Source organism: Rhodobacter capsulatus SB 1003 (assembly GCF_000021865.1).
In the GTDB taxonomy this organism is placed as follows: Bacteria; Pseudomonadota; Alphaproteobacteria; order Rhodobacterales; family Rhodobacteraceae; genus Rhodobacter; species Rhodobacter capsulatus_B.
Genome location: NC_014034.1, coordinates 1,394,844 through 1,510,186 on the forward strand (window position 1 = coordinate 1,394,844; position 115,343 = coordinate 1,510,186).

At 64.5% G+C, this 115,343-nt stretch carries 94 protein-coding genes, 5 pseudogenes and 2 CRISPR repeat arrays (2 of these 101 cut by a window edge); of the genes and pseudogenes, 64 read left to right on the forward strand and 35 right to left on the reverse strand.

The genetic code is table 11. The annotated features are described in order from the left end of the window. Both cas1c and cas2 read left to right on the forward strand, forming a co-directional pair. A protein-coding gene (cas1c, locus tag RCAP_RS06485; RefSeq protein ID WP_013067036.1) for a type I-C CRISPR-associated endonuclease Cas1c crosses the window boundary here: on the forward strand, positions 1–53 show its 3' end. 982 nt of this gene lie to the left of the window's left edge; 53 of the gene's 1,035 nt are visible here — the last part of the coding sequence; the start codon falls outside the window, past its left edge; its stop codon occupies positions 51–53. Position 54: 1 nt separating this feature from the next. Further along, positions 55–345, forward strand: coding sequence for a CRISPR-associated endonuclease Cas2 (gene cas2, locus RCAP_RS06490; RefSeq protein ID WP_013067037.1), 291 nt, complete (start codon positions 55–57; stop codon positions 343–345). A gap of 176 nt (positions 346–521) precedes the next feature. Beyond that, a CRISPR array of direct repeats spans positions 522–3,225; the repeat unit is 32 nt; unit sequence GTCGCTCCCCCCGCGGGGGCGTGGATCGAAAC. A 668-nt stretch (positions 3,226–3,893) separates the two neighbouring features. On the opposite strand, the gene tnpC (RCAP_RS18840) is transcribed toward cas2, so the two are convergent. Further along, on the reverse strand, positions 3,894–5,426 hold the full coding sequence (gene tnpC, locus RCAP_RS18840) for an IS66 family transposase (RefSeq protein WP_080514587.1): 1,533 nt from the start codon (positions 5,424–5,426) through the stop codon (positions 3,894–3,896). A gap of 423 nt (positions 5,427–5,849) precedes the next feature. Beyond that, positions 5,850–6,077, reverse strand: coding sequence for a hypothetical protein (locus RCAP_RS06505; RefSeq protein WP_013067040.1), 228 nt, complete (start codon positions 6,075–6,077; stop codon positions 5,850–5,852). A 964-nt stretch (positions 6,078–7,041) separates the two neighbouring features. Here RCAP_RS06505 and RCAP_RS20170 point away from each other — a divergent pair. Then, positions 7,042–7,281, forward strand: coding sequence for an SOS response-associated peptidase family protein (locus tag RCAP_RS20170; RefSeq protein WP_013067041.1), 240 nt, complete (start codon positions 7,042–7,044; stop codon positions 7,279–7,281). 193 nt (positions 7,282–7,474) lie between these two features. On the opposite strand, the gene RCAP_RS18850 is transcribed toward RCAP_RS20170, so the two are convergent. Continuing rightward, positions 7,475–8,074, reverse strand: coding sequence for a hypothetical protein (locus RCAP_RS18850; protein ID WP_013067042.1), 600 nt, complete (start codon positions 8,072–8,074; stop codon positions 7,475–7,477). A 147-nt stretch (positions 8,075–8,221) separates the two neighbouring features. After that, complete coding sequence (locus RCAP_RS06510; RefSeq protein WP_131725995.1) at positions 8,222–8,959, reverse strand: hypothetical protein; 738 nt, start codon at positions 8,957–8,959, stop codon at positions 8,222–8,224. 507 nt (positions 8,960–9,466) lie between these two features. On the opposite strand from RCAP_RS06510, the gene RCAP_RS06515 reads away from it, so the two are divergent. Genes RCAP_RS06515 through RCAP_RS06525 form a run of 3 tightly spaced genes read left to right on the forward strand, consistent with a single transcriptional unit; the run spans position 9,467 to position 12,681 of the window. Next, a complete protein-coding gene (locus RCAP_RS06515; RefSeq protein ID WP_013067044.1) occupies positions 9,467–10,654 on the forward strand; it encodes a DUF262 domain-containing protein in 1,188 nt (395 codons plus the stop codon). Further along, entirely contained in the window at positions 10,647–11,765 is a 1,119-nt protein-coding gene (locus tag RCAP_RS06520) for a DUF3696 domain-containing protein (RefSeq protein WP_013067045.1), read from the forward strand. The genes RCAP_RS06515 and RCAP_RS06520 overlap by 8 nt, the downstream gene beginning before the upstream one ends. Before the next feature lies 1 nt (position 11,766). Further along, entirely contained in the window at positions 11,767–12,681 is a 915-nt protein-coding gene (locus tag RCAP_RS06525) for a hypothetical protein (protein WP_013067046.1), read from the forward strand. A 293-nt stretch (positions 12,682–12,974) separates the two neighbouring features. On the opposite strand, the gene RCAP_RS06530 is transcribed toward RCAP_RS06525, so the two are convergent. Together RCAP_RS06530 and RCAP_RS06535 are read right to left on the reverse strand one after the other, a co-directional pair. Next, positions 12,975–13,883 (reverse strand): pirin family protein, encoded by a 909-nt coding sequence (locus tag RCAP_RS06530; protein WP_013067047.1) that lies wholly within the window; start codon positions 13,881–13,883, stop codon positions 12,975–12,977. Between the two features lie 404 nt (positions 13,884–14,287). Beyond that, positions 14,288–18,985: a beta strand repeat-containing protein gene (locus tag RCAP_RS06535; RefSeq protein WP_013067048.1), complete on the reverse strand. Its 4,698-nt coding sequence runs from the start codon at positions 18,983–18,985 to the stop codon at positions 14,288–14,290. A 430-nt stretch (positions 18,986–19,415) separates the two neighbouring features. On the opposite strand from RCAP_RS06535, the gene RCAP_RS06540 reads away from it, so the two are divergent. From RCAP_RS06540 to RCAP_RS06550, 3 genes are all read left to right on the forward strand, one after another. Further along, entirely contained in the window at positions 19,416–20,666 is a 1,251-nt protein-coding gene (locus RCAP_RS06540; protein ID WP_013067049.1) for an MgtC/SapB family protein, read from the forward strand. A 54-nt stretch (positions 20,667–20,720) separates the two neighbouring features. After that, positions 20,721–22,046, forward strand: coding sequence for a DUF4236 domain-containing protein (locus tag RCAP_RS06545; RefSeq protein WP_198525871.1), 1,326 nt, complete (start codon positions 20,721–20,723; stop codon positions 22,044–22,046). A 312-nt stretch (positions 22,047–22,358) separates the two neighbouring features. Then, positions 22,359–22,907, forward strand: a complete 549-nt coding sequence (locus RCAP_RS06550; protein ID WP_044033650.1) for a GNAT family N-acetyltransferase — start codon at positions 22,359–22,361, stop codon at positions 22,905–22,907. A gap of 930 nt (positions 22,908–23,837) precedes the next feature. Here the strand turns inward: RCAP_RS06550 and tnpC (RCAP_RS06555) are convergent. Next, positions 23,838–25,619 carry an IS66 family transposase gene (gene tnpC / locus RCAP_RS06555; protein ID WP_080514590.1) on the reverse strand — a complete coding sequence of 594 codons (1,782 nt, stop codon included), beginning with the start codon at positions 25,617–25,619 and terminating at the stop codon, positions 23,838–23,840. Between the two features lie 1,380 nt (positions 25,620–26,999). Between tnpC (RCAP_RS06555) and hsdR the strand changes: the two genes are divergently transcribed. The 7 genes and pseudogenes from hsdR to RCAP_RS19255 all read left to right on the forward strand — a co-directional run. Then, positions 27,000–29,453, forward strand: a complete 2,454-nt coding sequence (gene hsdR, locus RCAP_RS06565) for an EcoAI/FtnUII family type I restriction enzme subunit R (protein ID WP_013067053.1) — start codon at positions 27,000–27,002, stop codon at positions 29,451–29,453. Positions 29,454–29,458: 5 nt separating this feature from the next. Further along, on the forward strand, positions 29,459–30,904 hold the full coding sequence (locus RCAP_RS06570; RefSeq protein WP_013067054.1) for an N-6 DNA methylase: 1,446 nt from the start codon (positions 29,459–29,461) through the stop codon (positions 30,902–30,904). Next, positions 30,901–32,583: a restriction endonuclease subunit S gene (locus RCAP_RS06575; RefSeq protein WP_013067055.1), complete on the forward strand. Its 1,683-nt coding sequence runs from the start codon at positions 30,901–30,903 to the stop codon at positions 32,581–32,583. Before RCAP_RS06570 ends, RCAP_RS06575 begins: the two co-directional genes overlap by 4 nt. Continuing rightward, the gene (locus RCAP_RS06580; RefSeq protein WP_013067056.1) at positions 32,580–33,518 is read left to right on the forward strand and encodes a hypothetical protein; all 939 of its coding nucleotides are present in this window, start codon (positions 32,580–32,582) and stop codon (positions 33,516–33,518) included. The genes RCAP_RS06575 and RCAP_RS06580 overlap by 4 nt, the downstream gene beginning before the upstream one ends. 471 nt (positions 33,519–33,989) lie before the next feature. Next, positions 33,990–35,711: an AAA family ATPase gene (locus tag RCAP_RS18860; RefSeq protein WP_080514681.1), complete on the forward strand. Its 1,722-nt coding sequence runs from the start codon at positions 33,990–33,992 to the stop codon at positions 35,709–35,711. Between the two features lie 8 nt (positions 35,712–35,719). Next, positions 35,720–36,655 (forward strand): hypothetical protein, encoded by a 936-nt coding sequence (locus RCAP_RS19250; protein ID WP_013067058.1) that lies wholly within the window; start codon positions 35,720–35,722, stop codon positions 36,653–36,655. Positions 36,656–36,764: 109 nt separating this feature from the next. After that, positions 36,765–36,879: pseudogene (locus RCAP_RS19255) on the forward strand (IS5/IS1182 family transposase); the annotation flags it as partial. Positions 36,880–37,127: 248 nt separating this feature from the next. Here RCAP_RS19255 and RCAP_RS19260 read toward each other — a convergent pair. From RCAP_RS19260 to RCAP_RS06600, 5 genes are all read right to left on the reverse strand, one after another. Continuing rightward, positions 37,128–37,367 (reverse strand): hypothetical protein, encoded by a 240-nt coding sequence (locus RCAP_RS19260; RefSeq protein ID WP_013067059.1) that lies wholly within the window; start codon positions 37,365–37,367, stop codon positions 37,128–37,130. A 51-nt stretch (positions 37,368–37,418) separates the two neighbouring features. Beyond that, on the reverse strand, positions 37,419–38,060 hold the full coding sequence (locus RCAP_RS18865; protein WP_238530246.1) for an AAA family ATPase: 642 nt from the start codon (positions 38,058–38,060) through the stop codon (positions 37,419–37,421). Next, the gene (locus tag RCAP_RS19865) at positions 37,951–38,520 is read right to left on the reverse strand and encodes a hypothetical protein (RefSeq protein WP_050759929.1); all 570 of its coding nucleotides are present in this window, start codon (positions 38,518–38,520) and stop codon (positions 37,951–37,953) included. Before RCAP_RS19865 ends, RCAP_RS18865 begins: the two co-directional genes overlap by 110 nt. 76 nt (positions 38,521–38,596) lie before the next feature. Then, entirely contained in the window at positions 38,597–38,947 is a 351-nt protein-coding gene (gene tnpB / locus RCAP_RS06595; RefSeq protein WP_013067060.1) for an IS66 family insertion sequence element accessory protein TnpB, read from the reverse strand. After that, the gene (locus RCAP_RS06600) at positions 38,944–39,378 is read right to left on the reverse strand and encodes a transposase (protein ID WP_013067061.1); all 435 of its coding nucleotides are present in this window, start codon (positions 39,376–39,378) and stop codon (positions 38,944–38,946) included. Before RCAP_RS06600 ends, tnpB begins: the two co-directional genes overlap by 4 nt. A 128-nt stretch (positions 39,379–39,506) precedes the next feature. Next, positions 39,507–40,066: direct repeats of the CRISPR family, unit length 32 nt; unit sequence GTCGCTCCCCCCGCGGGGGCGTGGATCGAAAC. Between the two features lie 212 nt (positions 40,067–40,278). Between RCAP_RS06600 and RCAP_RS06605 the strand changes: the two genes are divergently transcribed. The 6 genes from RCAP_RS06605 (at position 40,279) to RCAP_RS19555 (ending at position 48,060) form a co-directional block, all read left to right on the forward strand. Further along, entirely contained in the window at positions 40,279–42,129 is a 1,851-nt protein-coding gene (locus RCAP_RS06605) for a sigma-54-dependent Fis family transcriptional regulator (RefSeq protein WP_198525872.1), read from the forward strand. A 126-nt stretch (positions 42,130–42,255) separates the two neighbouring features. Further along, positions 42,256–44,409, forward strand: coding sequence for a hydantoinase/oxoprolinase family protein (locus RCAP_RS06610; RefSeq protein WP_013067063.1), 2,154 nt, complete (start codon positions 42,256–42,258; stop codon positions 44,407–44,409). 14 nt (positions 44,410–44,423) lie between these two features. Beyond that, on the forward strand, positions 44,424–46,733 hold the full coding sequence (locus RCAP_RS06615; RefSeq protein WP_013067064.1) for a hydantoinase B/oxoprolinase family protein: 2,310 nt from the start codon (positions 44,424–44,426) through the stop codon (positions 46,731–46,733). A gap of 55 nt (positions 46,734–46,788) precedes the next feature. Further along, on the forward strand, positions 46,789–47,292 hold the full coding sequence (locus RCAP_RS06620) for an acetone carboxylase subunit gamma (RefSeq protein WP_013067065.1): 504 nt from the start codon (positions 46,789–46,791) through the stop codon (positions 47,290–47,292). A gap of 152 nt (positions 47,293–47,444) precedes the next feature. Further along, entirely contained in the window at positions 47,445–47,660 is a 216-nt protein-coding gene (locus RCAP_RS06625; protein ID WP_023911249.1) for a hypothetical protein, read from the forward strand. 79 nt (positions 47,661–47,739) lie between these two features. Then, entirely contained in the window at positions 47,740–48,060 is a 321-nt protein-coding gene (locus tag RCAP_RS19555) for a hypothetical protein (protein ID WP_115503939.1), read from the forward strand. Between the two features lie 106 nt (positions 48,061–48,166). Here RCAP_RS19555 and RCAP_RS06630 read toward each other — a convergent pair whose 3' ends face one another. Next, positions 48,167–49,033, reverse strand: a complete 867-nt coding sequence (locus RCAP_RS06630) for a LysR family transcriptional regulator (protein WP_013067067.1) — start codon at positions 49,031–49,033, stop codon at positions 48,167–48,169. Positions 49,034–49,129: 96 nt separating this feature from the next. On the opposite strand from RCAP_RS06630, the gene RCAP_RS06635 reads away from it, so the two are divergent. The 7 genes and pseudogenes from RCAP_RS06635 to RCAP_RS18880 form a co-directional block, all read left to right on the forward strand. Continuing rightward, positions 49,130–50,041, forward strand: a complete 912-nt coding sequence (locus RCAP_RS06635) for a DMT family transporter (RefSeq protein WP_013067068.1) — start codon at positions 49,130–49,132, stop codon at positions 50,039–50,041. Positions 50,042–50,227: 186 nt separating this feature from the next. Next, on the forward strand, positions 50,228–51,262 hold the full coding sequence (locus tag RCAP_RS06640) for an ABC transporter substrate-binding protein (RefSeq protein WP_013067069.1): 1,035 nt from the start codon (positions 50,228–50,230) through the stop codon (positions 51,260–51,262). Beyond that, positions 51,259–51,843 (forward strand): iron chelate uptake ABC transporter family permease subunit, encoded by a 585-nt coding sequence (locus RCAP_RS06645; RefSeq protein WP_013067070.1) that lies wholly within the window; start codon positions 51,259–51,261, stop codon positions 51,841–51,843. Before RCAP_RS06640 ends, RCAP_RS06645 begins: the two co-directional genes overlap by 4 nt. Before the next feature lie 179 nt (positions 51,844–52,022). Continuing rightward, positions 52,023–52,384, forward strand: a pseudogene (locus RCAP_RS18870) (hypothetical protein); the annotation flags it as partial. Next, complete coding sequence (locus tag RCAP_RS18875) at positions 52,353–52,652, forward strand: integrase core domain-containing protein (RefSeq protein ID WP_080514591.1); 300 nt, start codon at positions 52,353–52,355, stop codon at positions 52,650–52,652. The pseudogene RCAP_RS18870 and the gene RCAP_RS18875, both read left to right, overlap by 32 nt. Before the next feature lie 268 nt (positions 52,653–52,920). Beyond that, positions 52,921–53,145 (forward strand): annotated as a pseudogene (locus RCAP_RS20030) (type I-E CRISPR-associated protein Cas5/CasD); the annotation flags it as partial. A gap of 29 nt (positions 53,146–53,174) precedes the next feature. Beyond that, positions 53,175–53,258: pseudogene (locus RCAP_RS18880) on the forward strand (type I-E CRISPR-associated endoribonuclease Cas2e); the annotation flags it as partial. Here the strand turns inward: RCAP_RS18880 and RCAP_RS19270 are convergent. Next, the gene (locus tag RCAP_RS19270; RefSeq protein WP_131618295.1) at positions 53,242–53,535 is read right to left on the reverse strand and encodes a hypothetical protein; all 294 of its coding nucleotides are present in this window, start codon (positions 53,533–53,535) and stop codon (positions 53,242–53,244) included. The pseudogene RCAP_RS18880 and the gene RCAP_RS19270 overlap by 17 nt on opposite strands. 242 nt (positions 53,536–53,777) lie before the next feature. Continuing rightward, complete coding sequence (locus RCAP_RS06655; protein ID WP_013067072.1) at positions 53,778–54,686, reverse strand: pirin family protein; 909 nt, start codon at positions 54,684–54,686, stop codon at positions 53,778–53,780. Between the two features lie 150 nt (positions 54,687–54,836). Between RCAP_RS06655 and RCAP_RS06660 the strand changes: the two genes are divergently transcribed. Together RCAP_RS06660 and RCAP_RS06665 are read left to right on the forward strand one after the other, a co-directional pair. Further along, on the forward strand, positions 54,837–55,439 hold the full coding sequence (locus RCAP_RS06660; RefSeq protein WP_013067073.1) for a 3'-5' exonuclease: 603 nt from the start codon (positions 54,837–54,839) through the stop codon (positions 55,437–55,439). Between the two features lie 73 nt (positions 55,440–55,512). Beyond that, positions 55,513–56,463: a pirin family protein gene (locus tag RCAP_RS06665; protein ID WP_013067074.1), complete on the forward strand. Its 951-nt coding sequence runs from the start codon at positions 55,513–55,515 to the stop codon at positions 56,461–56,463. A 138-nt stretch (positions 56,464–56,601) separates the two neighbouring features. On the opposite strand, the gene RCAP_RS06670 is transcribed toward RCAP_RS06665, so the two are convergent. Further along, entirely contained in the window at positions 56,602–58,212 is a 1,611-nt protein-coding gene (locus RCAP_RS06670; RefSeq protein WP_141516082.1) for a hypothetical protein, read from the reverse strand. Between the two features lie 240 nt (positions 58,213–58,452). Here RCAP_RS06670 and RCAP_RS06675 point away from each other — a divergent pair, with 240 nt between their 5' ends. From RCAP_RS06675 to RCAP_RS06715, 9 genes are all read left to right on the forward strand, one after another. Beyond that, a complete protein-coding gene (locus tag RCAP_RS06675; protein WP_131618297.1) occupies positions 58,453–58,716 on the forward strand; it encodes an STAS domain-containing protein in 264 nt (87 codons plus the stop codon). A gap of 2 nt (positions 58,717–58,718) precedes the next feature. Further along, positions 58,719–59,084: a response regulator gene (locus RCAP_RS06680; RefSeq protein WP_013067077.1), complete on the forward strand. Its 366-nt coding sequence runs from the start codon at positions 58,719–58,721 to the stop codon at positions 59,082–59,084. Positions 59,085–59,103: 19 nt separating this feature from the next. Beyond that, entirely contained in the window at positions 59,104–61,095 is a 1,992-nt protein-coding gene (locus tag RCAP_RS06685; RefSeq protein ID WP_013067078.1) for a chemotaxis protein CheA, read from the forward strand. An 11-nt stretch (positions 61,096–61,106) separates the two neighbouring features. Further along, positions 61,107–61,589 (forward strand): chemotaxis protein CheW, encoded by a 483-nt coding sequence (locus RCAP_RS06690; protein ID WP_013067079.1) that lies wholly within the window; start codon positions 61,107–61,109, stop codon positions 61,587–61,589. A 21-nt stretch (positions 61,590–61,610) separates the two neighbouring features. Further along, positions 61,611–63,803: a HAMP domain-containing methyl-accepting chemotaxis protein gene (locus RCAP_RS18395; RefSeq protein WP_013067080.1), complete on the forward strand. Its 2,193-nt coding sequence runs from the start codon at positions 61,611–61,613 to the stop codon at positions 63,801–63,803. Positions 63,804–63,910: 107 nt separating this feature from the next. Next, the gene (locus tag RCAP_RS06700; protein ID WP_013067081.1) at positions 63,911–64,447 is read left to right on the forward strand and encodes a chemotaxis protein CheW; all 537 of its coding nucleotides are present in this window, start codon (positions 63,911–63,913) and stop codon (positions 64,445–64,447) included. 11 nt (positions 64,448–64,458) lie between these two features. Continuing rightward, positions 64,459–65,349 carry a CheR family methyltransferase gene (locus RCAP_RS06705; RefSeq protein ID WP_013067082.1) on the forward strand — a complete coding sequence of 297 codons (891 nt, stop codon included), beginning with the start codon at positions 64,459–64,461 and terminating at the stop codon, positions 65,347–65,349. A gap of 3 nt (positions 65,350–65,352) precedes the next feature. Beyond that, positions 65,353–66,459 (forward strand): protein-glutamate methylesterase/protein-glutamine glutaminase, encoded by a 1,107-nt coding sequence (locus RCAP_RS06710; RefSeq protein ID WP_013067083.1) that lies wholly within the window; start codon positions 65,353–65,355, stop codon positions 66,457–66,459. 155 nt (positions 66,460–66,614) lie between these two features. Next, positions 66,615–67,220, forward strand: a complete 606-nt coding sequence (locus tag RCAP_RS06715; protein ID WP_013067084.1) for a FecR domain-containing protein — start codon at positions 66,615–66,617, stop codon at positions 67,218–67,220. Here the strand turns inward: RCAP_RS06715 and RCAP_RS06720 are convergent. Both RCAP_RS06720 and RCAP_RS06725 read right to left on the reverse strand, forming a co-directional pair. After that, the gene (locus tag RCAP_RS06720) at positions 67,210–68,961 is read right to left on the reverse strand and encodes an adenylate/guanylate cyclase domain-containing protein (RefSeq protein WP_013067085.1); all 1,752 of its coding nucleotides are present in this window, start codon (positions 68,959–68,961) and stop codon (positions 67,210–67,212) included. The genes RCAP_RS06715 and RCAP_RS06720 overlap by 11 nt on opposite strands. After that, positions 68,961–69,662, reverse strand: coding sequence for a Crp/Fnr family transcriptional regulator (locus RCAP_RS06725; protein ID WP_013067086.1), 702 nt, complete (start codon positions 69,660–69,662; stop codon positions 68,961–68,963). The genes RCAP_RS06720 and RCAP_RS06725 overlap by 1 nt, the downstream gene beginning before the upstream one ends. Before the next feature lie 134 nt (positions 69,663–69,796). On the opposite strand from RCAP_RS06725, the gene RCAP_RS18400 reads away from it, so the two are divergent. Continuing rightward, on the forward strand, positions 69,797–71,620 hold the full coding sequence (locus RCAP_RS18400; RefSeq protein ID WP_013067087.1) for a calcium-binding protein: 1,824 nt from the start codon (positions 69,797–69,799) through the stop codon (positions 71,618–71,620). A 55-nt stretch (positions 71,621–71,675) separates the two neighbouring features. On the opposite strand, the gene RCAP_RS06735 is transcribed toward RCAP_RS18400, so the two are convergent. From RCAP_RS06735 to RCAP_RS06745, 3 genes are all read right to left on the reverse strand, one after another. Then, positions 71,676–73,235 carry a 2-isopropylmalate synthase gene (locus RCAP_RS06735; RefSeq protein WP_013067088.1) on the reverse strand — a complete coding sequence of 520 codons (1,560 nt, stop codon included), beginning with the start codon at positions 73,233–73,235 and terminating at the stop codon, positions 71,676–71,678. Between the two features lie 289 nt (positions 73,236–73,524). Beyond that, complete coding sequence (locus tag RCAP_RS18405) at positions 73,525–74,988, reverse strand: sensor histidine kinase (RefSeq protein WP_148214846.1); 1,464 nt, start codon at positions 74,986–74,988, stop codon at positions 73,525–73,527. 183 nt (positions 74,989–75,171) lie between these two features. Beyond that, entirely contained in the window at positions 75,172–76,644 is a 1,473-nt protein-coding gene (locus RCAP_RS06745; RefSeq protein ID WP_013067090.1) for a 2-isopropylmalate synthase, read from the reverse strand. Between the two features lie 147 nt (positions 76,645–76,791). Between RCAP_RS06745 and RCAP_RS06750 the strand changes: the two genes are divergently transcribed. Then, positions 76,792–78,450: an NAD+ synthase gene (locus tag RCAP_RS06750; RefSeq protein WP_013067091.1), complete on the forward strand. Its 1,659-nt coding sequence runs from the start codon at positions 76,792–76,794 to the stop codon at positions 78,448–78,450. Between the two features lie 218 nt (positions 78,451–78,668). Here the strand turns inward: RCAP_RS06750 and RCAP_RS06755 are convergent, their stop codons facing one another. Then, the gene (locus RCAP_RS06755; RefSeq protein ID WP_013067092.1) at positions 78,669–79,133 is read right to left on the reverse strand and encodes a hypothetical protein; all 465 of its coding nucleotides are present in this window, start codon (positions 79,131–79,133) and stop codon (positions 78,669–78,671) included. 54 nt (positions 79,134–79,187) lie between these two features. After that, on the reverse strand, positions 79,188–79,505 hold the full coding sequence (locus tag RCAP_RS06760; RefSeq protein ID WP_013067093.1) for an antibiotic biosynthesis monooxygenase family protein: 318 nt from the start codon (positions 79,503–79,505) through the stop codon (positions 79,188–79,190). A gap of 331 nt (positions 79,506–79,836) precedes the next feature. Here RCAP_RS06760 and RCAP_RS06765 point away from each other — a divergent pair, with 331 nt between their 5' ends. The 4 genes from RCAP_RS06765 (at position 79,837) to RCAP_RS06780 (ending at position 83,669) form a co-directional block, all read left to right on the forward strand. Beyond that, the gene (locus RCAP_RS06765; RefSeq protein ID WP_238530248.1) at positions 79,837–80,895 is read left to right on the forward strand and encodes an ABC transporter substrate-binding protein; all 1,059 of its coding nucleotides are present in this window, start codon (positions 79,837–79,839) and stop codon (positions 80,893–80,895) included. A gap of 70 nt (positions 80,896–80,965) precedes the next feature. Next, positions 80,966–81,847: an ABC transporter permease gene (locus RCAP_RS06770; protein ID WP_013067095.1), complete on the forward strand. Its 882-nt coding sequence runs from the start codon at positions 80,966–80,968 to the stop codon at positions 81,845–81,847. After that, the gene (locus RCAP_RS06775) at positions 81,844–82,626 is read left to right on the forward strand and encodes an ABC transporter permease (RefSeq protein ID WP_013067096.1); all 783 of its coding nucleotides are present in this window, start codon (positions 81,844–81,846) and stop codon (positions 82,624–82,626) included. The genes RCAP_RS06770 and RCAP_RS06775 overlap by 4 nt, the downstream gene beginning before the upstream one ends. Further along, positions 82,623–83,669 carry an ABC transporter ATP-binding protein gene (locus RCAP_RS06780; protein ID WP_013067097.1) on the forward strand — a complete coding sequence of 349 codons (1,047 nt, stop codon included), beginning with the start codon at positions 82,623–82,625 and terminating at the stop codon, positions 83,667–83,669. Before RCAP_RS06775 ends, RCAP_RS06780 begins: the two co-directional genes overlap by 4 nt. Before the next feature lie 142 nt (positions 83,670–83,811). On the opposite strand, the gene RCAP_RS06785 is transcribed toward RCAP_RS06780, so the two are convergent. Continuing rightward, positions 83,812–84,684 carry a MurR/RpiR family transcriptional regulator gene (locus RCAP_RS06785; RefSeq protein ID WP_013067098.1) on the reverse strand — a complete coding sequence of 291 codons (873 nt, stop codon included), beginning with the start codon at positions 84,682–84,684 and terminating at the stop codon, positions 83,812–83,814. 272 nt (positions 84,685–84,956) lie between these two features. Here RCAP_RS06785 and RCAP_RS06790 point away from each other — a divergent pair, with 272 nt between their 5' ends. The 8 genes from RCAP_RS06790 to RCAP_RS06825 all read left to right on the forward strand — a co-directional run bounded on the left by RCAP_RS06790 (position 84,957) and on the right by RCAP_RS06825 (position 94,916). After that, complete coding sequence (locus RCAP_RS06790) at positions 84,957–85,463, forward strand: TRAP transporter small permease subunit (RefSeq protein ID WP_013067099.1); 507 nt, start codon at positions 84,957–84,959, stop codon at positions 85,461–85,463. Then, positions 85,463–86,788, forward strand: a complete 1,326-nt coding sequence (locus tag RCAP_RS06795; RefSeq protein WP_013067100.1) for a TRAP transporter large permease — start codon at positions 85,463–85,465, stop codon at positions 86,786–86,788. The genes RCAP_RS06790 and RCAP_RS06795 overlap by 1 nt, the downstream gene beginning before the upstream one ends. Positions 86,789–86,834: 46 nt before the next feature. Beyond that, positions 86,835–87,869 carry a TRAP transporter substrate-binding protein gene (locus tag RCAP_RS06800; RefSeq protein WP_013067101.1) on the forward strand — a complete coding sequence of 345 codons (1,035 nt, stop codon included), beginning with the start codon at positions 86,835–86,837 and terminating at the stop codon, positions 87,867–87,869. A gap of 53 nt (positions 87,870–87,922) precedes the next feature. Continuing rightward, entirely contained in the window at positions 87,923–89,287 is a 1,365-nt protein-coding gene (locus RCAP_RS06805) for a glutamine synthetase family protein (protein WP_013067102.1), read from the forward strand. Between the two features lie 40 nt (positions 89,288–89,327). Next, positions 89,328–90,716 (forward strand): aldehyde dehydrogenase family protein, encoded by a 1,389-nt coding sequence (locus RCAP_RS06810; protein WP_013067103.1) that lies wholly within the window; start codon positions 89,328–89,330, stop codon positions 90,714–90,716. Further along, on the forward strand, positions 90,713–91,867 hold the full coding sequence (locus RCAP_RS06815; RefSeq protein WP_013067104.1) for an iron-containing alcohol dehydrogenase: 1,155 nt from the start codon (positions 90,713–90,715) through the stop codon (positions 91,865–91,867). Before RCAP_RS06810 ends, RCAP_RS06815 begins: the two co-directional genes overlap by 4 nt. Before the next feature lie 167 nt (positions 91,868–92,034). Continuing rightward, entirely contained in the window at positions 92,035–94,230 is a 2,196-nt protein-coding gene (locus RCAP_RS06820) for a YjbH domain-containing protein (protein WP_013067105.1), read from the forward strand. After that, entirely contained in the window at positions 94,227–94,916 is a 690-nt protein-coding gene (locus RCAP_RS06825) for a YjbF family lipoprotein (protein ID WP_013067106.1), read from the forward strand. Before RCAP_RS06820 ends, RCAP_RS06825 begins: the two co-directional genes overlap by 4 nt. Before the next feature lie 170 nt (positions 94,917–95,086). Here the strand turns inward: RCAP_RS06825 and RCAP_RS06830 are convergent, their stop codons facing one another. Next, complete coding sequence (locus tag RCAP_RS06830) at positions 95,087–95,272, reverse strand: hypothetical protein (protein WP_013067107.1); 186 nt, start codon at positions 95,270–95,272, stop codon at positions 95,087–95,089. A gap of 314 nt (positions 95,273–95,586) precedes the next feature. Between RCAP_RS06830 and RCAP_RS06835 the strand changes: the two genes are divergently transcribed. After that, complete coding sequence (locus RCAP_RS06835) at positions 95,587–96,891, forward strand: UDP-glucose dehydrogenase family protein (RefSeq protein WP_013067108.1); 1,305 nt, start codon at positions 95,587–95,589, stop codon at positions 96,889–96,891. A 9-nt stretch (positions 96,892–96,900) separates the two neighbouring features. Here RCAP_RS06835 and uvrB read toward each other — a convergent pair whose 3' ends face one another. After that, positions 96,901–99,084, reverse strand: coding sequence for an excinuclease ABC subunit UvrB (uvrB, locus tag RCAP_RS06840; protein ID WP_013067109.1), 2,184 nt, complete (start codon positions 99,082–99,084; stop codon positions 96,901–96,903). A gap of 357 nt (positions 99,085–99,441) precedes the next feature. Between uvrB and RCAP_RS06845 the strand changes: the two genes are divergently transcribed. Continuing rightward, positions 99,442–99,753, forward strand: coding sequence for an ETC complex I subunit (locus RCAP_RS06845; protein ID WP_013067110.1), 312 nt, complete (start codon positions 99,442–99,444; stop codon positions 99,751–99,753). A 240-nt stretch (positions 99,754–99,993) separates the two neighbouring features. Here the strand turns inward: RCAP_RS06845 and RCAP_RS06850 are convergent, their stop codons facing one another. Further along, positions 99,994–100,164 (reverse strand): hypothetical protein, encoded by a 171-nt coding sequence (locus RCAP_RS06850; RefSeq protein ID WP_013067111.1) that lies wholly within the window; start codon positions 100,162–100,164, stop codon positions 99,994–99,996. A 119-nt stretch (positions 100,165–100,283) separates the two neighbouring features. Beyond that, positions 100,284–101,141: a MurR/RpiR family transcriptional regulator gene (locus tag RCAP_RS06855; protein WP_013067112.1), complete on the reverse strand. Its 858-nt coding sequence runs from the start codon at positions 101,139–101,141 to the stop codon at positions 100,284–100,286. A 91-nt stretch (positions 101,142–101,232) separates the two neighbouring features. Between RCAP_RS06855 and RCAP_RS06860 the strand changes: the two genes are divergently transcribed. Genes RCAP_RS06860 through RCAP_RS06880 form a run of 5 tightly spaced genes read left to right on the forward strand, consistent with a single transcriptional unit; the run spans position 101,233 to position 106,100 of the window. Further along, positions 101,233–102,255 carry a polyamine ABC transporter substrate-binding protein gene (locus RCAP_RS06860; RefSeq protein WP_013067113.1) on the forward strand — a complete coding sequence of 341 codons (1,023 nt, stop codon included), beginning with the start codon at positions 101,233–101,235 and terminating at the stop codon, positions 102,253–102,255. A 4-nt stretch (positions 102,256–102,259) separates the two neighbouring features. Continuing rightward, complete coding sequence (locus tag RCAP_RS06865; protein ID WP_013067114.1) at positions 102,260–103,336, forward strand: ABC transporter ATP-binding protein; 1,077 nt, start codon at positions 102,260–102,262, stop codon at positions 103,334–103,336. Continuing rightward, positions 103,333–104,214 carry an ABC transporter permease gene (locus tag RCAP_RS06870; RefSeq protein WP_013067115.1) on the forward strand — a complete coding sequence of 294 codons (882 nt, stop codon included), beginning with the start codon at positions 103,333–103,335 and terminating at the stop codon, positions 104,212–104,214. Before RCAP_RS06865 ends, RCAP_RS06870 begins: the two co-directional genes overlap by 4 nt. Beyond that, positions 104,211–105,038 carry an ABC transporter permease gene (locus RCAP_RS06875; RefSeq protein WP_013067116.1) on the forward strand — a complete coding sequence of 276 codons (828 nt, stop codon included), beginning with the start codon at positions 104,211–104,213 and terminating at the stop codon, positions 105,036–105,038. The genes RCAP_RS06870 and RCAP_RS06875 overlap by 4 nt, the downstream gene beginning before the upstream one ends. Positions 105,039–105,041: 3 nt before the next feature. Beyond that, entirely contained in the window at positions 105,042–106,100 is a 1,059-nt protein-coding gene (locus tag RCAP_RS06880; protein WP_013067117.1) for a DmpA family aminopeptidase, read from the forward strand. Here RCAP_RS06880 and RCAP_RS18885 read toward each other — a convergent pair. From RCAP_RS18885 to RCAP_RS06910, 7 genes and pseudogenes are all read right to left on the reverse strand, one after another. After that, positions 106,097–106,350, reverse strand: a pseudogene (locus RCAP_RS18885) (hypothetical protein); the annotation flags it as partial. The gene RCAP_RS06880 and the pseudogene RCAP_RS18885 sit on opposite strands and share 4 nt — an antisense overlap. 77 nt (positions 106,351–106,427) lie before the next feature. After that, the gene (locus RCAP_RS06885) at positions 106,428–107,117 is read right to left on the reverse strand and encodes a response regulator transcription factor (protein WP_013067118.1); all 690 of its coding nucleotides are present in this window, start codon (positions 107,115–107,117) and stop codon (positions 106,428–106,430) included. A 98-nt stretch (positions 107,118–107,215) separates the two neighbouring features. Next, a complete protein-coding gene (locus RCAP_RS06890) occupies positions 107,216–107,629 on the reverse strand; it encodes a hypothetical protein (protein ID WP_131618299.1) in 414 nt (137 codons plus the stop codon). After that, positions 107,611–108,261, reverse strand: coding sequence for a pentapeptide repeat-containing protein (locus tag RCAP_RS06895; protein WP_013067120.1), 651 nt, complete (start codon positions 108,259–108,261; stop codon positions 107,611–107,613). The genes RCAP_RS06890 and RCAP_RS06895 overlap by 19 nt, the downstream gene beginning before the upstream one ends. 45 nt (positions 108,262–108,306) lie before the next feature. Beyond that, positions 108,307–110,127, reverse strand: a complete 1,821-nt coding sequence (locus tag RCAP_RS06900) for a PQQ-dependent methanol/ethanol family dehydrogenase (protein WP_309473936.1) — start codon at positions 110,125–110,127, stop codon at positions 108,307–108,309. Between the two features lie 94 nt (positions 110,128–110,221). Next, positions 110,222–111,163: a quinoprotein relay system zinc metallohydrolase 1 gene (locus RCAP_RS06905; protein WP_238530230.1), complete on the reverse strand. Its 942-nt coding sequence runs from the start codon at positions 111,161–111,163 to the stop codon at positions 110,222–110,224. A 32-nt stretch (positions 111,164–111,195) separates the two neighbouring features. Next, positions 111,196–111,972 carry a quinoprotein dehydrogenase-associated SoxYZ-like carrier gene (locus RCAP_RS06910; RefSeq protein WP_013067123.1) on the reverse strand — a complete coding sequence of 259 codons (777 nt, stop codon included), beginning with the start codon at positions 111,970–111,972 and terminating at the stop codon, positions 111,196–111,198. 231 nt (positions 111,973–112,203) lie between these two features. On the opposite strand from RCAP_RS06910, the gene RCAP_RS06915 reads away from it, so the two are divergent. The 3 genes from RCAP_RS06915 to RCAP_RS06925 all read left to right on the forward strand — a co-directional run. Beyond that, positions 112,204–112,761, forward strand: a complete 558-nt coding sequence (locus RCAP_RS06915; protein ID WP_013067124.1) for a PQQ-dependent catabolism-associated CXXCW motif protein — start codon at positions 112,204–112,206, stop codon at positions 112,759–112,761. Between the two features lie 138 nt (positions 112,762–112,899). Further along, entirely contained in the window at positions 112,900–114,204 is a 1,305-nt protein-coding gene (locus tag RCAP_RS06920) for an ATP-binding protein (protein ID WP_013067125.1), read from the forward strand. 262 nt (positions 114,205–114,466) lie between these two features. Further along, positions 114,467–115,343: the 5' portion of a GlxA family transcriptional regulator gene (locus tag RCAP_RS06925; RefSeq protein WP_013067126.1), read on the forward strand. 215 nt of this gene lie beyond the right edge of the window; 877 of the gene's 1,092 nt are visible here — the first part of the coding sequence; it begins with the start codon at positions 114,467–114,469; the stop codon falls past the right edge of the window.

Genomic DNA, 115,343 nt, shown 5'->3' on the forward strand with positions numbered 1-115,343 from the left:
CCCGCCACCTGCGCGGTGACATCGACGCCTATCCGCCCTGGTTCTGGAGTTGAGATGCTGGTTCTGGTCACCTACGATGTGAACACGCTCGAAGAGGGCGGCAAGAAGCGGCTGCGCCGGGTGGCGAAAGCCTGCGAGGATTTCGGCCAGCGCGTGCAGTTCTCGGTCTTCGAGATCGAGGTGGACCCGGGGCAATGGGTGAAGCTGAAAGCGCGGCTGGAAGCGGTCATCCGGCCGGAGTTTGACAGTCTGAGGTATTATTATCTGGGGTCGAACTGGGAGCGGAACGTTGAACATGTCGGCGCCAAGCCTGCGCTTGACCTGAACGGCCCGTTGATCCTCTGATCTGCGAACCCCAAGGGTGTGGCCGTTTCCCACCCGGTTCGCACCGCGTCAGCTCTTTGAAATTGTGGATGAAGCACCGGAGCACCTTGCGCTGCCGCTCCGGAGGCGCTTGCGACAAGCACCTTCGCACCACCGGAGCAATTTACACCGTCTGGTCAGCGGGTTACGAAACGGCAGTCGCTCCCCCCGCGGGGGCGTGGATCGAAACTGCACCCGCTGGCCCTGCCGGTGATCGGTGATCAGCGGTCGCTCCCCCCGCGGGGGCGTGGATCGAAACATCGCCGCTTTGGCGGTCGACAGGCTGGTAACGTGTCGCTCCCCCCGCGGGGGCGTGGATCGAAACATCTCGGTGCCGTCGCTCGTCCAGCCGGCCTGCTCGTCGCTCCCCCCGCGGGGGCGTGGATCGAAACCACCTTGCGGATTGTCACTTTCGCGGGGCGAAGCGTCGCTCCCCCCGCGGGGGCGTGGATCGAAACATCTGCATGTAGTCGGCGGGCAGTTCGAGCCGCAGTCGCTCCCCCCGCGGGGGCGTGGATCGAAACTGGTATGGATCTGGCGCAAACGGAAAGTCTGTCGTCGCTCCCCCCGCGGGGGCGTGGATCGAAACCTGCGGCGTGAGTTGCCAGTGATAGACGCCGTGGACGTCGCTCCCCCCGCGGGGGCGTGGATCGAAACTGCGCCGCCTATCGCATCCGGTCGAGCGCCGCGCAGTCGCTCCCCCCGCGGGGGCGTGGATCGAAACGATGCGTTCATGGCCTACGTCGGGCAGTGGACTGGTCGCTCCCCCCGCGGGGGCGTGGATCGAAACTCGCCCTCGATCCGCGCTTGCCTCACGCCTGCCGCGTCGCTCCCCCCGCGGGGGCGTGGATCGAAACAGGCGCATCTGATGTATATGCCCGGTGAGACGGCTGTCGCTCCCCCCGCGGGGGCGTGGATCGAAACTTTTCGTCATCTGGCAGGCTCGCGCCGCCACGCTGCGTCGCTCCCCCCGCGGGGGCGTGGATCGAAACCCGGCGAAAAACGGCCATGCCTCCGGGTGTCTGGCTGTCGCTCCCCCCGCGGGGGCGTGGATCGAAACAGCAGGTCAGCCGCGGCCCCGGTGAACTTCTGTTCGTCGCTCCCCCCGCGGGGGCGTGGATCGAAACAAGCAGTGGGGTGAGTGGGCTGACCAGACAAACGCTGTCGCTCCCCCCGCGGGGGCGTGGATCGAAACCGCGCCCTGCGGGTGATGGCGACGGGCACCACGGCGGTCGCTCCCCCCGCGGGGGCGTGGATCGAAACGGACCTGAAATTCCGCGGGAAACGCGGCGGCGAGCACGTCGCTCCCCCCGCGGGGGCGTGGATCGAAACTGCTTTCGTGGGACTGGCCAGCCGCCCGCGCCAAGTCGCTCCCCCCGCGGGGGCGTGGATCGAAACGATTTCGTCGCTTACGACGCCTATCTGATTTCGGGTCGCTCCCCCCGCGGGGGCGTGGATCGAAACCATGCGGCGATAACTCGCTCTTGCGATCCGTCATCGTCGCTCCCCCCGCGGGGGCGTGGATCGAAACCCTGTCCCTCATATGCTGCCACGATGCCCTTGAGTCGCTCCCCCCGCGGGGGCGTGGATCGAAACCGTGTGGATGATCATGCAGCGCGGACGGCTTGGGTCGCTCCCCCCGCGGGGGCGTGGATCGAAACCGGTCCAGAGATAGACCGCGCGGACCTCCTCAGACGTCGCTCCCCCCGCGGGGGCGTGGATCGAAACAGCCTGCGCGGCCGCATCGGCTTCCGCCTGCGTGGTCGCTCCCCCCGCGGGGGCGTGGATCGAAACATCAGCTCGTCGTTGGTCAGCCGGACGATGTCCGTCGCTCCCCCCGCGGGGGCGTGGATCGAAACTGCCGTCTTGAGTGATGGGGCGCGAGCACATGTCGTCGCTCCCCCCGCGGGGGCGTGGATCGAAACGTCCAGCTCGCGCCACATGTCTTCGACCGTGCGCCGTCGCTCCCCCCGCGGGGGCGTGGATCGAAACGTGTCTGCCACGACGCCCTGCACCAGATCCGCGCCGTCGCTCCCCCCGCGGGGGCGTGGATCGAAACACCGCGCACGCGCGAACGGCGTCAGCCCCGCGAACGTCGCTCCCCCCGCGGGAGCGTGGATCGAAACGGCTTTACAGCCTTCGCGCCCCACGCCAGACGGACGTCGCTCCCCCCGCGGGGGCGTGGATCGAAACTCTTCAATGGATATGGCAAAACCGTCCGCGACATGTCGCTCCCCCCGCGGGGGCGTGGATCGAAACACCGTCATCACCACGCAACCGCCCTGCACCACCGGTCGCTCCCCCCGCGGGGGCGTGGATCGAAACAACCCGATCATGGCCCGCCTCAGCGCCGCGCTGACGTCGCTCCCCCCGCGGGGGCGTGGATCGAAACATCCGCGGATCGGCGTGACCCGCCCCGCCCATCGGTCGCTCCCCCCGCGGGGGCGTGGATCGAAACTACAGAGTTCCGGTCTTGTTCTGTTCCGGTAACAGGTCGCTCCCCCCGCGGGCGCGTGGATCGAAACTTGTCTGACGCGCTCATCAGCACGTCAAGATTCAGTCGCTCCCCCCGCGGGGGCGTGGATCGAAACGGTGTCCAGCGTCACATGCAGCGGCGTCGCATCGCCATGTCGCTCCCCCCGCGGGGGCGTGGATCGAAACCCGGCACCTCAGCCCCGCCCGCTGTCTCACCAACAGTCGCTCCCCCCGCGGGGGCGTGGATCGAAACTCTATGGGAGGCTAGGGAGGCTACGCACCTTCAAAAGTCGCTCCCCCCGCGGGGGCGTGGATCGAAACCGCCGCGCAAAAAGCCCGCCAAGAAGCGGAGCAAGTCGCTCCCCCCGCGGGGGCGTGGATCGTAAGCGGTGCATCGGCCCGATAAACCCCGATTTTCGGCCCCTGAGGGGAAAGATTCTTGGCACAATTCCGCGCCCGGGGTCGAATCGGGCGATGATCGGAACGGTGGTGGAGGTGGGCGCGGACCGGCTGAACGCCTGGTTCGGGACCGCTGCCGCGGGTCGCTGATACCGCGCCCAGCTCTCATACGGGGCGATGGCGATGATGCTCCTGCGGACCTGACGGGATGCCGGACCGCCTGCGGCGCTCAGAATGTGACGGAGTTGGGGAGCGAGAACCGGCTACGGTCGGTTCGAGACCAGTGTCGCGGACTGTCGCCACGCGGATGCCGCCCCCCTCGGCCCTCATACGGGACGATGCCGGTGCTGTTCCTGCGGACCGGACGGGGTGTCGGCCTGCCTGCGGGTCGCAAAACGGAATGGAAATGAGCGCGACCGGCGTGCGCCTCGAACGCGAGGCCCTGCGGTGGGCGCGGCGGCGGTCAAATGTGTCGGGGAGCGTGCGAAGGGCTCTGGAACCTGAAGGCACGGGCAACGCGGCGCATCGGCTTGCAGAAGGCGAGCGCGCACGGCTTTTGGCCGGCACCCCGATCCCGGGGCCCGGCTCAAAACACGATATCCGCGTGGCGCGGGGGTGGGATCGCCGCCCCGGAGGCGGCGATCAGGGGCGCGAGGTCAGGCCGCCTTGCCTTGCGACGGGGCCTCGTTGGCGGCCTTGAAATGCCAGGGCATCAGCTGGCTGTAATCGGTCAGCTCACGCCCCTTTTCGATCTGATCGATGACCCAGCTCAGATAGCGGAAGGGGTCGACGCCGTTCAGCCGCGCGGTCTCGATCAAGGAATAGAAGATGGCCCAGTTCTTCGCAGCCATGAGGTTGCCGGCAAAGAGCGAGTTCTTTTTCGAAAGGGCAATCCCGCGCATGCAGCGTTCGACGGGGTTGTTGTCTATCGCGAGCCGGCCGTCATAAACGTAACGGGTCAGGTCCTCCCAGCCGCTCAGGAAGTAATTGACGGCAGTCTTCAGGCTGCCCTTGGCCAGATCGGGTTGGACCCGCAGCAGGTCCGCACGGATCTTTTCGAGGACCGGCAGCGCCTCGGCGAGGCGCAGCGCCTGGCGCTCCTCGGGCGGGCAGCCATAGACCCGTTCCTCGACCTCATAGACGGCCTTGAGCCCCTTGATCACGCGCTTCGCAAGGGTGCTCGGCGCAGCCTTTTGGCTGTCGGTGAACTTGCGGCGCGCATGCGCCATGCAGCGCGCGATCTCCACCCCGTCGTTCTGCCCCGGCACCCGGCGGATCCGGTTGTAGGCCTTCCAGCCGTCGATCTGGAGGGTGTCGATCAGCGCGCCCTCGAGCATGCGCTCCGCGACATGCCCGCCACGCGAGGCGTCGTGCTCGCAATAAACCGCCGGTTCGGCCTCTTTGTTCCAGCCACGTTCATCGCGGCACAGCCCCCAGAGCCAGGTCGTCTCGCAGCCCCCTTTGGCCTGGGTGCGCAACGGCGTCTCGTCCATGTGCGCCGCATGCCCGCTGGTCACGTGCCGCCAGAGTTCGTCGCACACCGGCTCCAGAAAGCCCGCGATGTGGGTCGCGTTGCGGCCAAGCGTCTGGCGCGCCACGTTGAACCCGGCGTTGTCCAGGCGACGCCGCTGGCGGTAATGCGTCGAGTGTTCGTAAAATTTCTGGCAGACCGCCTCCACCACGGTCCTCGGCGTGATCGTGCGCCTCCGGCCGATGAAGCCCTCGGCATGTGCGGACACGGGCTTGTGCTCCTTGCAGGCGGCGCTGCGGTTGCAGGCGCAGCGGAAGTAGATGTGCTTTTCCCACACGTAATGCTCCGGGATGACCCTGAGCTGAGTATCCAGTGGCCGATCTCCTTCAGCTCGCCCCCGCAGGGGCAGTGCGTCTGCTCCGGATAATGCTTGATCTCGATGGTCTTGATGTCCTTGGGCATTTTCCGCTTCTGCTTGCCCTTGCGCGCTTTCGGCGTCTCTTCCTCCTCGTCGATGTCGTCGTCGGGCAGATCGAGGGTGCCGTCCTCGATGTCCTGGTAATTGTTGTCCGATCCGCCGACGAAGATCTTGTGGCGCAGGAGCTTCGCCTGCTCCTTCTCCTGGCGCAGGCTCCGCTTGAGGGTGGCGATCTGACGCCGGGCGATGCTCTCGCGGGACACCACATCTTCGAATTCCAGATGTACGTCGATCAGGCACTCCTCGATGCCCTGCTTGATCTCGGCGCAGTCGCCGGGCAGCGCGGCCAGCAAATCGGTGATTTCCGTGATGATCTCCCCCATCGGGCTGAGCTCGCCCTCGACCGTTTCCTCGGTCTGGACGGTCTCTTGCGTCCCCAAGGGGGCGGTGTCCTCGGGCGGCAGGATCTCGTCCTTCAGGGGTTCGTCAGTCTGGTCTTTGTCAGCCATTTCCGGTGTCCTCATGCTTCGGGGCAGAGCCGCCCGGGTCGGGCGGTCCGTGGGAGGCGGACCCGATCGACAGGCATGAGAAGGCAAGCCCCCGGACGTGCGAAAAAACGCGCCCGAAGCGATGCTTCTCTTGCTGTCACAGGGTCCGGTTCGAGGGGGGCTGAAGCCGGGCGTTTCCTTGCGGCGAGCCGCAGGAAATGCTATGAACCAGTCGTCAATGCTGGTGGGCTTCGGCCTTCCACATCACGTCCACGTCGGGATGCGCCAACATCCCGGCGTTTTCGTTTTCAGGGGTCAGGTGCAGGTCATTGCGATCTCCGGGGATGGCGCGAGGGACGATCAGAGTCATAGCGCGGAAGCGCCAAAAACGGAAGAAATCGTTCATAAACAGGAACTTGATGCCTTTTTCGTCTTTTTCTTCGTTTTTCGCTTCGCCGTTCATTTTCGCCACCTCAGGTCTTGTGTCCGACTGATCCCGCTCTACGACCGGCAGCCCCCGAATGCGGGCTGCGCGGCGTCTGAACCGGGTCGGAGGGGGTGCTGAAACCTTGCGAATTCCGGGAGCCGCTTGGGACGGTCCTCACAAAGTTTCGGCGCTCGGGCGGCAAGAGAGCCTCTCGAGGACCGTTTCAAGCCGCGCGACGTCCGATTTTACGGGCGTGATTCGGGGCGAGAAGTCGGTCAGGAGAGCATCGATGCGAGACACGAAACCCCACGTCCGATCCGGAAGGATCAGCGTATGAGCCGGGAGGCGGCGGGGGTGATATGCGTGTTCTGGGTCATCATGGCGATGAGATAAGGGCAGAAATGTCGCCCGAACAATGGGGTCGACGGGGCGGATCTGTCGATTTTTCCGGTCTGTGCAAATCCGCAACAGTCTGAATTTATTGACTTGCAGGTGCCAGATGGGGGCTTGCCAAAAGTCCCTTCCTACTTACTTCTACTCGATTAAAGGAAGGGCCGACCGACCGGCGACGGATCGACAAGTGCCACCCATCTTCCCCTAAAAATGCGCTCCGGAAAAATCGGCATCATTGGCCATTTCGGTCTTGACGTTATTTCATTGGCGATTCGTGAAGGTGTCTTTCGGCGCCTTTTGGCCTTCGAGGCGCAGGCTGCTTGATCGCGGCCGAAATCTCGCCCCGGCGCGCTGGTTTTTCGGCAGGATTTGATTCGCGTCAGGCCCCGGCCGTGCGCATCCTGAGCCGAGGTCTGACATCACGCGGGGAACGAAAAATGTGCGGGCGGTTCGTCGATCCCAATCTGCGCAACACCGAAGTGGACATGTCGCAGATCAAGCTCGATCCGTTCGGGGCCCGGTTCAATGTCAAGCCGACTGAAACAGTGGTGATCCTCGCAAAATCGCCGCTGATCGCGATGGAGGCCAGATGGGGCCTCATCCCGTCATGGTTCGGGGGCGACAGCCCGAAGCGTGGAAAGCCGCGACGTTCAACGCCCGCATCGAGGATGCGCGCGAAAAGCCCGCCTTTCGGCAGGTGTGGCGGCATGGCCGATGCCTTGTGCCGGTCGGCGATTTTTACGAGTGGAGCGGTCCCAAGGCCGCCAGCCGCATTTCTTCTCCCCCGCCGGAAACGAGGCGAACCTGTATCTGGCGGGACTGGCGAGCCGCTGGCGCGATCTTCTGACCTGCACCATCCTGACATCCGATCCGTCCAAAGTCGATGCGTGCGCTTCACACATTGGAAGGTTCTCCGCGAAGCCCCACCATGCGGCGGCACATCCCGACCGCGAAGATGACACTGCTCCCGGCAAAAGATGTCACCCACCAAGCAGAAAGGTCTTGCAGTATGACATGCGATTAGATGACAGCCTCGGCCGCTACCTGCCGGCCAGAATGTCCTTAGCGATAGCCATGAACTTTTCGGCTCGCTTACGCAAGTAATCGGCTTCGATTTGGTCGATTCGTGTTGAAGTTACCAACGTCCCTGGCTGAATATTGAGGATGCCTACTCCAGCTGAATCTGGCTTTGCCAAGCGCAGCACAGTCAGCAATCCTCGTTCTTTCTCCCGAGGAAGTTGTTCCTTTCCGAAATGTAAGAAGATAATTCTTCTCTGGTTGTTTTCTTCTGTGCGCAAATACCAAGCTGTTGTGATGCGCAGTCCAGAAATCTCTGCTTCAACCGGACTGCGGCCCTGCCAAATAAGTGCATAGTCCTCCTTCAAATCTAGATAATTTTTACACAAGATTTTGTAACCAGCAGATTTATTTGCAGAAACACCAGAATGAAGTGTCAGAAATTCACTGGTGGAAACCTTCCCATCCTCAAAAGAAGCTAATGCTTCTCGAAACTGTTTGTAGCGATCCTTGGCAGGGTCATATGGTACATCTAGGTCGTCGATTATGCTTGCGGCTTTGGTCTTATCTTTTCTCTTATCGCCGTAGGCAAAGTCGATAAATTGATTGACGCTAATCTTCATTTATCTTTCCTATTTGGCTCTATCGGAAACCTTATGTTCCGGGCGTGGCCGTATAAAGCGCTATTTGGCCTAGGTTGTCTACAAGCATAGGCAGGCTCGTCCGCATCGTTTGTGCGACGACGGGGTTTAGTGGCCCTACTCGCCGTTCTAGCCCGCCGAGGCTTCATCAGGGAATGGACGTGTGAAGGCTCCCAAATGCTTCAGCACGTCCTTGGCGTTGCTCGCCACGATCCGAAGCTCCCGATCCTTGGTCAAGACCTCATTGAAGTAGGTCGAGGTCGCGGCGAGCTGGTTATCAACGACGTCATTCAACCGGTGGTCCAAACTCTTCACCTGCCGACCGAGCTCTACCCACCTTGTGAACGCAATTACCACGCAGAGCGCATAGCGATAGGCGAACATTCCGTGCGCTTCGCTCCGCTTCAGTGGCGCGGTGCGTCCGGGCTCTTGGTTGGTTTTCACGAACTCAACTGTCACCTCGTCCACAAGGTTGAATATCTTCTCCTGAAGGGTGCTGGTTATTCCTTGGCCAGTTCGGATTTGCGTCAGTTCTTCGACGCGAAACTCCTTAAGCAGGCTCTGAAGCGAAATTTCCAGCGTTCGCACCTGGTCGCTCAGCTGCCGCATGTATTGCGAAGCCTCGCCCTCTCGCGCTTTCATTCGTTCGACGAAGCTGGGGATCGCTTCCTCTGATCTATAGTCGCGGGTGAGTTGGCGAATGTCAGCGCTGCGGTCCGGGTCGATAAGTTGCTGCAGGTCGGCCTCGCTGCACACTTTGGCATCAAGCCAGAGATGAGTCGGCTTCAATGCGAAGATCTGATCTGGGAAGTCAGCCATGATCTTCAGGCTGCTACGCGCTGTCCCGAGCGCGTTCTTCTTGAACATCTCTGTTAGGGTCAGGTCGGCGAGGACCAAGCGGTGGTGGGTGTGTGCGGACAGGTATACCCGCAGTCGCTCATCCCTCAAATAGTTGCCATCGGCCATCACCAAGAGATGCGGAATCACGATGCGATGCCTACCCTTCACAATTCATCAGGCCCTCCCCCACCATCTATGGTGTATTGAGAGGGACTGTTAGACGGCATGCGTTCATTTTGTGACGGTTTCATCCGCGAATTGGACAGCCGACATCCCCAAGATTGCTGCGAGGCGCGCGAGCGTCCCCTTTCGGTAGTGCTGCGAGGCAGCAAATCGGAAAGGCGTGGGGCCGATATGGGCCGAGCACGTTGGTCATCCGTCGCCTTCGCAAGGGGCGGAGAGCGGTCGTTCGCTGCTCGCCCATTCAATGTCTGGTTTGGACGCCAACTCATCGGCTTTCTCATGAAGCAGCTCGATTGCTTTGCGGACGAGCAGTTGCTGGAACTGGGTGTGGCGATTTGCTAGGCTGCAACCATGGCGACGCAAACAATCATCACTGACCCGCAACGCATGACCGAAGAGGGGACCTCGTTCGGTACGCCCAGTGGCATCGAAAGGGAGCTGCCTAGTGAGCTCGGCAACGACCTGCAGATCGCCGAGCCGTTCAATCCGGACGATATCGACGTCACGACGCGCTCGATGACCATTGATCTCCTCCTATCGAGGATGCGCAGCAAGGCGATCGATCTCGAGCCAGATTTCCAGCGCCGCCGCGGGATCTGGACTGATCGCCAGCAGAGCCGGTTGATCGAGTCGCTGCTCCTCCGCATTCCGCTGCCCACGCTCTATGCCGCCGAGGACGAAGAAGAGAATTGGGCGATTGTCGATGGCATCCAGCGCTTGACGACGATTACGCGGTTCATTGATCCAGAAGCGATCGGCGAGACCCCACTCATGCTAACCGGGCTGGAGTATCTCGGCGAGTCCTTCAACGAAAAGCTGTTCGACGACCTTCCCGCACGACTGAAGCGCCGTCTGCGCGAGACTGAACTCGTCGTTCACGTCATCCGTCACGGCACCCCGCAGGAAGTAAAGTTCAACATCTTCGCGCGGATCAACACTGGAGGAATGCCACTCTCGGCGCAGGAACTGCGTCATGCCCTGATACCCGGCAAGGCGAGGAATTATCTCAGCCGGCTGGCTGGGCTAGAGGCATTCAAGCAGGCTACCGCCAATAGCATTCGCGACGAGCGAATGGCTGATCGAGAGATGGTCTTGCGGTTTCTCGCCTTCAGCATGACCGACCCCAAAGAATTCCGAGCCTATGATTTTGACCGCTTCCTCGGCGACGCGATGCGCGAGATCAATCGTCTCAACAATAGAGATCTGGAGCGGCTTGAGGACGGCTTCACTCGGGCGATGGAAAGCGCGCTGGAAATCTTCGGTCAGGATGCTTTTCGCAAACGCTATCGCGAGACCGATGCGCGCTTCCCGATCAACAAAGCGCTGTTCGAGACCATTGCCGTGTCGCTCTCCAACCTCTCGGACAGCGAGCGAGCGCGCTGCATCCTTCGCCACGACGAGGTCCGCCGCCGGATGATGGAGGCGATGCACGACCGCGAATTCGATGCCGCCATCTCGCAGGGTACGGGTGATATCAGGAAGGTGCGCAAGAGGTTCGAGACGGTATTAAAGATCTTCAAGGATATCTCCGATGTTTGATGCGCTCACTTTGCATAATTTTAAGGCGTTCCGGGATGTCCATATCCCTCTGAAACCGCTTACCTTGCTGTCTGGTTTAAACGGGTCAGGGAAGAGCACCACGTTGCAAGCATTGGCCTTGCTCCGCCAGTCATGGGATGCTGGCTTCCTGTCGAGGCAGGGCTTTCTCTTGAATGGAGATCTGGTCGAGCTCGGTACCGGCGTGGATGTGCTCAACGATCAGCATGAGGACGAAGACATCGGCATCACGCTCTTTGATCGCGAAGAGCGGGCCTTTGCATATCGGGTCGCCTATGAGCCGCGGGGCGATTTGCTGCATTTTTCTGCCGACCCCAATTTCAGCTTTTACTCGGATCTAGAGCATCAACGCGGCCTGTTCGGCCATTGGTTTCAGTATCTGCGCGCCGATCGTGCCGGGCCCGAGGTGAGCTTCCCCAAGGCCTATCACCTCGTCAACGAGCGCCGATTTCTTGGCAGCCGCGGTCAGTATACTGCTCATTTCCTGAGCCTATTCGGCGACGAAGAGGTCAATCCGGTACTTCGACATCCCGACGAGGCAGCTCCAGGCTTGCTCTCGCAGGTCAACGCCTGGTTTCAGGAGTTCAGCCCCGGTGTCGGGCTCGCTGTCGAGGACATCCCTCGGACGGATGCCGTGCGCCTAGATTATTTCTATGGCGGGAGTGCCGGAATCAGTGGGTCCAATCCCTATCGCTCGACCAATGTCGGCTTCGGGCTGACGTACGTCCTCCCCATCCTCGTTGCCTGCCTGGCATCACCGCCTGACAGCTGGCTCCTGATCGAGAACCCCGAAGCGCATCTCCATCCACAAGGCCAGGCGGCGATGGGGCAATTGATGGCGCGATCCGCCGCGACTGGTACACGGATCGTTGTCGAAAGTCATAGCGATCATTTCCTTAACGGCATCCGCCTCGCGGTGAAGAACGGCGAAATTCCCGCTGGGGACGTTGGTCTCAATTTCTTCCGCCGGCCGTCCGGAAGCAGCCAACCCGAGCGCATCCATCCGGTCGTCACCCCGGAGGGTAGGCTCTCAGAATGGCCCGATGGCTTCTTCGATCAGTGGGATAAGTCGCTGGATCAGCTGCTGAGTTGAGATGACCTTCATCGCTTTCTTGAACGAGCTGTCCTTTCCTTCGGGCGCCGTAGATGCGGAAGCCGCAGAAGCGGCCGTCGTGGGACTGGCCAAGACGCTGCAGTCTTTGCGCCAGATACAGTCGAGCGCAGCGCTCCACTCCTCCGTTCCATTGGCGTCGATCCCGCTCGGCGATGATCGTTGGCTTGGCACGGTTATGGCAAAGGGACGCAGTCGCGATGAATGGCGGTTCTTGCGCAGCTTCGAAAACCGCGCGCCGTTCCGTGTCAACCTGGGTGAAGCATTCGGCCTGGAAGCGGAATATCGCTACGGTGACGTGCTCGCCGAGGGTCTCGGGCTGGGCCATATTGTAGGCACGCTCGGCGTAAGCTTTGCGAACGAGCCTTGGCTGGCGCCGACCGTACCGCTCCGTCGCATCTCGTTCGATGAGCACGGCGGGTTCGAAGAGCGGGTCGTCCACGTCCATCACGCTGCCACGCCCGATCATGTCAAAGGGCATGATGAATGGCTGCGGCGGATACCCAGCGAGCAGGTGCGCGATGGAGACGAACTATGGGCGCGGCGCGCCGAGATTTTCCCGCATTTGCTCTTCCTCCCGCGCACTGAGGCTCATTTGCGTGCATTCAAGGCGGGAGAGCCTCGCCTGTCATCGGCACGGCAAGCATTGATGGACCTTGAGATCGCGGCGGCTCACTGGAATACAAAGGACGCCGCGATGCCGACCTTCCTGACCAAGACCACGCCGGAAAAGGAGCAGCGGAGCAAGCTATTCTACTTTATTGATCTCTCGGGCGTCGAACGCTGCTTCGACTGGCATTCCCGCTACACGCCCGGTGCCGGCAGGGTTCACTTCTGGTGTGACCGTTCGTCGGGCCGACTGACGATCGCCCATGTCGGCGAAAAAGTACCGAATTGATTGCGGCAGACGCCAAGGCCGTTATGTGAGCGCCCAACAAGAGCCGACGGAGGGCCAGCTAGCGGCCTGAAGCAGCGCATGGGCCATGCATAATGTGCTGCAGCGTTACACTTGTTCAGAAGTTTAGCTCACTTCGAAATTCAGGTTTGTGCGATATCACTACCTTCATGTCCAAGCTATTGCTGCGGCACCCGTCGAACGGCGGCTTTGGGAAGGCGGCTAAGCAACATCCTGACCGATCGACCGGCGGCAATGGGCCGACTTCGATGTCCAAACCCTCCGGCCGCAGCCCGTCAGCCGTGCTTGATTAAGGTGCCGTCGTTCAACTCGCGCAGGGCTTGGCGCAGCTCCTCTTGCGTGTTCATCACGATCGGCCCGTGCCAGGCGACGGGTTCCTGGATCGGGCGGCCGGTCATCAGAAGGAACCGGATCCCCTCGTCGCCCGCCTGCACCGTGATCGCGTCGCCAGCCCCGAACCGCACCAGCGTGCGATTGCCGGTCCTGTCGCGCAGGGTCATCTCCTGCCCGCGATATTCCTTCTCGACCTTGATGCCGACGGGGTCGCTGGCGTCCCGAAACGTCCCCGAGCCCGCAAAGACATAGGCAAGCGCGTTGGCCCGGGTATCGACCGACAGCGCCTTGCGCCGCCCCGGCGGCACCGAGACATCAAGCAGCATCGGATTGGCAGCGATCCCGTCGACCGGGCCTGTCTTGCCCCAGAACGTGCCGATGATGACCTTGACGGTGGTGCCATCGTCGTCTCCCTCGACGGGGATGTCGCCCGCGCCAACGTCCTGATAACGCGGCGCGGTCATCTTCAGCGCGGCGGGCAGGTTCGCCCAAAGCTGAAAGCCGTGCATCTGCCCCTGCGCGTTGCCGAAGGGCATTTCCTGATGCACGATGCCCGAGCCCGCCGTCATCCATTGCACGCCGCCCGCGCCAAGCAGCCCCCGGTTGCCCAGCGAATCCGCGTGTTCCACCTGGCCTTCAAGAACATAAGTAATGGTCTCAATCCCGCGGTGCGGATGCCAGGGAAACCCCTTGGCATAAAGCCGCGGATCGTCGTTGCGGAAATCGTCCATCATCAGGAAGGGGTCGGTGAGCGCGGGATCGCCAAAGCCGAACACGCGGTGCAGATGCACCCCCGCGCCCTCGATGGCGGGCTGGGCTTTGCTGGTGGCAAGGACGGGTCTGAAGGTCATCGGCGGCTCCCATGTTTTTCATGCACAATCTGGGCTGGTGCGAAAAAATTTGAATTGGCGAAGATCCGGCATTTCCTGTGCGCAGGCGCGCAGAAGGGCCTCTCTGGTTTCGGCAAGGCCCACCCACCCCGCCCTCGAAAACCTACAACAAGACGACCCAGCGGGGGTTTATAGGCAGTGTCCCTTATGGCGGTGTAGGAGGCCGCGCGCGGAGCCTTTGGCGTAGCGCAGCGCGCGGCCGTGGGTGACGCTGGTGGTCACCGTCAATCTTCGGAGAAGGTTTTGTTTCCAAGACCTGAAACCGACAACGGAGACGACGATGACCGATGATCGCCATTTGGGTTCTGTCAATAGCCTGGTTGCAATGGATGCGGTAAACACCGCCAATTCGAGCAGGCGCTTGCTCAAGGCGAGACATTCGGCATCAGGTATTCACGCACGCTAATACTTGTTGATAACTGGGAGCTGCCTTCATGGTTGGAATAACCGGAGAAATTATAAATGAAAGGGGTGCTTGCGGGTGACTGTTCATCTATGAATAGGAACGGTCCGGAAATTTTTGTACGCGACGGGAAACTAAAGTCGTTCACTTGATCTTCGTTGTTAATCGCGATCACCACGGCGCCAAAAGAAGAAGACTTGACCTCGATGACGTCTCCCTCTTGGACGATGTAACATTCTTCTTTTTCAAAAGAATCATCACCCACGAAAGAGCTATTTCTTGTAAGTGTAAAGCAGACTACTCGTTTCATATCGACTGGGACAGCCGCGATCGTAATTTTGTCATGTCTCGCTGTTCCCGTTGATGCAAGACTGTCCGTTGCCCGTACCAGTATATTGAAATAGGGCAACATAAGCGAGCGCGTGATATTTAATGCCAGACTGTCCGCATATTTCTTGCTGACAACCTGATTGTCCGCAGTCGGGTCCGTCGCGACCGGAACGGTCGGGAACGCAGCGAAGCTCTTCACGCCCGAAATGGCCTGGTTCCCGGTCATGGACACCTTGGTGTCCGCATAGGCCTTGTTGGCCACCGCGGTCGAGGTGGTGCCCATCGTCGGGACATAGGTTGCCGCGGGCAGGTTTACCGTTCCGGTTCCCGTCAGTGTGCCGGTGAAGGTTTTCGTCCCTGCGATGCTCTGAGCGCCGCTGTCGCGAATAACCGTATCGTCAACGGCAAAGTCATTCGTCGCGGCATCCAGGGTCAGGCCATCCCCCGCGCCATAATCCGCAACGGAGGCCCAGGATGCCCAGGTTCCCGCCGATGTCCGGGTCCGGTAGAAGGTGCCCTTCGCGCCGAGCGTTGAATAACGCTGCACGAGCACGTTGCCGTTGTTCACCACCTCAAGGATGCCGGGCTGACCGGAAGGCCTGTTCAGCGCGATTGCCGCCGCGGTGGCGATCCCGGTCGAAACCTTGTAAAAATTGGTATCAACGACCGTGTTGAAGTCATCGGTCGTGGTCAGCGCGGCGCCGGCCCCGAATTTCGTGTCCGCATAGGCCTTGCTCGCCACCTGATTGTCGAGCGTGGGCGTGGCCGCGGGCAGAAGCGGAAGGTCGTTGAAAGTCTTCACCCCGGATAGCGTCTGCGCCCCGCTGGTCCGCACCACCGTATTGTCGGCCGAGAAGACGTTTCCGGAGAGGGCCAGACCCGATCCTGCCGCATAGCTGCTCGCCGCAACAATTTTGCTGTCGACATACCCTTTCGAGGCGACCTCGGCGGCGAGCGTCGGTGTGGAGGTCGGGATCTGCGGGATCGTCGAAAAAGTTTTCAGCCCGGCAACAGCCTGCGCCCCGGAGGTGTTCACCGTCGGCAGCGTGATCGCAGCGGAACCGTCAAAAGCGACGCCGTTGATATTCGCGGCTGCCGCGAGTTTCGTCGCGGTGGCGGCGTTGCCGGTGATCGAGCCCGCGATCGGTGACATGAAGGTCTTTACGCCCGCCAGCGTCTGCGCGCCTGCGGTCCGCACCACGGTGCCATCGACCGCGAAGTCGGTCCCGGTGAGCGACAGTCCGTCACCCGCCGTGTAAGTCGCCCCAACCTTGCTGTCGACATAGGCCTTCGAGGCCACCTGGCCCGCCGCGGTCGGCGCCGTGGTCGGAATGACCGGGATGGCGGAGAAGGTTTTCGTGCCGCCGATGGTCTCGGCCGTGGTCAGATCGACAAAGCCTCCGTCGACATAGCCCTTGTTCACCAGAGCCGTCGATGTCGTGCCCATCGTCGGCACATAGCTTGTCGTCGACAGGTTCACCGTGCCGGTCGCGGTCAGAGCGCCGCTGAAGGTCTTCGTCCCCGCAATGCTTTGCGTGCCCGTGGTCCTCACGACCGTCGCATCGACGGCAAAGGTCTGTGTCGTGACATCGAGATCGATCCCGTCGCCCGCGTTGTACGAGGCAAATGGTTTCCAGGCGAACCAGACACCGGACGAGTTGCGCGTCCGGTAGAAGGTCCCGGTCGAGTTGATTGTCGAATAGCGCTGCATGATCGAGCCGCCGTTGTTCAGCACCTCAAGCATGCCCGGTTGGCCGCTCGGCCGGTTCAGGGCCAGCGCCGCCGCGGTCGAAATTCCGGTTGTCGCCTTGTGATAACCGCTCATCAGCACGTCATCGAAGTCATCGGTCGTCGAAAGGACCGAGCCGATGCCGAATTTCGTGTCCGCATAGGCCTTGTTGACCGCCTGCAGATCGCTCGTCGGCGCTGTGACCGGCAATATCGGGATGTCGCTGAAGGTCTTCACCCCGGCCACCGCCTGGGCGCCGGTGGTGTTTACCGTCGGCAGGGTGATCCCGGCCGTGCCGTCGAAGGCCACGCCGTTGATGGTGCGCGCGGAGGCGAGTTTCGTCGCGGTCGCCGCATTGCCGGTAATCGAGCCCGCGATCGGCGCGGAGAAGGTCTTCACGCCCGCCAGTGTCTGATCGCCCGAGGTGCGCACCACCGTGCCATCAGCCGCGAAGGTGGTGCCGGTGAGCGACAGGCCAGAGCCCGCGGTATAGGTCGTTCCCACCGCGCCCGCGACCTGGGCGTCGACATAGGCCTTCGACGCCACCTGTCCCGCCACGGTCGGTGCCGTGGTCGGAATGACCGGGATGTCGCTGAAGGTCTTCACCCCGGCCACCGCTTGGGCACCGGTGGTGTTCACCGTCGGCAGGGTGATGTTGGCCCCGCCATCAAAGGCGACGCCGTTGATGGTGCGCGCCGTCTGCAGCTCGGAGGCCGTCGCCGCGTTGCCGGTGATCGAGCCTGCGATCGGGGACGAGAAGGTTTTCACCCCGGCCACCGTCTGGGCGCCGGTGGTATTCACCGTCGGCAGGGTGATGTTGGCACCGCCATCAAAGGCGACGCCGTTGATGGTGCGCGCCGTCTGCAGCTCGGTGGCCGTCGCCGCATTGCCGGTGATCGAGCCCGCGATCGGCGCGGAGAAGGTCTTTACGCCCGCCAGTGTCTGATCGCCCGAGGTGCGCACCACGGTGCCGTCAACTGCGAAGGTGGTGCCCGCAAGACACAGGCCGTCTCCCGCGGCATAGGTGGTGCCCACCGCGCCCGCGACTTGGGCGTCAACATAGGCCTTCGAGGCCACCTGGCCCGCCACGGTCGGTGCCGTGATCGGGATGACCGGGATATCGCTGAAGGTCTTCACCCCTGCCACCGCCTGAGCACCGGTGGTATTCACCGTCGGCAGTGTGATCCCGGCCGAGCCGTCGAAGGCCACGCCGTTGATGGTTTTCGCCGCCGCCAGCTTCGTTGCCGTCGCCGCATTGCCGGTGATCGAGCCCGCGATCGGCGCGGAGAAGGTCTTTACGCCGGCCAGCGTCTGATCGCCCGTCGTGCGCACCACCGTGCCGTTCACTGCGAAAGTGGTGCCCGCAAGAGACAGGCCGTCTCCCGCGGCATAGGTGGTGCCCACCGCGCTCGCGACTTGGGCGTCAACATGGGCCTTCGAGGCCACCTGGCCCGCAAGCGTCGGGGCCGCGGTCGGGACCGTCGGCAGGGACGAGAAGTTTTTCACACCCGCCAGCGTCTGATTGCCAGAGGTGCGCACAACGGTCGGATCCACCGCCACCGTGATTCCGCCGCCAAGCGTGCCCGAAGCGGTAATCCCCGATCCCGCGGTGATCGTTCGGTTTGCGAGATTGGTCACACGGGTGTCGAGGGTCGAGACATCTCCCTGCAGGGTCGTCACCGAGGCGGTGAGCGCAGTCACATCGCCCTCGAGCACGGTCACCCGGCCGGCGAGTCCGTCGGTCAGGCTGTCGACATAGGCCTTGTTGGCGGCATCATTCGCATCATCAGGCGCGCTCGTCACATTGACTTCGCCGCCGAAAGTGACAGCATCGGTGAAGCCCTTGGCCCCGGTGATCGGCGTGCCGCCGATGATCTGGTTCGTGCCCATGGTGACATAGCTGCCGCCCGCGACCGAGATCGCGTTGTCGACATAGAGCTTGTTCGCCGCCCCCATGTCGCCGGTCGGCGTCCGCACCGCGACGGAACCGGTGAAGCTCTTGTCGCCACTCACGCTCTGGTTCGTCGTCAGGGTGACAAGATCATCGACCGCATCGTCGACATAGGCCTTGTTGGTGACATCGCGCGTCGAGGCGGGCACCTTCGTCACCTGCACGTCGTCGGAAAACAGCACCGGCCCGTCGAAGGTTTTCGCACTGGTGATGGTCTGCGGCATGCCCGACTTCGTGACATAGTTGGACAGATCCTGTTCCGGTGGCGTATAGGCGCCGAACATGTCGTCGACATATTGCACGTTGACGCCCGCGCCGGGATCAGTGCCGTCCGGAGTGGCGATGCCGGAGATGGAAAAGCCGCTCATGTTCAGCGGCATGGTCGCAACGTGATCGCCCAGGTTGTCGCCGCCCGTTGCCGTTGTCGTGTCGGCCAGATAGCCGACCGTTCCCTGGATCACGCCGGAGCTCTCCTCCGAGGCCTCGGTGTTGCGATCAATCCGAAACTGCGCCGCGGCCGGAGAAAGGCCGAACAGAAGGGCGATGACGGACACCGAGAGCAAATGGCGCGCGACGCCAGTCAGCCCCGACCGGGCAAGATCCCCCGGGGGGACGGTGTGACTGATTTGTGTCGTCATATTGCGCGCCATGATTACGCCTCGTCTACTGGGGACCATTTCCTCCATTGTAATCACGCGAACGAAAGCAACCAAACAAGATGAGACGGAAATTCACACGAAACGGCGAAATAAGTCGAATTTGCCGCCAATCTCGGAAAAACAATTTCGCAAAACTGTTGATTTCGGCATCTTCAAGCGGCGCAATGCTGCGCGTTGAATATAATTTCGGAAAAGATGCCATATTTTATTTCCAGACAGCCAGATATCACGCATTGAAAATCCGGATTTTCAGATTTTCACCATACCGACAAAGTCAGTTGCGTTTTGTCGCGTCAACCACTGGACAGGCCGTGACGGCGATCTGCGAGCCGCGCGAATATATCCGCTGTCCATGGCGTTCCAGATCAAGGCGCGGGGCGGCAGACTGTGCTGTCATGGGCCAATTGCTCCGGAGGCCCGCATGGAAACCCTGCCGATCCTCGTTCCGCCCGTCCTGAACCTGGTGAGCGCGATCGCCGTCGGTGCTCTCATTGGCACCGAGCGCGAGCGGCGCAAGGGCGAGGGACCGGCGCGCTCGCCTGCGGGGTTGCGCACCTTTGCCATCGCCTCGACCGCCGGGGCGGTGGGTTTCAGTCTGGGCGGGGCGGTGCTTCTGGCCGTCGTCGCGGCCTCGGTCGCGGGGCTGCTGGCCGTGTCTTACGGCAAGCGTCCGCATCAGGATCCGGGGCTGACCACGGAAATCGTGCTGCTGCTGACGGTGCTGCTCGGTGGGCTCTGCATCCCCGCGCCGCAGATGGCGGCGGCGATCGCCGTCACGGTGACGGTGCTGCTGCATCTCAAGGCGTGGCTGCACACCTTGGTCACGACGCTGATTTCAAAGGATGAACTCGACGATGCGCTGATCTTTGCCGCGGCGACGCTGGTGATCTTGCCCCTGGTGCCGGATCGGCCGATGGGGTCCTGGCTGGCGCTGAACCCGCATTCCTTGGGCATCGTGATCGTGCTGGTGATGGCGATCGGCGCGGCGGGCTATCTGGCGGTGCGGCTCTTCGGGGCGCGGTTCGGGTTGCCGCTGTCGGGGGCGCTCTCGGGGTTCGTCTCCAGCACCGCGACGATCGGCGCGATGGGGGCACGGGCGCTGCAATCGCCCGAGATGCGGGCCGCCTGCGTCGCGGGGGCGGTGCTCTCGACCGTGGCGACGGTGCTGCAGATGGCGCTGGTGCTGGCGGCGGTCAGCCTGCCGACGCTGCGCCAGATGATCCTGCCTTTGGTCTTCGCCGGGGTCACCGCCGTGGTTTACGGGGTGGTGCTGACGCTGGCGGCGATGCGCCATCCCGCGCCCGAGGCGCCCGGCCCCGGCAGCGCCTTCAGCCTGAAGACGGCGCTGATCTTCGGCACGGTGCTGGCGCTGGTGCTGGTCCTCGCGGCGGGGTTGCAGGCACATTTCGGCGGATCGGGCGTGCTTCTGGCGGCGACGGCGGCGGGGCTGGTCGACACCCATGCCTCGGCGATCTCGGTGGCGACGCTGGTCGCGGCGGGCAAGGTTGCTCCCGAGGCGGCGGCGGTGCCGATCCTGGCCGGGCTGAGCGCGAACACGGCGACGAAGATCCTCGTGGCGGCGATCAGCGGCGGGCGCGGCTTTGCCCTGCGCGTCGTGCCGGGGCTGGTTCTGGTCATCCTGGCGGCCTGGGCGGGCAGTCTGTTCTGGTGATCGGATGGATCCGAAGCCGGGCACCGTCCCCCTTGTGCCGTCGCAGGATGGCATGTGAGCCGGGCCTTCACACCTTTTCGGCCCGCTCTCCCGGCGCGCGATTTTGCCATACGCGCACAATACGAAACGGGGTTAGTCTTCCGGAAGAATCGTCAGGGTTGCATCATGTCACTTCGTTTCAGGCAGACTTTCACACTTTTTCCCGGCGTCCGCATCAATGTCGGCAAGCGCGGCATCAGCACGAGCATCGGGGTCCCGGGCGCAACCTTCAACGTCGGGCGACAGGGCGTCCGGGCAACAGTCGGGCTGCCCGGAACCGGATTGGGGTTCAGCACCACCGTCATTCCGTTCACCTCATCGCCCGGAGCGGTGGAACTTGCGCCTCCCGCGCTTCCCCAGAACGCCCCGGCAGCGGTGCCCGCCGAAAGCCCGGCTGCGGGCAATACCCCGGCCTCGGCGAAAATCTACATGCCGGTCTCGGGGATGAACGAGATCGCCAGCGCCTCGGTCGAGGTTCTGACCAGCACCTCGCTGCTGCCGTTGCGGGATATGATTGCGCAGGCGCGCGAGCAGCGGACGCAGGTCACCGCGGATCTGAAGGAGGCGAAGGACGCCGAGGCGGCGCAGCAAAACGAGCTGCATCGCCGCCGCCGAAGCCTGTTCCGCTGGTTTTACAAACGGCGCATCGCCGAGCTTGAGGTCGAATTGCCCGTGACCCAAGCCGAGGTCGCAAGGCTGATCGCCTGGGAGGGCAGCACGAAGATCGACGTGACCTTCGAGTCCGGGGATGCCGCGCAGCGCGCCTATGCGGAGATGGTCCGGCTGTTCGAGGCGCTGCGACAGAGCGCGAAGAAATGGGATGTCACTTCACACCGGGCGGCGAACCGGGTGGCGGAGCGCACGACGGCGAGCCGCGTCATCGACCGTCATCCGGTCCGGTTGGAGTTCAGTTCGACGGATCTGATCCGCTTCCCCGGGCGCGCGATGCGCTTCGAGAACGTCAACGGCGACGATATCCTGATCTATCCCGGCGTCGCGGTCATCCCGCGCGTGGATGGCGCTTTCGCGCTGATCGACATTCGCGAACTCTCGATTTCGGCGACAAATTCGGGCTGTAAGGAAGAAGACGGCGTTCCGAAGGATGCGGAGGTCATCGGCCACACTTGGGCCAAGGCGAACAAGGACGGCTCGCCCGACCGGCGTTTCAAGGGAAACTACCAGATCCCCATCTGCCTTTACGGCAGTCTGGCGTTCCAGTCCGGGTCCGGCTTGACGGAGGAATACATGTTCTCGAACGCAGCGGCGGCCGAGGCCTTCGCGGCCGCGGTCGCAAGATATCAGGTGGCGCTCGCAGAGAGCGACGGGGCCTCGGAGCCGTGAGCCGGGGAGAAAGAAGTGCCATGAGCGCGAGCCAAAACAGGAGGAAAACGGGCCTACACAGGGATGCGTAACCGCTGGGAATCGCGGAATTGACGATGCGCTCTGCGATATCTACGGATTCGGCCCAGACCGGTCGGTCGAGGCCACGCCGTCGCCGCAGCGCGGCTTCTCCGAACTGGACGGCCCATACTTGACGCAGCAAAGTCTTGGGCGAATGTCGCTGATGCGGACCGAACGGGCCTTCGTTGCTGATGCGTGAGGGACAGCTTTCTTCTGCTGGCCAGACAGTGGCGAGCATGCCAGCATTCCGAAATGACCCGAGACATCCCAGAACTTCGGGGCGCCCGCGTCCGCCTGCGCCCCTTCCGCAGGTCCGATGTTGACGGGCGGCCCGCTCTCGGGCAGTCACCAGAAATCGTACATTGCTTCGGAGGCGACCCGACGGGCCTTTCCCCATATGAGGAAGGCGATGCCCGGGCATGGGTGGAGCGGAACCTTGCGCATCCCCTTTGTTGGGCGGTCGAGCTCGATGGCCGCCTGTTGGGGGAGGTTCGTCTGGACGGGCTTGATCTCCACGACGGCCGGGCGCGCTTGGCAATCGGGCTCTACGACCTCTCGCAGCTTGGCAAAGGGCTGGGTCGTGAGGTGATCAAGCTGATCTTGTCGCATGCCTTCGGAACGCTGCAGCTGCACCGGGTCGACTTGCGAGTGCTCGCATACAATGAGCGAGCGATCCGGTGCTATCGCGCCTGCGGCTTCATCGAAGAAGGGCGCGAACGCGAGAGCGCTCGTGTTGGCGATGCTTGGCACGACGACATCATCATGGGGGTGATCGCGCAAGAATACCTTCGTCAGACCTGACAGAGCCGTCGTTCCGGAATGCCGAGGTTTCTACGACCCGCAGCAATGGTCAAAAATGCTCGCGGTCGACTTGGGCTGCGCCGTGCGTTGAACGTAGACACCGCGGACAAAGCGGATTTTCTGAGCATCTACGCTAACGCCGACTTTCAGTCGGATGAGAAATTGGCGATAAAATCGGCCGATTTCAGATGACCCAGACTTCGGGCCTCTTCCTCTGCGGTTAAGTCATCATCCACAAGGGTCGTAACGGCCCTATCTGCGCCCGCCATGAGCAGCATACGCATTGACCTGGAACACGAGCATCTTACAATACCTGATGCAACCCAACCGATACCATTCACTTGAAGCGCGGTCTCAGTGAAACTGGGCTTGAACCGGTCATGCGACAGCGCGGCGGGCCTTTCTCGAGGCCAGTGTCGGTGTGTCGTAAACGTTGCATAGGCCCTAAAATCCCCGATTTTGCCCCCCTGAGCCGAAAAAACCTTGGGCATAGCCACGTCTAAGGCCGAATCGGCCGGTGATCGGAGACGACAGTTGAGGGGGCTCTGACCGGCTGCGCTTCGGGTTAGAAGGTGTGAGGTCGGCAGGCAGCCCCGTCGGCGATATGTCACCTACCTGTCTGATGGGGCTGATCGCTTCGATGCAGCTGGGGCCGGACGCGATGTCGGCCGCAGGATCGCCGTCGCAACTGGGCGTAGCCGCCGCACCCAGCGCATACGGGGCCGAGAGGCTGGCACGCCGGTGGTCGACTATTTCGGGGACCACGAGAAAGCCGATGAAAACGGGGCGCAGGAGCGCCCAGACGTTTTGCCATGCGCAAGATCAGCGCGCACGACTCTTGGCCGGAACCCCGCTCCCGGGGCCCGGCTGACAAGAGGATATCCCTAGATCGGGGGGATCGCCGCCGAGCAGGCGGCGATCCGGGCGAGGTCAGGCGACCATGTTTTCCGACGGGTCTTCCGCGTCGCCGAGGGCGGCCTTACAATGCCAAGGCATCAACTGGCTGTAATCGGTCAATTCGCGGCTCAGTTCGATCTGGTCGACGACCCAGTTCAGATAGCGGAAGGGGTTCACACCGTTCAGACGGGCGGTTTCGATCAAGGTATTGAAGAGCGCCCATTTCTTCGCCGCTTCGTGGTTCCCGGCGAAGAGCGAGTTCTTCTTCGTAAGGGCAACGGGACGCATGCCGCGCTCGACCGGGTTGTTGTCGATCGCAATCCGACCGTCAAGAACATAACGGATCATGTCGTCCCACGCAGCCAGGAAGTAATTTGCGGCCGTCTTGAGGTTGCCCTTGGCCAAGGTGGGTTCGATCCGCAGCATGTCCGCACGGATCTTTTCGAGGACCGGCAACGCTTCCGCGACGCGCACCGCTTGGCGCTCCTCGGGCGACCGCCCGAAGACCCTCTCCTCCACCGCATAGACCGTCTTGAGCGCTTTGATCACGCGTTTCGCACAGGTGCTTGGCGCGGCCTTTTCCGCATCAGTGAACTTGCGGCGCACATGCGCCATGCAGCGCGCCAGCGTGAAGCCGGCGTTCTTGCCTGGCGCACGCCGGATGACGTTGTAGCCCTTGTAGCCGTCAACCTGGACGACCTGGCTCAGCGCCCCTTCGAGCATGCGTTCGGCGACATGGCCTCCTCTGGAGGGGTCATATTCGAAATAGATCGCCGGATGGGGGTCGCCGCCCCAGCCGCGCTCATCGCGGTGGATCGCCCAGAGAGTCCCCTTAATGCATTTTCCCCTCCCCTTCTCAGTCGGGATCACCCGCAGCGGCGTCTCATCCATATGCACGACAGGGCCTGCGGTCACATGTTTCCAGACTTCCTCCCAGAGCGGCTCCAGCTTCTCGGCGATATGGGTCGCGTTGCGGCCCAGCGTCGAGCGCGCAACGTTGCACCCATTGTCATGGTAGCGGCGCTCCGCTCGGAAGTCGGTGGAGTGCTCATAGAAATGCTGGCAGACGGCGTTGATCACGAACTTCGCGTCCAATGTGCGGCCCGCCATGATGTAGCCCGTGGCATGGGCGTTGTAGGGGGCGTGCTCCTTGCACGCCGCGCTGCAGTTGCAGCCGCGGCTGTAGTGAACGTGCTTTTCGAGCACGAAATGCTCCCGGACCACCCTGAGCCGAGAGCTGGTCCAAGAGCCGAGTGTCTTGAGTTTAGCCCCGCAGGAGCAGTGCGTTTCCTCGGGGAAATGCTTGTACACCTCGGTCTTGATGTTCTTTGGTCGCTTCTGTTTCTGCTTCCCTTTCCGGGGCTTCTGCTCCTCCTCCTCCTCCTCCTCGACATCGTCGTCGGGCACGTCATCCTCGTCGTCGTCCGCTCCCAGGAAATTGTTGTCGGAGCTGCCGCAGAAAGTCTGATGGCGCAGCAGATTCAACTGCTCCTTTTGGTAACGCAGGTCCTTTTTCAGCTTGACGATCCGGCGTTCGGCGGCGTTTTCGCGGTCCACCACCGCCTCGAACTCGACATGCGCATCGATCAGGCACTCCTGGATACCGCGTTTGACCTCCTCGCAACTGTGCGGCAACGCGTCGAGCAGATCCGAGATTTCCATGATGATCTCGGCCATGATGCTGAGCGTGCCGACGGAGATCTCTTCGGCTTCACTGTGGGCGGGTGTTTCTGCGACAGGCCCGGGATCGGTGTCACCGGACGGCGGAAACGGGCCGTTTGGAGGCGGGGCTTCAGCAGGATTGTTGTCATTCATTTCCGGTGTCCATATTCTTCGGCGAAGTGCCTCCGGGTCGGGCGGTCTCTTGCTCGGGTGACCACTCAGGCGGTCCGTGGGAGGCGGAACCGATCGACAAGCATGACGAGGACAGCCCTCGGACACGCGAAAGCGCCGATGCGATGTGGTTCTTGCTGTCTTGGTGTCCGACTTGATAACGCCGGTGCCGCGTCATTTCCTTGTGGTGATCCGCGTGAAATGCTTGGACCGACCGCCAGCGCTGATGGTTTCGGTCTAGGGAGTTTCTCGCGGCGCGCTGCAAGAGATGCTGCGCAACAGTTGTGAGCGTGTTGGAGGTCTTGGATTAACCCATATCGCCCTGAGGAGAGAGGCCGCCCGGCGCTTATCGCTATTGGCGTCCTGAAGAATTTCGTGAAATGGCCAGCATTAAGCCAATTTCATCGAAGTTGTTCCTGCACAGAAACGCCGTCATTTCTGTGAGGATTTCCCCGAAACCTTACCTTTATGTTGCCATGCAGATCTGACATTGGAATTCATGGCGCGGCTCACTCGGTTATTTGTCGCAGATCAGGAGAAATTATGAGGTGTTCAGCTGCATATAAACCAAACTTCCTTCTTGCACTTTCCGCCTTCCGGCCCGCGACTTGATATTTATCGCCCGAAGTGATTGCATTTGCCGCCAGCATCTCGCGAAAATAAACCTCACCCAGAGGTCCCGTATTTTGCTTGGCGTTTGCTGGTTGCAGCTATGTTCCTGCATTGCTGGATGCGTCAAGTCATGCTCTTGCCTCACTTTATTTACTTCAGCGGCGATCGCCGTTTCGTTCATTGCCGCACGCACAATGCGATCAGCCTCGCCAGCCTTTATGGATGGAGCAAATCGTTGGTGTACAGAAGTTTTTTTAAATATCGATCATTAACCATGATTTATTCGCAATTCGGCCTTTTGATAGAATTCGTGGATTACAGCCTTGCGTTTCTGGCGACGCGAAGCTGCAAGAGGAGGAAAAATTCCATTTTTCGCTTTCCAAGATTTTTTTGTGTGATTCTTCGTGTCGCGATAAGGGGACCTCGCTCGCGATCGCTTCGCGAATGTCAATATATCTTTTAGTTGCGAAAGGGCGCCGCCAAAGCTGATTTTCGCCCGAATCGGTCCGCCTTCAACTCGGTCAGTGCGCCGACCCTGGAGCAACGCCAGATCGGTCGGTGATGCGCATTCGCACCCTCCCTGCGCCGCTGTTTTTCCGATCGGCCTGAGGATATGCGCTGTGCCAAGGGGATCGTTTTTCGCAATTGCGAAGGCCTGCCCGCGGGGGTTGCCAGTTTACCTCAAAGGTTGATACCGTCCCGACAGCAGCCGCCGTGGTTGCGCCATTGGATCAGGTGCAGCGGGACCGGATGGACAAGAACGGCCTCTCGGAACGCGATATTTGTTCGATTTTCATTACCCCGGCATTGCAAAAGGCGGGCTGGGATCCTGTGACCCAGATCCGGGAAGAGGTCGGCTTCACCCGCGGGCGGATCAATGTGCGCGGCAAACTCGTCAGCCGTGGCCAGGGCAAGCGCGCCGATTACATCCTGTCGATCCGGCCAAATATTCGCCTTGCGGTGATCGAGGCGAAGGACAACGCCCACGCCACCGGCGCTGGCATGCAGCAGGCCCTCGATTATGCCGAGACCCTGAACCTGCCGTTCGCTTTTTCCTCGAACGGGGACGGCTTCCTTTTTCATGACCGGACGGGGATGAGCCCCACGCCTGAGGTTCTCCTCTCACTCGACGACTTCCCTTCGCCCACCGAACTCTGGGCACGCTATTGCGCCTGGAAGGGGCTCGACGCCGCCGCAAGCTCCGTTGCGCTGCAGGACTACCACGACGACGGCAGCGGCAAGGAGCCGCGCTATTACCAGATCAACGCGGTGAACGCCGCAATGGAGGCGATCGGACGGGGTGAGAACCGGGTGCTTCTTGTCATGGCGACGGGCACCGGCAAGACCTACACCGCGTTCCAGATCATCTGGCGTTACCGGCAGGCTTTTCCGGGCAAGCGGATCCTGTTCTTGGCCGACCGCAACGTGCTGATCGATCAGACCATGGTCAATGATTTTCGGCCCTTCTCTGGCAAGATGGCGAAACTCTCGACCCAGTCAAAGACGATCGAACGCGCCGATGGCTCCTCGGTCGAGCTGCCCCTCGGCCTCGACCGCAAGCGTCGGATCGATCCGTCCTACGAAATCTACCTTGGTCTTTATCAGGCGATCACCGGCCCGGCGGAAGAGGACAAGATCTTCCGCGAGTTTTCGCAAGACTTCTTCGACCTGATCATCATCGACGAATGCCACCGCGGCAGCGCTGCCGAGGACTCTGCCTGGCGCGAGATCCTCGATCATTTCTCGGGCGCGGTGCAGATCGGCATGACCGCGACGCCGAAGGAAACCGAATACGCGTCGAACATCGCCTATTTCGGCGCGCCGGCCTACAGCTATACCCTGCGGCAGGGCATCCGGGATGGTTTCCTCGCGCCCTACAAGGTGATCAAGGTCCATATCGACCGCGACATTCAGGGCTACCGCCCGGAAGCCGGCCAGACCGATCGCGATGGCGCGCTGGTCGAGGACCGGATCTACAACACCAAGGATTTCGACCGCACCCTCGTGCTGGATGACCGCACGAAACTGGTCGCGCGCAAGGTCACCGAATTTCTCAAGGAAAGCGGTGACCGGATGGCCAAGACGATCGTCTTTTGCGTCGATCAGGAGCATGCCGCCCGGATGCGGCAGGCGTTGGTGAATGAAAACGCCGATCTGGTGGCGCAAAATCCCCGCTATGTCATGCGCATCACCGGAAGCGACACGGAGGGCCTAGAGCAGCTGGGGAATTTTATCGACCCCGAGGTCTCGCATCCGGTGATCGTCACCACCTCGCGGCTTTTGTCGACCGGCGTCGATGCCCAGACCTGTCGTCTGATCGTGCTCGACCGCGAGGTAGGCTCGATGACCGAATTCAAGCAGATCGTCGGGCGCGGCACCCGGGTGCATGAAGACACGGGCAAGCTTTACTTCACGCTGATGGATTTTCGCGGCGCGACGAACCATTTTGCCGATCCCGATTTCGACGGCGAGCCGGTGCAGATCTACACGCCCACCGGCACGGACCCGATCGTGCCGCCCGACGACGTTCCGCCGCCAGAGGGGGACGAGCCGCCCCTTTCCGCCACGCCGGGGCCGGACGAGACGGTGCTGATCGACCCGGTCGCAACGCTGGGGCAAACCGGGTCAGGCGCGCCGCAACGCAAGATCTATGTCGATGGCGTCGCCGCGACCATTGTCGCGGAACGCGTCGAATACCTTGACGAACACGGCAGGCTGATCACCGAATCCTTGCGCGACTACACCCGCAAGGCGCTGAAACGGCGCTTTGCCAGCCTTGATGATTTCCTCAAACGCTGGAAGACGCCCGAAAAGAAACAGGCCGTGCTCGACGAGCTTGCGGCCGAGGGGTTGCCGCTCGATCTCGTGGCGGCGGAGCTTGGTCGCGATCTCGACCCGTTCGACCTGATCTGCCATATCGCCTTCGACGCCAAGCCCCTGACCCGCCGCGAACGCGCCGAGGGCGTCAAGAAACGCGATGTCTGGGCGCGCTACGGCGCCACCGCGCGCGCCGTGCTGACTGCGCTCCTCGACAAATACGCCGACGACGGGCTTCTCGATTTTGACGACCCCAAGATCCTGAAAATAAATCCCTTCTCGCAAATGGGAACCGAGGTTGAACTGATCCGGGCTTTCGGCAAGAAGCAGGACTACCTGAAGGCCATGCACGATCTGCAGGCTGCCCTTTACGATGAAAGCGCCTGAGGCCAATGTCCGTCCGCACCCTCGTCAAATCGCTGCAACAGATCATGTGGAAGGACACCGGCGTCGACGGCGATGCGCAACGGCTCAGCCAGATGTGCTGGATGTTCTTCCTCAAGATCGTCGACGATCAGGACGAGGCCCTCGAACTCACCCGCGACGATTACACCTCGCCGATCCCAGCCGATCTGCAGTGGCGCGCCTGGGCGGCCGACCCCGAGGGGATGACTGGCGATCAACTTCTGAGCTTCGTCAACGAAGAGCTCTTCCCCGGCCTCAAAGGCCTGCGCCCCGCCACCCCCCGCGCCCGCACCATCCGCGACGTCTTCGAAGACGCCTACAACTTCATGAAATCCGGGCAGCTGCTGCGGCAGGTGATCAACAAGATCAACGAGATCGATTTCAACAACCTCTCCGAACGCCAGCATTTCGGCGACATTTACGAACAGCTCCTCAACGACCTGCAAAACGCCGGCAACGCGGGCGAATATTACACCCCCCGCGCCGTCACCGCCTTCATGGTCGAGCGCATCGACCCCCGCCCCGGCGAGATCGTGATGGACCCCGCCTGCGGCACCGGCGGCTTTCTCACCTGCGCCATGCGCCACATGCGCGCCCGCCATATCCGCCTACCCGAACACGAAGACGCCATGCAGCGCTCCTTGCGCGCGGTCGAAAAGAAACCGCTGCCGCACATGCTTTGCGTCACCAACATGCTGCTCAATGGCATCGAAGAGCCGCATTTCGTCCGCCACGACAACACCCTCGCTCGCCCGCTCACCAGCTGGACCCGCGACGAGCGCGTCGACATCGTGCTGACCAACCCGCCCTTTGGCGGCAAGGAAGAAGACGGCATCGAGAACAACTTCCCCACCTTCCGCACTCGCGAAACCGCCGATCTGTTCCTTGCCCTGATCATCCGCCTGCTCAAGCCCGGTGGCCGCGCCGCCGTGGTTCTGCCCGACGGCTCGCTCTTCGGCGAGGGCATCAAGACCCGGCTGAAAGAGCACCTGATGGCCGAATGCAACCTGCACACCATCGTGCGGCTGCCCAATTCGGTCTTCAAACCCTATGCCTCGATCGGCACCAACCTGCTGTTCTTCGAAAAGGGCACCCCCACCACCGAGACATGGTTCTGGGAACATCGCGTCCCCGAGGGGCAAAAGGCCTATTCGATGACGAAGCCGATCCGGCTTGACCATCTGGCGGGCTGTGCGGACTGGTGGGGCGGCGCCACCCGCGAGGGGCGCGTCGAAGGCCCGCAGGCCTGGAAGGTCTCGGCCGAGGAGATCAAGGCCCGCGGCTACAACCTCGACATCAAGAACCCCCATGCCGAGGCCGAGGATCTGGGCGACCCCGAGCATCTTCTGGCCGCGCTCGACGAGGCCGAGGCCGAGGTCACCCGCCTGCGCGCGGCCTTGAAAGAGATCCTGACCGAGGCGCTGGCGCGATGAACGCCGATCAGCTTTTGCGCCTTTACGACCGGGTCTGCGAGGCCGAGGACGCCGTCCCCCGCCTGCGCCGGTTTGTCCTCGATCTGGCCGTGCGCGGCAAACTGGTGCCGCAGGACCCGGACGATGAACCGGCCTCCGAACTGCTGAAACGGATCGAGAAGGAAAAGGCCCGGCTGGTGAATACGGGGGAGATCCGGAAGCCTAAGTCGCAGACCCCGTTGAACGGCGATGTTTGCCCGTTTCTCGTTCCTCGGGGATGGGCTCTTACGCGCCTCGGTTCGGTGATCGATCTGCTATCGGGGCAACACCTGCAACCGAATGAATATTCATCCAATCCGGCGGCAGGCATCCCTTATATCACTGGCCCTTCCGATTTTGCCGAAGTTGGCCTTTCCATTTCGCGTTACGCCCTTGTGCGAAAGGCAGTCGCGCGTGGTGGGCAACTCCTTCTCACCGTGAAAGGATCAGGTGTTGGCAAGACCACGATCTGTGATCTTCCCGAGGTCGCAATCAGCCGCCAACTGATGTCACTTGCACCGATCCTGTGGTCGATCAGATTTCTGGAAATCATAACGCACCGTCTGGCAGACACGCTTCAAGAGCAAGCCCGCAGCCTGATCCCCGGAATATCCCGGGAGGACGTTGCAGACTTCGCGTTCCCCCTCCCACCCCTCGCAGAGCAACACCGCATCGTTGCCAAGGTCGAGGAACTGATGGCGCTGCTCGACCGGATCGAGGCGGCGCGGGCGGGGCGAGAGGAGGGGCGCAACCGCCTGACCGCCGCCACCCTTGCCCGCCTGACCGACCCCAAGGCCGACGCCCCCGCCGCCGCCCGCTTCGCGCTGGACACCCTCGCCCCCCTCACCACCCGCCCGGACCAGATCAAGACCCTGCGCCAAACCATCCTCAACCTCGCCGTCCGAGGCAAACTGGTCCCGCAAGACCCGGCAGACGAACCGGCGTCGGAGTTGCTGAAACGGTTCAAGGCGGCCAAGATCGCACATAAATGGGAGACCGGAGATGCGCGGAATAAACTTGCGCCCGACGCTGAAGTATCGAGCTACCCGCTGGAATTGCCCAAGGGCTGGGCGGTGCAGTCCTTCGAGAACCTGTTTCTTTTCATCGACTATCGTGGCAACACGCCCCCAAAGACCGATAGCGGTGTGCCACTGATCACGGCCAAGAACGTTCGCATGGGGTCACTCAACCGCGAGCCAAGGGAGTTCATTTCAGAAAAGACCTTCAAGTCTTGGATGACCAGAGGCTTTCCCAAGCTGGGCGATCTTTTTTTCACCACCGAAGCCCCTCTTGCCAACGTTTGTCTGAATGACATTCAGGAGCCGTTTGCGCTCGCGCAGCGAGTGATCTGTCTTCAGCCTTATGCTGAAATCAGCACCCACTACTTGATGCTGGCGCTTTGTGGCGACGTGATGCAGTCGTTGATTGATGGGCAAGCAACAGGGATGACGGCAAAGGGTATCAAGGCATCCAAGCTTAAACCGCTTCCCATCTCCCTCCCCCCCCTCGCCGAACAACACCGCATCGTGGCCAAGGTGGACGCCCTGATGCGCCTCCTCGACGCTCTCGAGGCGGCGCTGAGCGCCTCGGCCACCACCCGCGCCCGCCTCCTCGACGCCACCCTGCGCGCCGCGCTGACCGACACCGGAGAAGCCGCATGACTACTCTGCCAAAGGGAAAAAGCCTCTGGATCCGCTCCTTCTACGGGTTCAACCCAGAAGAGGACGGCTATGCCGGATGGACGAAGGAGGCCGGGCGCGACCACATTCTCAAGCATATCAAGGGCGGGGATCTGATCCTTATCTATGGTGCGGGCTCGAAAGAGACGGACAAGGCACTGCGGTCCTATGTCCTCGGCTTCCTGCAGGTCGACGCAACCCCGATCGATGACCGCGACAAGGCCTCGCCCGAAAGCCTGAAACGCAAGGCAGCACAGGGCTGGGCAAATAAATGGACGTTCGGAATTCCGGTGCGCAGGGCGTGGCGGGTCGATGAAAAGCTGCTGATCCGCTCCATTGCTTTCAACACCTATCGCCCGGAGGCCGGACAGGCCATCGGGGTCTGGGGGGCCGCGCTCGAGCCGGAGGAAATAGAGAAGGCGCTGAAGATCAGGGTCACCGAGGTGAACGTGTTCGGCGAGCCGCCGATTGCTGCGACCGGTCTTAAAAAGGCTCCGCTGGGCGATGAATTCAAGCCCTCACGCGGGTTTCCGGGCGCGTTCGGAACCCACACATCTACCAAGAATGACGGCGAGACCTGGCTCTATCTGTTCAGGTTCGAGGGCGACTGTCACGCGCTTGTAGGGCGCCCCAAGGCACACGGTGGCAAATCACTCGCGTGGAAGATCGGCGTCTCGAGCGACACGGCGGCACGGCTTGGACAACTGAATTTGGGAATCCCGCCCGCCGCGAAGGGGCGATGGGGCCAGTTCCTGCAGGCGCGGTTTCCCGACCGCAGATCCGCAGAAGCGGCCGAACAGCGTTTCAAGGATGAGAGCAACGGCAAGCTGGAAAGTCTGGGGGGCGAATTTTTCTGGGGCGATGAGATGCAGGCGATGCTGCTCTTCGCTGGAATTCCGGGCGTTTCGAGGTTTTGATCGGCAACGTGATGACGTCGTCCGCACCTTCTGAACTGTCTCGGATGCCCCTGGCACATGACACCATCAGCGCGATCCTGGACTGTGTGCCACTGCTGGCAGGACCGCAGCACTAACGTGACGGGCGATTTGGCGCCGTTGATGTTGCAGTTGCCGCATCTTGTGATAGCGTCCCGTGGTCGTCTCTCCCGGAGCGGCTGCAACGCGCAGTTTTCAGCCATGCAGATCCCCAGCGCCGTGCGGCGCGGATCCGAATGTTCGGCCCTTTGCCGGCGGCAGAGCCTCGGCGCGCCCTTTCGAAACGGCCGTTCAGGCACGGCGGAGAGACGGGGCAAGCTTAGCCGTTTGCCGTCTGTATTGCGCGATGCAGCATCGCCTGAGCTCTCTCGGATGACCAACAGAGCTTACATATAAGCATATCATCCGATATGATATCCGGAATCCAACGCTGTTTTCTTGCTGGGGCTCCAAGTGAAAATCAAATATCGGATAAATAACTTTAAGGCTTTTTCGGACAGTGGGGAGATGTCATTCTCTCCCGTGACTGTGCTCTGTGGGGCTAACAGCACAGGAAAGAGCTCTATAATAAAGTCTATTCTTCTTGCAAAGCAAAGCACAGCCGAGCGAAGAAGCTCACTCAAGATTGATGCTCCGTCTCAACCACTGATACTAAATGGTGAGTTGACCAAGCTCGGCGCATGGAGCGATACGATTACCGGTAAAGATCGCGCGAAATCAATGGGCTTCTGTTGGTCTGTAAAGCTATCTCAAGAAGAGTTCGATGATGCATTAAAGCGAGCTGGTTTGCTGAGGCGAGGTGAAGCCAGTTCAGAGTTAGATTTGGCGAACCAAAGAGATTTAACTCTCTCAGTTTCTTTAAGCTCAGACACCGAAGTCCGAGAGGAACTCTCAGCGCGAGTTGATCGGTGGGATGTTAATCTTGACGATCTGAACGTACGAGTGTTTAGGCAGGAGGTCGCAAACGGCTCTCGACCTTTGTATCGTGTCGAAATTAATAGTATAAGAAAATTAATAAGGAGGAAAGGGTCCAAATTTGGATCATATCGCGTTATACTCGGCGACCTGCACAAGGCACTTTCTGGCGCTGATACCCCGATAAGCCTTGGGAATGTGTACGCCGTCAACTCTGGCCCCTTTATTGGTAGAATTGAGCCTCGATTCGATGAGACTTGGACTAATTTTTTTGAAGCAATTTACAAATTGTCCGTATCGCACAGAGGACGAAAACGCGGACCGGCACCTGGATGGCTAGAAGATCTCGGGGCAGCGGTACGAACCTACAGGAAAGGTCTTTCTGAAGGAAAGATGCCAACCGCGCGCAATACCGCCATGCGAGTTCTTACCTATCTCGCGATTGAATTCGTTAGTGAGATATCGCTTGTTTTCTCCGAGACAAAAGCAGTCCTCGCTCCTATGTGGCAAGACATCCGCTATCTAGGCCCATTAAGAGATCAGCCCAGGCGATACTACCAATTTGATGATACTGGTGGAGCTGATGTAGGTGTCAGTGGAGAATTTACTGTGCAGGTCCTCGCGCTAGAGCAAGGAAGGGTCCTTCAATCAACTCGACTAGCCAGTCTGCCTTCGAATAGAATTAAATTCACCGATCGAAAATTAACCACCCTTTTGGACCATACAAATTTTTGGTTGAGTTGGATGGGGCTTCCCGCAGTTTCGCCTCTCAATTTGCAGCAATCCCTATATGGCCTTGCCGTGGGGGATCTTCGGGTTGGTCTTCTGGATGTGGGATTTGGCGTGAGCCAAGTTTTGCCAATTATAGTTGAGACACTCAGGGCCGAGAAAGGCGATCTCGTAATTCTTGAGCAACCAGAGATCCACTTGCACCCGAGAGTGCAGGCACTTCTTGGAGATTTTCTTCTTGCTAGGTCTCAGGATGGTGTTCGCTTTCTTGTCGAGAGTCACAGTGAATACCTAATAAAGAGACTTTGCCGCAGAGTATCTGAATCGGAATCTGAAAATTTGCGACCAAGTATTGAGATTCTTTTTATAGAAGGATCACCCGAAGGCGCAAGCTGCAGGCCCGTAGAACTGAATGACTATGGTGAAATACTAAATTGGCCTAAGGGCTTCTTCGATTTGGATGAGGATCTTCATTGGACACATGCTGCCCTCGAGAGAAGACGAGCAAGCAACGCCAAGAAGCAGAAGTAGATAAATAGATGAGTGTCTTTCTAGATCCCAACATCTACTGCTACTCCATTGATGAGTGGCAGCAGGGCGCTGCTCTTGATCGTATGCATCATTTGACAACTTTCCTTGAAAGTCTTGGTATTGAAGAGGAGCGATTAGAAGCCAGAAATCAGGTAGAATTGTGGCTTAGCGAAATCTTGATTTTCGCGACGTATGAAATGAATCCAAATATTAACACTCCACCAAATGGGTTTTACTTTCGGCAGTATGTATCCGGGCTACTCCCTGCCTTGATGCGCAGGAAAATTACTTTCGAAGCGCCCGCGGTCGACGCCTGCAGGGCATCTGAGCGGATAAATATAGATAATTGCGTCATTGAAGAGGCATTAATATGCGCCCTAGATGAAATTTCAACCGATGACGCCAAAAAAATTACTTATATTTTCGCCTCATCACGTGTTAGCTTAGCTCTCGGAGGAGGGGTATTCTCTGCAGAATTTGAGATTAATGAGGTGAATGGAAGGCACTTTCTGGATGAGTGTGATCTATTTCCTTTGTCGAGCAAAGTATCCCCAGATATTGCGATCGTCGCAGCTGCTGAAGTTCTGAAAGATAAACTTTCGATTGAGGATGCAACTTGGAGAGAACATTCAGTTTGCAAGGCTATTCTTCACGAAAATTTTCTTCCGTCCATCACGCGTGCTGATTTTGGCGCTGATGAGCGTATATATCATTCCCGGGTTGTTTATTCACTGCTGCAGATTTTGTCTGGTCGAAACTGCACCATAAATGAGCATTCAATGAATCCTGAGAAAATTTGGTTTGACAAGAAATGGCATGGAAAGTGGAATTCATATGTGTTCAGAAACGGTCCGAGTGATATTGATTCGAGGTGTTCACGGATTTACTATGCTAAAGTAGATGGCGGAGTTCTTCTCTATGAATACAATGGCGATGCACACTAGCCCTATGGTCTGCGTAGTGTAAACAGATTGGAAGGGCGCTGAAATAGTCGGCGTCGACCTCAGAAGCAGAACATAATTCACCCTTCGCGGCGCCGAGAGGGAGATCATGATGCGAGGCACGGACGAGACGAGCGGGTCGCTTTTCAGCCATGTCGACCTCGAGGAGGCGCATCCCTTGCAAACATCCTCTGCACAAGATCCTGCGGGTGGTGAACGAAGCCCTCACGATCCGCGCTGCTCGTTGCTGGGGCTCTGAAACGGGAGAAAACTGCGCGTTTCTTTCGCTCGGATGAAGATCCCGAACGGCCGTGATCGCCAGTTTCTGCAGTTGCAATGCCGTGACCTCGCAGTCGGCTCCCCGCCCGAAGCGGTAATGCGGGGGCACGGCGAGCAAGTCCGACGGGCTTGGTCAGCACCTCAGTCGCTGCCGGCCCTCGGGGTCCATGCGGGAATAGATGGTGACCGTGATCGATCAGCTGTCATCCTTGCGGACTTTGTTCGGAGGAAACTCCACATACCGCCGCTTGCCAGGCTGGCTTTTGACAGGAAATCCGACCCGGAACGGCCCATTCTGTCCACTGAGCGCCCGTGCGAAATGCGCATTCTCTTTCTGCAGATCCGCGGCTGATATCTCGCCTCTGGCAAGGCGGTCTTCATCTCGCGCCCGCGCCTCGGCTTTTTGCCGTGCGCGGTCCTCAAATAAAAAGGCCATGCCGTCCTCCACTGGGTTTATCATAATCTTTGCAATGCGTTGAAGCGCCCGTCAGTGCCACTGCGGCCCCGCCTCAAGCGTCTCTGCACGCGAAATCATCCGCATCACCGTGCGGAGCGAGATCGGCTGGGCAGGAGTTGCGCTCGCTTGGATCGCTTCCACGATCACCTCGATGCTGTCATCGCTCAAAGCACGCCGCGCGCCTTGGCGGCGGGCAAATCCGGTCAGGTCCCGCGTTGTCAGCTGCGGCAGCCGGATGGGCGGGCAGCGGCTCAGCAGCGGCTCCGGAAGGGGGCGCGTCGCGTTGACGGTCATGACCCATGACACCTGTCCCAAGTCAAATGGCACTTGAAAATACGGGCAAGTCCAACGGCTTGCGGTTGCGGACTCCAACAGTGGCAACAGTCCGCCGCACAGATCATAGGACCCGCCATTCGTCCCTGTCACACGACCGGCCTTTTCGAGTTCATCGATCACGACGATCGGGTTGCCAACCCTCTCCTGAAGGATCAGCTGTAGCAGCCGCCCGGGTCCTGCGGTGGCCCAGCCGCGCTGGCAGCCCAGAACGCCGAAACTGGCGTTCTCAACCGTCGCTTCGACTGACATCGATGGCATGCGCAGCGCGGTAGCCAGATGACGTGCCCAAGTCGATTTCGCGATCCCCGGGGGCCCATCGAGCAGCAGCGGCGGCAGGCGAACGCCCGGCCAACCCTCGCGCACCGATTTCCGCAACGCGTGCCATCCATGGGAATTCGTCATGTAGGTCAGCGGCGATCTCATCCGCGCGGTGCTCCGAGGGAAGCCGGATCAGATTGACACCGTCACGCAGAATGGAAAGACGCTCTTTGTCCTCACGCTTGAGATGGGCCAGCCCCGACGCCGCCTCGCGGCGCTCGATCAACCGCTTGGCCCGCCGCGCGATCTTGCGGCAATCCGCCTCCGCCAATGTGATGATCGGGGCCATTTGCCGGGGATTGTCCGCGGCGGCCTTGGGGCCCGTGGGGCGGGGCGGATCCTCGTCCCGGATTGCGTCCAACTCGACGTGGATCATCGCCCGCCGAAGGGTCTTGAGGTGCTCGGACAGGCGCAGTTCGATCGATTTCTGGGTCTCGTCCGACGGATATTTGACCAGCAATATCTGGTGACGCGGCATGGGATTTCCTTTTCAGGCAAAGCCTTACCGGGGGCCGGAAAAATCCCGACCCGCCGTGAAGGGCATTTTGGAGGGCTCAGGCGATGACCGGTTTGCGCGGGGCGTTGACCGCGATGCCGCGCCAATCGATCCCGGCAAAGAGGGCGTCGAACTGCACCTGGTTCAGCATCATCGGCCCGGACTGGGCCTTGGGCCAGACGAAGCGCTTGCCATCGAGCCGCTTCATCGTCAGCACCAGCCCGGTGCCATCCCAGACGATCATCTTCAGCTTGTCGGCGCGACGGGACCGGAACACCCAGATCGCGCCGTCGAACGGGTCGAGCTGGAACTGGCTCGCGACATGCGCCACCAGCCCGTCCATTCCCTTGCGAAAATCGATCGGCTCGGTGGCGAGGTAGATGCGGTAGCTTGGGGTGTGGTAGCTCATTGCGAGGCCCTCACCGCACGCAGGATCTCGGCCAGCTGCTCGGCCGGAAAGTCACCACGCAGCGATATCTCGGCGTCGCCGATCCGGATCTGACAGGCGGCCGCGTCAGCGGCGCCTTTCTGCTTCGCTTGGCGCGCCGGTTCCGAAGGGACCATCACCTCGACGAACTGCGGAGACTTGCCCTGCGAAGCAGCCTTTCCCTGCGGCCTCCCCCGGCGCGGCAGCTCGGGCAATTCGGCGCGCGCCCATTTCGCGACTAGGGACTCATTGGCGCCGATCTCCTTGGCGACGGTGACGATCTTGGTGCCGGCCTCGATCTTCTTCACCGCCATCGCCTTGATCTCATCGGGCCAGACTCGACGCCCGTTGTCGGCGGTGATCACCGGGATTCCCCAGACCACCACATCGCCGCCCTCCTTCTCGTCCAACATCTCGACCTCCTTCGAACAGAGAGAGGGCGATCATCGCAAAACCCTTATTTCATTGGAACATGGGGTATATGCACCGCTTACCGTGGATCGAAACAGGCTGCTTTGGGCGGAACACCTGATCCTGCTGGGTCGCTCCCCCCGCGGGGGCGTGGATCGAAACGTCTCCGCTCTGCTTCACGGCTGCGTCAACCTTGTCGCTCCCCCCGCGGGGGCGTGGATCGAAACACGGATTGCATGGCGCCGAGGGACAGGCTTTGCAGTCGCTCCCCCCGCGGGGGCGTGGATCGAAACCGCCCGCGGCGTTTGACCTGGTCGCGGGCAGCTGGTCGCTCCCCCCGCGGGGGCGTGGATCGAAACGACGCGCTGAAGGAGGGTGATCTCGGTGGCGCCTTGTCGCTCCCCCCGCGGGGGCGTGGATCGAAACACGGATTGCATGGCGCCGAGGGACAGGCTTTGCAGTCGCTCCCCCCGCGGGGGCGTGGATCGAAACCGCCCGCGGCGTTTGACCTGGTCGCGGGCAGCTGGTCGCTCCCCCCGCGGGGGCGTGGATCGAAACGACGCGCTGAAGGAGGGTGATCTCGGTGGCGCCTTGTCGCTCCCCCCGCGGGGGCGTGGATCGAAACATGGAAAACCGCGGCTTCACCGCGCGGGATTGGGTCGCTCCCCCCGCGGGGGCGTGGATCGAAACCGTGATGCGTGCCCGATCCATCGGGTTTCGCGGCCGATGCGGCTCCCGAAGTGATCAAGGCTGGTGCGCGCAAATCCATCGAGCCAATCGGGCGCCCAACGATCCGCCGCGACATGTCCGAAAATCGGACGCTCTGATTGCGAAAACTCGGCTATCCTGTTGCGGTCTTCCAGCTGCCTGCACACTGTGCCGGCCTATGGAACGGGAGATCCATGGACCGGGAGACCGCTATCGACAGCAGATCGGCCATTCGTTCGGGGGAGGAGCAGATGGCACACCGTATCAGAAAGCGCGGCTGGGAGGAGTTCATGGCGGTTGGCCGCGCGTCTCCGGATGTCCGCAGCGAAGTTTTGCAGAGTTGGCAGCGGTCCGCGGGGCGACGGATCGAAAAGCTGAAACAAGCGCCGCTCCTGAGCGAGGAGGACTTGCTGACGCAGAGGGCGCAGGCGCGCCGCCTGCGGTCCGGCGCGCGCGGGGTTCTGAACAGGGCAGGAAGTCTGTTGGGCGGCAGCGAAAACATCTTGTTGCTCTGTGATCGCGGCGGGGTTGTCCTTGACGCGGTCGGGGATGAAACGACGCTTGCGCGCGGGCGCGAAAACCATCTGCATCTGGGCGGGCATTGGACGGAGGACGCGATCGGCACCAATGCGATCGGCACGGCGATCGCGCTTGCGCGTCCGGTCGAACTGCGCGACGCGGAGCATTTCTGCGAAGAGATCCACCGCTGGAACTGTGCCGCGACGCCGATTACCGACCAGAGCACCGGACTGCTGCTGGGGGTGATGGATATTTCCTGGCCGAGTGACCTGACACAGGCCAGCGCCATGGCGCTCTCGGCGGCACTGGCGCTGCAAGTCGAATCCGAACTGATCCGACTTCTGGCACGCGAGCGCGAATTCTTGATGGAACAGTTGCACCTGCGCCGCCTGCGCCGTGGAAACGAGCCGATGCTGATCATGGACCGCAGCGGCGCCGATGTCTTCGCAACAGAGAACTTCGTTCGGTTCTGCGACGACGACAAGGCGTTGCGGCGGCTCAGAGAGCGCATTCCGAACCTCATCGATCAGGCCCCGGACACCATTTCCGAGGCCTTGGCCGGATGCCTGCCGGGCACTGACATGGAGGTGATCGAGACCGGCAGCGATGCGATCGGCGTGCTGATTTCGCTGCGGCGCAATCGGCTGCATGCTGGTGAATCCTGTCCCGATCTGGTCAGGATCGGCGCCGCGGGGGCAGTCAGCGCGACGCTGAGCGCACAGGCGAAGCGGCTCGCCCAGACGGCTATCCCTCTTCTGGTCGAGGGTGAGACCGGCACCGGCAAGACCCATCTTGCGCGCGCCATCCACCGCGCCAGCCTGCAATCGGGCGGTCCCTTCGAGCTGATCGACTGCGCCCGGCTGACCGCCGCCCCCCTGCGCGAGGACATGCTGGAAGGGCGGATCGGTGCGGATGACGGCGTGCTTTGCCTCAATCGCCCCGAAGAGGCCTCTCCGGAGGTCCAGAAGCTCTTGCTGAACCTGATCGAGGACGTGTCCGGCGCGGGCATGCGGATCATCGCGCTTGCTACCCGGCCGCTGTACAAGGAGATGCAGAAAGGCGCTTTCCGCAGCGATCTTTATTACCGGCTCGCCGGCGCGAAGCTCGAAATCCGGCCGCTGCGCGAACGCCGCGACGAGATCGCACCGCTTCTGAGCGAGTTGGTGCGAAACCACATGGCCGACCGGGGCGGGCGAGAGCTGAAATTCACCTCCGGCGCGATGGCGGCGCTGATTGCCCATGCCTGGCCGGGCAATCTGCTCGAGATGACCCATCTGATCGCAACGCTTGATGCGCTCTCGCCTACAGGGTTGATCGACGTCCGCTCCCTGCCGCCGGAATTTCGCCACAGCGGCGGCGGGTCCGGCGAAGAGACGTTGCGCGACAAGGAACGGCAGGAAATCCTTGGTGCGATCGAGGTCGAGAACGGCAATCTGACACGCGCCGCACGTCGGCTCGGCATTGCCCGCTCGACGCTTTATCTCAAGCTGGAAAGCTACGGTTTGCCGCGGCCGCGAAAGACCTGAGCGCGCGTCCGCAGCGTGTCCGTCGAACTGCACGACAATCGGACAGCCGCGACCGCCTCTTCCCGCCTAGGCTCTTCTGGCGCCGACCTCCGTCTTGGGGCGGCGACACAGGAGGGAGGAACATCCATGCCATTGGACCGGGAAAAAACCCGCTCTGTTCAGGTGCTTGGCATCGACGCCGGCGGCACGATGACGGACACGTTCTTTGTCGACGCGAATGGGGATTTCGTTGTCGGCAAGGCGCAATCGACCCCGCAAAACGAGGCGCTGGGGCTGCTTGAATCGAGCCGGGAGGGGCTGCAACACTGGGGGCTGAGCCTTGAGGAGGCCCTGTCCTCGATCCAGACCGGGGTCTATTCGGGCACGGCGATGCTCAACCGCGTGGTGCAGCGCAAGGGGCTGCGCTGCGGGCTGATCGTCAATGCGGGGATGGAGGATTTCCACCGCATGGGCCGCGCGATCCAGGCCTATCTCGGCTTTGCCTACGAGGACCGGATCCATCTCAACACCCATTACTACGACGAACCGCTGGTGCCGCGGCACCTGACGCGCGGGGTGATGGAACGGATCGACATGTTCGGGGACGTGGTGATCCCGCTGCGCGAGGAGACGGCGCGTCAGGCGGCGGCCGAGCTGATCGCGCAGGATGTCGAGGGCATCGTGATTTCGCTTTTGCACAGCTACAAGAACCCCGCCCATGAGCGCCGCGTCCGCGACATCGTCGCCGAAGAACTGGAGAAGGCGGGCAAGACGACCCCGGTCTTCGCCTCGACGGATTACTATCCGGTGCGCAAGGAGACCCATCGCACCAATACCACCATTCTTGAGGCCTATGCCGCCGAGCCCTCGCGTCAGACCCTCAGGAAGATCACCGGCGCCTTCAAGGAAAACGGCTCGCGGTTCGATTTCCGGGTGATGGCGACGCATGGCGGCACGATCTCGTGGAAGGCGAAGGAACTGGCGCGCACCATCGTTTCGGGGCCGATCGGCGGCGTGATCGGGGCGAAATATCTGGGCGAGGTGCTGGGCTACAAGAACATCGCCTGTTCCGATATCGGCGGCACGTCCTTTGACGTGGCGCTGATCACGCAAAACGAGCTGACGATCCGCAACGACCCGGACATGGCGCGGCTCGTGCTGTCGTTGCCGCTGGTCGCGATGGATTCGGTAGGCGCGGGCGCGGGCAGCTTCATCCGCCTTGATCCCTACACCAAGGCGATCAAGCTGGGCCCGGACAGTGCGGGCTATCGCGTCGGCGTGTGCTGGGCCGAAAGCGGCATCGAGACGGTGACGATTTCCGACTGCCATGTGATCCTTGGCTATCTGAACCCCGACAATTTCCTTGGCGGGCAGGTCAAGCTTGATCGCCAGCGCGCCTGGGACGCGATGAAGACCCAGATCGCCGATCCGCTCGGCCTCTCGGTCGAGGATGCGGCGGCGGGCGTGATCGAACTGCTCGACAGCGATCTGCGCGACTACCTGCGCTCGATGATTTCGGGCAAGGGCTATTCGCCCTCTTCCTTCACCTGCTTCAGCTATGGCGGCGCCGGGCCGGTGCATACCTATGGCTACACCGAGGGGCTGGGCTTCGAAGATGTGATCGTGCCCGCCTGGGCCGCGGGCTTCTCTGCCTTCGGCTGTGCGGCGGCAGATTTCGAATATCGCTATGACAAGTCGCTCGACCTCAATATCGCGCGCGACGGCTCGGACGATCTCAAGGCGCATGAGGCGCGCACGCTCAACGACGCCTGGCACGAGCTGACCGAACGCGTGCTCGAGGAATTCGAGCTCAACGGCTATACGCGCGATCAGGTCAAGCTGCAGCCCGGCTTCCGCATGCAATACCGCGGCCAGCTCAACGACCTCGAGATCGAAAGCCCGATCCCGGCGGCGAAGACCGCCGCAGACTGGGACAAGCTCGTGGCCGCCTTCAACGACACCTATGGCCGCGTCTATGCCGCCTCGGCACGTTCGCCCGAGCTGGGCTATTCGGTCACCGGCGCGATCATGCGCGGCATGGTGCCGATCCCGAAACCGAAAATCCCGAAGGAGCCCGAGACCGGGGCGACCCCGCCCGAGGCGGCGAAACTGGGCACGCGCAAGTTCTACCGCAAGAAGAAATGGGTCGATGCCCGGCTTTACCGGATGGAGAAGCTCTTGCCCGGCAACCGCATCACCGGCCCCGCGATCATCGAATCCGACGCGACGACCTTTGTCGTGCCGGACGGGTTCGAAACCTGGCTGGACGGGCACCGCCTGTTCCACCTGAAGGAAGTGTAAGGGAGGACACGCAGATGAACGCACCAACGGCAATCCGCGGCATCGTCCGTGGCGGCGACACGCTGAAACAGCATCGCGACGGCATCATGGAGGCCAGCAAACGCACCGGGCACTATGCCGGGCTGAAGCAGATGGAGCTGCGCGACAGCGACCCCATCATGTACAACAAGCTGTTCTCGCGGCTTCGGGCGGGGGTCGTCGATGCCCGCGAGACCGCCAAGAAGATCGCCGCCTCGCCGATCGTGGAGCAGGAAGGGGAGCTGTGCTTCACCCTTTACAATGCGGCGGGCGACAGCATCCTGACCTCGACCGGCATCATCATCCATGTCGGCACCATGGGCGCCGCGATCAAATACATGATCGAAAACGACTGGGAGAGCAATCCCGGCGTCAAGGACCGGGATATCTTCTGCAACAACGACAGCCTGATCGGCAATGTCCACCCCTGCGACATCCACACCATCGTGCCGATCTTCCATGAGGGCGAGCTGATCGGCTGGGTCGGGGGGGTGACCCATGTGATCGACACCGGCGCCGTCGGCCCGGGCTCGATGACCACGGGTCAGGTGCAGCGCTTCGGCGACGGCTATTCGGTCACCTGCCGCAAGGTCGGCGAGAATGACACGCTGTTTCGCGACTGGCTGCACGAGAGCCAGCGCTCGGTCCGGACCACCCGTTACTGGATGCTTGATGAACGCACCCGGATCGCGGGCTGTCACATGATCCGCAAGCTGGTGGCCGAGGTGATTGCCGAGGAAGGGATCGAGGCCTACTGGAAATTCGCCTATGAGGCGGTCGAACATGGTCGGCTCGGGCTGCAAAACCGCATCAAGGCGATGACGATTCCCGGCAAGTATCGTCAGGTGGGCTTCGTCGACGTGCCCTATGCGCATGACGATGTGCGGGTGCCCTCGGATTTCGCCAAGGTCGACACGATCATGCACACGCCCTCGGAGATGACGATCCGCCCGGACGGCACATGGCGGCTCGATTTCGAAGGCGCGTCGCGCTGGGGCTGGCACACCTACAACGCGCATTCGGTCAGCTTCACCTCGGGCATCTGGGTGATGATGACCCAGACCCTGATCCCGACCGAGATGATCAACGACGGCGCCGCCTACGGCACCGAATTCCGCCTGCCCAAGGGCACCTGGATGAACCCCGATGACCGGCGCGTGGCCTTTGCCTACAGCTGGCACTTTCTGGTGTCCTCCTGGACGGCGCTGTGGCGGGGCCTGTCGCGCAGCTATTTCGGGCGCGGCTATCTCGAGGAGGTCAACGCCGGCAATGCCAACACCTCGAACTGGCTTCAGGGCGGCGGCTTCAACCAGTATGACGAGATCCACGCCGTCAATTCCTTCGAATGCGCGGCCAACGGGGTCGGCGCCAGCGCCATCGGCGACGGCCTCAGCCATGCCGCGGCGATCTGGAACCCCGAAGGCGACATGGGCGACATGGAGATCTGGGAACTGGCCGAACCGCTCGTCTATCTCGGCCGCCAGATCAAGGCGTCCTCGGGCGGCGCGGGCAAGTATCGCGGCGGCTGCGGCTTCGAGAGCCTGCGCATGGTCTGGAACGCCAAGGACTGGACGATGTTCTTCATGGGCAACGGCCATATCAGTTCCGACTGGGGGCTGATGGGGGGCTATCCGGCCGCCTCGGGCTATCGTTTCGAAGCGCATGAAACCGGGCTGAAGGAGATCATCGCGCAGGGCGGCGACATCCCCCATGGCGGCGACACCGACCCCGGCAACCCGGTCTGGGACGGCCTCCTCAAGGGGGCGCGGATCAAGCGCGACAAGCAGGCGATCACCACCGAGGCGATGTTCAAGGATTATGACCTCTATCTCAACTACATGCGGGGGGGGCCGGGCTTTGGCGATCCGCTCGACCGCGACCCCGGGGCGGTGGCTGCCGATGTGAACGGCGGCTATCTGGTCGAGCGCTTCGCCCAGAGCGTCTATGGCGTCGTGCTGGTCAAGGGCGCGGACGGTCTTCTTGCGGCGGATGCTGCAGCGACCGAGGCGCGCCGCGCCGCGATCCGCAAGGACCGTCTCGCAAAGGCCGTGCCGACCGCGGAATGGATGAAGGGCGAACGCGACCGGATCCTGAAAAAGGAGGCGGGCGTGCATGTGCAGCAGATGTTTGCCGCAAGCTTCAAGCTCGGTCCGAAATGGGAGGAAGGGTTCCGCAAGTTCTGGGACCTGCCGATCGATTGGCGCCTGATGGAAGCCGATCTGCCGATCCCGTCCTATGGCCGGGACTATTCGATGGATCTGAGCGAATTGCCGGACGTGAAAACCGTCCAGTTCGTCGAGGAATGACCTTCCGGGTGCCGCGTCCGGCGCGGCATCCCCCTCTTTTTGCGGAGACAAACCGATGGCTTACACCAAGGCGAAGATCAAGGATCTGGTTGATGGCAAGATCGACCGGGACACGTTGCACACGATGCTGGCGACGCCCAAGGATGCGGACCGGTTCGTGATGTATCTCGAGGTTCTGCAAGACCAGGTGCCGTGGGAGGACAGGATCATCCTGCCGCTGGGGCCGAAGCTTTATATCGTTCAGCGCAAGAGCGACCACAAATGGGTGGTGAAATCCCATGCGGGCCACGAGTTTTGCGACTGGCGCGAAAACTGGAAGCTGCATGCGGTGATGCGGGTGCGCGAGACCCCCGAGGCGATGGAAGAGATCTATCCGCGCCTGATGGCGCCGACGGCGGGGTGGCAGGTGATCCGGGAGTATTACTGCCCGCTTTCCGGTGATTTGCTCGACGTCGAAGCGCCGACGCCCTGGTATCCGGTCATCCATGATTTCGAACCGGATATCGACGCCTTCTACTCCGAATGGTTGGGCCTCAAGATCCCGGAGCGGGCCGCCTGACTGGGTTGCCGGGCTGAGCGATCAGCCCGGCACTTTCTCGAGATATCTTGGCGAGCTGTTCCCCGCCCACGCGGGGATTACACTTGATGTGATCCTCTTTGATGTATCAACGGCGGCGATTGATCTGCCTTAATGGATCAACGCTTGTGCAGATGCAGGTTTTGATCTGTATGAACCAATCAGATCTGCCACATGATCTGTCAGGACAGATCGCCGTGATCCCCGAGGCCGAGGAAATCGCCGCCCAGTTCCGGGCGGCCCTTGCGCGCAAGGGGGTCAGCCAGCGCGATTTGTCCGCGCGGGCCGGGGTGAACGCAGGGCGCGAATTCCGGCTTTGCGGGCGTTTCGGCAGGATCTGCCCGGGGTGATCACGATGACGCCTGCCGAAGGCGATGACAGTCCTGCGGGCGGTTACGCAGACATGGCCGAAGGGCAGGGGGCAGGACCATGCTGCGCTTCTCGCTGGCCGGGGTGCAGCTGAAGTTTTCCGCCGTCCATGCCGCTGGCGGCGGGCTGACCATTCCGGCTTCGGGCATCGGCGGGAACTGGATCGTCAAGCTGCGCCAGAGGCGGCGCAGCGTTGGCAATGCGATCATTGCCGCGTTCAATGACGCTGCGCAAAATGCTCCACGATCTGCTCGCCGGAAGTTCCATAATACATTGAATATTAATAATTACCAATTTTTGAGGTCCGTATATGGCGGACACTGCTTCCGCCAGCCATCCGCTGCGTCGATCTGTGATTGTGATTGCCAATCAATTGCCTGAAGGGCTTTCCGCCAGGCTCGGGACGCGTTCCTGATCCTCTCCGGAACAAGACGATTGCGGCGAGGATGAGGACCTGTTCTTGCGCTCCGGCGCCGACGGGCGCGCCTTACGCGCCCTCCAGATCGTGACGCTTCGCGAGGACATGATCCGCGATCGCCGCAGCCACCGCGCGCACCCGGCGCGAGGCGGCAAGTTCCGCGTGGGTGGCCAGGAGGATCGGCCGCTCCATCGGCGCGCCGTCGGGCAGCCGGGCCGCCAGCAGGCGCAGCCCGGCCTCGCGCGCAAGGAAATGCGGCAGCACCGCGACGCCCAGCCCATCCCGCACCGCCTGAACCTGCGCCGTCAGCGTGTTCAGCGCCAGCCGCGGCGCCGTGCGCGCGCCAAAGGCCGCCGACCAGGCAAGCGGCACCGCCAGGCTGGGCGCGTCGGGCCAGGTCACATGCCGCGCGGGCGGCGCCCCCTCGGCGGGGCCGTAAAGGCCGAAGCCCATCTGCGCCAGCCGCCGCACCGTCAGGTTGCCGCGCTCGGGCGGCACCATCCGCAAGGCCAGATCGGCGTCATGGCGGTGCAGGTTCACCGTCGCCGTCCCCCAATGCACCTCGACGTCGAGCCCGGGATTCGCCGCCAGAAGCGGCCCGAGCGCGGGCAGCACGACCGGCGCCACCAGGCTTTCGATGCTGGCAAGCCGCACCAGGCCGCGGATCTCGACCTGCGCCCCGGCCTCGCGCCGCATTTCCTGCAATGCCAGTTCCATCGCCTCGGCCCGGGGCAGCAGCGCCGCGCCCTGGTCGGTCAGTTCGTGCCCGGTCTGGCGGCGCAGGAACAGCGGCAGGCCGAGCGTCGCCTCCATCCGGTCGATGCGCCGCGAGATCGTGGCAACGCCAAGACCCAGTCGCCGCGCCGCGCCCTGCAGCGTGCCCTCGCGCGCCAGCGCCAGAAACAGCCGGATGTCGTCCCAGTTCTGTGGCTCCATGCGCGTTCCATTTTTGGAAATCAGATGCACGATCTTTGCCATATATTCCAGGAATGGGACATGGGACAGATCCTTCGTGTCAAACAGGAGGGTTCCATGTCCGACGTCTTCTCTGCCCCGCGGCCGCGCGCCGAGACGGCGGCCTTCGCGCTGAGCGCGCTTGCCGCCGTCTTCTGGGGCTCGAATTTCGAGGCGACCCGCGTCGTGCTGCAGGAGATGCCGCCCTGGACCGCGGCGGCCGGGCGGTTTCTGATCGCGGCGCTGGCCATCCTTGGCTGGCTCTGGCTCGCCGAGGGCTCCGGCCTTCCGGCGCTGCGGCGGAACTGGAAGGTGTTTCTGGGGCTTGGCGTGGTGGGGGTGGCGGGGTTCAACGCGGCACTGTTTCTGGGCATGCGCAGTTCCAGCCCGGTCACCGCGGCGCTGATCATGGGCACGAGCCCGCTGACGACGACCCTGATCGAGGCGGCGCTGACCCGCCGTTGGCCGAAGGCGGGGACGTTGGCCGGGATGGCGATCAGCCTTGTGGGCGTGGCCTTGACGGTGGGCGCGTTTTCGGGGGCGCGGCTGGCGCCGGGGGACGGGCTGATCCTGCTTGGCAGTCTTGCCTGGGCGCTTTACACCGTCGGCTGCCGCCGCTGGGTGGTCGCGGCAAGCCCGCTCGAGACTTCGGTCTGGACGATGCTGGCCGGGGCGCTGGCGCTGCTGGGGGCGGCCTTCGCCCTCGAGACGCCGGTGGCAAGCGTTCTGGCAGCCTCGCCCGCCGCCTGGGGTGCGACGCTCTGGATGGCGCTGGCGGGCTCGGTTCTGGCCTATCTGTTCTGGCAGGTCGGGATTCAGATCCGCGGACCGGGGGCGACCTCGGTGCTGTTCAACCTCGTGCCGGTCTCCGCTCTGGCGATCGCCGCGCTTTTCGGCCGGACGCCCGAGCTCTCGCAACTGGCCGGGGTCGCGCTGGCGATCCTTGGCGTGCTGCTGGCAAGCGGACGCCTGACGGTGCCCCGGCGCTGACGGAGGAGACCCGGGCGCGCCTCCTGGCCCGCGCCCGCCTTGTGACGGCGCGGAGCGTGCAACAAGCGGGCGAGGGGCAGGGGCGTCCTGTTTCGCCCGCAGTTCCTGAGTAAAACACTCTTGAGTTCCGCGGGTTGCGGGGATAGTGAAAATCGACTCTTTCACTCGGAAACCGGACCCTCCCCCATGTTGCCCCTCAAGACCGCCATTCTGGGTGGCGTCGCCCTCTCCTGCCTTTGCTCCGCCGCGCTTGCCGAGCGGACGAGCTATCCCCTCACCATCGAGAATTGCGAGCAAAAGGTGACCTTCGCGAAAGCACCCGAGCGCACCGTGGCGCTGGGGCAGAACAGCGCCGAGATCCTGCTCCTGCTGGGGCTCGAGGATCGCATGGCCGCCACCGCCTTCTGGCCGAACAGCGTCCTGCCGGAGCTGGCCGCGGCGCATGACAAGGTGGAGGTGCTGACGGTCGAATTCCCGACGCTTGAAGCGGTGCTGGCGCAGCAGCCCGATTTCGTGCCTGCCATGCTGGTGACGCTGATGGGGCCCGACAGCAAGGTCACCAAGCGTGAAGATCTGGAAGCGCTCGGCATCCCGACCTACCTCTCGCCCAGTGCCTGCACCACCGAGGCCGACACGCAGAGCGCGAACGGCAGCGCGGCGAGCTCTGCCTATGGTGTCCGCAAGGATCTGTGGTCCATGGACCTCCTCTACAAGGAGATCGAGGACATGGCGCGCATCTTCGACGTGGCCGAGCGCGGCGCGGCGGTGATCGCCGATTTCAAGGCCCGCGAGGCCGCCCTGCGCGCCGAATTCGCGCCGCGCGAGGATCTGACCTTCCTGTTCTGGTTCTCCAGCCCCTCGCCTGCCGACGATGCCTATCTGGGCGGCGGCCATGGGCCTTCGGGCTACATCGCCGATCTGCTTGGCGGCTCCAACGCGATCAGGACCGAGGCGGAATGGCCGACCCTGGGCTGGGAAGGCATCATGGCCGCCAATCCCACCGTCTTCGTCGCCGCGCAGGTGGACCGCAACCGCTGGGACCTTGACCGGGCCGACACCAAGATCGCCTGGCTGACCTCCGATCCGGCGGTCAGCCAGATGGAGGCGGTCAAGGCGGGGCGCATCGCGGTGATGAGCGGGGCGGCGATGAACCCCTCGATCCGCACGCTTTACGGCGCCGAGCAACTGGCAGACCAGCTCCGTTCCTTCGACCTGCCGTGAGCATTCGTGACGAGACCGGAAGCGGGGCGGGGAAATTCCTCTTGCTTCTGACGGTGTCCCTTCTGGTTCTGTGTCTTGCCGTCGCGGTGGCGATGACCGTCGGCGATTATGCCATCGCGCTTGGCACGGTCGTGCTGGCGGTGGGCAACGGGCTGGGCCTCACGACCGCCGAGATCCCGCGCATCGAGCAGAGCGTGGTCTGGGACCTGCGGCTGAGCCGCGCGCTGGTCGCGGCGCTGGCGGGCGCGGGGCTGGCCATCTGCGGCGCGATCCTGCAGGCGCTGCTGCGCAACCCGCTGGCCGAACCCTTCGTGCTGGGCGTCTCGGCGGGGGCCTCGACCGGCGCGGTGGCGGTCATCGTGCTGGGCATCGGCGCGGGCGGGCTGTCGCTGTCCATGGGGGCTTTCGCGGGCGCCTTCGCCGCCTTCGCGCTGGTGGCGCTTTTGTCGAACGGCGCGACCAGCGGGCCGAACCACACGATCCTCGCGGGGGTCGCCGCCTCGCAGCTTTTCAACGCGCTGACCTCCTATATCGTCACCACCTCGGGCAATGCCCAACAGGCGCGCGACGTGATGTTCTGACCCGTGCCGGGTTTGCCGGAGGCTCCAACTCCTGAGTAGGATGGAGCATCATGAGCAAGACAACGAACAAGTTTTTCCCGGAAGTGCGCGAACGCGCCGTGCGTCTGGTCCTCGACAGTTCGGCGGACCGCGCCGTCGGTTCAAGCGGATCGCCGAACGGGCAGCATGGATCGCGCTGGCACCACAGCGACCGCGGCAACCAATATCTGTCGATCAAAGACGACCCGCGCGGCTGGCCGAAGCGGGTATCGAACCTTCGGTCGCTTCAGGGGCTTACGCGGCCCCACCGGGGCCACGGTCCCCTTTCCCCGTCGGCGACAGCCATGACAAGGCGCTGGCCGAGACGATCAACGGGCTTTTCAAAGCCGAGGTCATCGATCGTCGCGGTCCATGGCGCCGCTTCGAGGCGGTGGAATACGCAACGCTGGAATGGGTCGACGGGTTCAACAATCGCCGCCTGCTCAAGCCGATCGGGACCATTCCGCCCGCCGAAGCGGAAGCAGACTTCCATGCGGCTTTGGAAACTGAAGCCATGGCCGCGTCACCAACCCAAATCCGCCTCCGGCAAACCCGGCGCGGGTCACATCTTCACCCGCCCCCATACACCAAAGACCAACGGCAGGGCCGAGAGGTTCATCCAGACCCTCCTCAGAGAATGGGCCTACGGCCTCGTACACCCGTCTGCCCAAGCGCGAAATACCGACCTGCCGCGATGGCTTGACTGGTTCAACACATCAAGACCACACTCCGCACTTAACGGCCTGTCACCCGTCAAAAGGGTGAACAACCTGATGAGAACTCACAGCTAGCCGGTGCTCGATCTGCCCACGGCGGCAATGGCGCTTTATACGTTTCTGGCCTTTGCGCCTTCGGGGGGCGCGGCAACCGCACCTCGATGCGCGGCGGCGGGCCTCTGGTGACGCTGATCGACCCGCGCGAGGGGCGGGGCAGCCTGTGAGATCTGATCTGGGCGAATGTCCCCTGCGGTCAGCCCGGCCGGGCCGGGGATCTGCCGTGGATGCGCCCCAGCTTGGGCGAGATTGTCCGCTTTGTCACCGATGCGGTGCGGGGGGCGTGATGCAGCCCTTTCTCATCTTCGGCCTCTCGGCCAGCCTTGCCGCGATGGGCGAACTGGCGGGGCACGAACGGGGCGGCTCGCTGATCTGGCCCGGCCGGTCCGCCCTCCTCGGGCGTCCGGGCGCGGCGCTTGGCATCCGTCGCGACGGCGATTTTACTGCCCTTGATACGCTGGATGCTTCGGTGGCGATCTTTGACGCGGGGGCGGCGCTGCGCGATTATCACACCATCGAAAGCGTGATGATCAGGGCTACGACTTCCGGACCGCAGGTCGAAATCGCCGGAGGCCGGTGGATTTCGACGGGCTGAAGCTGGTGAGTTTCAAGCCGGACAGGTGAGGCCGATCCGAAGCGGAAAGCTGGAGAGAATTCGATGCGCTCTTTGACATTGCGAAAATCTTGCTGGATCAAGGATCTGCAGGAAGACTGTTCCCCGCCAATGCGGGGATGAACCGGTCGGCGCATCGATCATCGCGCAGACACGCAGCTGTTTGCCGACATGGCCACGGATCAAAGGGCGACGACACGTGATGTGATCCTTTTTGATGTGCCAACGGCGGCGATTGATCTGTTTTGAGGGATCAACGCCTGTGCAGAGGCGGGTTTTGATCTGCATAAACCAATCAGTTCCGCCAGATGATCTGTCAGGACAGATCGCATGTTTCCCGAGACCGGGGAAATCGCAGCCCGGTTCCGGGCGGCCCCGCGCGCAAGGGGGTTCGTCAGCGCGAGTTGTCCGCGCGGGCCGGGGGGCACGCGTGCATATGGAGGATGTCGCGCAGGTGATCGGCGACGAGGGCCGCGATGCGGCAGCCCCCGGGAGATGGGCGGCAGCACCGCGGCAGGCCGCAGGCCCCCTCAGCCGTGCTTGATGAAGGTGCCGTTGTTCAGCTCGCGCAGGGCCTGACGCAGTTCCTCCTGCGTGTTCATCACGATCGGCCCGTGCCAGGCGACGGGTTCCTGAATCGGGCGGCCGGTCATCAGCAGGAACCGGATCCCCGCGTCGCCCGCCTGAACGGTGATCTCGTCCCCCGCGCCGAACCGGACAAGGGTGCGGTTGCCGGTGCGGTTGCGCAGGGTCAGCTCCTGGCCGCGAAATTCCTTCTCGACCTGGATGCCCACCGGATCGGCTGCATCGCGAAACGTCCCCGATCCGGCAAAGACATAGGCCAGCGCATTGGCGCGGGTGTCGATGGGCAGCACCTTGCGCCGCCCCGGCGGAATGGACACATCGAGCAGCATCGGATTGGCCGCGATCCCGTCGACCGGGCCGGTCTTGCCCCAGAAAGACCCGATGATCACCTTGACGGTGGTGCCGTCGTCGTCGCCCTCGATCGGAATGTCGCCCGCCGCCACGTCCTGATAGCGCGGCGCGGTCATCTTCAGCGCGGCGGGCAGGTTCGCCCAAAGCTGAAAGCCGTGCATCTTTCCCTCGGCATTGCCGAAGGGCATTTCCTGATGCACGATGCCCGAGCCCGCCGTCATCCATTGCACGCCGCCCGCGCCAAGGAGCCCCCGGTTGCCCAGCGAATCCGCGTGTTCCACCTGGCCCTCAAGCACATAGGTGATCGTCTCGATGCCGCGGTGCGGATGCCAGGGAAAGCCCTTGGCATAAAACCGCGGATCGTCGTTGCGGAAATCGTCCATCATCAGGAAGGGGTCGGTCAGCGCCGGATCGCCAAAGCCGAAGACGCGTTGCAGATGCACGCCTGCGCCCTCGATGGCGGGCTGTGCGGTGCTGGTGGCAAGAACGGGTCTGAAGGTCATCGGCGGCTCCCTGGTTCGATGCGCCCAATCTGGCCCGGCGCCGGGAAATTGGAATGGGCGAAGATCCGGCATTCCCTGTGCGCAGATGCGCAGATATCACGGGGCTGTCGGGCAGACCTTCCGCACGGCGCATCGATCAAGGAGAAACGCGTGTCCCTTCCCGCAGGCCCGTTCCGCTTCATCGCGCTTGATGTCGAAACCGCCAATGCCGATGCTGCGAGCCTGTGCCAGATCGGGCTGGCCTGCGTCCGGCATGACGGCGCCATCGAGGTGTTCAGCACGCTGATCGACCCGCGCCAGCCCTTTGCGCCCTTCAATGTGGCGCTGCATGGCATCGGCCCGGCCAAGGTGCGCGGGGCGCCGAGCTTCCCCGAGGTGCTGGCCCGGATCGCGCCGTTGCTGGCGCCGCAGATCGTCATTCAGCACAGCCCCTTCGACCGCGGCGCGATCCATCGGGCCTGTCACGCCCATGATCTGCCCGAACCGGGCTGGCACTGGGCCGACAGCGTGCAGATCGCCCGCCGTGCCTGGCCCGAGTTTTCCGGCAATGGCGGGCACGGGCTTGCCCATCTCAAACAGGCGCTGGGGCTTGAGTTCACGCATCACGACGCGGGCGAGGATGCGAAGGCCGCCGCGATGGTGGTTCTGCGCGCCGAGGCGCAGACCGGGCTGCGGCTGGAGGAGCTGATCGCCCCCGCCCGCCGCGCCCGCCCCCGCCGGGTCGCCGCGGCTTTGGTGCGCCCCCGCACATGACCCGCGCGCGGCGCGGCGCAGACAGGGGCGAAACCCGCCCTATATCTCCCTCATCCCGCAACAGGAGGCACGGATGAGCTGGAACCCCACGCAAGCACATGACGCCCCCGGCCTTGGCCCCGTCGAGACCCTGATCATCCCGCGCGCCCGCGACATCGGCGGCTTCGAGGTCAAGCGCGCGCTGCCCGCCCCCAAGCGGCAGATGGTCGGTCCGTTCATCTTCTTCGATCAGGTCGGCCCGGCGGAATTCCTCACCGGCGGCGGTATCGACATTCGTCCCCATCCGCATATCGGCCTGGCCACCGTCACCTATCTTTACAAGGGCGCGTTCGAGCACCGCGACAGCACCGGCGCGCATCAGATCGTGCATCCGGGCGCGGTGAACTGGATGATCGCGGGGAGTGGCGTCACCCATTCCGAACGCACGAGCCGTGAGATGCGGGCCCGTCCCGGATCGCTTTTCGGCATCCAGACCTGGGTGGCGCTCCCCGAAGCCGAGGAGGACCGCGCCGCCAGTTTCGAGCATCACGGCAAGGCGGCGCTGCCCTTTCTGGAAGACGAGGGCAAAGAGGTGCGGCTGATCCTGGGCCAGGCCTGGGGGGCGCGGGCGCCGGTGAAGACCTTCTCCGAGACCTTCTATGCCGATGTCGTTCTGGCCCCGGGCGCGCAGTTGCCCCTGCCCGACGAGCACGAAGACCGCGGCGTTTATGTGGTCGAGGGATCGGTCACCGTGGCGGGGGACAGCTTCGAGGCCGGGCGGATGATGGTGTTTCGCCCCGGCGACCGGATCAGCCTGAGCGCCGGGCCGCAGGGCGCGCGGCTGATGGCCCTGGGCGGCGCGACGCTGAACGGGCCGCGCTATGTGTCGTGGAATTTCGTCGCCTCCTCGCGCGAGAAGATCGAGGCCGCGAAAGAGGCCTGGGTCAAGGGCGACTTCGAGCATGGCCGGTTCCGCCTGCCGCCCGGTGACGGCGCCGAATTCATCCCGCTGCCCGAGGCGCTGCAGCCGAAAGCCGCGCCCTGAGGCCGTGACCGCGCAGGGCATCGCGCGGAAATCGCCGCGCCGCTGGCCTTCGGCACATCGAGCGCATCGCCGCCTTGGGAAAGGTGTCAGGCCATTTCCAGCCCGCCCGCGGACCCCGCCCGGGATCGCGGCAAGCCGTCAGAACAGGATCGAATCCAACGTGTCCTGCGGCGCGGCAGCGGCAAGTTCGGCCGCGCCGAAACCCGCCGCCTCGAGCGGCAGCCCCATCACCTCGGCATGGATTTCGCGTTCGCGGTCCATCGTGTAGATCGGCGAAATCTCGTCCAGACAGGACAGATCCGGCGTCGCCCCAAGCCCCTCTTGCAGCAGCGCGCCCAAGGCCTCGATGCGCAGGATCGTCTGCACCAGGGCCGAGGTCATCTGCCGGCCCGAAACCGCCAGCCGCGCCAGCGCCGCGGTTTCCGTCCGCGTCTCGTCTTCCAGCCGCGACAGCAGCCCCTGACGCGTCCGCGCCTGCTCCAGCCCCGTCGCGATCTGCCCCAGATCGCCCTCAAGCCGGTTCATCCCGTCCTGCAGCGCCGAAAATTCCCCGGTGTCGAAGCTTTTGCGCAGCTGATCCAGCGTGCGCCCGGTATCGGCAAAGGTCTTGAGCGCCTGTTGCGCCGTCTCCTTCACCGACATCGCGATATAGGTCAGCTCCTTCTGCCCGACCTCGGCCCGGGCCGCTTCGAGATGCGAGTTCACTCCGGCCAGCCCGATCGTCTGGCCGATGCCCGCCAGATTGTCGAGCCGCTGATGCAGCAGGTCGATCTGCCCCTCGAACCCGGCCGAACGGGCGATGATCCCCTGCAGCATCGGCATCACCGTGCCCAGGGCCTCGTTCAGCTGGCCAAAGGCGCGGTCCTGCGCGGCCAGAAGCGGTTCCATCTCGGCGCGTTGCGCGGCAAGCTCGGCGACGAAGCTGTCGCCCAGCCCTTCGATGGTCTGGAAACTGTCGTCGAGCAGCGAGAGCACGTCGGCGGTGTCGCGTTCCAGCGCCTGCAGCTGCGCCGCGGCCAGCCGTTCAAAGGCCGCGCGCTCGGCCCCGGGGCCGCGCGCGGCGGCGCGGGCGAGGATGGTCTCGACATGTTCCAGCCGCTGCGCCGCCGAATCCGAAAACTGGAACGTGCCGACCAGACGGCCGATCACCTGTTCGATCCGGCCCGACAGCTCTTGCGCCTGCGCCGTGACCCGGTGCCGCCGCCCGGTCATCTGTGCCTGTCCGGCGACGATCGGCGCCAGGATCTCGGTCAGGCGGCGGGCGGCCGGGTCGAGGTGATCGGCGCCCTCGCGCGCGACGGCAAGGATGGCCTCGAAGGACTGGTCAAAGGCGTCCAGACCGCCTTGCGCCTGGGCCAGTTCGGTTTCGATCTGCGCCGAGACCCCCCGCAGGGCGCCGACGAAGGCGCTGAGCTGACCCGAGCGGCTGCGCGAGATCTGGATCGAGGTGATCGTGGCAAGGAACTGAAAGAAGATACGAATCCGCGTCAGCCCGTTCAGCAGCTTGCGGGTGTCGCGCAGCAGCGTGCGGCTGGTGCCATTGGTCATGCTGGCCGACCAGTGCCGCATCGCCTTGGCCAGATCGCCCGCCAGTTCCGGAATATGGGTGACGCCTGCGACCGGCTCCTGCTGCGCGGCGATCAGCGCGCCGGTGCGATCGTTCACCGTCAGCAGATGCCCGCGCACGTCGACCAGAACCGAAGACAGCGCGTCAAGCGACGCGATCATGTCGCGACGCACGGACTGCACGGAAGATAGCCTGTCCATTCCTGCCTGATCCTGCCTGACCCCGGGGTGGCGGCGATGTGCCGCGTCTGCAGGGCACTCTGGGCGAGGGGGATTAAGAAAATCTCTAGGCGCGCGACGAGATGCGAAGAATTGTCGGCACCCTTTGCCGCAAGGGATTTCGGCCCGTGGCGATTAACGGGGCGGAAACGGATCGGGCGTATCAGTGGCGCTTGAGACATGATGACGCGGAAAGAGGCTGACGTGACAGACGACACAGTGCTGACCCTTGCGATCCCGGCCGATCTGACCATGGCCGACGCCGAAGCGTGCCGCCAGCGCCTTCTTGGCCTTCTTGCCGAGGGGGAGGGGGCGGTTCTGGTGCGATTTGAGGGCGAGGAACGCCTCGGCGTGGTGGCGATGCAACTGGCGCTGGCCGCCGTGGCCGCCGCCGATGCCGCGGGGCGGTCTGCACGGGTCGATGACGCCAGCCGCGATGCGCTCGAACAACTTGGATGGGAAGGCTGAGGATGGCGAAAACGGTACTGACGATCGATGACAGCAAGGCGATCCGCGACATGGTCTCCTTCACCCTCTCCGGGGTGGGCTACCGCGTGGTGGAGGCCGAAAACGGACTGGAGGGGCTGGCCAAGCTGAAAAGCGAGCCGGTGTCGCTGGTCGTGGTCGACCTCAACATGCCGGTGATGAACGGTTTCGAGTTCATTCGCAAGGCCCGGCAGGAGCCGAAGGGGTCGGGCGTGCCGATCCTGATGCTGACGACCGAGACGAAGCCCGAGGCGAAGGCCGAGGGCAAGGCGCTTGGCGCCACAGGCTGGCTGAACAAGCCTTTCGATGCCGCCATGCTGGTTGCCGTCGCGCGCAAGCTGGCCGGTTGACGGACAGAAGGGACATCCGATGAACCCCGCCGCCCAGAGTTACATTCACGAAGCCCGGGATCTGCTGACGCAGCTCGAGCAGATGCTGCTCGATCTCGAGACCGAGGCCTCGCCCGAGGCGATCGACTCGGTCTTTCGGGCCCTGCACACGCTCAAGGGCGGGGGGTCGATGTTCGGCTTTCCGGCCCTGTCCGCCTTCGTGCACCATTTCGAAGACGCTTTCGACCGCGTGCGCGAGGGCAAGATCGGCATTTCCAAGCCGCTGCTCGATGCGGCGCTGGAAGGCCGCGATCATGTGATCGCCCTGCTCGATGCCGGGGGCGACGAGGCCGCGACGGCAGAGCTGGTCGGCTCGGATCAGGCGCGGCGGATTCTGGCCGCGCTGGAAGGCGCCGTGGCCGGGGCCCCGCCCGCGGTGGTGCGCCTTGCCCGCTGGGAAGTGTCGTTCCGCCCCTCGAAAGGCGCTTTGCGCTGCGGCATGCGCCCGGATCTTTTGCTGGGGGAACTGCGTGACCTTGGCGCCTGCCGGGTCCGCTGCGATGTCTCCGACCTGCCGGCGCTGGAAAATCTGGATCCGACGCAATCGCATCTGGGCTGGGTGGTCGAGCTGACGACGGCGCAGCCGCGTGCGGCGATCGAGTCGGTCTTCGTCTTTGCCGATGATGCCGATCCGCGCATCGTCGCCCTGGATCAGGAAGAGACCGCCGCCCCGGCCGCGCCGGTGGCGCAGCCCGCGGCCGAGACCCCCGCCGCCGCGGCCCCGACGCCTGCCGCCCCGACGTCGGCTCCGGCAGCGGCCCCGGCCCCGGCCCGTTCCGCACCGCGCGCCCAGACGATGGCGGGGCAGGACACCGTGCGCGTGCCCTCGGCCAAGCTCGATTCGATCCTCGACCAGCTCGGCGAGCTGGTGATCGCCCAGGCCCGGCTGAACCAGACCGCGGCGCGGCTGGGCGATTCGACGCTCGAAGGTCTGGTCGAAGAGGTGCATCGGCTGGTCACCGGCCTGCGTGACACCACGCTCTCGGTGCGGATGCTGCCGATCGAGACAGTTTTCGGCAAGTTCCGCCGCGTGGTCCGCGATCTGTCGACCGAACTGGGCAAGGATGTGGTGCTGGTCACCGACGGCGGCGAGACCGAGATCGACAAGAACGTGCTCGACCGGCTCAGCGAGCCTTTGGTGCACATGATCCGCAACTCGGCCGATCACGGCATCGAATCGGCGGCCGATCGTCTGGCAGCGGGCAAACCGGCGCAGGGCCGGGTGCGGCTGGCCGCGTCGCAGGATGCGGGCGAGATCGTCATCGTGATCGAGGACGACGGCCGCGGACTGGATCACGAAAAGATCCGGCTGAAGGCGATCGAACGCGGTCTGCTGGCCGCCGATGCCCGCCCGAGCGACTCGGCGCTGGCGCAGATGATCTTCGCGCCCGGCTTTTCCACCGCCGACAAGGTCTCGTCGGTCTCTGGCCGCGGCGTCGGCATGGATGCCGTCCTGTCGGCCATCACCGGGCTGCGCGGCACCGTCGAGGTGACCTCGCGCAAGGGCGAGGGCACGCGGCTGACGCTGCGCCTGCCGCTCAGCCTGGCGATCATCGACGGGCTGCTGGTGCGGCTGGGCCCCGATGTCTTCGTGCTGCCGCTGATCGCGGTCGAGGAATGCGTCGAATTCGACGTCACCGAACTGACGCGCAACAGCGGCCGGCGCATGCTGCGGATCCGCGAGCATCTGGTGCCCTTCGTCGATCTGGCCGATGCGCTGGAAGGCACGGTCGAAAACGACGGCCGCCGCCGCGTGGTGATCGTGCGCGCCGAGGGCGAACGGATGGGGCTCGTGGTCGATGACATCCTTGGCCAGCACCAGACGGTGATCAAGCCGATGAGCGCCTATCACGCCGATCTTGATGATTTCGCCGGGGCGACGATCCTCGCCGATGGCACGGTGGCGCTGATCCTGGATGTGGCGATGCTGCTGCGGCGTCTGGGCGGCATCAACATCGGCCTTGCGGCCTGAGGAGACCCCGGATGACACATTCTTCCGCCGCGACCGTCCTTGCCGAGGACGAGACCAACTCCATCGCCCTGATCATCCGCGTCTGCGGCGAGGCGCTGGCGATCCCGGTCACCCATGTGCACGAGGTCATCGACCCGATCCCGCGCACCCGGGTGCCCCGCGCCTCGGCCTTCGCGCCCTGGCTGATCAACGTGCGCGGCGCCGTGGTGCCGCTGGTCGATGTCCGGCAACGGCTGCGGATGCCGGTGCATGCCACCAACGAAGGCCGGGTGGTGGTGCTCGACATCACCCTTGGCGCCGAGTCCTTCCGCCTCGCCATGCTGGCCGACGAGGTCCAGGAAGTCGTCGACATCGATCCCTCCGCGATCGAATCGCTGCCGGAAAACGGCTCTCCCTGGCCTTCCAACTATGTCACCGGCGCGCTTCGGCGCGGCGACGACCTCATTCTCCTTCTCGATCCCGAAAACCTCTTCCGTCCCGAACAGGCGGCTTGAACCGAACAAAGTGAGACGACCATGAAGCTGACGATCAAGATCAAGCTGATGGCCACCTTCGGGTTGGTCCTCATCATGCTGACAGCCATTTCCTGGATAGGGCTGTCCTCTCTGAAATCCTCGAACGCCGATGCGAACCGGATGGCCAATGTGCAGGCGCGCATCCAGACGCTTTCGGTGATGCTGAAGGACAGCTACGCGAATTCCGACATCAAGACGCTGCAGCATATCTCCACGGATACCGATGCCGCCATGCAGGCGCTGGAAGACGGCATCGCCGCGGATCGGGCCGAGCGGACGAAGATCGTCGAGGAGATGCGCGCGCTTGACGAAGGGACCCTCGGGCAGGAGCTGACTGCGCTTGATGCGCAGGTGAAACTGGTGGCCGAGACCCGCAACGAACTGCTGGACCTCTCGCGTCAGGCGACGGTGTCGAAGGCCAAGGCGCTTTTCATGGGGCCGTCCTACGATGATCTGACGAAAATGGATGGGGCGATCGACACCTTGCAGGAGGTCGTGGCCCGGGCGCCGGTGCTGCCGGTTCCCGCCGATGTGGCGAAAATGCAGGTCATGGAAGTCGAGCGCGCGATCATGGAAGTCGCGACGATGAATGCGCTTGCGATCATGGACAGCAGCGACGAGGGCACGGCCGCGAAGCTGGGCCAGGTCGAGAAGCTGCGCGCCGAACTGTCGGCCGACATGGACGAGCTGGACACGATGCTGGGCGCGCGTTTCCCGGCCGAGGTGGATGCGATCAAGGCCGTCGTCGCGGATTACCTCTCGATCAATGATGATCTCGAGAAGCTGACCCTCGCCAATTCCGAAGGCAAGGCCGCCGTCATCATGCAGGGCAGGATGAAGGACCAGCTTGCGCAGCTCTATGCGCAGCTCGACAAGGTCTCGCAGGTTGCCAGTGCCGCGATGATGGCGTCGCAAGAGCAGCTGAACGCCAGCTACAACAATAGCAAGACCCTGATCCTGACGATTTCGGGCATTGCGGTTCTGGGCTCGCTGATTGCCGCGACGCTGATCCTGATCGGCATCACCCGGGGCATGAACCGTGCTGTCAGCGTCGCCCGCAAGGTCGCCGAAGGGGATCTGAAGGTCGATACCCGCGTCACCTCGAAGGACGAGATCGGCGAGCTGATGCAGGCGCTGGGCGAGATGACCGTGGCGCTCGACGGCATGGCCAATGTGGCCGAATCGATCTCGCGCGGGGATCTGACGGTGTCGATCAAGCGTCGCTCGGAGGCCGACACGCTTGGCATCGCGCTCGAAGCGATGATCGGCAAGCTGCAGGAAATCGTGATCGACATGCATGTGTCGTCGCAAAGCGTCTCGGCCGGGGCCCATGCGATGAGCGCGACCGCCGAGGATCTGTCCTCGGGCTCGACCGAACAGGCGGCGGCGGCGGAACAGGCCAGCTCGGCGATGGAAGAGATGACGGCGAACATTCGTCAATCGGCCGACAATGCCGCGCAGACCGAAAAGATCGCCACCCAGGCTTCGAGCCGCGCGATCGACACCGGCAAGGCGGTGGACGAGGCGGTCGGCGCGATGAAGACGATCGCCGACAAGATCACCATCATCCAGGAAATCGCCCGTCAGACCGATCTTCTGGCGCTGAACGCGGCGGTGGAAGCGGCGCGGGCGGGTCAGCATGGCCGCGGCTTCGCGGTGGTGGCCTCGGAGGTGCGCAAGCTGGCCGAACGCAGCCAGCAGGCGGCGCGCGAGATCAACGAATTGTCGAGCCGCTCGGTCGAGGTCAGCCGCAATGCCGGCGACATGCTGGGCGAGCTGGTCCCGGCGATCCAGCGCACCGCCGATCTGGTGCAGGAGATCTCGGCCGCGATGCGCGAGCAGAACACCGGCGCCGACCAGATCAACCTGGCGATCCGTCAGCTCGACACGGTGATCCAGCGCAACGCCTCGGCCTCGACCGAAGCCGCTTCGGTCTCCGAGGAGCTGGCGAGCCAGTCCGAGCAGCTGCATGACGTGATCGGCTTCTTCAAGGTGCAGGGCGAGCCCGGCCGGTCCGACCGCGCCGAACGCGCCAAGGATGCCGCCTGGGCGCGCACCGCGCGGCAGGAGGCCCCGGCCGCGGCCCCGGCCAGCCGTCGCAAGACGCGCGTGGCGGCGGGCACCCGCAACGGCGGCTTCGCCCTTGATCTGTCGGAAGACGACGTGGACGATTCCGACTTCGAGAAGATCTGACACCGGGGCTTTGCCCGATGCGCTGTCCGGCCCCCGCAAGGGCCGGGCAGGCTTCCTCCGGGCGGCCGGACCGCCGGGAATTTTTCAGAAACGAAAGGGACCTCCGGATGACTGCCGCCCCGCTTCTCAAGGAATCGTCGCAGTTTGGCCACCCGGTCGAAGCCGAAGTGGTCGAACCGCGGCGGGCTTACGTGACCTTCGACATCGGCAACCAGATCCTGGCGGCCGATGTGGCGGATGTCCGCGAGATCCTCGACCATCAGGTGATTGCCCCGCTGCCCAATGCCACGGCGGCGCTGCTGGGCATGATCGACCTGCGCGGCGAAGGCATCGCGGTGATGGACATCGCGCTGTCGCTCGGCCTGTCGCGGCAGGTCGATGACCGCAACGGCCGGATCATCGTCCTCGACCTGCAGACCGACCGCGAGGCGGCGATCGCCATCGTCGTCGACCGGGTGCGCACCGTGGTCGAGGTCGACGAGGCCGAGGTCGATCCGGTGCCCTCGGTGCCGGGGGGCTGGAACGCCGGGGCGATGTTCGGGCTGACCCGGGTCGAGGGGGAGCTTGTCTACATGATCGACCTGCGCGCGGCGCTTGGCCAGTCGGACTCGGCGGCCTTGCCCGGGCCGTTCGACTTCGATTGAGGGAGACGGCCTTGCGCGGACCCTCTGTGGCCTATGCCGACATGCTGACACAACCCGCGGTGCCGATGAGCACCGCGGCGGCGCGGGAACTCGTGACGATCCTGAAGGCGGAAGCCGGGATCCGGATCGATCCGTCGAACACGCAGTTCATCTCCTATCGGCTGGACCGGCGGGTGACGGCGCTCGGGCTGGACGATTACGATCAGTATCTTCTGCATCTGCAAAGCCCCGAGGGGCCCGCCGAAATCCAGCGGCTGGTGGAAAGCCTGGCGACCCACACCACCAGTTTCTTCCGCGAAAAGGCGCATTTCGACTGGCTCGACACGGTCGGCCTGCCGAAGCTGATCGAGGCCGGTGCCGGACGCGCGCATCCGCTTGTGGTCTGGAGCGCGGCCTGTTCTTCGGGGCTTGAACTCTGGTCGGCGGGGATCGTGCTGGACCGCTACAGCCACAAGGTGCAGGGCGGGCTGCGCTGGGGGCTGGTCGGCACCGACATTTCCGCCGCCATCCTGCGCAAGGCGCGGCTGGGCATCTATTCCTCGTCGGAACTCTCGGGGCTGTCGTTCGACCTGCGCTCGGACTATCTTCTGCGCTCGAAACCCGGGGCGCGGATCTCGCCGAAGCAGCGCGTCTACCGGATCGCTCCGGCGCTGCGCAACCGCGCGCATTTCAGCTCCGCCAACCTGCTCGGCAAACTCGAGGGGCAGGTGCCGCTTGCCGATGTGGTCTTCCTGCGCAACGTGCTGATCTATTTCACCGCCGAGGACCGGATCCGGGCGATCCGCAACGTCATGCAATGCTTGCGGCCGGGCGGTTACCTGCTGCTGGGCCATTCCGACAATCTGCGCAGCCTGCCCGAGGGGTTGACCCCCGCGGGCACGGCGGTTTTCCGAAAGGACTAGGTGATGACCGTGATGCCCGATCCGCATTCCACCCGCCGCCCGCCGGGCGACCGCCCGGTCCGGGTCTTCATCGTCGATGACAGCGCGGTGGTGCGGCAAGCCCTGACCGACATCATCGGCTCCGATCCGCGGCTCGAGGTGATGGCGACCGCCTCCGATCCCTTTGCCGCGGCCGAACGGCTGAAATCCATGGTGCCCGATGTCATCATCCTGGATGTCGAGATGCCGCGGATGGACGGGCTGACCTTCCTGCGCAAGCTGATGGCGCAGCATCCGCTGCCGGTGGTGATCTGCTCCTCGCTCGTCTCCGACCGGTCCGAGACCTATCTGGCCGCGATGTCGGCGGGGGCGGTCGACGTGATCGCCAAGCCCGAGATCGGGGTGAAGCAGTATATTTCCGAAAGCGCGCAGCGGATTCGCGACGTTCTGGTGCAGGCGGCTTCGGCCAAGGTGCAGCCGATGCGCGAACGGCCGGTGCAGCCCAAGCTCAGCGCCGATGCGATGCTGGCGCCGCCGCGCGAAAGCGGCGCGATGCTGCGCACGACCGAAAAGATCGTGGCGATCGGTGCCTCGACCGGCGGCACCGAGGCTTTGCGCGAATTGCTGCAGGCGATGCCGTCCGACTGCCCGCCGATCGTGATCGTGCAGCACATGCCGGAACTCTTCACCGGGGCTTTCGCCAAGCGCCTTGACGGGCTTTGCGCGATCACGGTGAGCGAAGCGAAACCGGGCGACCGGCTCTTGCGCGGCCATGCGCTGATCGCACCGGGCAACAAGCACACGCTTCTGGCCCGCAGCGGCGCGCAATATCATGTCGAGGTCCGCGACGGCCCGCTGGTGTCGCGCCACCGCCCCTCGGTCGATGTGCTGTTCCGCTCGGTCGCGCGGTTTGCCGGGCGCAATGCGGTGGGCGTGATCATGACCGGCATGGGCGACGACGGCGCCCGCGGCTTGCGCGAGATGCGCGACACCGGCGCCACCACGCTGGGCCAGGACGAGGAAAGCTGCGTCGTCTACGGCATGCCGAAAGAGGCGATGGCGCGCGGCGCCGTGGGCCAGGAAATGTCGCTTGGCCAGCTGCCCGCGGCGATCCTGCGCGCCTCTCGTTGATCCGGGGCGCTGATCCGGGGCCGCGCCGGACTTGATCCGGGGCGGTTTCGCGTCATACTCGGGCGGGGGACTTCGGAACATCCGGAAAAGGGGCGGCACCGCGGTGCAAGCGCGGTACCGGCCGGGGGCCCCGGGACATTCCGAACGGGGGTCACATGACCATCAGCCGACGTCTTCTGCTGTCCTTGCCTGCGGCGCTTGCGCTGGCGCCCCGCGCTGCGCTGGCGCAGGCCGCGATCGGCACCACCCGGGCGCTGACCGGGCGGGCCAGCCTGACCCGGGCCGGCACAAGCGCCGATCTGCATCAAAGCGATCCGCTGATGGAGGGGGACGAGATCGCGACCATGGCCGCCTCGACCGCGGCGCTGGAGCTGTTCACCGCGACGCGGATCACCCTTGGCCCCGAAACCCGCTTCACCCTTGATCGCTTCACCGCCGATCTGGGCGGGGTGGTCAGCATCGGCGGCGCGATGGTTTTCGACCGGCCCGAGGATCTGCCGAAACTCGATCTGACGGTGCAGGGCGCCTTTGCCCGCATCGGCGTGCGCGGCACGCGGTTCTTCTGCGGCCCGTCGAAAGGGGTTTACGGCATCTTCGTCGCACGCGGCCGCGTCGAGGTGGCGGCGGGGGGCGAGACCCGGCGTCTGGGACCGGGCGAGGGCGTCGACATCGCCCGCCCGGGGGCCGCGCCGGGCGCCGTCGCGCCGTGGAAAGCGCCGCGGATCGCCGCCGCCTTCGCCCTGGTCGGGCTCAGGCCCTGAGCGTGTAAAGGGCAAGCCGGCCGAAGCTGCGCAGCTCGGTCTCGCCCAGCGGCACAAGCCCCGGCACCCGCGCGCCCAGCGTCGGGCCGATGCAGATCCTTGTGCCCAGCGACTTGTTCGCCTCTTGCAGCCGCGCGGCGAGGTTCACCGCCACCCCATGCGCCGTGTAATCGATGCGGGTGCCGAAGCCGACATCGCCCAAGACCGCGGGGCCGCATTCGACACCAATCCGGGTCTTGCCGAAGCCGTTGTTTTCGCGGGCGAATACCTCTGTCGCGGCCAGAATCTCGGCGGCGCAGGCCAGCGCCGCCGCCTCGTGGCCGGGCTGATCCAGCGGGGCGTTGAACAGCGCATGCAGGCTGTCGCCGACAAGCTTGTCGATCATCCCGCCATGGCGCAGCACGATGGCGCAGGTGAGCGCGAAATAGGCGTCAAGCCGCGCCACCATCTCGACCGCGCCCATCGCCGAGGTGGCGGCGGAAAAGCCTTCGATATCAGTGAAAAGCGCCGTGACCTCGCGGGTTTCGCCGTCAAGCCGCATCAGCCGCGGTTGCGCGGCCAGTCGGCTGACAAGCGCGGGGGGCAGCAGTTGCCCCATGCGGTCGCGCAGCACCCGCTCGGCCCGGGCAAGGGCTGCGGCGCGGCCCAAAAGCGCGGTGAGCAGGATCAGCGCCAGCGCGGCGACGGGCAGGACCGGGTCGAGCAGCAGCCCGCCGCGGCCGAAAAACACCGCCGCCCCGGCCCAGAGCGCAGCCAAAGTCGCGGCCAGCGCCGCCGCGCGGGCGGGGCGCAGGCGCAGCAGCACGAGCAGCGTCAGAAGCCCCGCAAGGGTGACGAAACCGCCTTCCAGCGCCGGGGCCCAGCCCGGGCGATGCGGCAGCTGCCCCGACCGCAGCCCCGCCACCGCATCGGCAAGGATCTGCACCGAGGGCATCACCGGGCTGGTCGCGCTGGGGCGCAGCCCGCCGCGCTCGGGCAGGCTCGATCCGATCAGCACCACGGCGTCTTCGGGCGGCAGTTCCTGCCCGGCCAGCACGGCGGCGGCGGGCAGGGTGCGGGCGGGCCAGTCCGCGGGGGCAGAGGCGGCAAAGCGCAGGCTGCCCGCCTCCAGCGCAAAGGTCCGGGCGCCAAGCCGCAGCCCGGCGGGGCCGATCAGCGGCAGCACGCCCTCGGCCCTTGCGGCGATGGCGACGGCAAGACCGGGCAGGGCCCGGCGCCCCACCTCTGCCGCGACCGGGACATGGCGCACGGTGGCATCCGCCCCGCCCATCAGCGCCATCACCGCCCAGTCGTGACCGGCAAGTTGCGGGCAGGGCGTCTCGGCCCCCGGCGCCTGCCAAAGCGGCAGCGGCCCGGTCAGGCCCAGCCGGGCGGGCGGCCGGGCCGGGCCGGGGGTGTCGGAAAGCAAAAGCCCCAGCACCGCGGGCTGACCCTGCAGCGCCGTGGCCAGATCGCGGGCGGGGGCGCCGTCGCAATCCCCCGCGATCAGCATGTCGAGGCCGATCACCCGCGGCTTCGCCTGCGCCAGCCGCGCCACAAGCCGCGCCGTCGCCGCCCGGGTCCAGACCGCCCCGGTCTCGTCCCGGGCGCCGATGTCGATCACCACGATGCCGCGGCTTGCGGCCGGGCGGGGCAGGGGGGCGAAGATCCGCTCCTGCAGGCCCCGCACCGGCGCGGGCGGCCGCGCCAGCAACAGGCCAAGCGCGCCCGTCACCGCAAGGACCGCGCCGCGCCAGGCCATCACGCCTCCGGCTCGGCGGCGGCCGAAAGCGCCACCGGATCAAGCGTCCAGGCCCCGTCCTGACGCAAGATCGCCCCCGCCGCCTCCAGCGCCTGCAGCGCCCGGTTGACCTTGGGACGGCTCGCGCCCAGCACCGCCGCCAGCTCCCCTTGCGAGATTTCCAGCCGCAAGACCGCCGTCGGCGGCAGATCGGGACCGTTCAGCTGCCGCAGGCTGAACAGCAAAAACCGCGCCAGCCGGGCTTCCAGCTGATAAAGCGCGATGCCCTCCAGCTGCTCGGTCGTCTCGCGCAGGCGGCGGCAGAAATACCGCGCGACCGACAGCCCCAGCGCCGGATGCGCCCCGGCCAGTGCGGTGAACCGCGCCCGGTCGAGCACGAAGCCCGTCGTCGGTTGCACCGCCGTCGCATCGGCCGAGCGCGGCTCGCCATCGACCAGCGCGAATTCGCCCAAGGTGTCGCCCGCCTCGGCATGGCGCAGGATCAGCTCGCGCCCGGCCGGGGCCAGCAGCGTCAGCTTCACCCGCCCCGCCGCCAGCGCCACCATCCAGTCGCCCGGATCGCCGCGCTGAAACAGCACCTCGCCCGGCTGCCACCGCTGTTGCCGCGCCCCCGCGGCCAGCGCCGCCAGCGCCGCCGCATCCAGCCCCTGAAACAGCGCGAAAGAGCGCCAGAACGCCGGTTTGCCCGCCAGATCCCGCATCTCAGGCCCCTTTCCCACCCGCCCATGCTGGCCGGGCCGGGGCCGTCTGGCAAGCCTGTTCCCTGCGGAACAGCGCCGTCGCCCGCAACCGGGCAAGGTGAGCCCACGCAACCCCCAACCGAAAGGTTCCTTCCATGTCGGACATCATCGGCACCAACGGCGCCAACAGCCTTGACGACGCCTTCTCCTTCGGCCTTCCCGGCTTTCGCAACGACCGCGTCGCGGCGCTGGGCGGCAATGACACGATCACCATCACCGACGGCAACGACACCGTCTTCGGCGGCACCGGCCATGACCGCATCGTCGATGCGGCGCTGGCGGGCTTCGTCTCGGGCGATGACCAGATCTTCGGCGAGGCGGGCAATGACACGATCGTGGCGGGCGCGGGCCGCGACACGATCAACGGCGGCGCCGACAGCGACACCGTCGATTACAGCCGCTCGGAGGCGGCGATCACGGTCAACCTGGGGTCCGGCGCGGCGCAATCGGGCGGCCTGGCCGCGGGCGACCGGCTGATCAGCATCGAGAACGTGACCGCCAGCGGCTTCGGCGACCAGCTGATCGGCTCGGGCGTGGCCAACCGCCTTTTGGGCCTTGGCGGCAACGACCGGATCTCCGGCCTTGGCGGCAACGACCTGATCGATGGCGGCAGCGGCAATGACACGATCCTGGGCGGCACCGAGAATGACGGTCTGACCGGGGGCAGCGGCAATGACCGGCTGTTTGGCGAGAGCGGCGCCGACACGCTGTCGGGCGGTGACGGGACCGACGCGCTCTCGGGTGGCACCGGCAACGACCAGCTGGCGGGCGGCACCGGCAACGATCAGCTTGCGGGCGGCGAAAATGACGACCTTCTGTCCGGCGATGCGGGCAATGACGCGCTGTCGGGCGGGGCGGGCAATGACACGGTGGACGGCGGCAGCGGCAATGATGTCGTGCAGCTTGAAAGCCGCACGGAGGCCGACCGTCTGGAGGGCGGCGCCGGGATCGACACGCTCAGCTTCGCCAGCCTGCCCGCGGTCTTTCTGCCGCCCGGCGTCTTCAACGGCATCGATCTGGTCAGCGGGCGCAGCTTTGCCACCAGCTATCACGGCTTTGAAAATGTCCTCGGCTCCTCGGGCGCGGATGCGATTTCGGGCGATGCGCTGTCCAACCGGCTGGAGGGCGGCGCGGGCGGCGACCGGATCGACGGGCGCGCGGGCGCCGATGTGCTGGTCGGCGGCAGCGGCGCGGATACGCTGGCGGGCAGCGCCGGAGCGGACACGCTTTTTGGCGGCTCCGAGGGGGATCGGCTGTCGGGCGGCACCGAGGCGGACCGGCTGGAGGGCGAGGCCGGGGCCGACCGGGTCAGTGGCGATGCGGGCCATGACAGCGTTTTTGGCGGGCTCGACAATGACACGCTGTCGGGCGGGACCGGGAATGATCTGCTCTCCGGCGGGTCCGGGGCGGATCTGGCGCGGGGCGATGCGGGCGATGACCGGGTCTTCGGCGACGGCGGGGCGGATGCGCTCTTCGGCGATGCGGGGGCGGATCAGCTTTCGGGCGGCACCGACAACGACCGGCTCGACGGCGGCAGCGAGAATGACCTGCTGCGCGGCGAGGACGGCGCCGATGTGCTGATCGGCGGCACCGGGGCGGATACGATGGAGGGCGGCGCGGGGGCGGACACCTTCGTCTTTCTGACCACGGCCGATTCGCTCAATTCGGTGGGCGGCAGCGATCACATCACCCGTTTCGAGCTGGGCCAGGACCGGATCGACCTGTCGGCGCTGGCGCCCGGGGCAGAGTTCCATCTGGCGCTGGTGGCCGATGGCGCCGGGGCGGTGGTGACGAATGTGGTCAATGGCGCGACGGTGGTCAGCGTCTTCACCGACGCCGATGCCGCCCCCGATCTGGTGTTCCAGATCGACGCGCTGGTCGGCACCGGCGGGCTGACCGAGGCCGACTTCCTGTTCTGAACCCGCAAGAAAACGCCCCCGGTCCGCAAGGCCGGGGGCGTTCGTGCTGGACGGATTACAGCTTGTAGCTGATCGATTTCACATCGGCATCGGGCGCGGTCTTCTGGCTGCGCACGCGCAGACGGTTCAGTGCGCCGACATAGGCCTTGACTGAGGCGAGGATCGTGTCGGTATCGGCGGCCGAGCCGGTGACGATGCGGCCATCCTCGGCCAGACGCACGGACACCGTGGCCTGCGCATCCGTCCCTTCGGTCACGGCATGGACCTGATAGATCTTCAGCTCGGCCGTGGTCGGATAAATCGCCTGCACCGCCTTGAAACAGGCGTCGACCGGGCCGTCGCCCGCACATTTCGCCGTCTTTTCAACGCCATCGACGAGCATCTTCAGTTCCGCTTCCTGCCCGTCGCTGCCGCAGATCACCCGCAGCCATTTCACCTGCAGGAAGTCGTGATCAGTGTTCGCGGTGCTGTCGGTCAGAAGCGCGATCAGGTCGTCGTCATAGACTTCCTTCTTGCGGTCGGCCAAGGCCTTGAAGCGCACGAAGACGTCGTTGAGCTGGTTGTCGGCGAGTTCAAACCCCAGATCGCGCATCTTGGTGCGCAAGGCGGCGCGGCCCGAATGCTTGCCCATCGCGATGTTGGTCTCGGTCAGGCCGATGTCGGCGGGGCGCATGATTTCAAAGGTTTCGACGTTTTTCAGCACGCCGTCCTGATGGATGCCCGATTCGTGCAGGAAGGCGTTCTTGCCGACGACCGCCTTGTTGAACTGCACCGGGAAGCCCGAGACCTGCGCGACGCGGCGGCTCAGATGCATGATCTTCGTCGTGTCGATGCCGGTGGTGAAGGGCATCAGATCCTTGCGGACCTTGATCGCCATCACGACTTCTTCCAGCGCAGTGTTGCCCGCGCGCTCGCCCAGGCCGTTGATCGTGCATTCGATCTGCCGCGCCCCGGCCGAAACCGCGGCGAGCGCATTCGCCGTCGCCATGCCAAGGTCATTGTGGCAATGCGTGGCGAAGATCACCTCGTCGGCGCCCGGCACCTTTTCGAGCAGCATCGCGATGATGTCCGAGCTCTCCGAGGGCAGGGTGTAGCCCACGGTGTCGGGAATGTTGATCGTGGTGGCGCCCGCCTTGATCGCGCATTCGACGACGCGGCACAGGTAATCGCGCTCGGTGCGGATCGCATCCATCGCCGACCATTGCACGTCTTCGCAGAGATTGCGCGCATGGGTCACGGTGTCGTGGATGCGTTCGAGCATTTCCTCGGTGCCGAGGTTGGTGATGCCGCGGTGCAGCGGCGAGGTGCCGATGAAGGTGTGGATGCGCGGCCGGGCGGCGTGTTTCACCGCCTCCCAGCAGCGGTCGATGTCCTTGTAATTGGCGCGCGAAAGCCCGGCGATGACGGAATTTTTCGAGGCCTTGGCGATCGCGGACACGGCTTCGAAATCGCCTTCCGAGGCGATCGGGAAACCGGCTTCGATGATGTCGACGCCCATTTCGTCGAGCAGCATGGCGATTTCGAGCTTTTCGTCATGGGTCATGGTGGCGCCGGGCGATTGTTCGCCGTCGCGCAGCGTGGTGTCAAAAATCAGAACGCGGGATTTGTCGGTCATGGTCTGGGCCTGAGAATGTGCGATGTCGGTGTCTTAGCCTTGCGGTCTCCCGAATGCCAGCGTCTCGCCTGGGGTTCGGGGGGTGGGCGCTGATACATCTGAGCGGTCGCGCCCGGGGGCACGCTCAGAGCAGGCTCAGAAGAAGGAGGCCGCGCACGGACGAAAGGGGGGCGAAAGCCCCGCGCTTGCCGATGAAACTGATCGAGTTCCGTGCCATGGCGGGACTATGGCGGGGCGGCGGGAAAATGAAAAGCCCGAAAATGCGCGGTCCGGAAAATGGCGGCGCGGCTCAGGCCTGCGAGATCCGCAGCCCGGGCGCGGGGCCGCGCCCGCCCGGCTGCGCCCGGCCCTGCGGCTGCGGCGTCTCGGGCGGCGGGATGTCGTCGCCAGTGTCGGGGGCAGTGTCGGGGGCAGTGTCGGGCCGGGTTTCCTCGGCGGGGGCGATCGGCAGCAGAAGATGCATCGCCGTGCCCTCGGACGAGCTGTCGATGGTCAGAAGCCCGCCCGATTGCCGGGCGAATCCGTCCACCATGCTCAGCCCCAGCCCCGAGCCCTGACCCACCGCCTTGGTGGTGAAAAAGGGTTCGGTGACGCGGCGAATGATTTCGGGCGGGATGCCGCAGCCGGTATCGGCCACCGTCACCTCGGCGTAATCGCCCGCGGTCAGGATGGTGCCATCGGGCTGCACGTCGTCGGTGAACAGATGCACCGGCCGCGCCGAGACCGTCAGCGTGCCGCCGCCCGGCATCGCATCGCGGGCGTTGACGACCAGATTGACCAGCGCGGTGATGAACTGGTTTTCATCCAGCGCCACCCAGAGCGGCGCCTGCGGCGCCTCGAAACTCTGGGTGATCGAGGCGGGCAGAAGCCGCCGCGTCAGCAGTTGCAGCTGTTCGAGCAGCGCGCCGACATCGCGCCGCGCGATCCGCATCTGCGTGCGCCGGGCATAGGCGAGCAGCTGCTTGACCAGTTCCGCCGCGCGCAGGGCCGCCGTCTTCGCCTCGGTCACCGCATTGAGCCGCTCGGCCTCGGTGTCCATGGCGTCGTAAAGATCGAGATTGCCGATCACTGCGGTCAGGATGTTGTTGAAATCATGGGCAACCCCGCCCGCAAGCTGGCCGATCGCCTCCATCTTCTGGGCCTGGACCGAGCGCAGCGCGGCCCGTTCCGCCTCGATCCGGATGCGCCGATGCGCCAGCAGCGTCAGCGAGAAATAGACATGCAGCCCCGCCGCCGCCAGGACCGTGCCCAGAATCGCGCCGGGATGGTCAAGCTGCTGGATGGTGCGGAACACCACCCAGCCGATGGCCGCGCCGATCACCGCGATCTCGCCCAGCATGATCGCCAGCACCCGGTCCGAGCGATAGATCAGGAAGACGAGCATCGCCCCCATCCCCGCCGCGCCGCCGATGCGCAAGGCCGGGTCCGCGGTGGTGATCATCTCGGCGGGCAGCCAGATGAAGGCGGCGACCAGATACCAGAACACCGCCCCCGCAATCAGCACATCGCGGCGCGAGCAGATCTCGCCACGGCTGCGCAGGAACAGGAAATGCACGATGTGCCCGAGGACCTGCGCCGCGATCCACCAGACCGCCATCAGGCTGTCGAGGTAGAAATGCAGCACCACGCCCACGGAAAGGATCAGGCCGAAACGGAAGGCCGCATCAAGACGCCGGCCGTATTCGAGATCGAACAGGCGGTCGATTTCTTTGCGGCTGTCGAGGCCATCAATGTCGGACTGCTGACTTGCCAACACACCCACCTGCCCGATCGCTGCGGGCCGTTCCGCGCGGACTGCCCACACCGGCCGAATCCCGCCTGTGTCAGCAATACCCCGGTTTCCCCTACCGATTTCTTACCATTCTACCGTATTCGCGGCATAGTTGCCAATAACGGCAGTGCGGGCATGAAAAATCGCGGCAGGATTGCGGGGGCCTCAGTCGGGGCTGCCGGGCGGCTGGGCTTGCGGTTGCGGCGGCGGGGATGGCGGCGGCGGCGGTGGGGGCAGCGGCTCGGCCGGTTCGGCCAGACGGTCCTCGGCCCAGGTGCCGCCCGCGACCTTGCCCGAGGCATAGCGCATCACCCCCTTGCCCTGACGGCGGCCATGGACAAAGTTACCCTCGTAGACATCGCCATTGGCATAGATGGCCTTGCCCGGGCCGTCGATCTCGCCGTCGCGCCACATGCCGTCATAGGTGAAGCCGTCGGGCCGGATCAGCTTGCCAAGACCCGAGCGCTGCCCGGCCTCGAAGCCGCCCTCGTAGATCGTGCCGTCGGGATGAAGGGCGCGGCCGTGCCCCTGCCTTGTGCCGTCGGCCCAGTCGCCGTCATAGACATAGCCGTCCGGATAGGTCATCCGGCCCTTGCCATGCTGCCGGGCCTCCAGGAATTCGCCTTCATAAACAAGGCCGTTCGCATAGCGGGCAAGGCCCCGGCCGGCGATGTTGCCCGCGACCCAGCCGCCTTCGTAGCTGGCGCCGTCGGGATAGGTGATCCGGCCCTGGCCCTCGGGCATGTCGTTGCGGAACGCCCCCTCGTAGACCGAGCCGTCGGGGAATTGCGCCCGGCCGGTGCCCTCGATCCGGCCCTCGACCCAGCCGCCGGTATAATCATAGCCGTCGGCGCCGCGGAAATGGCCCTGACCCTGCGGCTTGTCGGCCAGAAACTCGCCCTCGTAAAGATCGCCGTTGGCATAGGTCACCCGGCCCTTGCCCTGCCGCTTGCCCGCCACCATCGCGCCCTCGTAGCGGTCGCCATTGGGCTGGAGCAGCACGCCCCGACCCTCCATCCGGCCGCCCTTCCAGTCGCCCTCATAGGTGACGCCGGTCTTCAGGATCAGCTTGCCGCGGCCCGCGCGCTGGCCGCCCGCCATCTCGCCTTCGTAGCGGGCGCCGTCCGGGTAGGTGATCTTGCCGCGGCCCTGTTTCACGCCCTGCACCCAGTCGCCCTCGTAGCGGTAGCCGTCCGGGCCGGTCAGCACGCCCGTGCCGTCATGCAGCGCATTGGCGAACCGGCCCTCGTAGCGGGTGCCGTTGGCATAAAGCGCGACGCCGGTGCCGGTGATTTCGCCCGCGACCCAGTCGCCCTCGTAGGTGCCGCCGTCGGGATAGGTGATCTTGCCGCGGCCATCGGGCTTGCCGCGGGTGAAATGGCCCTCGTAGATCGAGCCGTCGGGAAACCGTGCCCGGCCGTGACCGGCGATTTCGCCCGCCTGCCAGTCGCCTTCGTATTCATAGCCCGAGGGCAGGCGGTATTTGCCATGGCCGTCCTGCTTGCCGTCCTTGAACGTGCCCTCGTAGATGCCGCCGTCCTGATATTGCTTGGTCAGCACCTCCTCGGCCGGTGCCGCCGCCGCGGCGACAACCAGCGCCGCCGCCAGCATCAGCCCCCGCTTGCCCGCTTGCCCCATGCTTTTCCCCTGACTGATGGCCGATCGGCGCAAACCTAATGGCGTGCCAAAAGCGTGACAAGCGCCCGGCGGCCGCGGATTTCGCGCCCGGGTGCTTTTCCCCGCCCGCCCTTGGCGTTACATCAGGGGCAACAGACAGGATCCAGCATGACCGATCGTTTCCGCATCACCCTTGCGCAACTGAACCCGACGGTGGGGGCGCTGGCCGCCAATGCCGAGAAGGCGATGGCGGCCTGGCAGGCGGGCCGCGCCGCGGGGGCCGATCTGGTGGCGCTGCCCGAGATGTTCCTGACCGGCTATCAGACCCAGGATCTGGTGCTGAAACCGGCCTTCCTGCGCGATGCGATGGCGGCGATGGCGGCTTTGGCGGCGCAGGTGGTGGATGGCCCCGCGCTGGGCATCGGCGGGCCTTATGTCGATGAAACAGGAAGTTACAACGCCTGGTGGGTGCTCAAGGACGGCCGGGTGATCGCCCGCGCGCTGAAGCATCACCTGCCGCATGACGATGTTTTCGACGAGATGCGGCTTTTCGATCAAGGGCCTGTCAGCGACCCCTTGCGGCTTGGCCCGGTGGCGCTGGGCGTGCCGGTCTGCGAGGATGCCTGGCATCCGGATGTGGCAGGGGCCCTGGCGGCGGCGGGGGCCGAGGTGCTGATGGTGCCCAATGGCTCGCCCTATCGGCGCGGCAAGCTGGATCTGCGCCGCCAGGTGACCGGGGCGCGGGTGGCGGAAACCGGGCTGCCGCTTTTGTATCTGAACATGGTCGGCGGGCAGGATGACCAGCTGTTTGACGGCGCCAGTTTCGTTTTGAACCCGGATGGATCGGTGGCCGTGCAGCTGCCCGCCTTCGAGGAAGCGGTGGTGCATGTCGATCTGGAACGCGGGGCGGCAGACTGGCGGGCGGTGCCGGCCGACATCGTCGCGCCGCCCGGCGACATCGAGCAGGATTACCGCGCCATGGTGCTGGGGCTGCAGGATTATCTGCGCAAATCCGGGTTTTCCAGGGTGGTTCTGGGGCTCTCGGGCGGGATCGATTCCGCGCTGGTGGCGGTGATTGCCGCCGATGCGCTGGGGGCCGGGAATGTGCATTGCGTCATGCTGCCCTCGCGCTACACCTCGCAGGGCTCGCTTGACGATGCCGCCGATCTGGCGCGGCGGCTGGGGGCGCGGCTTGACACGGTCGAGATCGAGGGGCCGCGGGCGGCGGTCGAAGGCGCGCTGGCCCATGTGCTGGCGGGCACCGCGCCCGACGTGACCGAGGAGAACATCCAGTCGCGGCTGCGCGGCGTGATCCTGATGGCGATTTCGAACAAGTTCGGCGCGATGCTTTTGACCACCGGCAACAAATCCGAGGTGGCGGTGGGCTACTGCACCATCTACGGCGACATGGCGGGGGGCTACAACCCGCTGAAAGATCTGTATAAAACCCGCGTCTTCGAGACCTGCCGCTGGCGCAACGCGACGCATCGGCCCTGGATGCAGGCGCCCGCGGGCGAGATCATTCCGGTCGCGATCATCGACAAGCCGCCGAGCGCCGAGCTGCGCGAGAACCAGACGGATCAGGACAGCCTGCCGCCCTACGAGGTTCTGGATGCGATTTTGGAGCGGCTGGTCGAGGGCGATCAGTCGGTTGATCAGATCGTCGCGGCCGGGTTTGACCGCGCGACGGTGAAGCGGATCGAGCATCTGCTTTACATCTCGGAATGGAAGCGCTTCCAGTCCGCGCCCGGGCCGCGGCTGACGACTCGGGCCTTCTGGCTGGATCGGCGCTATCCGATGGTGAACCGCTGGCGGGATCAGAGCTGAGGTTGCCCCGATCGCTGGATCGGGCGGAACAGGAAACGCATCGCGTTTCCCCGCCCGTCGCGCAACCGCCCGGCACGACCGTTTCCCCAAGCGCAGCAGAGGCCAGCGCCCGCCGAGGGCGGGGCGGGCGCTGGCCGAGGGCCTTTGGGCCCCCGGCGGTCACGGGGCAAATGTCGCGCATGACCTCGGCGATGGCCTCGGTCAAAAAGGGCAGGGGCCTAGACCCCCAACCGCCGCCTTGCGGCGATGCGCAGATCGCGGTGCAGCGAGGAATAGGGCCAGTCCTCGGGGTGTTTCGCCAGCCCCAGCCGCACCGGCGCCTCCCAGCAGGCGGCCAGCGCCCGGTTCACCGCGGCCGCATCCGGCAGCGGCTCGATCAGGATCTCGGGCTGCCAGATTGTTTCGGGCGCCTCGGGGGCCACCCGGCCCGCGAAATCGCGGCGCAGCTGCGACCAGCGCACGGAAACCGCCCGCGGCCCCGGTGGCAGCGTCAGCACCGCATGCAGGTGATCGGGCAGAACCACCATCGCACCGCAGACGGTGGGATGGTCGGCGACCATCGCGGCCCAGGCGGCCCGCAGGTCTGCGATGTGATCGACAAGCAGACGGCTTCCAACCCGCGCGAGGCGGAGTGTGAAGAACCGGGTCTGCCCCGGAAGCGGGAATCGGTCCATGAGGCTCATGCACCGATCCTGCGCCCGCAGGGTTAACGAATCCTGAATCGGGCCGAAGCGGACCTAGAAATCGGCCGCGACCTCATACATCACCGGCTCGAAACTGCGGCACAAGGTGGCGATGTGGCGATTGCGGGTGATCATCTCGGGGCTGCGCAGCATCGCCTGATAATCGCCGCGCTTTTCCCATTTCGAATAGGTGGCGATGCGGGTGTGGGCGTCGTTCATGTGCAGCCCCGCGCCGATGAAGCCCGGCGATTTGCTGATGCACTCGGCATAGGCCGATTGCAGCGCCTCCATCAGCTCGATCGCTGTCGCGGGGGTCATCTCGAAGGTGCAGATCACCGTCTGCCCGGTGAAATCCTTGGTAATCTCGGCCATTTCATCCTCCCTTTCGGTTCGCTCCAGATCAAGAATGACGCAGTTGCCCGAAAAATCCACCCCCCGCAGCGGGGCTTGCGCGACCTGCCGCAGCGGCAAGCTCGCGTTCCGGCTGAATGTGACGGATCGATAACAGAAATGTTGCAAGCGGCTGGTTTTCGGGCAAGTCTTCGCCTGTCGGCCACGACCGACCGCCGGGGGCCTGGCTGTCAACAGACTGTCACAGAACGCGCCTAGGTGCTGGCTGGTGCCCATAGTGGGCCCAACCTTCCGATAACGGGGAGAGAGACAGATGAAACCGATGCACGTCCTTGCCGGTGCGGCTTTGCTGATGGCCACGACGGCGCTTGTTCACGCCGAGGATCTGGCCGCGCTGGAAGCTGCCGCCAAGGCCGAAGGCCAGCTGACGACGATCGCGCTGCCGCATGACTGGTGCGGCTACGGCGCGGTGATCGAGGGCTTCAAGGCCAAGTATCCCGACATCAAGGTGAACGAGCTGAACCCCGACGCCGGTTCGGCCGACGAGCTGGAGGCGATTCGCGCCAACAAGGGCAACACCGGCCCGCAGGCCCCCGACGTGATCGACGTCGGCCTGTCCTTTGGCCCGCAAGCCAAGGAAGAGGGGCTGATCCAGCCCTACAAGGTCTCGACCTGGGACGAGATCCCGGCCGAAATCAAGGATGCCGACGGCTACTGGTATGGCGATTACTATGGCGTCATGTCCTTCATGGTGAACAAGGATCTGGTGCCGACCCCGCCCGCCGACTGGGCCGATCTGCTGAAATCGGACTATGCCGGTCAGGTGGCGCTGGCGGGCGATCCGCGCGCCTCGAACCAGGCGATCCTGGCGGTTCTGGCGGCGGGCATGGCGAATGGCGGTGCTGCGGGGGCCGAAGCCGGTGCCAAGGGGCTTGATTACTTCAAGGCGATGAACGACGCGGGCAATTTCGTGCCGGTCATCGGCAAGGCCGGCACGCTGGCGCAGGGGGCCACGCCGATCGTGGTGATGTGGGACTACAACGCGCTGTCGGCGCGCGACACTCTCAAGGGCAACCCGCCGGTCGAGGTGGTGGTGCCGCAAACCGGCGTTCTGGCGGGCGTCTATGTGCAGGCGATCTCGGCCTATGCGCCGCATCCGAATGCCGCGAAACTCTGGATGGAATATCTCTATTCGGATGAAGGTCAGAACCTCTGGCTGAAGGGCTATTGCCACCCGGCGCGCTTCAACGCGATGTCGGCGGCGGGCAAGGTTCCGGCTGACCTGCTGGCGGCGCTGCCCCCGGCGGAAGCCTATGCCAAGGCCTATTTCCCGAGCCTGGACGAACAGGCCGCCAACAAGGCCGCCGTCACCGAGGGCTGGGACAAGGTCGTGGGCGCCAACGTCCAGTAACCGGCTCGCAAGACCGTGCCGCCTCCGGGGTCCCCGGGGGCGGTTTTCCCGCTCTCGACCAAGGGCCGCCGTGACCGACACATCCCCCCCCGCCGCCCCGTCCCGCCGACGGTTGAGCCTTGCCTGGCTGGGCATCGTTCCCTTCGCGCTCTTCGTGGGCCTGTTCCTGATCGCGCCGACGATGAAGATCGTGATCGGTGCCTTTCAACGCGCCGATGGCAGTTTCACCTTTGAAAACCTGATCGGGCTTTTCACCCCCTCGATCCTGGCGAGCTACTGGATCTCGATCAAGATTTCCGTGGCCTCGGCGGCTTTGGGGGCGCTGATCGGCTTTCTGATGGCCGCCGCGATGGTGCTGGGCGGGCTGCCGCGGGTCATCCGCGCGCCGCTGCTGACCTTTTCCGGCGTCGCCTCGAACTTCGCGGGGGTGCCGCTCGCCTTCGCCTTTCTGGCGACGCTGGGGCCGCTGGGCCTGGTCACCGTCTGGCTGCGCACCGAATTCGGCATCAACCTGCGCGCTTACGGCTTCAACATCCTGTCGTTCTGGGGCCTGACGATCACCTATATCTTCTTTCAGATCCCGCTGATGATCCTGATCATCACCCCGGCGCTGGACGGGCTGAAACGCGAATGGCGCGAGGCGGCGCAATCGCTTGGCGCAAGTGCCGTGCAATACTGGACCTCGGTCGCGCTGCCGATCCTGTTTCCGTCGCTTCTGGGCACCTTTGCGCTGCTCTTCGCCAATGCCTTCGGCGCCGTCGCCACCGCCATCGCGCTGACGGGGTCCAGCCTGAACATCGTGCCGATCATGCTGTTTGCGCAGATCCGCGGTGACGTTCTGGGCAATCCGCATCTGGGCTATGCGATGGCCTTCGGCATGATCCTGATCACCGCGCTGGCCAATATCCTTTACATCTGGCTCAGGATGCGCTCCGAAAGGTGGCTGAAATGAAAGTTGCCGCCGCCTGGGCCATCTTCCTTCTGGGCATGGCCTATTTCATCCTGCCGCTGGTCGGGCTTGTCGAATTCTCGCTGTCGATGACGCGGGGCGAATACAGCCTTGAGGCTTACCGCGTCGTCTTTGCCGATCCGCGCTTTCGCGACACCTTTTCCTATTCGGTGCTGATGGCGGTCTTGACCATCGTCTTCGGCGTCGTGCTGGTGGTGCCGACGGCGTTCTGGGTGCGGCTCAAGCTGCCGCATTGGCGCCCGGTGATCGAATTCGTCACCCTGCTGCCGCTCGTCATCCCGGCCATCGTCATCGTCTTCGGCTATATCCGGCTTTACAACACCTCGAGCTGGCTGCCGCTGACCGGCACGACATCGGGCACCAACCTGCTGCTTCTGTTCGGCTATGCGACGCTGAGCCTGCCCTACATGTATCGCGCCATCGACACCGGGCTGCGCACCATCGATGTGGCGACGCTGACGGAAGCCGCGCAATCGCTTGGCGCGGGCTGGGGCACGATCCTGGCGCGGGTGATCCTGCCCAATGTGCTCGTTTCGGTGCTTTCGGGCGCCTTCGTCACCTTTGCCATCGTCATGGGCGAATTCACCCTTGCGGCGCTTTTGGACCGTCCGGCCTTCGGGCCCTATCTGCAACTGATGGGGGCCAACCGCGCCTATGAGCCGTTCGCGCTTGCCACCATCGCCTTCATCATCACCTGGGCCTGCATGGGGCTGATCCAGCTCGTCACCCGGTTCACCAAACACGACAAGGCCCCGCGATGAGCTATCTTGCGCTGACCCATCTGGAGAAAAGCTTCGGCACGCTGCGCGTGGTGAAGGACTTCAACCTGACCGTCGAAAAGGGCGAGTTCATCTCGCTTCTGGGCCCCTCGGGCTGCGGGAAAACCACCGTGCTGCGCATGGTGGCGGGGTTCGAGACGCCGACGACCGGGACGATCTCGATCGCGGGCAAGGAGGTGACGGATCTCAAGCCGAACCAGCGCAATATCGGCATGGTGTTTCAGGCCTATGCGCTGTTCCCGAACCTGACCGTGGCGCAGAACGTCGGCTTCGGGCTCAAGGTCAAGGGCACGCCGCGCGCGCAGATCGCGAAACGGGTCGAGGAGATGCTGGCGCTGATCGGCCTGCCCGAGCTGGGCAACCGCTATCCGTTCCAGCTTTCGGGCGGCCAGCAGCAGCGCGTGGCGCTGGCCCGCGCGCTGGCGCCGAAACCCTCGGTGCTGCTGCTCGATGAGCCGCTGTCGGCGCTGGATGCCAAGGTGCGGGTGTCGCTTCGCAACGAGATCCGGGCGATCCAGCGCGAATTGGGCATCACCACGATCTTCGTGACCCATGACCAGGAAGAGGCGCTTTCGATGTCGGACCGGGTCGTCGTGATGCACGAAGGCATCGCCGATCAGGTCGGCACGCCCTTTGACATCTACAACCGCCCCGCCACCCGCTTTGTCGCGGGCTTCGTCGGCACGCTGAACACGCTTGACGTGCAGGTGCTGGACGCCGCCACGGGCCGGGTGCGGCTGGGCGCGACCGAGATTGCCCTGGCCCGGCCGCTGCCCCCCGGCGCGGTGACGCTGGGCCTGCGCCCCGAGGCGGTGACGCTGGGGCAGGGCAACCACGACACGCGGCTGACCGCGACGATCCGCGAGGTCGATTTCCTTGGCTCGGTGATCCGGCTGCGTGCCGATCTGGCGGGCCAGCCCATCGCCTTTGACACGTTCAACAACAGCCATGCCGCGCCGCCGCAGGTGGGGACCGAGGTCACGCTCGGCCTCAATGCGGCCGATCTGCTGGTGATCGGCGCCTGAGGGCGGGGGCGCTGCCCCCGCACCCCCGGGATATTTGGAGCAAGATGAAAGCACGATCTGCGGTTTTCATTTATCTTGCTTCAAATATCCCGGGGGGTGAATTGGCCGAGAGGGCAAGAGGGGGCAGCGCCCCCTCCTTTCCTTACTTGCGGCCGCGAAAGAACCGCGCGCGTTCGTAAAGTGCTTCCAGCCGCGCCATCCGCTCTGCGGTGCTTTGCCAGGTCAGATCCTGCACCGCCGCCATCAGCGTCTCGACCAGAAGCTGGATCGCCACCGTGCTGTCCCAGGCCGAGGGCACCTCGACCTGAACCGAGAACCGATAACGCGCATGCGCCGCCGCGGGGCTGATCCAGGGGTCGGTGACCAGCACCACCTCGGCCCCTTGTTCGGCTGCCATTTCAACCAGTTGCAGCACGTTGTTCTCATAGCGGCGGATGTCGAAAGCCAGCAGGACATCGCCCCGGCGCATCTCCAGGAGTGCGGGCGGCCAGGCGTTCGAGACCGGCATCAGCAGCTCCACCTCGGGCCGGATCACCTTCATGTGGGTGACGAAATATTCCGCCATGGCAAGCGTGATCCGGCCGCCGGTGGCAAAGACCTTGCGCGCGGGATCGGCCATCAGATGCGCCGCGGCGTCGAAATCCTGCTGGTCGATCTGCGCCAGCGTCGCCTGCAGATTGCCCAGAACCGCATCGGCGAAGCGGTTCAGCACATGGCCCTCGGGCGCCCGCGCCGACCAGCGGTCGTGTTTCGAAAGCGGACCTTCGAGCCGCGCCTCCAGCTCGTCGCGCACCGCCCCCTGCAGCCCCGGATAGCCGCCAAAGCCCATCTTCTGCGCCAGCCGCACCACCGTGGGCGAGCTGACCTGCGCCGCCCGCGCCAGCTGCGTCACCGAGCCCAGAAGCGCCAGCGGATAATGGCGCAGCACATGGCCCGCCAGTTGCCGTTCCGCGCGCGTCATCGTGTCGATCGCGCCGCGCAGCTGCTCCTCGATCGTGGCCTTGCCTGCCGCCAAAACGGGCACCTCGCTGCGGCAAAGGCGGTTTGCCCCTGCCGAACAGATTGTAACAGAATTGCTTCCCCTGAAATGAAGTTGACAGTTTCTTGCGTCCGGTCAAGCCTGCATCACAGGAGATCGCAGAATCGCCGTCAAGACCAGGGAGCCAGGGTGGAAGAACCGACAAAAGGCGCGGTCGTCATCACCGGATGCGCGGCGGCGGACCGCCGCGCCCGGAGGCGGCCTGCCGCGGCGCCGATGCAACCGCGTGCAACAAAGGAGGCCGCCTGATGCCCCGTGTCCTTGTCGCCTATGTGCATTTCATTGACGGGCTGAACCGGCGCGTCGGCCGGTTCGCGATGTATCTGCTGTACGTCATCATGGCGATCATGATCGTCTCGATGCTGACCAAGGCCGCGCATGTCCCGGCGCTCTGGACGCTGGAAATGGCGCAGTTCACGCTGGTCGCCTATTACATGCTGGGGGCGCCCTTTGCGCTGCAGACCGACGTGAACGTGCGGATGGATCTGATCTACGGGCGGTTTTCGCACAAGGGGCGGGCGCTGACCGATGTCTTCACCGTCTTCTGCCTGATGTTCTATCTGGGCGTGATGCTCTATGGCGCCTTTGACAGCACGGTCTATTCCTTTGAAATGTCGGAACGAAATCCGACCGCCTGGCGCCCGGTGCTGTGGCCGATCAAGTCGATCATCACGCTTGCCTTCGGGCTGATGCTGCTGCAGGCGGTCGCGCTGCTGATCCGCGATGTCGCCACCCTGCGCGGAGTGAAACTCTGATGGATTACAACACCATTGCCGCGTTGATGTTCTCGTCGATGCTGTTGATGATGCTGACCGGCCAGCGTGTCTTTGGCGCCATCGGCGTGGTCGCCGTGGTCGCCGCGCTGGCGCTTTGGGGGCAGGGCGGGTCCGACATGGGCTTTTCCGCGGTGATGAAGCTGATGAAATGGACCGCGCTGCTGACGCTGCCGATGTTCGTCTTCATGGGCTATGTGATGAGCGAAACCCGGCTGGCCGAGGATCTGTACCGGATGTTTCACGTCTGGTTCGGGCCGCTGCCGGGGGGGCTGGCGATCGGCACGGTGATGCTGATGGTGCTGATTTCGGCGATGAACGGGCTTTCGGTCGCGGGCATGGCCATTGGCGCCACCATCGCGCTGCCCGAACTGCAGCGGCGCGGCTATGACAAGCTGATGATTTCGGGCGTGATTCAGGCGGGCTCCAGCCTTGGCATCCTGATCCCGCCCTCGGTCGTGCTGGTGCTTTACGCGATGATCGCGCGTCAGCCGGTGTCGAATCTCTGGCTTGCCGGGATCGTCCCGGGGCTTTTGATGGCGGCGCTGTTCATCCTTTACATCGTCATCCGCACCTGGGCGAACCCGGCGCTGGCGCCGCGGATGTCGGCCGAGGAACGCGCCGCGATCACCCGGGCCGAGAAATTCAGCCTGCTGCGGGCGGGGTTGCTGCCGGTCTTCATCTTCGTCGCGATGATGGTTCCCTTCATCAACGGCTGGGCCAGCCTGACCGAGACCTCGGTGATCGGCGTGGCGGCGACCGTGCTGGTCGCCTGGGGCAAGGGCCGGATGAGCTGGTATGTGCTGGAGACCGCGACGAAACAGACGCTGCTGATCACCGTGATGTTCATGATGATCATCACCGCGGCGCTGTCCTTTGGCGCGGTCTTTGACGGGCTTGGCGCGGGCCGGTCGATCCAGAGCTTCTTCACCGAGGATCTGGGGCTGGCGCCCTGGCAGATTCTGGTGCTGATGCAGGTCAGCTTCCTGATCATGGGGATGTTTTTGGACGATACCGCGATGCTGGTCATCGTCGCCCCGGTTTATGTCAGCCTTGCCAAGGCCTTGGGTTTCGATCTGATCTGGTATGGCGTGCTTTATACCATCACCTGCCAGATCGCCTACCTCACGCCGCCCTTTGGCTATAATCTGTTCCTGATGAAGGCGCTGGCGCCGCCGGACTACACGCTTCCGGTGATCTACCGCTCGGTCTGGCCCTTTGTTCTGGTGATGGTGCTGACGCTTGTGCTGATCATGGTGTTTCCGCAAATCGCGCTTTGGCTGCCGCAGGCGATGCTGGGGCGCTGACACGAACGACCCCGAAAATGGGGCATCAACCGACAAGGAGAGAAAGATGACGACGACGAGACGGACCTTCCTCACCACCGGCGCGGTGGGTGTTGCGGCGGGGCTGGCCACGCCCGCGCTGGCGCAATCGGCGCCGATCAAATGGCGGCTGCAGACCTATGCCGGCACGGTGCTGGCCGAGCAGGTGGTGAAACCGGCCATCGACGCTTTCAACACCATCGCGAATGGCCAGATGGAGATCGAGCTTTACACCTCGGACCAGCTGGTGCCGACGGGCGAGCTGTTCCGCGCGATGCAAAACGGCACCATCGATGCGGTGCAGTCGGATGATGACTCCATGGCCTCGCCCACGGAAGTCACGGTGTTCGGCGGCTATTTCCCGCTGGCCTTGCGCTATTCGCTCGATGTGCCTGCGCTTTTCAACGAATGGGGTCTCGATCAGATCTGGAAGGAAGAATACGCCAAGGTCGGCATCAAGCATATCTCGGCGGGGTCGTGGGACCCGTGCAACTTCAACATGAAGGAGCCGGTGAAGTCGCTCGCCGATCTGTCGGGCAAGCGCGTCTTCACCTTCCCGACCGCCGGGCGGTTCCTGGCGCAGTTCGGTGTCATCCCGGTCACGCTGCCCTGGGAAGATGTCGAAGTCGCGCTGCAGACGGGCGAGCTGGACGGTCTGGCCTGGTCGGGCATCACCGAGGATTACACCGCGGGCTGGTCGAAGGTCGCGCCCTATTTCCTGACCAACAACATCTCGGGCGCCTGGATCGGGCATTTCTTCGCCAATATGGAGCGCTGGAACGCCCTGCCGCCGCATCTGCAACAGCTGATGCAGACCTGTTTCGACCAGTCGCATTACCGCCGTCAGTGGTGGTATTGGGCGGGCGAAGCGAAATTGCGCGTCGAGGGTGCCGACATGACGCTGACCTCGCTTCCGCCCGAGGATTATGCGAAAATCGAGGAAGCCGCGCATAAATTCTGGGACGAGATCGCCACTGAGAGCCCGCTCAAGGCGAAGGTGGTCGAGATCATCAAGAAATACAACGACACGATGGTCAAGGCCGGCGTGCCCTATCGCTACTGATCGGTGGGGCCGGGGCACCCCCGGCCCTTTCCCCGCCCGAATAGGAGAGAGAGATGCCCGCTAACCTGACCTTTGCCGCGCTGACCGATGCCGTCGCGAAGGGCGAGATCGACACTGTCATCACCTGCCTCTGCGACATGCAGGGCCGCTTGCAGGGCAAGCGTTTCCACGCCGCGCATTTTCTGGAAAGCGCGCATGAGGAGACGCATTGCTGCAACTATCTGCTGGCGACCGACATGGAGATGATCACCGTGCCGGGCTACAAGGCGTCTTCATGGTCGCGCGGCTATGGCGATTATGTGATGAAGCCGGATCTGGCGACCTTGCGACGGATCCCTTGGGCGCCAGGCACGGCTTTGGTGATGTGCGATGTACTGGATCATCACACGCATGAGCTGGTTGCCCATGCGCCGCGCACGGTCTTGAAACGGCAGATCGAACGCGCGAAAGCCATGGGCTTTGACGTGATGATGGCGACCGAGCTTGAATTCTTCCTGTTCGAGGAAAGCTTTCCGGCGCTGTTTGACGCGGGCTATCCGCTGCCCACGCCGATGGCGCGCTATAACGTGGACTACAACCTGATGGGCTCGGCGCGGGATGAGAAAATCATGCGCGACATCCGCAACAAGCTTTATGGCGCGGGGATCCCGATCGAATGCTCGAAGGGCGAGGCCGAGGCCGGTCAGGAAGAGATCAACGCGAAATATTCGGACGCGCTTGATACCGCCGACATGCACAGCCTGATCAAGCTTGGCGTGAAGGAAATCGCGCAAAGCCACGGGGCCAGTGTCACCTTCATGGCGAAATACGATCACCGCAAGGCGGGGTCTTCAAGCCATATCCACCAGTCGCTGTGGAAGGACGACAAGAACGCCTTTCACGACCCCGCGGCCGAACATGGGATGAGCGCGGTGATGCGGCATTTCCTGGCCGGGCAGCTGGCGTTTTCGCGCGACATCGCCGTGTTCCTGGCGCCTTACATGAACAGTTACAAGCGCTTCTGCGTCGGCATGTTCGCGCCCACAAAGGCGGTCTGGTCGCTGGACAACCGCACCGCGGGCTATCGCATCTGCGGCGAGAACACCAAGTCCGTCCGCGTCGAATGCCGCATCGGCGGCGCCGATCTGAACCCCTATCTGGCCTGCGCGGCGCTTCTGGCGGCGGGGCTGGAAGGGATCGAACAGATGCTCGATCCGGGCCAGCCGGTGAACGGCGATCTTTATCAGTCCGAGACCGCGCCGGAAATTCCGCGCTCGCTGATCGAGGCGGCCGAGGCGCTGAAGGATTCCTCTTTCCTCTCGCGCGTGCTGGGGGCAGAGGTGGTGGAGCATTATTATCACGCCGCGCGCTGGGAAATCGAGGAAAGCCTGCGCGTCGTGACCGATTGGGAACGGCACCGCGGCTTCGAGCGGGCGTAACGGGTTCACGGGGGCGAAGGCGCCCCAAAGGAAGGTCGACATGACGAAGATGATCCAATGTATCTCGCCGGTGGATGGGCGGGTCTATGCGGAGCGCCCGGCGCTGACGCTGGCCGAGGCCGAGGCGGTTGCCGCGCGTGCCCGGGCGGCGCAGCCCGATTGGGCGGCGCGGCCGCTTGAAGACCGCATCGCGCTGGTCAAGGCCGGGGTGGCGAAGCTGAACGAGATGAAAGACCGCGTGGTCGAGGAACTGGCCTGGCAGATGGGCCGCCCGACGCGTTTTGGCGGCGAATTCGGCGGCGTCAATGACCGCACCAATTACATGGCCGAGATCGCCGAAAAGACCCTTGCGGCCACCGTGGTCGAGGACAGCGAGAAATTCCGCCGTACCCTTGCGCGCGAACCCGTGGGCGTCGTCTTCATCATCGCGCCGTGGAACTATCCCTACCTCACCACGATCAACACGCTGGTTCCGGCGCTGATCGCGGGCAACACCGTCGTTTTGAAACACGCCACCCAAACCATGCTGGTGGGCGAGCGTCTGGTCGAGGCCTTTGTCGAGGCGGGCGTGCCCGAGGACGTGTTCCAGAATGTCTATCTGACCCATGACGTGACCGAGGAGCTGCTGCAAAACCGCGCCTTCAATTTCGTCAACTTCACCGGCTCGGTCGGCGGCGGGGCGGCGATCGAACGCGCCGCGGCGGGCACCTTTACCGGGCTGGGGCTGGAACTGGGCGGCAAGGATCCGGGCTATGTGATGGAGGACGCCGATCTGGACGCCGCCGTCGACAGCCTGATGGACGGGGCGATGTTCAACGCCGGTCAGTGCTGCTGCGGCATTGAGCGGATCTATGTCCATGAAAGCCTCTATGACGCTTTCGTCGAAAAGGCGGTGGCCTGGGTTAAGGCCTTGAAACTGGGCAATCCTTTCGATCAGGCGACGACGCTTGGCCCGATGGCGAACAAGCGTTTCGCCCATGTCGTGCGCGAGCAGGTGGCCGAAGCCATCGCCGAAGGGGCTGTGGCGCTGATCGACCCGGCGCTCTTCCCCGAAGATGACGGCGGCGCTTACCTCGCCCCGCAGATCCTGGTGAATGTGAACCACGAAATGCGGGTGATGCGCGAGGAAAGCTTCGGCCCGGTCGTCGGCATCATGCCGGTGTCGGGCGACGAGGAAGCCATCGCGGCGATGAATGACAGCCCTTACGGCCTGACCTGCTCGCTTTGGACGCAGGATGTCGAGCGCGCGGCTGCCATCGGCGCGCGGATCGAGACCGGCACCGTCTTCATGAACCGCTGCGACTATCTGGACCCGGCCCTGTGCTGGACCGGCTGCAAGGACACCGGCCGCGGCGCGGCGCTGTCGGCCCTTGGCTATCATTCGGTCACGCGGCCGAAATCCTACCATCTGAAGAAGGTGACGAAATGAGCGTTCCGAACAGAAACTGGAACTACCCGACGCCGATCAAATTCGGCTGCGGCCGGATCGCCGAACTGGCCGATCACTGCAAGGCGGTGGGCATCACCAAGCCGCTTCTGGTGACCGACAAGGCACTGGCCAGCCTGCCGATCACGCGCCAAGCGCTTGATGTCATGGACAAGGGCGGACTGGGCCGGGCGGTGTTCTCGGACGTCGATCCGAACCCGAACGAGGGCAACATGGCCGCGGGCATCGCCGTCTACAAGGCGGGCGGCCATGACGGGGTGATCTGTTTCGGCGGCGGCTCGGCGCTGGATCTGGGCAAGATGATCGCGCTGATGGCCGATCAGCGGCCGGATCTGTCGGTCTGGGATCTGGAGGATGTGGACGACTGGTACACCCGGGCGGATGCGACGAAAATCGCGCCGATCGTCGCCGTGCCGACGACCGCGGGGACGGGGTCCGAAGTCGGCCGGGCGGGCGTGTTGACGAATTCCGTCACCCACAAGAAGAAGATCATCTTCCACCCGAAACTGATGCCCGCGGTCACCATCTGCGACCCGGAGCTGACGGTGGGTATGCCCGCCTTCATCACCGCGGGGACCGGCATGGATGCGCTGGCCCATTGCCTCGAGGCCTATTGCAGCCCCTTCTATCACCCGATGTCGCAGGGCATCGCGCTCGAAGGGATGCGGCTGGTCTTTGAAAACCTGCCCAAGGTCTACAAGGACCCGCAGGATATCGAGGCCCGTGCCCATATGATGTCGGCCGCCGCGATGGGCGCCGTGGCCTTCCAGAAAGGTCTTGGCGCGATCCATTCGCTGAGCCACCCGGTGGGCGCGGTTTACGGCACCCATCACGGCACGACGAATGCCTGCGTGATGCCGATGGTGCTTGATTACAACCGCGCCGCCATCGAAGAGCGGATCGAGAAAGCCGCCGCCTATATCGGCATCCCGGGCGGGTTTGACGGCTTCCGCGCCGCGGTCGTGGCCCTGAACGCCAGCCTCAAGATCCCGGAAACGCTGACGAAAATGGGCGTGAAGCCGGAAGATCTGGACATGCTGACCGAGATGGCGCTGGAAGATCCCTCTTGCGGCGGCAACCCGACCCCGATGACGCGCGAAAACACCCGCGCGCTTTTCGACGCCTGCATGTAAGCCCGAGGCCCGGCGGTCTTGCACCGCCGGGCCCCCACCCTTGGCGGCATCCCCCACAGGTTGCGGCTTTCCTGCCATTCCCCCACATTCCTGCCACAATCGCTGCGTTTCGCTCTCGTCTCGAAACGGAAAACGGGTATAACGGGGAAAAGATTTGGGAGATCCTCGTGCAGACTGCGATTGCGCCCGTGACGCAACAGGGAAAATCCGGCCTTGGCCGCTGGCTGTCGGCCACAAGCCTTGTCGTCCTTGCCGCGGCCCTTGGCGCGGCGCCTGCGCTGGCCGATCCGCTGGTCGGCAAGACGCGCAACACCTTCGGCATGCCCGGCGTGCTCGACATGCCCTCGGCCGAGATGTTCCCCGATGGCGAATTGGGCATCGGCCTGACCGTGCTGGATGACGGCACCTCGCGCGCGACGCTGACCTTTCAGATCGCCCCCTCGCTGGTCGGCGCCTTCCGCTATTCGCGCGTGCCCGGGCTGATGCCGGTCAAGGACGACAACGACAAGGAAACCGGCGCCTATACCGCGCTTTACGACCGCTCCTTCGACATCCGCTGGCAGATGCTGGAGGAGGGGCGGTGGCGGCCCGCCGTCGCGGTGGGGATGAACGATTTCGTCGGCACCGGCGTCTATTCCTCGGAATATATCGTCGCCACGAAAAGCTTTGGCGACCGGCTGCGGGTCTCGGGCGGTCTGGGCTGGGGGCGGCTCGGCTCGCATGGCTCGATCGGCTCGATCGGGACGCGGCCGGACTATGACTACGGCTCGCTGGGCGGCGAATTCAACGGCAAGAGCTGGTTCCGCGGCGATGTCGCGCCCTTCTTCGGCCTGTCTTATGCGATGACCGACCGGCTGACGCTGAAGGCGGAATATTCCTCGGACGCCTATGAAAAGGAAACCGCCGACAGCCCGCCCAATGGCGACTGGGAACGGCGCAGCTCGGTCAATATCGGCGCCGATTACCAGCTGGGCGCCTTCACCCACATGCAGTTCTTCTACATGCATGGCGACAAGTTCGGCTTCCAGATCACCCGCGCGATCAACCCGCAGGAGCCGCCCTTTGCCTCCGGCATCGAAAAGGCGCCGCTGCCGGTGCAGCCGCGCCCGCCCGTCTCCGCCGACCGGCTGGGCTGGTCGGGGGAATGGAGCAAGGATCCGACCGCGCAGCCCGCCATTCAGGGCGCGCTGGCGCAGTCCCTTGAAAAGGACGGGCAGGTGCTGGAATCGATGTCGCTGACCGCGACCCGGGCCGAGCTGCGCATCCGCAACATGACCTATGGCGCGCAGCCGCAGGCGATCGGCCATGCCGCCCGGACCGCCACCCGCGCCCTGCCGCCCTCGGTCGAGACGATCACCATCACCTCGGTCGAACGCGGTCTGGCGATTTCCTCGGTCACCTTCCATCGCCGCGATCTGGAGCGGCTGGAAAACACCCGCGCGCTCGATATCCTGCCTTCGACCACGATCACCGCGGCGGATGCGCATGATCCGGCGCAGGTGCGCACCGCCGATCTTTATCCGCGCTTCCGCTGGGGCCTGACGCCCTATGCCGAGGCCTCGATCTTCGACCCCGACAACCCGCTGCGCGCCGATTTCGGCGCCCAGCTTTCGGCGAAATTCGAACTGGCGCCGGGCCTCGTGATGTCGGGCCTGGTCCGGCAGAAGGTGGCGGGCAACCTTGATAACTCCACCCGGGTTTCGGACTCGGTGGTGCAGCATGTGCGCTCGGATCTGGTCGAATATCAGCGCGAGGGCGATCTGGCGCTGCAATATCTGACCGTCAGCCATTACGGCCAGCCGCTGCCCAATGTCTTTTCGCGGCTGACGGTGGGCTATCTGGAACGGATGTATGGCGGGGTTTCGGGCGAAATGCTGTGGAAGCCCGTCGACAGCCGTCTGGCGCTGGGGCTCGAGGCGAACTGGGTGAAGCAGCGCGATTTCGACCAGCATTTCGGCTTTCAGGACTATGACACCGCCACCGGCCATGTCTCGGCCTATTACGATTTCGGCCGCGGCTATGTCGGCGAATTGCATGTCGGCCGCTATCTGGCGCAGGACTGGGGCGGCACGATCGAGCTTGACCGGCAGTTCGAAAACGGCTGGAAGGTCGGCGCCTTTGCGACGATCACCGACATGTCCTCGGAGGATTATGGCGAGGGCTCGTTCGACAAGGGCATCCGGCTGACGATTCCGGTCGCCTGGAGTACCGGCAAGCCCTCGGTCAACACGCTGAAGACGACGATCCGTCCGTTGCAACGGGACGGCGGCGCGCGGCTGGATATCGACGGACGGTTGTTCGACACCGTCCACGGCGCGCAGACCGGCTCGCTTTACAACGAATGGGGGAGATTCTGGCGATGACGAAGATGCGTCGGGCCGGAATGGCCGCGCTGGCGCTTGTTGCCGGGCTGGCGGCTTGCGGCACGGATCAGACCCGTCTGGAAACCGGGCGCGAGGCGACGGCCGAGGTCAAGGCGCTGCTGCGCGGGCTGGTTCACCGCGGGCCGAGGGGCGCGGCCCCCGATCCGCAGCAGATCGCGCGCGAGGCGCTGGCGGCGAATGCGGGGCCGCTGATGCTGGTCTCGCTCGAGGCGACGAAATCCACCTCGGTGTTCGGGCTGCGCGGCGAGAACAACGGCATGCGGACCTGGCTCTCGCCCTCGGGGCAGGGGGTGATCACCCGCGGCGGCATTCTGGCGGGCACCCGCGGCTTTGGCAACGATCTGATGTCGTCCGATATCGGGCCGCTGATCGGCGCGGTGCAGGGGCGGCGCACGACCGCGTTGAAGATCGAGCTGCGCTATCTGGACGGGCTGGGCAAGGAGCGGCCGCTGCCGTTGGACTGCCGGACCGGCACCGCCGCGCCCACCGGCTATGATTTCGCCGGGATGCGGTTCGAGGGCACGCCGGTGGCCGTGCATTGCGAGGGCTACGGCTTCACGTTCGACAACAGCTATATCGTCTCGGGGGCGGGCACGGTTCTGTCCTCGCGGCAATGGATCGGGCCGCGGCTGGGCTATCTGACCCTGCAATCGCTGCGCAACTGATCCCGCGCGACACCGCGCGACCGACAGGACAAGGGGCGCCCCGCGGGGCGCCCCTTTGTCGTCTGATGGTCTTTGGGGATCGGTCTTTGTCCGGCGCGGCGGTCGGCGCAAAGCAAAAGGCCGGAAAGCGCAAGCTTTCCGGCCGTATCAGGCAAGCCTGATCGTCGAAATCAGTTCGACGAGGCAGCCACGGCAACGCCGACGAGCAGCAGAGCCGGGATCAGGATGCCGGCGTTCGACGACGAGGTGCCGGCGACGACCGGGGTCGATTCGACGACCGGGGCGGTGTAGCCGCCAGCGAAAGCGGTCGAAGCCGAGAGGCCGAGGGCCAGGGCGATGGTAGCGATCTTTTTCATGTCAATCTCCGTCATTGCTGTAGAGAGCCGCCAAGCCCGGCAGCATCATGGCGAGAAAAGCATATGAGCCGCTAAATGCAAAGGGGAATTCTGGACCTCTTCCACATGGGTCGGACAAAGTGTTGCACTTTCGCACCCCCTTGCGGCGGGGCGGATGCTGCAAAGCGGCATCGGGCCCGGGCGGCCCCGCAAGCGGCGTGAAAAATCACCGTTTTTCGAACGGTTGCAAACTTTCGCCGCAGCGTGGCGAAGGGTGGATTGACTTCGCGTCCCGGGGGATCGAATTTTGCGCCATCACGGCGAGAGGATTTGAGATGAAGATTGCGATGATCGGCACGGGCTATGTCGGTTTGGTCTCCGGGGTCTGCTTTTCGGATTTCGGGCATGATGTCGTTTGCGTGGACAAGGATTGCGGCAAGATCGAGCGCCTGATGCGCGGCGAGGTGCCGATTTACGAACCCGGCCTTGATGTGCTGATGGCAAAGAACGTGGCGGCGGGGCGGCTGTCCTTCACCGGCGATCTGGCGGCGGCGGTCGATGGCGCGGAGGCGGTCTTCATCGCGGTCGGCACGCCGACGCGGCGCGGCGACGGCCATGCCGATCTGAGCTACGTGATGGCCGCGGCCGAGGAAATCGCCGCCGCGCTGACCGGCTATGCGGTCGTGGTGACGAAATCGACCGTGCCCGTCGGCACCAACCGTCAGGTCCGCCAGGTGATCAAGAAGGCCCGGCCGGAGGCGGAATTCGACGTCGCCTCGAACCCGGAATTCCTGCGCGAGGGCGCGGCGATCGATGATTTCATGCGCCCCGACCGGGTGGTGGTCGGCGTCTCCTCGGACCGGGCGAAAGAGGTGATGGGCGAGATCTACCGGCCGCTTTTCCTGCGCGAATTCCCGATCCTCTACACCGATCTGGAAACCGCCGAGATGATCAAATATGCGGCGAATGCCTTTCTGGCGACGAAGATCACCTTCATCAACGAGATCGCGCGGCTGTGCGAAAAGGTCGGCGCCGATGTCAAGGAAGTGGCGCGCGGCATGGGGCTCGATGGCCGGATCGGCAACAAGTTCCTGCATGCGGGGCCGGGCTATGGCGGCTCGTGCTTCCCCAAGGACACCCAGGCCTTGGCGCGGATGGGGCAGGATCATGCCGTGCCGATGCAGATCACCGAGACGGTGATCAAGGTCAATGACGAGGTGAAACGGCGGATGATCGACAAGATCGTCGATCTGTGCGACGGCTCGGTGAATGGAAAAACCATTACCGTTCTGGGGGTTACCTTCAAGCCCAACACAGATGACATGCGCGACGCGCCGTCCTTGACGATCGTGCCCGCGCTGATCGGGGCGGGGGCCAAGGTGCGCGCCGTCGATCCGCAGGGCCTGCGCGAGGCGCAGCAGATGCTGCCCGGCGTGCATTGGATGGACGATGCCTACAAGGCGGTGCAAAAGGCCGATTGTGTCGTGCTTCTGACCGAGTGGAACGAATTCCGTGCCCTCGATCTGAAGAAACTGGCGAAAAAGATGACGACGCCGCGCATGGCCGATCTGCGCAACATCTATTCCGCCAGGGATGCGAAAAAGGCGGGCTTCGAGGGCTATGTCAGCGTCGGCCGCTAGGGCAGGGGGCTAGCGCTTCTTCGGCCCCTTCACCCCGCCGCGCTGCCCCGGCCGCCCGGCGGTGGAGCGGCCCTTGGCCTGGGTCGCGGCCTCGACCGCCTCTTCGACCGCCGATTGCCGCGCCAGCGGATCGTCGGCCACCGCCAGCTCCACCGCTTCGAGCCGCTTCACCTCGTCGCGCAGCCGGGCCGCCTCTTCGAATTCGAGGTTCTCGGCCGCCTTGCGCATCTTCGTGCGCAGGGCCTCCAGATGCGCCGCAAGGTTCGAACCGACCGCCGGCCCCTCCACCTTGGCGGTGACGCGCGCCATGTCGGTGTCGCCCGCCCAAAGCCCGGCCAGCACGTCCTCGACATTCTTGCGCACGGTCTGCGGCGTGATCCCGTGTTCCAGGTTGTAGGCGATCTGCTTTTCGCGCCGCCGGTTGGTTTCGTTCAGCGCCCGTTGCATGGACCCGGTGATGCGGTCGGCATACATGATCACCCGCCCGTCGGCGTTCCGCGCCGCCCGCCCGATGGTCTGGATCAGCGAGGTTTCCGAGCGCAGGAACCCCTCCTTGTCGGCATCGAGAATCGCCACCAGCCCGCATTCGGGAATATCGAGCCCCTCGCGCAGAAGGTTGATGCCGATCAGCACGTCAAAGGCGCCCAGACGCAGATCGCGCAGGATCTCGATCCGCTCGATCGTGTCGATGTCGGAATGCATGTAGCGCACCCGGATGCCCTGTTCGTGCAGATATTCGGTCAGATCCTCGGCCATGCGCTTGGTCAGCGTCGTCACCAGAACGCGCAGCCCCCGCGCCGCGACCTTGCGGATTTCGTCCAGCAGATCATCCACTTGCGTCTCGACCGGGCGGATTTCCACCTCCGGGTCCAAAAGCCCCGTCGGCCGGATCACCTGTTCGGTGAAGACGCCGCCGGTCTGTTCCAGCTCCCAGGGCGCAGGCGTGGCCGAGACGAAGACCGATTGCGGCCGCATCGCATCCCATTCCTCGAATTTCAGCGGCCGGTTGTCCATGCAGGAGGGCAGCCGGAAGCCATGTTCGGCCAGCGTGAACTTGCGCCGGTAGTCGCCGCGATACATGCCGCCGATCTGCGGCACGGTGACGTGGCTTTCATCGGCAAAGACGATGGCGGTGTCGGGGATGAATTCGAACAGCGTCGGCGGCGGCTCGCCCGGGGCGCGGCCGGTCAGATAGCGCGAGTAATTCTCGATGCCGTTGCAGACGCCGGTCGCCTCGAGCATTTCCAGATCGAAGTTGGTGCGCTGTTCCAGCCGTTGCGCCTCGAGCAGCTTGCCCTCGTCATGGAGCTGCTTGAGCCGCTGTGCCAGCTCGATCCGGATCGATTTCGTCGCCTGCTGCAGGGTGGGGCGGCGGGTGACGTAGTGGCTGTTCGCATAGATGCGGATCTGCTGGAAACTGTCGGTCCTGGCGCCGGTGAGCGGGTCGAATTCGATGATCGCCTCCAGCTCCTCGCCGAAGAAGGAAAACCGCCAGGCGCGGTCCTCCAGGTGGGCGGGCCAGAGATCGACGGTGTCGCCCTTGACCCGGAACGAACCGCGCTGAAAGGCGGCATCGAGGCGCTTGTATTGCTGCGCCACCAGATCGGCGAGGAACTTGCGGCTCTCGTACAGGCCGCCGACGCTCAGATCCTGGGTCATCGCCGAATAGGTCTCGACCGAGCCGATGCCATAGATGCAGCTGACCGAGGCGACGATGATCACGTCGTCGCGTTCCAGAAGCGCCCGGGTGGCCGAGTGGCGCATCCGGTCGATCTGTTCGTTGATCATCGATTCCTTCTCGATATAGGTGTCGGTGCGGGCGACATAGGCCTCGGGCTGGTAGTAATCGTAATAGGACACGAAATACTCGACCGCGTTGTCGGGAAAGAAGCCCTTGAATTCGCCGTATAATTGCGCGGCCAGGGTTTTGTTGGGGGCAAGGATGATCGCCGGGCGCTGCGTCGCCTCGATCACCTTGGCCATCGTATAGGTCTTGCCGGTGCCGGTGGCGCCCAAAAGCACCTGATCGCGCTCGCCCGCCAGCACGGCTTTCGAGATCTCCGCAATCGCCGTCGGCTGGTCGCCCGCGGGGGAAAATTCGCTCTTCATCACGAATCGCTTGCCGCCCTCAAGCTTCGGACGGGTCAGAACCTCGGGGCGCGGGGTGGGGCGGTCGGTGTTGTTGTGGGGCATGGGGCCTCCTTGATCCGCCCCAATGTCGGTCCCTTTTCGTTCTCTTTCAAGGGATTGCTGCAGATGTTAAGCGAAGGTTAAGGGGGAGGCGCATTTTTCTGATGGAAAACATGACCTTATGGATAGTTTGTGCTTGCTTTTGCGCGCGGAAGTTCTCATATTGTTCAGGCAAGCAGCGATTGGCTACCGGCCGGGGCACCACCCCCACCCCTCGCTCCCCAAGCCCGGCCGGTAGCACCCCTTCCCGCAGATCCCGAAGCCGCGCCGGATCGGGCCGCTGACGGCACACCATTGTATGCAGAGCTTGAATTTTTCCCCGGATCGGCCTAGGACTGGGGCAAGACAAAGGGGGATCCCATGCGCGCACGCATCTACCAACCGGCCCGCAATGCCATGCAATCCGGTCAGGCGAAAACGAAGCTCTGGCATCTCGATTTCCTGCAGGCGGACGCCCGCAATCTGGACCCGCTGATGGGCTGGACGGGGACGGATGACACCCAGGCGCAGGTGCGTCTGAAGTTCGACAGCCGCGAGGCGGCGGAGGCTTTCGCGAAGGCGCGCGGTCTGGACTACACGGTGACCGAGGGTCACAAGCGCAAGGTCAACATCCGTCCGATGGGCTACGGCGAGAATTTCGCGACGAACCGGCGGGCGAACTGGACGCATTGAGGCTGTAGAAGATACTCGCCTTCTCACCGTAGCGGCACGAGTTTTCACCGGAATCTGCAGATGGGGCGCCTTGCGGGCGCCCTTTCCGTATCTGGGGGCGCGGGGCAAGGGCCCGCGCAGGGCCAGTTTGCGCTTTCATCGGGCTGAGTTTGATCCGTCGGGGGGAGCGATTCCGACCCTCACGCCCGAAATCCGGCGATGGGTCGCGATCCCTGACCGCAGGACGGGCAGGGCGGTCTTTCACCTGCCGATCTGGCGTTGCTCCAGGGTCTCATCGTTGCCGTCGCCGCGCATCGCATCAGCGATCAGGTGATCGGCCTTCTCGTCGAAACAGCCGATCAGGTCCCGGTGCAGCGTGCGAAATTCCGCGGCCACGGTCGCCTCGAATACGCGCTGCCGCATGCGGATCATCACCGTCGTGCGGCGCCGTCGCTCATTGCAGGATCGCAGCCCGCCAGCAGGTCAGTCGAGTCGTGCATGAAGCGTCCACCCCGCGCGGGGGCACAGACCCGAAGTGAGCTTGCGTCCCGTCAGAACAGCGCCAGTTCGCGCAGCAGCGCGGGCCAGGCGGCCAGGCGGGCCTTGGCGCGGGCGGGGTCCTGGGCCGCGACGGAATGGGTGACGAGGCTCAGAAGCGAGGCGAGCGGCCCCGAGCTTTCGACATAGGCATGGGCCTTGGAGCTGACAAAGAACACATGCGGCGTCAGAACGGCCGCCCAGGTGTTCAGCTCGTCGGTCAGCACCACGACCGCCATCCCCTGCGCCCGTGCCAGCCGCACCAGCGGCTCGGCCTCGCGCGCATAGGGGACGATGTCGATCAGGATCAGGCAGCGCCTCTCGGCCGGGTCGGACGGCAGCCATTCGGCGAGACCCGAGTCATGCGCCGCGACGAAGCGCACCCTGTCGCGCAGGATCGAGAGGCGCCGCGCGAAATCCGCCGCCGCCCCCTTCACCGTCTGAAAGCCGGTGACGAAAACCTCGTCGGCGCCATGGATCGCCGCCACCGCCTCGGCCCATTCCGGCCGTGCCACCTGGGCGGCGAGCGCCAGCACCGCCTCGGCATCGCGGCGAAGGAGCGTGCCCATCTCGCCATCCAGAAGCCGCAGCCCCAGATCGGCGCCGGGCAACTGCGCCGCGCCCCGTTCCAGCAGATCCTCTTTCAGCGCCGCCATGCCGCGATAGCCCAGCCGCCGCACAAAGCGGCTGACGGTGATCTCGCTCATCCCGGTCTTCGCCGCGATCGTCGCGCCGGTCTCAAGGCCCAGCGCGGCTTCGTTCCGCGTCAGCCATTGCGCAAGAACTGCCTCGGATTTGGTCAGTGACCCCTCGACTGCCTGCAAACGCAGCAAAAGCGGCGAGGGGGATTGGGGCTCGGAACGGTCATTCATGATGATACTTGCGTCATTTCGTATCAATGTTAGCATTCTACCATAATCAGAACAAGACTCGGCGCATCGCGCCATCAGGGAGATCACTATCATGAAAAAGGCCATCGTCCTTGCCCTGTCCTGCCTTGTGGCGGGCACGGCTGCCCGGGCCGAGGAGACCCTCGCGCTGTACAACTGGGGCGACTACATCAACCCCGCCGTGCTGACGAAATTCACCGAGGAAACCGGCATCAAGGTCACGCTCGACACCTATGCGGCGAACGAGGAGATGCTGGCGAAGATCCAGGCGGGGGCTGCGGGCTATGACATCGTCTTCCCCTCGGTCTGGATGCAGGACATCATGGTGAAGCTTGACCTGCTGGAACAGACCAACATCAACGCCGATCCGGCCTTTGCCAATATCGACCCGGCCTTCCTGCGATCAATGGAAGACCCGCAAAGCAGCTACTGCCTGCCCTATGCCTGGGGCACGGTCGGCATCTTCTACAACGAAAAGGTGACCGGCCCGATCACGGGATGGGAGGATTTCTTCGCCATTCCGCAAAAGACCGGCCAGAAGATCACGCTTCTGGATGACATGCGCGAGGTGCTGGGCATGGGGCTGATCATGACCGGCCATTCGGTCAATTCGACCGATCCGGCCGAGCTGAAAGAGGCCGCCGATTACGTCACCGCGCACAAGGCGGAGGTGACCGCCTTCACCTATGAATCGATGCCGCTGCTGCTCTCGGGCGATGTGGCGGCCGCGCATTACTTCGTCGGCGGCAACATGTTCTTCGTCGATCATCCCGAGATCAAATACATCATCCCGAAGGAAGGCGCGACGATGTATCAGGAAAACATCTGCGTGCTGAAGGACGCGCCGCACAAGGCCGCGGCGCAGAAATTCCTGCAGTTCTACCTGCGCCCCGAGATCGCCGCGCTGAACGTCTCGCAGCAGTTCAACGGCACGCCGAACCGCCCGGCAAATGACCTGACGCCCGATTTCATCAAGTCGAACCCGAACATCAACGTGCCCGCCGAGACGATGGCGCGGCTGCAGATCTTTGCCGATCTGGGCAAGGCGCTGAAGCTTTACGACCGCGCCTGGAACGCGATCCGCACGGCGCAGTGATCCGATGTCCCGGTCCCGACTTCTTGACGTCCGCGCGGCGCGACGGCTGTTCACCACCCCCGAGGGCAAAAGCTTCGCCGCGCTCGACGGGGTCGATCTTGCGGTGGACGAAGGCGAATTCGTCACCCTGCTTGGCCCCTCGGGCTGCGGCAAGACCACGCTTTTGCGCGCGATTGCCGGGTTCGAAGATCTTGACGAGGGGGTGATCCGCCTGGACGGCGCCGATCTCTCCGGCCTGCCGCCGCATCGCCGCCCGGTGAACACGGTGTTTCAGTCCTACGCGCTTTTCCCGCATATGAGCGTGGCCCGCAACGTCGGCTATGCGCTTGAAGTGCAGGGCGCGCCGCGGGCTGAGCGCGAGGCCGAGGTGGCCGTCGCGCTGGAAAAGGTCGGGCTGACGGGGCTTGGCAGCCGCCGCCCGGCGCAACTCTCGGGCGGGCAGCGGCAACGGGTGGCGCTGGCCCGGGCGATCGTCGCGAAACCGCGGCTTCTGCTGCTTGACGAGCCGCTCTCGGCGCTTGATCGCAACCTGCGCCAGCAGATGCAGTTCGAGCTGAAGGATCTGCAACACCGGCTTGGCATCGCCTTCGTCTTCGTCACCCATGATCAGGAAGAAGCACTGACGATGTCCGATCGCATCGTCGTCCTGCGCGCGGGCAAGGTCGAACAGGCCGCCCCCCCGCGCGAGATCTATCGCCATCCGAAAACCCGCTTCGTCGCGGAATTCATTGGCGAGACGAACCTTCTGCCTGCCCGGGTCGAGGGTGTCTCGGGGCCGCAGGCGATGCTGTCGCTGCCCGGCGGGCAAAGGCTTCGGGTCGAGGCGGCGGGGCTGGAACCTGGCCGCACTGTCACCGCGGTGATGCGCCCGACCGATATCACGCTGGGCGCGGGCGATCTGACGGGCACGCTTTTGCGCGCCGATTTCATGGGGGCGGACCGGCATCTGCGCGTCGCGCTGGCGGGCGGCCCCGAGATCAGCGTGATCGCGCGCGACACCGCGGCCCTGCCGCAGCCGGGGGAACCGGTGCGGCTTGGCTGCGATCCGGCGCTGGTGCATGTGATGGAGGAGCCCGCATGACCCACCGCGACCGGCTGCATCTTTGGGGCCTGCTCGGCCCGGTGACGCTCTTCCTCGGGGTCTTCTTCCTGATCCCGCTTCTGACCATCGCGGTCTATTCCGTCCTGACGCCCGGGCTTTACGGCGGCGTGGACTGGGCCTTTTATCACTGGAACTACGGGCGCATCTTCGGCTGGGCCGATGGCATCGACGAGGTGTTCGAGCCGGTCTATCTGCAGATCCTTGCCCGCTCGCTTGGTCTCGCCTTGACGACCGTCCTGCTGTGCCTTGCGATCTGCTATCCGGTCGCCTTCTGGGTCGCGAAGCTGCCGCAACGCTGGCGGATGCTGTTTCTGTTCCTGATCGCGCTGCCCTTCTTTGCCAGCCTGATCGTGCGGCTTTACGCCTGGCTTCTGATCCTGAAACCCTCGGGGCTTCTGAACACCGTGCTGCTGGCGACGGGGCTGATCTCGGACCCGCTCGACCTGCTTTACACCCCCTTCGCGGTGGTGCTGGGCATGGTCTATATCTTCCTGCCCTTCATGTTCCTGCCGCTTTTCGCCGCCATCGACACGCTGGATGCCGCGCTGATCGAGGCTTCGGCCGATCTGGGCGCGAATCCCTGGCAGACGTTTCTGAAGGTGATCTTCCCGATGACGCTGCCCGGGGTCGTCGCCGGATCGGTGATCGTCTTCATCCCGGCCGTCGGCAATTTCATCGTGCCGGACATTCTGGGCGGCGCCAAGGGGCTGATGACCGGCAACCTGATCGAGCAGCAATTCCTGTCCTCGCGCAACTGGCCCTTTGGCTCGGCGCTTGCCATGGTGGTGATGGCGGTGGTGCTGGGCGCGCTGACGATCTTTGCGACGCGGGCGAAAAAGGCGGGGGGTGCGGCATGAAACGTCCTTTCCTGACGCTGTTCGCGCTGGGCTTCTTTGCCTTCCTTTACGTGCCGCTTTTTGTCATCATCGGCTATTCCTTCAACGCCAACCCGGTCAACATGCTGATCTGGGACGGATTTACGCTCGACTGGTATCGTGGCCTGCTGGGCCTTGGCACGCCCGCGCTTGATGCGCAAAACCGCGGCATCTACATCGAAAGCACGCCGCAACTGCTGGCGGCGCTGAAAAACTCGCTGATCGTCGCCGGTTCGACCACGGTGATCTCGACCCTCTTCGGCACCTCGCTCGCCCTTGCGCTGGCGCGGTTTCAGTTTCGCGCCAAACCGCTTTACACGGGCGGGCTGATGCTGCCGATCATGATGCCCGATATCGTGCTGGGCATCGGGCTTCTGATCTTCTTCTCGACGATCGGCCTCAGGCTCTCGCTCCTGACCATCGTGCTTGGCCAATGCACCTTCCTGACGTCTTATGTCTGCATCACCGTGCAGGCGCGGCTGGCCGGGCTTGACCCGGCGCTTGAGGAAGCCTCGGCCGATCTGGGCGCCAATGCCTGGACGACCTTTCGCAAGGTGACGCTGCCGCAACTGGCCCCCGGACTGCTGGGCGGCGCGCTTCTGGCCTTCATCATCTCGATGGATGATCTTGTGATCACCTATTTCATCTCCGGCACCGGCTCGCAGACCCTGCCGATCTACATCTTCGGCATGATCCGGCGCGGCGTGAAGCCCGAGATCAATGCCATCGCAACCCTCATCATCCTTGCCTCCATGCTGGTCGCGGCCCTCGGGCTGTGGCTGCGCGCGCGGCAAGATCGGAGCTGACCCATGACCAAACCCCGCGCCCGCGATCTGGGCCTGCCGTTTCCGGGCACCCCCGGCCCCTGCAACGCGATCACCGACGTTCCCGGCGTCGAGGTCGGCTTTTGCACCCTGACCGACCCGGCGCAAAGCCTGCGCACCGGCGTCACCGCGATCTTGCCGCGCGGGCGGGCGCCCGAGCCGGTGCCGGTCATGGCCGGGCATTATGCGCTCAATGGCAATGGCGAGATGACCGGCACGCATTGGATCGACGATGCGGGCTATTTCCTTGGCCCGGTCCTGATCACCAACACCCATGCGGTGGGCGCCTGCCATACCGCCGCCGTGCAATGGATGATCGAGAGCTGGCCCGCGCATTTCCGCGCCCATGCCTGGGCGATGCCGGTGGTGGCGGAAACCTATGACGGCGTGCTGAATGACATCACCCGGCTGGCCGTGACGCCGGGTCACGCCCGCGCCGCGCTCGATGCCGCCGCGCCCGGCCCGGTGGCCGAGGGCTCGAGCGGCGGCGGCAACGGCATGATCGCCTATGAATTCAAGGGCGGCACCGGCACCGCCTCGCGCCGGGTTTCGGTGGGCGGCGACTGGACGGTGGCGGCGCTCGTGCAGGCGAATTTCGGCCTCCGGCCCTGGCTTTCGGTGCTGGGCAAGCCGGTCGGCCAGATCCTGACCGAAGACCGGCTGATCGAGACCGAGACCGGCTCGATCATCGTCATCCTTGCCACCGATGCACCGCTGTCTGCCCTGTCGCTGCGCGCGCTGGCCAAACGCGCGGCGCTGGGGATTGGCCGTTCGGGCACGGTCGGAGGCAACAGTTCGGGGGATATTTTCCTCGCGTTTTCAACCGCCAATCCGCAGCCGATGGCGGCACGGACCGAAAAGCTGCGGACGGTGACCGAACTCAACCCCGAACATCTCGACCCGATCTATCAGGCCGCGGTCGAGGCGGTGGACGAAGCGGTGATCAATGCGCTTGTGGCGGGCGAAGACGTGGCGACGGTGAACCCGCCCGGCAAGATCTGCCGCGCCATCGACTGCGCGGCGCTGCACCGGATCTTTCGTTAGGCAAGAAAGAGCCATCCCCCTCGCAACGGGCGGAAACCGGAACCGCCCCGGGTTTGCCGGAGGCTGATTTGGGTTGGTGACGCGGCCATGGCTTCAGTTTCCAAAGCAGCATGGAAGTTTGCTTCTGCCTCGGCGGGCGGAATGGTCCCGATCGGCTCGAGCAGGCGGCGGTTGTTGAACCCGTCGACCCATTCCAGCGTTGCCTATCCACCGCCTCGAAGCTGCGCCATGGGCAGCGACGATGGGTGACCGGTTCGGCGCATCAAGACCGCAGTCCGCAGGCGACGGCCCGTCCCCCATCGAAAGGGGGAACAACCTGATGACATCTCACAGCGACCGCTCCCCGGCGTTCTCGATGGCGATGCGGATGAGGTCGTTCAGGCCGCGCGCCGCCAGCTTCCTTTTCAGGGCCGCGCTGGTGTTGGCCGCCGTCTTGTAGCTGACGTTCAGCTCTGTGGCGATCCGCGTCAGGTCGAGCCCGTCCCCCAGCCGGAACAGCACGGTGCGTTCCCGCGGTGTCAGCCCGGCAAGCGGGCTCTCCGCGGTCAGGCCGCGCCGCGTCACAAGGCGCATCGCCGTGTCGTGGTCAAGCCAGACCTCGCCGCGCGTGATCGCGGCGACGGCGGCGCGGAAACTGGCGGGCGGGGCGTTCTTCGACAGGAAGCCATGCGCCCCCTGTTCCAGCACGCGCGCCGCAAAAGCGGGGCGGTCGTTCATCGTGAAGACGAGAATGTGCAGCCCCGGGCAGGCCCGCAGCAGCGGCGCGATGCTCTCCATCCCGCCCGCCTCCGGGAGGTTGAGATCGAGCACCGCCAGATCCGGCTGGCGGCTGCGCGCCAGGGCGAGGCCTTCCTCGGCGGAACTGGCGGTCAGGATCTCGTCGAACCCGGCGTCGGCCAGCATCTGCCGACAGCCGAGGTGAATCATCGGGTGATCATCAATCACCAGCCCGCAGCGCGGAAGCGGCGCGCAAAGATCGCCCGCCTGGCCGGAGGCCATTCGCAAGGGATGTGCCATCTCTCCTCCCATCGACCGCGGTCCTGGCTCTGGCGGCGGTCATGCGAGGCTAACCCAGGGGCGGCGGGCGGGCGATACGACTTTGGCAGGGGGAGGTCTCATGGCACGGGCGGCGCCAGGTCTATGCGCCAGCCGCCCGTGGCGTTGACCTGCACATGATACCGCCCGGGCGTCTCGATCAGGTATTCGCCGCCGCCCGCACCCCCGAGATGCAGGTTCTGCACGACACGGTCCGCCGCATCGAGCAGGTAGATCACCATGATCACATCGGCGCTTTCGAACCGCATCAGGCGGGGGGCCGCAACTTCGAAAGCGGGCGTGATCCCGTTGCCCCTGCCGATGAAAACCTCGCCCGGATCGGGCACCGCAAGCCGGTCGTAACACGCGAGCCGCGCGGTGTCGGAAGGGATCTCGCGGCAGGTCTGCAGCCCCGCCGCGAGGGATTTGGCCGCCGCATCGGGAGGAGACCCAAGGGCGGCCAAAAACGCGCCTGTCACCAGTCGAAGGGACACCCGGTGCAATTCTCCATATGTGCCCCCTGCCAGATCGCGTAGCGGATGATGTTGCCTTCCATGATCGCCTTGCCCAGATCGGCCTCGTTGAACTTGGCTTCCTGCAGGTTCGAGGCCTTGATCGTCGCCCCGACCAACCGGATCTTCGGGGCCCAGGCGGCCTCCATGGAAATGGCGGTCAGGTTGGCGCCTTCGAAATGCGCCCCGGCCAGCCGCGCGAAGTCCATGTTGGCGCCGGTCAGGTCCGCCCCGCGCGCCTGCATCCCCTGCATGTGGCTTTTGGTCAGCGTCGCCCCGCGCAGGTCGGCACCGGAGAGATCCGCCCCCTTGAGCGTGGCATTGTAAAGATTGGCGCGGGTCAGCTTTGCCCCGCGCAGGTTGGCCCCCGACAGCACGATGCCCCGCAGGTCGGCCTGGCTGAGATCGACGCCGGGACAATCGGCCTTCGGCTTCAGCGTGCATCCGTTGATCACCAGCGGGTCCGGGCGCGGCGCTTCGGTATCGTGAATGATCGGAAAGGTGCCCGCCTCGGTCACGCGCGGCCCGGCCTCCGGCTCGGCGGCCCGGGACGGCATGGCAAGGCAGGTTGCGGACAGACAGGCCGCGGCCAAGATGGCTTCGATGAATTTCATGTCACTCTCTCCATGCTGGGGGCGGCTTGCGTCGCCCCCGTTGCCTCACTTCGCGCTTGCCAGCAATTCGTCCGGGATCTCGAAGACCCAGAACGACCCCCCCTGGCTGACCTGGGTGGTCAGCGCCGCCATGTCGCCGCCCCAGAGCGGGACCGCCCCGCCATAGCCGGAGGCGATGCCAAGGTATTGCTTTCCGTCCATTTCCCAGGTCACGGGCTGGGACACGATGCCCGAGCCGGTGTTGAACTCCCACAGTTGCGCGCCGGTCTTGGCGTGGAAGGCTTTCACGAAACCATTCGAGGTGCCGGTGAAGACCAGATCCCCCGCCGTTGCCAGAACCCCGGCCCAAAGCGGGAATTCCTCCTTGTGTTCCCATTTCATCTCGCCGGTGGCCGGGTCGAAGGCGCGCAGCGCGCCGATGTGGTCCTTGTACATCCGCTTGATGCGGAAGCCCTGGCCCAGATAAGCGGCCCCGGCGTTGTAGGTCACCTTCTCGGTCCAGTAATCCTCGCTCCAGTGGTTGGCCGGGACGTAGAAAAGGCCGGTGTTCCGGCTGTAGGCCATCGGGTTCCAGTTCTTGCCGCCGAGGAAAGGCGGGGAGACCTCGATCGTGGCCCCCTTGGTCTCGCCTTCCGCAGGCAGCGGCGGACGCCGGCCATCGACCTCGATCGGACGGCCGGTTTCAAGGTCGATCCCCTTGGCCCAGGTGATGTTGTCGACGAAGGGGAAGGCGTTCAGAAGCGCCTTGGGCCGGTTGATCGGGCCGCCGTTGCGGTCCGACAGCTTGTCGATGTCGGTCACATAGAAGAACCCGTTCCGGTCCGCATGGGCTGCGGCGCGGTGCTTTTGCCCGTTCCTGTCGGTGAAGTCGAAGAGCACGAGTTCATTGTTGCCCGAGAAGTCCCAGGCATCGTTGGGCGTATGCTGGTAAAAGCCGATCAAGGCGCCGTCGGTCGGGTTCACATAGGCCTGACCGGAGGTGTAGAGCGAGTCGAAGTCCCTGAAATTGGTGCCTTCGGAACGCTCCCAGGTGTTCCACGGCGCCGGGTTGCCGGTGCCGACGATGATCGTGTTGGTTTCGGGGTCGTAGCTGGCCGATTGCCAGGGCGCACCTCCGCCGTGATACCACGATTCCTTCTTGTCGGTGCCAGCCTCGTTCATCGGCCAGGACGGGGCCTCGGGATCGCCGGTCGTGGTGCTGTCGGCACCGGCCAGCCTGCCCTTGTGACCCTCGACGAAGGGACGCATCCAGATTTCCTCGCCGGTCTCGGGATCGAGGGCGTAAAGCTTGCCGACGATGCCGAACTCGTCGCCCGACGATCCGTGGATCAGCATGACCCGGCCGGTTTCCCTGTCCTTCACGATGGTCGGCGCGCCGGTCATCGTGTAGCCGACCTTGTGATCGCCGAACTTCTTGCGCCAGACGACCTTGCCGGTCTTGCGATCCAGCGCGTAGATCGACGCATCCAGCGTGCCGAAGAAGACCTTGTCGCCATAGATCGCCGCGCCGCGGTTCACCACGTCGCAGCAGGGGCGGATGTCCTCGGCCAGACGCGCCTCGAACTTCCACAGCCGCTTGCCGGTCTTGGCATCCAGCGCCCACATCCGGCTGTAGGAGCCGGTGATGTAGATCACGCCCTCATGCACGAGCGCCTGCGCTTCCTGACCGCGCTGCTTTTCGTCCCCGAAAGAAAAGGCCCAGGCCGGGCGCAGGTGTTTCACCGTGTCGGCGTTGATCTGGGTGAGCGTCGACCAGCGCTGCGCATTGTTGCCCATGCCATACATCAGCACGTCATCGGTGGTTTCATGGTCCCGCATGATGTCGTCCCAGGTGACGTCATCGGCCTGCACCGGCAGGCAGCACATCGCCACCAGCGCGAGACCGGCGACGGTGGTCTTGAACAGCTGTTTCATCCTTCTCTCCTCCTTGAATGCGTCGGGCGGACCGGGCCGCCGGGGGTCACGCGGCGCGGATCTTCCTCAGCGCGCGGTCTTCGTAGCTGCTCCACCTTTGGCTGACGGAGCGGTGATATTCCTCGGGATTGGCCCCGAGCCTTGCGAATTCCGGCACCGGACCGGCCGCCATCGCCTCTGCCGGGCTCAGCCCCAGTGCCGCGGCCTGCGCAAGACGCGCATCGTTGGCGGCAAGGCAGGCGCGGGTCTGCGTGAGGGCCGCAAGCGAGCGGTGATAGGGGCCGTGTCCGGGGATCGTCCCCGCGGGGGACAGGGCGCCCAGCTGCGCAAGGCTTGCCTGCCACAGGGTCAGGTCGGCATCGGGCAGGCTGGGCGCCCGATCGAGGAAAAGCAGATCCCCGGCGATCAGCGTTCCCGTCGCCTCGTCCAGGATGGCAAGATCGGCCTGCGTGTGCCCGCAAAGCGGCAAGAGCCGCAGCCCCCGTCCGGCGATGACCTGCCGCCCGGTCTCGATGCGGGGGGCAGGGGGCACCGGCGTCGTCCCCGACATCCAGGACCCGAGCAGCGCATAAAGCGCGTCGGAATAGCCCTGCGCATTCGCGCGCGCGGCAAGCGCCGTCGCGCCCAGCGACAGCAGGGGCGCATCGGCAAAGGCCGCGTTCCCGAACCAGTGATCGGGGTGATGATGCGTGATGAGCGTCGTGACCACCCCGCCCAGGCGCTGATCGGCAAAGGCCCGGATCTCTGCCCCCATCCGCGCCGTCGACCCGGTGTCGATGACGATCGCCCCCTGCGGCGTCTCCAGCAGGGCGATGTTGGCAATCGCCCCGCCGTTCGCGGGGCTCAGGCTTTGGCGTGCGCCTTCGATCAGCCAGACCCCGGGCGCGACCTGCACCGGGGCGAAGCCGTAATCGCCCCGCGCTTTCGCCTGCGCCTGCGCGGGCCGCGGCAGGGCAAGGGCCGCCGCCCCCGCAACCCCGGCAAGCATCAGGCTGCGCCGTCGGATCCTTGTGCCGCCCGTCATGCCGCCACCACGCCGTCGAAACGGTATCCCATCGTGTCACGCGCCCGGATCGTCAGCGGGGCGGTGAGGCCCGGGGGCAGCTGAAAGGTGAAGGCCGGGTTCTCCTCGACCGGTTGATGCAGCTCGAGCCGGGCAATCTCGCCCGCGGGATCCGACAGGACCATCTCGGTCAGATGATGGGCGGCGATCCCCGCGGCCAATCCCGTATCCTGCGGATGGCGCAGCCAGACGCGCAGCCGACCGGTGTCCGGCCAGAACCGCGCCCGCATCTCGCCAAAGCCCTCCTGCCAGTCCGGGCGCCCATGCGCGGCGGCAGGCGTCGTGCACCCGCCGCCGATCGCCGAGACGAACCGCGCCGCCATGCGCCAGCTGCCGTCCTGCCGTTCGGCCGAGGCGCGCAGCGGGCCCGAACCTTCGTATTTCACGCCAAACCCCAAAAGCGGCAACGCCCTTCCCGGCCAGAAGGTCAGCGCGACCGGGATCGGGCTGTAATCGATGGTCACCACGATCCGCGCGACCCGGGACCCACCCGACGCAAGCGCCGTGGCATCGAGGATGAAGGGGACATGCGCGGCATTCTCGGCCGCCTGCGGGCCCAGCAGCACGACCTTCGGATCGTTCGCCCAATCGGTCGGATCCCCCAGAAACTCCTTGCGGTGCAAGGGCCAGATGCCGCTGTCGAACGGGTCCGATTGCCCCTCGGGCGTCAGCTCCCGGGACTGCGCCGCAGCCTCGGCGCCCCCCGGCAAAAGATGCATGAGCAGCTCTGCCATGGCGGTCAGCCCCGCGAACCGCCGGGCCGCGCAGCCACCGCCCGCGCCGGGACAAGGGCTGCGACGCGGCTTGACAGACGCGAGAAGAGGGGGAAGCGCGACATCTGCAGGTTTTCCTTTCACGGTGATCCGGTGACCATCGACCCGGCAGGCCGGACCTGCCCAAAGTTGCCGGGCAGGCTGTTTCAAGTATAGTGTCAAAATGTCTAATACCTTGAAAGGAAACAGGAATTGCCAAATCATCCCGGGGTTATTGCCATCTGTTCCCGGGTCGCGCTTCTGCTTGTGCTGGCGGGCGCGGCGGGGGCCGACACGGCGCTTTTCGATCCGTCGAGCGGCTATCGGCTGACGCAATACCGCGCCCCGATCCCCGCGCCCCCCGCGGGGATAGCCGCCCTGACGACCGCCGAGGTTGTCGCCCTTTCGGCCGCTGGCGCCCGTCTGCTTGATGTCAATCCGCTCAGGCAATATCGCCTCGCCGAGGACGGGCACTGGATCCATGCCGAGCCGCATGACAGCCTTCCGGGCGCTCTTTGGCTGCCGGTGGTCGGCTGGGGCAGGCTCGAGCCCGGGGCCGAAGCCTATCTTTCCGCAACGCTGGCCCGTCACGTCGCCAAGGGGACCCCGGTCATCGTCTTTTGTCGGCAGGACTGCTGGCTGAGCTGGAACGCGGTGCAGCGCGTCCGCGATCTTGGCCATGAGGCGCGATGGTATCCCGGCGGGGTCGATGACTGGCGCGCGCAGGGGCGGACACTGGTCCCGGTGGCGCCCGTGCCATGGGTCAGATGACCCCGAAGCGGCGGGATGCAACGGCAGATCCGACCGGGAGCCGAGGGAAAACCGCGACCAAAGTCTCCTGACCCGGCGACGGAAAACAACCTAGGATGGCGCGGCGGATGGGGCGGAGGGGAGGAGAGCTTGCGTCGGATGACCCTGACATGGCGCGTTCTGGTGCTGATCGCGGCGGTTCACCTCGCGGTGATTCTCGGCGCGGGCAGTGTCATGCTGCTCAACGCCCGGCGGGCGGTGGCGGTCGAGATCACGGCGGCGCGCGACAGTGCCGTCGTCCTGATCCGCGACCTGGTCAGACGCCGGGCCGACGATCCCGCGCGGCTGATCACCGATCTGCGCGGCGGCATCGTGCAGCCGCGCCATGTCCGCATCCGGTTCGTCCCCGCCGACGGCCTGTCCCCGGTTGACCTCCCCACACCGCATGGCGACGCCGAACCGGTCCCGGGCTGGTTTCTCGATTGGGTCAGCCCGGTGATCGCGACCGCGGTCCTGCCGGTCACCGCCGCCAACGGCGTCCCGCGCGGACAGATCGAGGTCGTCGCAACCCCCGAAGACGAGGCGCGCGAGGTCTGGGAGGATGCCCGGGCGCTGTTCCTTGTCTGGATCGCCGCGACGATCCTGCTTTTGCCGATGCTGGCGCTTCTGGTCGGCCGTGCCCTGGCGCCGCTTTCGCGGCTGGAACACAGGTTGTCGCGGATGCAGTCGGGCGATTACGCCCGCGCGGCCGCAGCGACGGAGAGCCCGGATCTTCGGGCGATCGGCGCCCGCATCGACCAGCTTGCCGCCACCTTGCGGACCTCCGAGGAGGAACGCCGCATCCTGGCGCGGCAATTGCTGGACCTGCGCGACGCCGAACGCAAGAGCCTGGCGCGGGAATTGCATGACGAGCTGGGACCGTGCCTGTTCAGCCTTTCGGTCATGGCGGATCAGCTGCGCACCGACCCCGAGAGGGCCGCCGCGCGCGCCGGGGACATCGACATGCTCGTCTCCCGCATCCGGGTGACCAACCGGCGCATTCTTGACACGCTGCGCCCCGCGACGGTGGGCAATCTGCCGCTGGGCGATGTGCTCACCGATCTTGTCGGGGCGTTTCAGGATGCGCATCCGGGAACGCGGTTTCTGCTGGATGTTCCCGCGGGTCTGTTGGGCACCTCCGAGATCGTCGACATGACGCTTTACCGCATTCTGCAGGAAGCCCTGACCAACGCCCTGCGCCACGGCAAGGCGCGCGAGATCCGGATCCGCCTGTCCGAGGCGGCGCAAGGTTTTCTGCAGATGGAGGTTGCGGACAACGGCGAGGGGCTTTCGCCATGCTGGAGCAAGGGCCGCGGCCTTCTCGGGATGCGCGAGCGGATCGCGGCCCTGAACGGATCGCTTGCCCTGACCGCGCCCGCAAGCGGCACGGGGGCGGTTCTGACGGCAACTGTCATGCGCGAGTGAACGTGATCTCCGCGTCGACGGGGCAGTGACCCGGGCGGCGCCACCCGCTTTGTCGCGGGCATCCGGCATCGGGAAAGGGGGCGCCACGATCCGCGCGGCCCCGGCGCCCGGCTTGTTGATGGCCCGGATCGCGACGGCGGGCCTGGCGCCGGGCCTGGCCGACTGGCGGGGCTGTCGATCCTTGTTGTTGCCATTTGCCTTGATCGCATGTCACGCAGGGCGCTGGCACAAGCCCCGAAGCGACGATGACCGCGGAGAGACGATGACTGATTCTGCGCCTCTGGTGCCGCTTGGCGCCGCCTTCTTCCCGGTCGAAACCCCCGGCGAGACCCGCAAATACGCCTTCGTGCTGGTGCCGGGCTTCACGCTTTTGGCCTTTTCCTCGGCGGTCGAGCCGCTGCGCATCGCCAATCAGCTGTCGCAGCAGCCGCTTTATCAATGGCGGCTGCTCTCCGAGGAGGGCCGGGCGGTGGCCTCGTCCTCGGGGATTTCGGTCTGCAGCGAGGGCGCGCTGGCGCCGCTGCCGCGCGACACCCGGCTGTTCGTCTGTTCGGGCAACCCGGCCAGCGCCGCCGCCGCGCCGCCGGTGGTGGCGATGGTCAACCGTCACGCGCGCTTTGGCGGCACCGTGGGGGGGATCTGCACCGGGGCCGTGGCCCTGGCGCAGGCCGGGCTTTTGCAGGGCGTCCCCTTCACCCTGCATTGGGAAAACCAGCCCGCCTTTTGCGAGGCTTTCCCCGATCTGACGCCCAGCCCGGCGATGTTCGAAATCGCCCCCCGGGTGATGACCTGTGGCGGCGGCGCGGCCTCGACCGACATGATGATCGCGCTGATCGCCGCCGATCACGGCGCGGAATTCGCGGCGATGGTGTCGGAAATGTGCCTGCGCAAGGTGATGGTGGGGGTCGACGGGGCGCAGCGCTCGGCGCTGTCGGTGTTGATCCGCTCGCGCAATCCGGGCCTGATCGCGATCGTCGCGCGGATGAAGGCGCATCTGGAAGAGCCGCTGTCGCTGACCGATCTGGCCCGCGGGTCCGGCTATTCGCGCCGCCATGTGGAGCGGATGTTCGTGTCGGTTCTGGGCGAGACGCCGGGCGATTTCTACCGCGGGCTGCGGCTGGATCACGGCCGCAATCTGC

Coding starts and splice junctions, on each gene's coding strand:
- RCAP_RS06900 (WP_309473936.1), bottom strand. CDS start 110,127: ATGTGCTGCCTGCCGGTGCAGGCCGATGACGTCACCTGGGACGACATC.
- RCAP_RS18875 (WP_080514591.1), top strand. CDS start 52,353: ATGCGGCTTTGGAAACTGAAGCCATGGCCGCGTCACCAACCCAAATCC.
- RCAP_RS06800 (WP_013067101.1), top strand. CDS start 86,835: ATGACGACGACGAGACGGACCTTCCTCACCACCGGCGCGGTGGGTGTT.
- RCAP_RS06510 (WP_131725995.1), bottom strand. CDS start 8,959: ATGTTCAAGAAGAACGCGCTCGGGACAGCGCGTAGCAGCCTGAAGATC.
- RCAP_RS06710 (WP_013067083.1), top strand. CDS start 65,353: ATGACCGTGATGCCCGATCCGCATTCCACCCGCCGCCCGCCGGGCGAC.
- RCAP_RS06875 (WP_013067116.1), top strand. CDS start 104,211: ATGAAACGTCCTTTCCTGACGCTGTTCGCGCTGGGCTTCTTTGCCTTC.
- RCAP_RS18850 (WP_013067042.1), bottom strand. CDS start 8,074: ATGAAGATTAGCGTCAATCAATTTATCGACTTTGCCTACGGCGATAAG.
- RCAP_RS06845 (WP_013067110.1), top strand. CDS start 99,442: ATGCGCGCACGCATCTACCAACCGGCCCGCAATGCCATGCAATCCGGT.
- hsdR (WP_013067053.1), top strand. CDS start 27,000: ATGGACAAGAACGGCCTCTCGGAACGCGATATTTGTTCGATTTTCATT.
- RCAP_RS06780 (WP_013067097.1), top strand. CDS start 82,623: ATGAGCTATCTTGCGCTGACCCATCTGGAGAAAAGCTTCGGCACGCTG.
- RCAP_RS06870 (WP_013067115.1), top strand. CDS start 103,333: ATGACCCACCGCGACCGGCTGCATCTTTGGGGCCTGCTCGGCCCGGTG.
- RCAP_RS18395 (WP_013067080.1), top strand. CDS start 61,611: ATGAAGCTGACGATCAAGATCAAGCTGATGGCCACCTTCGGGTTGGTC.
- RCAP_RS06715 (WP_013067084.1), top strand. CDS start 66,615: ATGACCATCAGCCGACGTCTTCTGCTGTCCTTGCCTGCGGCGCTTGCG.
- RCAP_RS06690 (WP_013067079.1), top strand. CDS start 61,107: ATGACACATTCTTCCGCCGCGACCGTCCTTGCCGAGGACGAGACCAAC.
- RCAP_RS06765 (WP_238530248.1), top strand. CDS start 79,837: ATGGCCACGACGGCGCTTGTTCACGCCGAGGATCTGGCCGCGCTGGAA.
- RCAP_RS06895 (WP_013067120.1), bottom strand. CDS start 108,261: ATGAAATTCATCGAAGCCATCTTGGCCGCGGCCTGTCTGTCCGCAACC.
- RCAP_RS06700 (WP_013067081.1), top strand. CDS start 63,911: ATGACTGCCGCCCCGCTTCTCAAGGAATCGTCGCAGTTTGGCCACCCG.
- RCAP_RS06805 (WP_013067102.1), top strand. CDS start 87,923: ATGCCCGCTAACCTGACCTTTGCCGCGCTGACCGATGCCGTCGCGAAG.
- RCAP_RS06540 (WP_013067049.1), top strand. CDS start 19,416: ATGGAAACCCTGCCGATCCTCGTTCCGCCCGTCCTGAACCTGGTGAGC.
- RCAP_RS19250 (WP_013067058.1), top strand. CDS start 35,720: ATGAGTGTCTTTCTAGATCCCAACATCTACTGCTACTCCATTGATGAG.
- RCAP_RS20170 (WP_013067041.1), top strand. CDS start 7,042: ATGGTTCGGGGGCGACAGCCCGAAGCGTGGAAAGCCGCGACGTTCAAC.
- RCAP_RS06520 (WP_013067045.1), top strand. CDS start 10,647: ATGTTTGATGCGCTCACTTTGCATAATTTTAAGGCGTTCCGGGATGTC.
- RCAP_RS06920 (WP_013067125.1), top strand. CDS start 112,900: ATGACCCTGACATGGCGCGTTCTGGTGCTGATCGCGGCGGTTCACCTC.
- RCAP_RS06575 (WP_013067055.1), top strand. CDS start 30,901: ATGAACGCCGATCAGCTTTTGCGCCTTTACGACCGGGTCTGCGAGGCC.
- RCAP_RS06910 (WP_013067123.1), bottom strand. CDS start 111,972: ATGGCAGAGCTGCTCATGCATCTTTTGCCGGGGGGCGCCGAGGCTGCG.
- RCAP_RS06665 (WP_013067074.1), top strand. CDS start 55,513: ATGAGCTGGAACCCCACGCAAGCACATGACGCCCCCGGCCTTGGCCCC.
- RCAP_RS06685 (WP_013067078.1), top strand. CDS start 59,104: ATGAACCCCGCCGCCCAGAGTTACATTCACGAAGCCCGGGATCTGCTG.
- tnpB (WP_013067060.1), bottom strand. CDS start 38,947: ATGAGCTACCACACCCCAAGCTACCGCATCTACCTCGCCACCGAGCCG.
- RCAP_RS06505 (WP_013067040.1), bottom strand. CDS start 6,077: ATGAACGGCGAAGCGAAAAACGAAGAAAAAGACGAAAAAGGCATCAAG.
- RCAP_RS06735 (WP_013067088.1), bottom strand. CDS start 73,235: ATGACCGACAAATCCCGCGTTCTGATTTTTGACACCACGCTGCGCGAC.
- RCAP_RS06640 (WP_013067069.1), top strand. CDS start 50,228: ATGTTGCCCCTCAAGACCGCCATTCTGGGTGGCGTCGCCCTCTCCTGC.
- RCAP_RS06830 (WP_013067107.1), bottom strand. CDS start 95,272: ATGAAAAAGATCGCTACCATCGCCCTGGCCCTCGGCCTCTCGGCTTCG.
- RCAP_RS06550 (WP_044033650.1), top strand. CDS start 22,359: ATGACCCGAGACATCCCAGAACTTCGGGGCGCCCGCGTCCGCCTGCGC.
- RCAP_RS06610 (WP_013067063.1), top strand. CDS start 42,256: ATGCCATTGGACCGGGAAAAAACCCGCTCTGTTCAGGTGCTTGGCATC.
- RCAP_RS06905 (WP_238530230.1), bottom strand. CDS start 111,163: ATGCTTGCCGGGGTTGCGGGGGCGGCGGCCCTTGCCCTGCCGCGGCCC.
- RCAP_RS06855 (WP_013067112.1), bottom strand. CDS start 101,141: ATGAATGACCGTTCCGAGCCCCAATCCCCCTCGCCGCTTTTGCTGCGT.
- RCAP_RS06530 (WP_013067047.1), bottom strand. CDS start 13,883: ATGACCTTCAGACCCGTCCTTGCCACCAGCAAAGCCCAGCCCGCCATC.
- RCAP_RS06625 (WP_023911249.1), top strand. CDS start 47,445: ATGCAGGTTTTGATCTGTATGAACCAATCAGATCTGCCACATGATCTG.
- RCAP_RS06570 (WP_013067054.1), top strand. CDS start 29,459: ATGTCCGTCCGCACCCTCGTCAAATCGCTGCAACAGATCATGTGGAAG.
- RCAP_RS06725 (WP_013067086.1), bottom strand. CDS start 69,662: ATGCGGGATCTGGCGGGCAAACCGGCGTTCTGGCGCTCTTTCGCGCTG.
- RCAP_RS06745 (WP_013067090.1), bottom strand. CDS start 76,644: ATGGGGCAAGCGGGCAAGCGGGGGCTGATGCTGGCGGCGGCGCTGGTT.
- RCAP_RS06790 (WP_013067099.1), top strand. CDS start 84,957: ATGCCCCGTGTCCTTGTCGCCTATGTGCATTTCATTGACGGGCTGAAC.
- RCAP_RS06775 (WP_013067096.1), top strand. CDS start 81,844: ATGAAAGTTGCCGCCGCCTGGGCCATCTTCCTTCTGGGCATGGCCTAT.
- RCAP_RS06535 (WP_013067048.1), bottom strand. CDS start 18,985: ATGGCGCGCAATATGACGACACAAATCAGTCACACCGTCCCCCCGGGG.
- RCAP_RS06515 (WP_013067044.1), top strand. CDS start 9,467: ATGGCGACGCAAACAATCATCACTGACCCGCAACGCATGACCGAAGAG.
- RCAP_RS06880 (WP_013067117.1), top strand. CDS start 105,042: ATGACCAAACCCCGCGCCCGCGATCTGGGCCTGCCGTTTCCGGGCACC.
- RCAP_RS06580 (WP_013067056.1), top strand. CDS start 32,580: ATGACTACTCTGCCAAAGGGAAAAAGCCTCTGGATCCGCTCCTTCTAC.
- RCAP_RS06825 (WP_013067106.1), top strand. CDS start 94,227: ATGACGAAGATGCGTCGGGCCGGAATGGCCGCGCTGGCGCTTGTTGCC.
- RCAP_RS06635 (WP_013067068.1), top strand. CDS start 49,130: ATGTCCGACGTCTTCTCTGCCCCGCGGCCGCGCGCCGAGACGGCGGCC.
- tnpC (WP_080514590.1), bottom strand. CDS start 25,619: ATGAATGACAACAATCCTGCTGAAGCCCCGCCTCCAAACGGCCCGTTT.
- RCAP_RS06865 (WP_013067114.1), top strand. CDS start 102,260: ATGTCCCGGTCCCGACTTCTTGACGTCCGCGCGGCGCGACGGCTGTTC.
- RCAP_RS06835 (WP_013067108.1), top strand. CDS start 95,587: ATGAAGATTGCGATGATCGGCACGGGCTATGTCGGTTTGGTCTCCGGG.
- RCAP_RS06760 (WP_013067093.1), bottom strand. CDS start 79,505: ATGGCCGAGATTACCAAGGATTTCACCGGGCAGACGGTGATCTGCACC.
- RCAP_RS06750 (WP_013067091.1), top strand. CDS start 76,792: ATGACCGATCGTTTCCGCATCACCCTTGCGCAACTGAACCCGACGGTG.
- RCAP_RS06720 (WP_013067085.1), bottom strand. CDS start 68,961: ATGGCCTGGCGCGGCGCGGTCCTTGCGGTGACGGGCGCGCTTGGCCTG.
- RCAP_RS06615 (WP_013067064.1), top strand. CDS start 44,424: ATGAACGCACCAACGGCAATCCGCGGCATCGTCCGTGGCGGCGACACG.
- RCAP_RS06525 (WP_013067046.1), top strand. CDS start 11,767: ATGACCTTCATCGCTTTCTTGAACGAGCTGTCCTTTCCTTCGGGCGCC.
- RCAP_RS06815 (WP_013067104.1), top strand. CDS start 90,713: ATGAGCGTTCCGAACAGAAACTGGAACTACCCGACGCCGATCAAATTC.
- RCAP_RS18400 (WP_013067087.1), top strand. CDS start 69,797: ATGTCGGACATCATCGGCACCAACGGCGCCAACAGCCTTGACGACGCC.
- RCAP_RS19270 (WP_131618295.1), bottom strand. CDS start 53,535: ATGCAGATCAAAACCCGCCTCTGCACAGGCGTTGATCCCTCAAAACAG.
- RCAP_RS19865 (WP_050759929.1), bottom strand. CDS start 38,520: ATGCCGCGTCACCAGATATTGCTGGTCAAATATCCGTCGGACGAGACC.
- RCAP_RS06795 (WP_013067100.1), top strand. CDS start 85,463: ATGGATTACAACACCATTGCCGCGTTGATGTTCTCGTCGATGCTGTTG.
- cas2 (WP_013067037.1), top strand. CDS start 55: ATGCTGGTTCTGGTCACCTACGATGTGAACACGCTCGAAGAGGGCGGC.
- RCAP_RS06680 (WP_013067077.1), top strand. CDS start 58,719: ATGGCGAAAACGGTACTGACGATCGATGACAGCAAGGCGATCCGCGAC.
- RCAP_RS06620 (WP_013067065.1), top strand. CDS start 46,789: ATGGCTTACACCAAGGCGAAGATCAAGGATCTGGTTGATGGCAAGATC.
- RCAP_RS06655 (WP_013067072.1), bottom strand. CDS start 54,686: ATGACCTTCAGACCCGTTCTTGCCACCAGCACCGCACAGCCCGCCATC.
- RCAP_RS06850 (WP_013067111.1), bottom strand. CDS start 100,164: ATGATCCGCATGCGGCAGCGCGTATTCGAGGCGACCGTGGCCGCGGAA.
- RCAP_RS06605 (WP_198525872.1), top strand. CDS start 40,279: ATGGACCGGGAGACCGCTATCGACAGCAGATCGGCCATTCGTTCGGGG.
- RCAP_RS19260 (WP_013067059.1), bottom strand. CDS start 37,367: ATGGCCTTTTTATTTGAGGACCGCGCACGGCAAAAAGCCGAGGCGCGG.
- RCAP_RS06810 (WP_013067103.1), top strand. CDS start 89,328: ATGACGAAGATGATCCAATGTATCTCGCCGGTGGATGGGCGGGTCTAT.
- RCAP_RS06755 (WP_013067092.1), bottom strand. CDS start 79,133: ATGAGCCTCATGGACCGATTCCCGCTTCCGGGGCAGACCCGGTTCTTC.
- RCAP_RS06885 (WP_013067118.1), bottom strand. CDS start 107,117: ATGGCACATCCCTTGCGAATGGCCTCCGGCCAGGCGGGCGATCTTTGC.
- RCAP_RS19555 (WP_115503939.1), top strand. CDS start 47,740: ATGCTGCGCTTCTCGCTGGCCGGGGTGCAGCTGAAGTTTTCCGCCGTC.
- RCAP_RS06600 (WP_013067061.1), bottom strand. CDS start 39,378: ATGTTGGACGAGAAGGAGGGCGGCGATGTGGTGGTCTGGGGAATCCCG.
- RCAP_RS06860 (WP_013067113.1), top strand. CDS start 101,233: ATGAAAAAGGCCATCGTCCTTGCCCTGTCCTGCCTTGTGGCGGGCACG.
- uvrB (WP_013067109.1), bottom strand. CDS start 99,084: ATGCCCCACAACAACACCGACCGCCCCACCCCGCGCCCCGAGGTTCTG.
- RCAP_RS06630 (WP_013067067.1), bottom strand. CDS start 49,033: ATGGAGCCACAGAACTGGGACGACATCCGGCTGTTTCTGGCGCTGGCG.